We start from the raw sequence: 115,343 nt of genomic DNA, 5'->3' as shown, positions 1-115,343 counted from the left end.
TCATATTGCAACAATTATTTCCACTCCCGTATATTTCGAGGTTCGTAATATTTTTTTTTATTTTATGTAGAATTGAAATAAATGTCAATGATTTTAAATGTTTTTTCAGATTAGACAGAAAACTAACTTTAAAATAGTATTCTTTTATGATAGATTTATAAATATAAAACTAGAATTTACATAAAAATCCATCGTGGTAAATATACTTATCTATAATGGATGTACAGCTAACGAGGGGGAGAACGATGAGAAGACGTAATACGCAAGCGTTCACGTTTTTAGCATGGACTTCATTTGTTTGTGCACTTTCAGGTATGCTAATTGGAATTTATACGTTAGATGAAACGCTTAGTGTAAAAGGATATTATTTAATTGGAACATTATTTTTAACGATGTCTTGTTTTGTATTACAAAAAACAATTCGTGATAATGAAGAAGATAACGAGAGATTTCCGAAAAATAAACCGTTAGATAAGGAGTAAATTGTAAAGAAAGGCATTTGCCTTTCTTTTTTTATGTAAAAATGCCGTAAGTGCCGTGTGTTGACTTGCTTGAAGTACTGAAAATTTGGTATCATCAATAGTATTGTAGATTGAACGATATATTATGGAGGTGGCCTAGCCGTGTCAAGAATTTCCGTTGAGAATGTAAAGCACGTAGCACATTTAGCACGTCTTGCAATTACTGATCAAGAAGCAGAAAAATTTCAAAAACAACTGGATGCAATCGTTACATTTGCAGAACAGTTAAATGAATTAGATACAACAGATGTAAAACCAACAACTCATGTATTAACTATGAAAAATGTTATGCGTGAAGATGTACCAGAAAAAGGTTTACCAGTTGAAGAAGTATTAAAAAATGCACCGGATCACAAAGATAATCAAATCCGTGTTCCAGCAGTATTAGAATAGAGGAGGGGAATTTCGATGTCATTATTTGATCATTCCGTATCAGAGTTACATAAGAAATTAAACAACAAAGAAATTTCCGTTACGGATTTAGTAGAAGAATCTTACAAACGTATTGCGGATGTTGAAGATAACGTAAAAGCTTTTCTTGCATTAGATGAAGAAAACGCACGCGCGAAAGCGAAAGAATTAGACGCGAAAATTGGTGCTGAAGATAATGGTTTATTATTCGGTATGCCAATTGGTGTAAAAGATAACATTGTAACTAACGGTCTTCGTACAACTTGTGCGAGCAAAATGTTAGCAAACTTTGATCCAATTTATGATGCAACAGTTGTGCAAAAGCTAAAAGCTGCTGACACAGTTACAATCGGTAAATTAAATATGGACGAGTTCGCAATGGGTTCTTCAAATGAAAACTCAGGTTTCTACGCTACGAAAAATCCATGGAACTTAGATTACGTTCCAGGTGGATCTAGTGGTGGTTCTGCAGCAGCTGTAGCGGCAGGAGAAGTATTATTTTCTCTAGGTTCTGATACGGGTGGTTCTATCCGTCAGCCAGCTGCATATTGCGGCGTTGTAGGTTTAAAACCAACTTACGGACGCGTATCTCGTTACGGATTAGTAGCATTCGCATCTTCACTTGACCAAATCGGACCGATTACACGTACAGTAGAAGATAATGCGTACTTATTACAAGCTATTTCAGGTATTGACCGTATGGATGCAACTTCTGCTAACGTTGAAGTCGGAAACTACTTAGCTGGTTTAACAGGCGACGTTAAAGGTTTACGCATTGCTGTACCGAAAGAATACTTAGGAGAAGGTGTTGGCGAAGAAGCTCGTGAGTCAGTACTAGCTGCTTTAAAAGTATTAGAAGGTATGGGCGCAACTTGGGAGGAAGTATCTCTTCCGCACTCTAAATACGCTCTAGCAACGTATTACTTATTATCTTCTTCTGAAGCATCAGCTAACCTTTCACGCTTTGATGGCGTACGTTACGGTGTTCGTTCTGATAATGTAAATAATTTATTAGACCTTTACAAAAACACACGTAGCGAAGGTTTCGGTGATGAAGTAAAACGCCGTATTATGCTTGGTACATTTGCACTTAGCTCTGGTTACTATGATGCATATTACAAGAAAGCACAACAAGTACGTACATTAATTAAAAACGACTTTGAAAATGTATTTGCTAACTATGATGTTATTATTGGACCAACAACGCCAACTCCGGCATTTAAAGTGGGCGAGAAAGTTGATGATCCAATGACAATGTATGCAAATGACATTTTAACAATCCCAGTAAACTTAGCGGGTGTTCCAGCGATTTCTGTTCCATGTGGATTCGGTGCTAACAACATGCCACTTGGTTTACAAATCATTGGTAAACACTTCGATGAAGCGACAATTTACCGCGTTGCACATGCGTTTGAGCAAGCAACAGACTATCATACAAAAAAAGCAAGTCTGTAAGGAGGCGAGCATAGATGAATTTAGAAACAATTATTGGTTTAGAGGTTCACGTTGAGTTAAAAACAAATTCGAAAATTTTCTCTGCGAGTCCAACAGAATTCGGAGCGGAGCCAAATACACAAACAAGTGTAATTGACTTAGGATACCCAGGGGTACTTCCTACTTTAAATAAAGAAGCAGTTAACTTTGCAATGAAAGCTGCAATGGCATTAAACTGTGAAATCGCAACGGAAACGAAGTTTGACCGTAAAAACTATTTCTACCCAGATAATCCGAAAGCTTATCAAATTTCTCAATTCGATAAGCCAATTGGTGAAAATGGTTGGATTGAAATTGAAGTAGACGGTAAAAAGAAACGTATCGGTATTACACGTCTTCATTTAGAAGAAGATGCTGGTAAATCAACGCATACAGCTGATGGTTCATTAGTAGACTACAACCGTCAAGGTATGCCTTTAATCGAGATCGTATCTGAGCCAGATATGCGTACGCCAGAAGAAGCATATGCATACTTAGAGAAGTTAAAATCAATCATTCAATATACTGGCGTATCTGATTGTAAGATGGAAGAAGGTTCTCTACGCTGTGATGCGAACATTTCCCTTCGTCCAGTTGGACAAGAGAAGTTCGGTACAAAAGCGGAACTGAAAAACTTAAACTCATTCACTTACGTACAAAAAGGTCTTGAGCACGAGCAAGTGCGCCAAGAGAAAGAATTGTTATCTGGTGGTATCATCCAACAAGAAACACGTCGTTATGATGAAGCAACGAAGAAAACAATCTTAATGCGTGTGAAAGAGGGATCTGACGATTACCGTTACTTCCCAGAGCCAGACTTAGTTGAACTTTACATCGATGATGAGTGGAAAGAAGAAATTCGTGCTTCGATTCCAGAACTTCCAGATGCACGTAAAGCTCGCTACGTTGCAGAAATTGGCTTACCAGCTTATGATGCACACGTATTAACATTAACGAAAGAAATGTCTGATTTCTTTGAAGCAACTGTTGCAGACGGTGCTGACGCGAAATTAACATCAAACTGGTTGATGGGTGAAGTGCTTGCATACTTAAACAAACAACAAAAAGAATTAAAAGACGTTGCATTAACGCCTGCTGGTTTATCTAAAATGGTTCAATTAATTGAAAAAGGTACAATTTCTTCTAAAATCGCGAAGAAAGTATTTAACGAATTAATTGAAAAAGGTGGAGACCCAGAGGAAATCGTTAAAGCAAAAGGTCTTGTTCAAATTTCTGACGAAGGTACACTTCGTAAGGTTGTAACAGAAATTCTTGATAATAATGAGCAATCTATTGAAGACTTTAAAAACGGTAAAGACCGTGCAATTGGCTTCTTAGTTGGTCAAATTATGAAAGCTACAAAAGGACAAGCAAATCCGCCGCTTGTTAACAAAATCTTACTTGAAGAGATTAATAAGCGATAATAGTAGTAACTTTTAAAGATTAAGCAGAAAAACACCCGTACATGGGTGTTTTTCTAGGTTAATCAAACGTTTGTTTAAATGAGAGAAGATCGTTTAAACAAACGTTTGATTAACTGTCAAAAGTGGAAAAATGTTTGTATAGCAACTATGGTATGATAGTTGCAAAAAGGTGGGAATAATGATAAATCTAGACATAGAGGTTTTTTTCATCTCATGAAATAATAGATAATTATTATTCGTTATATGTAAATTGTTGTGAGGAAATAGATAGACATAAATTTTTTGTCAAATAAAACAAAACCATTGAAATGAATATTTACTTTTGATGGACTACACGAATCGGGTTCTTACTGCCTGTTTGAGCGGGATAAAAGAAGGATAGGAAGATGAGAGGAGGTAGGCATAGGAATACTGAATAGAATTTCGGTATGTTCTTTTTGATATATAAAGAAATTTCCTGTGCTAATAAATGATGAAGCGAGCAAGAATTATTTATAATCCTACTTCTGGGCGCGAGCTATTTAAGAAGAGCTTACCGGAAGTATTACAAAAATTAGAACAAGCTGGATATGAAGCGTCTTGTCATGCGACAACTGGTCCTGGAGATGCGACTGTGGCAGCGAGGCAAGCTGCGGATCGTAAGTTTGATGTTGTTATCGCAGCTGGTGGTGATGGTACATTAAATGAAGTGGTGAACGGTTTAGTAGGACATGAACAGCGTCCAAAGTTTGGAATTATTCCAGTTGGAACGACAAATGATTTTGCGCGTGCGATCGGTGTACCTCGTGCTATTGAAGAGGCTGCGGATATTATTTGTGAAGGGAAAACAGTTCCGTTAGATCTTGGTAGAGCGAATGATACATATTTCATTAATATCGCTGGTGGCGGCCGTATTACAGAATTAACATATGAAGTGCCAAGCAAGCTAAAAACGGTATTAGGCCAACTTGCTTATTATTTAAAAGGAATCGAAATGCTACCATCATTACATCCAACATATGTTGAAATCGAGTATGATGGAAAGTTGCTACAAGAAGAAATTACGATGTTTTTAATTACGAATACTCGTTCAGTTGGTGGATTCGAAAAAGTAGCACCATATGCATCGATTAATGATGGCTTATTTGATTTATTAGTACTGAAAAAAGGTTCTATCGCTGACTTAATTAAAGCAGCAACACAAGCGCAGCGTGGTGAACATATTAATAACCCAAAAGTGCTATACACACAAGCAAATCGAATTAAAGTGCATTCACCAGATAAACTAATGATTAACTTAGATGGTGAATACGGTGGAGATGCACCGATGGAATTCGAAAATATATATCATTGTCTTGAACTATTTGTTCCTGAACAACAAGAGGATGCCCTGTAAAGGCATCCTTTTTATTATATAGAGGAATTGTAAATTGGAAGTTAGTTTGATTTTCATGGTATTTTTACAATTCGTTTATTTTATATCCATACTTTATTGATACACTGGAGGAGATAAGAAACGAGAGGTAGGGTGCTATGGAGAAGGTAAAAGCAATATTATTTGATAAAGACGGGACATTAATGGATTTTCATTCAATTTGGATAAAAGTAGCTGAAGAACTTGTGGCGGAATGTATAAATCTATATCAACTTCCAAAGTCAATGCAGCAGGATTTATTAAAAGAGATCGGTGTGGATGGGGCATTTGTAAACCCTCGTAGCGCAATAGCGGCAGGAACAAGCCTTGATGTTGCAAAGGGGCTTTGTAAGTATATTACGTCATCTAAGGAAGAGGAGATGCATGAGTGGGTAAGTGAAAAGTTATTTTCTCTTATGTATGAGCATCGTTCTTATATGAAAATGACGGCGGATTTACCGAGAATTTTACAAGTTTTAAAGGATAGAGGATTTATTTTAGGTGTTGTGACAGCCGATGATTTTGCACCAACAGAATTGTTTTTGAAACAATATCAATTAGAGTCTTTTTTTGATTATGTTGTAGCTTCAGATACATTTCCGGCACAAAAACCAGATAAAAGAATTGTAGAATCTTTTTGTGAGAAGTTTCATTTAGAAGCATGTGAAGTAGCCGTCGTTGGAGATACACCAACTGATTTACATTTAGCGAAAAACGGTGATTGCTATGCAATTGGGGTGCTATCTGGTACGGGAGACCGTCAAACATTAGAACCACTTGCGGATATGCTCGTACAATCTATTGGGGATTTTATTTCTCATTCGGGTGAGTTGACTTGGGAACAAGGAAAGTCTAATGTGTAAGGAAAATAAGTCTATAAGGACTCTTAATGAGTCTTTATAGACTTATTTTTTATGTCGACATAGAAGGTAAGTAGGATGAATGCTGGAAAAGAATGTTGGCATACATTTTGCAACGAAAAGAGAAAACAATGTAAAGAAAAGGATGGGATACGTAATGAACACAAAAAAATTTGCTAAAGTAAATGAACAAATTCCTGGACCGAAAGCAGCGTCTTTATTAGAACGCCGCCAAAATATAGTACCAAAAGGAGTAAGTAACGGCATCCCAACGTTTGTACAATCTGCAAATGGTGCTCTTTTAACAGATGTTGATGGTAATCAGTACATTGATTTCGCAGGAGCAATCGGAACAATTAACGTAGGGCATTGTCATCCAGCTGTTAAAGAGGCGCTCCATAAACAAGTAGATCAATACATTCATACTGGATTTAATGTCATGATGTATGAGCCATATATTGAATTAGCAGAAAAACTTGCGGCATTAGCACCAGGAAGTTTTGATAAGCAAGTACTATTTTTAAATAGTGGTGCAGAAGCGGTTGAAAACGCAGTGAAAATCGCTCGTAAATATACAAAAAGGCCTGGTATTATTGCATTTTCTAAAGGATTCCATGGGCGTACATTAATGACAATGACGATGACAAGTAAAGTAAAACCATATAAATTTGGATTTGGCCCATTTGCGCCTGAAGTCTATAAAGCACCATTTCCATATGAATATCGCCGCCCAGAAGGATTAACGGAAGAGCAGTACGATGACTTTATGATTGAAGAGTTTAAGAATTTCTTCATATCAGAAGTAGCGCCAGAAACAATTGCAGCCGTTGTAATGGAACCTGTTCAAGGGGAAGGCGGATTTATCGTTCCAAGTAAGAAATTTGTGCAAGAAGTACGCAATATTTGTTCAGAACACGGCATCTTATTTGTAGCGGATGAAATTCAAACAGGATTTAGTCGTACAGGAAAATATTTTGCCATTGATCATTATGATGTCGTTCCAGATTTAATTACGGTATCTAAATCATTAGGCGCTGGTGTACCGATTAGTGGTGTTATTGGGCGCAAGGAAATTATGAATGAGTCTGCGCCGGGAGAGCTTGGTGGAACGTATGCAGGAAGCCCACTAGGATGTGCGGCAGCATTAGCAGTGCTTGATGTAATAGAAAAAGAGAATTTAAATGATAGAGCGATAGAATTAGGGAAAGTTGTAATGAACCGATTCGAAGAGATGAAAAATAAATATAATTGCATCGGTGATGTGCGCGGCTTAGGAGCAATGTGTGCATTCGAGCTCGTTCAAGACCGTAAGACGAAAGCACCTGATAAAACGTTAACAGCTAACTTGTGCGCAGAAGCAAACAAACGCGGATTACTTCTACTATCAGCAGGGACATACGGTAATGTTATTCGTGTGTTAATGCCATTAGTTATTACAGATGAGCAACTTGAAGAAGGATTAACAATAATTGAAGAATCATTGCAAGTCTGTTATGAGAAAGCAAATACTGCTCGTGTTTAAAAGCTAAATAATAAATCGCAAACATTCTAGCTGACTCTATATAAAATGCAGAAAATTCACTTTATAATAAAGGTAGTGAAGTGAATCGATGGATTGGAAGTTAGGGGTGGCTAGGATGGTTGGAGAAAAGGAACGAGTGTTAATGGATTTACAAGATGTATTTGAATATGCGTTTGACGAAATTTTTGTGACTGACGAAAAGGGAATCGTTGTGCGTGTAAATAGTACATGTGAAAGGCACTATCAACTAGCTGCTAAAGAGTTAGTAGGTAAGCATGTGAAAGAATTGCAGAAGGATGGTATCTTTTATCCATCGGCAACGTTAGAAGTAATTGAAAAAAAGAGACCGATTGAACTCGTTCAAACGACAAAATCAGGAGAGTATTTACACGTTCGTACAAGGCCTGTTTTTGATAATGAGGGAAATTTAAGAAGAGTAATTAGTTATTCTCGTGATCTTACAGAACTCTACCAATTACGTCAAAAGGTAGAGGAAATGGATAATCAGTTAAAAACATATAAAAAAGAATTAAGAGAAACATATGAACATGAAGGACTTATTTTTAAAAGTATCGCTATGCAAAAAATAGTCGAGACAATCAAGAAAGTATCCGTGGTAGATAGTACAGTTCTCATTTTAGGTGAGACAGGAGTAGGGAAGAGTCGATTAGTACGTCATTTACATGAAGTGAGTAACAGGAAGAATGAAAGTTTCTATGAAATTAATTGTGCGGCATTGCCAATGAATTTAATTGAATCAGAGCTTTTTGGATACTCAGGTGGATCTTTTACAGGTGCGAATCGTGAAGGGAAAAAGGGACTATTAGAATCAGCGCATAGAGGAACTCTTTTCTTAGATGAAATTGGCGAAATGCCGCTTGAAATTCAAGCGAAACTTTTGCAAGTATTGCAAGAAAAAACGTTTCGCCCTATAGGCGGAAGAGAATTAAAAAAAGTTGATGTTAGAATTGTAGCGGCAACAAACCGAGATTTAAGTATGATGGTGAAACAAGGAACATTCCGGAAAGATTTATATTATCGTCTGAATGTCATTCCAATTTTAATTCCGCCACTTCGGGAAAGAACCGAAGACATTTTGCCACTCATTTATCATTATTTACAGCACTTTAACGAGAAATATGGCCGAAATGTAAAATTAGCACCTAGCACATTGCAAATGTTTGTTGGTTACCCATGGGAAGGAAATAATAGAGAAATTGAAAATGTGATTGAGCGAATTGTTATAACTACTGATGATATCGTTACGATAGAAGATTTGCCAATAGCGATGCAAGAATCAACGGTTGAACAGTCCGGTCAAAGTCTCTATAAAATGTTAGAAGAAGTAGAACGTAATATTATTTTGAAAGCATATAAAACATATGGATCGAGTTATAAAGTAGCGGAGTTTTTAAAAATAAGTCAATCTGCTGCCACTAGGAAGATAAAGAAACTTTTAGAGGAGGAAGAAAACATTGGATAAAAAAGCGGCGTTTGTAAATGTAGAGAAAAAGGCGATGTATATAAATGGTGAGTGGATTACATTGCAAGAACAAATCGAAGTAAATAATCCAGCAACGAAGGAAATATTTGCGACGGTACCAAAGGGCGGGGTAACAGAGGCAAAGCAAGCTGTTGATGCTGCTCATGAAGCTTTTAAATTATGGTCTAAGTTAACAGCAGCAGACCGTGCAGTGAAGTTGAAAAAATGGTTCACACTTATCGATGAAAATAAAGAAGAGATTGCAGCGATCATGACGAGAGAACAAGGAAAGCCATTTGCAGAAGCACTTGGTGAAGTGAATTATGCAAATAGTTTTGTTGAATGGTATGCGGAAGAAGGAAAACGCGTATACGGTGAAATGATTCCTGCTTCTCATCCGAATAAACGTATTTTAGTTATGAAGCAACCAGTTGGAGTTATGGCAGCTATTACACCTTGGAACTTCCCTGCTGCTATGATTACGAGAAAGGTAGCACCGGCACTTGCGGCAGGATGTACGGCAGTTGTAAAACCTGCAAGTCAAACGCCGTTAACTGCGTTGAAATTAGCTGAATTAGCTCATAAAGCGGACATTCCAAAAGGCGTAATAAATATTGTAACAGGTAGTGCGAAAGCAATTGCTGATACGTGGATGGAAGATGGACGTGTTCGAAAAGTTTCCTTTACAGGATCAACGGAAATTGGGAAGGAATTAATGGCCAGTGCTGCACAAACGATGAAAAAGGTTTCACTTGAGTTAGGTGGTCACGCGCCGTTTATTGTTATGAATGATGCGGACTTAGATAAAGCGGTAGAGGCGGTAATCGGTTCGAAATTCCGTAACGCAGGACAAACGTGTATATGTACAAACCGCGTCTTTGTTCAAGAAGAAGTTTACGAAGAGTTTGCAGGAAAGTTCACAAAAGCTGTAGAGCAGCTTAAAGTTGGAGACGGATTTGGCGAAGGAACAACTGTAGGTCCACTTATTGATGCGAATGCAATTTCGAAAGTACAAGAACATATTGAAGATGCAATTCAAAAGGGTGGAGAAGTTTTATACGGTGGCCATAAATTTGCAGAGTTAGATGGATATTTCATTCAGCCAACCGTAATTGGATTGGCAAATGACACGATGCTTTGTATGAATGAAGAAACATTCGGTCCGGTTGCACCAGTTGCTAAATTTAAAACGGTTGAAGAAGTAATCGAACGTGCAAATAATACACCATATGGCTTGGCTGCTTATATTTTCACAAAAGATATTAGTCAAGCATTCCAAATTAGCGAAGCGTTAGAGTACGGAATTATTGGCTTAAATGATGGACTTCCATCAGTTGCACAAGCACCGTTCGGTGGCTTTAAAGAAAGTGGTATCGGCCGTGAAGGAGGCCATTTCGGTATCGAGGAATATTTAGAAATTAAATATATTTCGTTAGGGCTATAAGTAGTATACTAGAATCTCTATAAGGTAACAGAGAAGGAGATTCTAGTATGGTATATTGGCTATTATTACTCGTAACAATTATTTTTGAAGTAGCAGGAACAATTGCGATGAAATTATCAAACGGTTTAACAAAGCTCGTTCCAAGTGTACTTATTTTCGTATTTTATGGAATTTGTTTCAGCGTATTTGCTATCGTTGTCAAAAAAATTCATTTAAGTATCGCTTATGCCATTTGGTCTGGCGTAGGAACATTACTTATTACAATCATTAGCGTATATTTCTTTAAAGAACACATTAGCTTATTCCAAGCGTTTTGTATTCTATTTATCGTTTTAGGAGTAATTGGACTTAAGGTTTCATCAGCATCATAAAAGGCTATCTTCCAGTGTGGAAGATAGCCTTTTGTTTTTATTAAAATGCCCAGTTACCTTTACGGAAAATCGGTTCATGTCTTCCGTCAGCTGTAATACCATCGATATCAAGCTCAGCTGATCCGATCATGAAGTCGTTATGTGTAATACTAGTGTTTGCTCCGTTTTCAGCAAGTTCTTCTTTAGACATTGTTTTTCCGCCTACTAAGTTGAATGCATAAGCACTTCCGATTGCAAGGTGGCAAGATGCGTTTTCGTCAAATAGTGTATTGTAGAATAAAATATTTGTATTTGAAATTGGTGAATCATGAGGTACTAAAGCAACCTCGCCTAAGAAGTGAGAGCCTTCATCTGTTTCTACTAAATGTTTTAAAGCTTCTTCTCCGGCTTCCGCTTTGTAGTCTACGATACGCCCGTTTTCAAATGTTAACGTGAAGTTATCGATAATGTTACCTGCAAATGCTAACGGTTTTGTGCTAGATACTTGGCCGTTTACACCTGTTTTAAGTGGCATTGTAAATACTTCTTCAGTTGGGATGTTCGCCATAAATGGTACGTTCTTTTCATTTAAGCTACCAGCACCAGCCCATACATGCTTTTCTGGAAGTTCGATCGTTAAATCTGTTCCAGGAGCTGTATAGTGAAGGGCTTTATAATGCTTTTCGTTTAAGTAATCAACTTTTGTATGTAACGTTTCATCGTGTTCTTTCCATGCTTCCACAGGATTTTCTAAATCCGCACGAGTAGCTTTGAAAATAGCATCCCATAGTTTTGCTTCTTGTTCTTCTGGTGCAACGTCAGGGAATACTTTCGCAGCCCATTCTTTCGTAGGAACAGAAATGACACACCAGCTTACTTTATCAGCTTGTACGTAATCACGGTATACTTTCATTGCTTCACCAGCTACTTTATGAGCTGTTGCGATACGTGTTGATTCTACACCTTTTAATAAATCAGGGTTTTCTGCATAAATAGACATGAAGGCAGCGCCTTCTTTTGCTAATTCTTCACGAGCGTGTGCTTTCCAAGATGGGAACTCAGCGAATGCTTCTTCAGGAGCTAGATCGAACTTTAAGCGTGTTAATGTCTCATCATTCCAATCCACATATACGTGTTTTGCACCAGATTTATATGCTTTTTCTGTAACGAGGCGTACAAATTGTACAGCTTCAAGAGGTGCACTAATTGATAATGTTTGTCCTGGTTGAATATTAACACCAACATTGACTGCAAGGGCAGCATATTTCTCTAACGTTTGTTCAAATGACATATGTATAATCTCCTTTAGTTTGAAAGATTTCTTACTATATATAATACAAGAAAATTCAAAAAATATATATAAATATAGCGTAAAAAGAGAGCTCAAAATATATTGAGCTCTCATCGTTATTTAATCGAAGAAGCAAATTGTTCTACAGTCGTCGAATTGTGTATGCGAACACGCTTCATTTTTAGTAATTCATCGGGTTCACCTTTCGTAATGAACTTTCCGGGTTTTGTTGTCGTCGCAAATTGATAATATTTCTTCGTTTCTGCAACAACTTTATCATCCACATGACCGAATGGATAAGCAACTGCAATAACAGGCTTACCTGTTATTTTCTCTAGCTTTTCCTTTGATTCTTTTAATTCTTCTTCATAGTTTGTAATTTTCGGCAAGTCTGCATGTGTTGCAGTATGAGATTGCATAGAGAAAATGCCGGAATCAACCATTTCTTTTATGTCAGATGTAGAAAGTGATCCTTCTACATCAACGTTATCAACAATCATATATTCTGTTGCTGTAGGTTTAAACGTATCGTCTTTTAGTTTTTGTAAAACATGAAATGCATTCATATTATTTTTCATACCGTCATCAAATGTAACAAAGATAGGTTTATTTACTTTATTAATATCGCCCCAACGTTCAAAAGTTAGTAATGTATAGCCGTTGTCCTTTAAATATTTCATTTGGGCTTCAAAATTAGCAGGTGATACGAATAAATCTTTAATGCCTTGTCCATGATAATCATCGATTGCATGGTACATAAGAACGGGAACCTTTTGCTCGAAAGTAATAGTAGATTTTGTGAGTGGAATGTTTTTCCCATCTTCTTTCATTCCTATTGCTTCAATTTGAAACTCACCGCGTTTTCCTTCAAATTCTTTTATGTCAAAAGGAAGTGTAAACTGTTTCTCCTTTTCTTTAGAAGAAAAAGATTTAGCGTGTTCCTTTCCGTCAGCTGTGCGCCAGATTTTATATTGTACTTCGGTTAAAGCATCTTTTATGCCTGCAATATGAATACTTGTGTTTGTAGATTCGTGTGTAATAGGAGTATAAGAAATTTTACCTTGTTCTTGCATAATCTCTTCTTGTTTCTTAGATTCTTGAACCTTTTTCTCTTTTTTAGGCTCTTGACTTACATCGCTAGTATTACAACCTGCTAGAATGGCAGACGTACATAAAGCGATTGCTGCGTATTTTCTCATAAGATCACCTTCTATTGTGTATTATGTTGCATACGTATTTAAAATCCCCACCGCTGTAAGAGAGGTGGGGACATACCCTTGTTCATCATATCATTTTAGTAATGAGATAGGTTAGTGACTTTTAATAGAGCTATTTCTATCATCTTTTAGTAAAGTTTACTGTATCCCGCTATTTGTGGGCAGTAAGACCCCACCTCAGAATTCAGCAAAAGCAAAGAGGTTAGGTGGGGTCTTACTGCCCGTAAAAGCCCGAGTGGTGAGAGCTAATAATCAGTGGGGGTGAACAAAACCCCTACTGATTAAAGTTTTACTTTATAAGAGATATGAATTTTTCCATTGATGTATTAGGCCCTACAAAGTGGCGTTTAATTAAGTACTGTTCGTTTGGCATCCCTTTTGTAATGTGATTACCGTGATCAGTAGTTACTGCGAACTCATAATGTTTTTTTGTTTCTTCAACAGCTGGGTCATTATAAGAACCTACTGGATAGGCGAGAGCGATGACCTTTTTACCAGTAAGGGCTTCGATTTTTTCTTTCGAACTACGTAATTCCTCATCATAATTGCTTGAATGAGCCATCATCGTATGATTAGCAGTATGTGATTGAATAGAAAAAATGCCTGAATCCATCATTTGTTTTATCTCATCTGTTGATAGACGATTTGGTTTGTCTATCTCATTTGCAGTAAGAAATTCAGTAGCCGTAGGTTGGAATCTATCATCCTTTAATTTTTGTAAAATATGAAGAGCATTCATATTATTTTTTCGACCATCATCCATCGTTACAAAAACAGGTTTATTTACACGATTTATATCATTCCAACGTTCAAACGTAAGCATCGTATAACCGTTATCTTTCAAATACTGCATATGCTTTTCGAATTGCTCAGGTGGTACATATAAGCCGTAATCCCCATCACTTGGCCCAGGGTATTTTTCAATCGCATGGTACATTAAAACGGGTACATGTTGCTGGAATGTAATTTTAGATGTTACTAGATTTGTTTCAGTATGATCTTCTTTGATTCCTACTGTTTCAATTTGAAATTCGCCACGTTTTAAATGAAATGATTTTAAATGTAGTGGGAGGGCAAAGTCACGCTCTTTTTCTTGTGAAGTAAAAGCTTGTTTGCTTTCAGGACCGTCAGCAGTACGCCAAATAGTGTAACGTACTTGTTTGAAGGAATCTCTTAAATCCTTTGTATAAAGCGTGGTGTTTTGTGCGTTATATTCATACGGATCCCATGTAATAATCCCTTGCGTTAAAGGCAGTTCAACCGCTTTCGCTTTTTTTTGTTCAACTGTTTGTTTCGCCGTTGCTTCTTTTATTTGTTTATCACTAGTGCTACTAGTGTTACAACCTACGAGAATAGCAGAAGAAAGTAAAGCGATATATGTATATTTTTTCATTCTATCATCCTTCTATTGTGTTTTAATTATCATCACTTATGTCTTGAAATTATCATTCGTATAAGTGAAACTAACTCAAATTTTCGATTTTAAAAATTTGAATTATACCCTTGTACATCATATCACTATAGAATATAGAGGGGAATACATTTTTGGAATAATTCGGAAAAAACCTTATATTTTTCTGGTGGAGTTTACATAAAAATACATATAGAAGAAAGTAAAAAACTCCACCTAAATTTCCTTTTGAAAAAGGAGAAGTAAGGTGGAGTTTTTTATTATATAAACAATCCAGCGATTGTTGCAGATAAGATAGAAGCAAGTGTTGATGCAAATAACATTTTCCAACCGAATCTAGATACGACACTTCCCTGTTTTTCAGAAAGAGCACGGATTGTCCCAACGATCGCACCAATTTGGCTAATACTTGCGAAGCTAATTAAGAATACTGTAACGATTCCAACTGTACGTGGAGATAATGTTGATGCAACACCTTTTAAATCAAGGATTGCTACAAACTCGTTTAATACGATCTTCGTACCCATAATTCCACCAGCTGGGATAATATCTTGAGTTGGAATACCCATTAAGAATGCGAATGGAGCAAGTATATAACCGAAGATTTGTTGTAAAGTAACAGCATATCCCATTGCACCTGAAGCTGCGCTAATTACGTAGTTTACAACTTCCATCACACCGATGAAGGCAATCATTAATGCAGCAACGATACCAGCTACTTTTAAACCATCAAGCGCACCGTTAATCATTGCGCCGATAAAGCTGTCTCCGAATAAAGTTCTATCAAATTTTTGAATCACTTCATCTTCTTTCTTCGTATCAACTGGTGTTAATAGCGAACAAACGATTAAGCTTGAGAATAAGTTTAGTGGAAGAGCTGCTAGTACATATTTCGCATCTAACATCATTACGTATGATGCTGTAACAGAAGCAGAAACGGAACTCATTGCAGAACAACAAATGATGAACATACGGTTTTTGTTAAAATGCTGTAAATCGTTTTTAATAACGATTAACGCTTCACTTGAACCGAAGAATACAGAGTTTACTGCGTGGAATGACTCGACGCGTGGTAAACCAGTAATTTTTGAAATTGCACCGCCGACAACGCGAACGATGAATGGTAAAACACCTAAATAACTAAAGATAGAAAGTAGTGCTGAGAAAAATACGATAATTAATAATACATTTAAGAAAAAGACAAAATCTCTTTGAATTCCATTAAAGAGAAAATCGACACCTGTCGTACCAAGTTTAATTAGTTTGTTGAAAACTTTACTAATGAAGATGATAATTTGTTGACCAATTTTTGTGCCAAACATAAACCAACCGATTAAAATTTGGAAACCAATCATAATAGCAATTGCACGGAAGTTGATTTTACTTCTATTGTTTGACAAAGCAAAGCATAAACCTAAAACGACAAGAATACCGATAATGCTCATTACATATTGCATGTAGTTGCCCCTTTCAGAAGTTCGTATAAAGTTTGTACATAAAACGCTCGTTATATTACTAAAAATAAAACAAAGAGGTTTTATGTCATACGTAAGATGTCTGACCTTTTAGAAAAATAAAAATAAAAAAAGACCCATATGGATTCACTTTCATCTATGAGAGAAAGCTAATCAATATGAGTCCTTTTTTGCACATAGGCTAATATTCATTAGTTTTCCCCATAGTCCAGCAATTTAAGGTTGCCGGGTAGAAACTCTCGATCCATATTATCGAATATATATGAGGTAACATCGTCCGTATTAAATTAGTAGTAGCGTAACATTAACAGAGAACTATCGTCAATAGCTTTTTTTCTTCCGATAGAAATAGACCATATAAGTATGATAAAATGTAACGCAGTGTTATGAAAAAGAGAGGTCGGAAAATGAGTACAAAAATGACGCCACCAGTTGAAAAAAATGATTTTATAGATGTAGTATTTGAAGATTTAACCCATGATGGTGCCGGTGTTGCGAAAGTAAAGGGCTATCCTATTTTCGTTAAAAACGGATTACCAGGTGAAGAAGCACAAATTAAAATTATTAAAGTGAAGAAAAACTTCGCATTTGGTCGTTTAATGAAGCTTCATACAGAGAGCCCATATCGTAAAGATGCAGAATGCCCAGTGTACAATCAGTGCGGCGGTTGTCAGCTTCAGCACTTAACATATGAAGGACAATTACAAGCGAAAGAAAAACAAGTACGTGACGTTATGCAGCGCATTGGCGGATTAAGCGATGTTCCTGTGCACCCTGTACTTGGTATGAAGAACCCATGGGTATACCGTAACAAAGCACAAGTACCAATTGGAGAACGTGAAGGTGGACTTGTAGCTGGTTTCTATCGCCAAGGAACACATGACATTATTAATATGGAATCATGTTTAATTCAGGCAGAAGAAAACGATACATTAATCCAGGAAGTAAAACGTATTTGTGAAAAACATGGTATTTCGGCATACAACGAAGAGCGTAATAAAGGAACACTTCGCCACGTAATGGCTCGTTACGGACAAGTAACAGGGGAAATCATGCTTGTCTTCATTACTCGTACAGCAGAATTACCAAACAAAAAAGCAATCATTGAAGAAATTGCAGCGAAATTCCCAGAAGTAAAATCGATTGTTCAAAACGTAAACACGAAACGTACAAATGTAATCTTCGGAGACACAACGACAGTACTGTACGGATCCGAATACATTTATGACTTTATCGGTGACATTAAATTTGCAATTTCAGCACGTTCATTCTATCAAGTAAATCCAGAACAAACGAAAGTACTATACGATAAAACGTTAGAATATGCAAAATTAGATGGCAACGAAACAGTAATTGATGCCTATTGCGGAATTGGATCAATTTCCTTATTCCTAGCGCAAAAAGCGAAAAAAGTGTACGGCGTTGAAATCGTCCCAGAAGCAATCGAAGACGCAAACCGAAACGCAGCACTAAACAACATGACAAACGCTGAGTTTGGCGTAGGAGAAGCAGAAGTAGTTATTCCAAAATGGTACAAAGAAGGCATAGTCGCCGACACAATGGTCGTAGATCCACCGCGTAAAGGTTGTGATGATGCACTACTAAACACAATCATCGACATGAAACCAAAACGCGTCGTATACGTATCATGTAACCCAGCAACGTTAGCACGTGACTTAAAAGTACTAGAAGAAGGCGGATATAAAACGCAGGAAGTACAACCTGTTGATATGTTCCCGCATACGACTCATGTGGAGTGTGTGGCTTGGCTTAAGTTGGTATAATAGGAAAGCAGTTGATATAGGAGAATCTATACCATCTGCTTTTTGGTTTATTGAGAGTTTGAAATTGTATTCATAGTGAGAGGATTTGAATTTGAAATGATAGATAATTTTTGGCGTGATTTACCACGACCATTTTTCGTACTTGCACCAATGGAAGATGTGACAGACGTTGTTTTTCGTCACGTAGTAAGTGAAGCTGGTAGCCCAGACGTATTCTTCACAGAGTTCACAAACTCGGATAGCTATTGTCATCCAGAAGGTATGAAAAGTGTACGTGGCCGTTTAATTTTTACAGAAGATGAACAACCAATCGTGGCGCATATTTGGGGAGATAATCCTGAATATTTCCGTCAAATGAGTATTGGTATGGCAGAGTTAGGATTTAAAGGTATTGATATTAACATGGGTTGCCCTGTACCGAACGTAGCATCAAGAGGAAAAGGTAGTGGTCTTATTCTACGTCCAGACGTTGCGGCAGAACTTATTCAAGCAGCAAAAGCGGGCGGACTACCTGTCAGTGTAAAAACACGACTGGGCTTTAAAGAATTAAGCGAATGGGAAGATTGGTTAACGCATATTTTCAAACAAGATATTGCAAACCTTTCTATTCACTTACGCACAAGAGAAGAAATGAGCCAAGTCGATGCGCACTGGGAGCTAATTCCGGAAATTAAAAAATTACGTGATCGTATTGCACCAAATACGCTAATAACAATAAACGGAGACATCCCTGACCGTAAAACAGGGCTAGAACTTGCTGAAAAATATGGCATTGATGGCGTTATGATTGGAAGAGGAATCTTTAAAAATCCGTTTGCTTTCGAAAAAGAGCCAAGAGAGCATAGCAGTAAAGAACATTTAGATCTTTTAAGACTACAACTTGATCTTCAAGATCAATATGCAGAAGTACTGCCACGCTCCATCACAGGGCTTCATCGCTTCTTCAAAATTTATGTAAAGGGCTTCCCTGGAGCTGCTGAACTAAGAAATCAATTGATGAACACAAAATCAACTGATGAAGTACGCGCATTACTTGATAAGTTTGAGACGAGTGTTAATGTGGTAGAAGGTAGTGAAACAGTGTAACTTTTGAAAGTTACACTGTTTCATTTTAATTAAGGTAAACCGTATCATAAGTAAGTGAGGTATTCTATGTAAAAAAGGGTAAGAAAAGAATACAGGAGAAAAGTGAAAATGGTAGGTTGGTCTTGATTTTCAATGATAGTATCATGTTTATTTTATTATGCCTATAATTGGAGGCCATGTGAATGTTAAGTGATCAGGCGAGATATTCTAGGCTCGCGAATATAACAAAAATAATAAATACAAAATTAGAACTACGTGAAGTATTGCAGCGTGTAACAATGGCGATATCAGAGGAGATTGTTAAGTGCAACGCTGTTGGAATCTATTTACCCCAGGAAGATGGAACATTTAGAGGGGTTGCAGGAAAACCAGAGACAATAAATGGCGTAACGCTCGATACTCAGGTAATTGATCCTGAAATAGACTTACTGGCAAAAGAAGTTATTGAAACTAAAAAAACCATTTATATTCCTGATACATCAAAGGATCATCGGCCGGATCCGAGACCAGTTGCTGCGTTCAAAATTAAGTCCTTATTAGCTCTACCTATCTCATTTGGGCAAGAGTTATTTGGTCTGGTTTTTTTATTTGATTATGGAATTCCAATGAACTTAACAAATTCAGAAATTCAAAGTGTTGAAGCTTATGTAAATATGGCTGCGGTCGCAATTCAAAACGCAAATAATTTAACACAAAAGGAAAACCTTATTGCCGAGAAGCAGCTGTTACTAAATGTTACCCGTGATTTATCAATGTGTTCCTCGATACAGGAGAGTTTTGATAAATGTTTTCTTTACTTAGGACAGATTTTAGAGAGTAAAAACATGGCAGCCCACCTTTTAGCCCCCCTAGACAAAACAACGATTAAAACAACGAAGTTAAGCAAGAACTGTGATTGGACAGAAGCGGATTGGATGGAGAAAAGCTATGAAGCTAAGATCCAAGAGGTTATTCAAACAAAAAATATAGATAGTAAGGGTCTACTGATGATTCCATTGGTTTCAATGGGAGAAGTATTAGGGGTAATCGTCGTTGGCAAAGAGGGAAAAGCTCACAATTATGGTAATTCCCAAATGCAACTGGCAAAATCTATCGTTGATGCCACAGCGCCTACGTTTTCCAACTTGTTATATATGGATCGACTTGAAAGCATGGTGGAAGAGCGAACGAGAGAACTAGCTGTTGCTAATGAAAAAGTTACAAGTGTTATTGAAAGTATTACGGATGGATTTTTTACTTTGAATAATACATGGGAATTTACGTACGTAAATAAGCATCAATATTTTCCACAAAGAAAAACAGCAAAAGATGTATTAGGTAAGAATATATGGGAGATTTTCCCGAGTAGCGTGGACGAAGTTATGTATAAGGAACTTCATCGTGCAATGTCAGAGCGAACTACAGTGTATTTTGAATTTTTTTCTACCTCTGATGAATATTGGTACGAAGTTATTGCATACCCGTATGATGATGGTATTTGTTGTATTTTTAAAAACATAACGGAAAAAAAGCAATATGAGCAGGAATTGAAAAGGTTATCGAACATAGATTTAATAGGGCAAATGGCAGCAGGTATCAGCCATGAGATTAGAAATCCAATGACAACAGTACGAGGATTTTTGCAGTTATTAAAAGAAGAGCCCACCTATGAGAAACATAATAAGCACTTAAATTTAATGATTGAAGAACTTGACCGTGCCAATTCTATTATTACTGAATTTCTCTCAATGGGTAATACAAGGAAATCGGATTTGCAGATGTTAGATTTAAATTCAATTATCCGCGATATTATTCCTTTAATAAAGATTGATACGTATAATCAAAATAAAGATATTCAAGTCGATACAAATGACATTCCGGAATTACTGTTAAATCGTAATGAGATACGGCAATTATTAATAAACCTATATCGTAATGGCTTAGAAGCGATGGGCACAGAGAAAGTTCTAACCATTAGCACCTACAAAGAAGGTCGAAATTGTGTGGTGCTTGCAGTGAGGGATCAAGGAAAAGGTATCAGGCCTGAAGTATTAGAGAAACTGGGTACTCCATTTTACACGACAAAAGATAATGGAACTGGATTGGGGCTAGGCATATGTTATGCCATTGCTGCCCGTCATAATGCAAAAATAGAAATTCAAACAGGATCGGAAGGCACGACCTTTTTTGTTAAATTTAATCATGAAAATAATGAATAATAACCTCATTTAGATTAGTTACGGTGAACCGTACCACAAATAAAAAGTAAAACCTAAGTAAACATAATCAATCTATTTCACCTGGATTTTGCGTAACATTTACGTTTGAGTTGCCTACTAAATTAGAGTTGCATAAAAAGAAATGGACTAACCTATATCAGGTTAGTCCATTTTTTAGTGTGTTAATTAATAGTAAATCCCCATCTTTTTTTGCTTTATTACTATCATCCTTAAAGGAAGGAGTTATCCGACTACCAACTAAAATACTTTTTACAGTATTTGATTGAAGGCGTTTCTATCGATAGGACCTTTCTTAATTTCTAATACAATAAATTCGTTATTAGAAATATCTCTTAATAAATAAAATCACCCCCATAAGCATTAATCCACCTAAGACTACAAAACCTCCCATTAAAATGTTAAAGTAGTAACTTGACGACATTAATTTATACATGCTAAAAGCATTACTATAATCAACATTTCAGGAGGAAAAACAATGGCAATGAGCAACAACGATATATTAAAGAGAGTAAGGTACGCTTTAGATATAAGAGATATAGATATGGTAGAAATCTTTAAACTTGGTGGTATGGAAGTAACGAAAGAAGACGTAGTTGATATGCTTACAAAAATAAAGAGAGCACCTCAGCATGAATCTGAAAATGATGATGTAATAGAAGATGAGTACGTATTAACATGCGACATGATGATGTTAGAGGCATTTTTAAATGGATTTATTACTTTAAAAAGAGGGAAGCAAGATCCGAAACCAGGACAACCGGCACCTGTACAAAGCAAAGAGAGTGCGAATAACCTTCTGCTAAAGAAAATGAAAATCGCACTATCTTTAACGAGTGAGGATGTACTTGATATATTAGATAGCGTAGGCGTTATAGTAACAAAGGGAGAACTAGGCGCACTATTAAGAAAAAAAGGCCATAAAAATTACAAAGAGTGCGGCGATAGATATGCAAGGAATTTCATTAAGGGATTAGGTGTAAAGTATAGAGGGTAATGAGTCCGATGAATTGGTAAATGATATAATAGGTAGAGTAGGGCTTTTGTGTCCTATTCTTTTTTATTTGTAAAATAATACACTAGGTGATGAAATGGTACATACATATTTAGGTGAGACAATTAATTTTCATATAACTTATAAAAAGAAAAAGTCGGTGCGTCTTTTTGTAGATTCGTACGGAAATGTGGAAGTGCAGGCTCCAAAGGGAACACCTGTTGAATACTTAGTCCAGTTGCTAGAGGAGAAATGGGATTGGATTCAGAAAACACGTAAGGAAATGCAAGAGCGAGCGCTTGGACCACAGGAAAAGGATTATGATCAAGGAGAGGGATTTCTGTATTTAGGAAGTACGTATCCGATACAGATTTCTCAAGATGCAAGTATTACGCAAGACAATGCAGTATTTGAAGGGAATAAGCTACATATTTATGTGAAAGAGCTTAAGGATGAGAAAATACAACAAGCGTTAAAACGATTTTACTATAAGCAGTGTAAGTCATTAGTAGAGAAGAGTATTAAAGTGCATCAAAGTAACTTCAAAACAAAACCGCGTTCTATTCGTATTACAGATAGTAGTCGTACGTGGGGAACTTGTGATTCAAATTTACAACTAACATTCAATTGGAAGCTAGCGATGGCACCACAGCAAGTAATTGATTACGTAGTTGTTCATGAAATGTGCCATATGGTTCATTTAAATCATGATCGATCTTTTTGGCGTCTTGTCGGGAAAATAATGCCCGATTATAAGGAAATGGAGAATTGGTTAGCGTTATCTAGTTGGAAGATGACGGTTTAATGGTGAACTTTATATAGGTTGCGATTATTATCAATACTTGTCGGTAAGTCGATATATTTCAAAAATCGCTGATATATTTGGAGTTACAATCGATATGTTCAAAAAAACGCTTATATAATTTCATTTACCAATGCATTTTTCAATGAAGAGAAAGTAAAAGGAGATGTCACAGCAGACATCTCCTTTTTTTCAGGTATATAAATCATCGTCTAAACTTCACAACAAAATCTCCGTCTACTTTCTCCATTCCATACCCACGATAACCGTTCGAAAGTAAAGCCTGCTGTCCAACAGCGTCACTCATCGGAACACTCTTAACATCCGTCCAATTTCTTTCCTTGCCTCCACGCAATTCCTTCACAAAAACATACCGCATACTCCCGCCATATTTCGCCTTCAATGCAGCAATCTCCATTCCTTGCGCAAACTTATCTTTTAAACTTGGAATGTTAAAAGGAGCAACGGTGCAGCAAACGTAATCGTATTTGCTATCTTTGTTTTGTAATTCGTCCATGATGACTGTCGCTAATATTTTTTGCATCCCATTTCCTCGGCTGTTCGGGTGAACATTTGAAATTTCTTGATAGATGACGCGATGTAGTTCGCTTTCTGCTATGCCAATATCAAGTCCTAAATGTTCGTCGTCGATAGGAGGGACGAGTAGGGCACGAAATGCGATGAGTTTGTTCTCGATAAAAGCACCGATCATCATACCGTTTCCTTCTAGAATGTATTGAAACTCTTCTAGCGAGAGTGGTTGTAAGCGACTTTTATCTTCTAGCGCCTTAACTACAACGTTTTGTAGTGATAAGATGTGTTCGATATGCTCAAGTGATAGTAATGTAACGTGAAATGACTCGTTATTTTGTTTTAATGCTCCTTTGTATAGAACTGTCATGCGTTAGTCCTCCTTTAGCGTACAACGTCTTGAAAGACGGTTAGTTCTTGTAATATATCTTCATTTATTTCAATGCCGAGTCCTGGCTTTTCGTTTAAGCGAATAAATGGTACGTCGTAATGTAAGTTTCCGATGTCTTTCGTGAACTTTAATGGACCTGTAAGTTCAACGCTCGTAATGATTTTTTTCGAGAAAGCGACATGGAATCCTGCGGAAGAGGCAACGGATGATTCGACCATGGATCCAACTTGGCATTCAATGCCGACCATTTCTGCTTGATGAGCGAGTTTTACAGCGGGATATATGCCGCCGCATTTCATTAGTTTTATATTTACTTTATCAGCCGCATCTAATTTAATGATTTGGCGCATTTCACGAGAACCTTTTAATCCTTCATCAATCATAAGCGGAAGGTCTGTTTTAGAACGAATGTGAGCCATTGCGTCAATATCGTCTGCGACAACAGGCTGTTCAATCCAGTCGATGTTTAAATGACCTAATGAACGAAGTGCCGTTAATGTGTTGGCGCTATTTTTCCATCCTTGGTTTACATCAACACGAATCGCGATATCATTTCCTACACGTTCACGTACCGCTTCAATTCTTTTTACATCTTCTATTACATTCGTACCGACTTTCATTTTGAAAGATTGGTAACCTTTTTGAATCATAGAGGCAGCCTCTTCAGCCATGTCTTCAGGTTCGGCAATACTTAAGACGTGAGTGACAGGAAACTCTTCATGGTAGCGCCCGCCAATTAATTGATATACAGGTTGATTTAGTTTTTTGCCCATTATATCAAAACAAGCAATATCTATTGCGGCTTTTGCAGTAGGAACACCGTAAATTGTATTGTCCATTATATCGTGTATTTTCTCGATATTCATTGGATTTTGCCCAATGAGCGCAGGAGCAAGTGTATGTTTTAAAGTATGGAAAGTACTTTCCCATGATTCGCCTGTAACGTGATCATCAGCGACGCCCTCACCGTATCCGATAATGCCTTCATCTGTTTCCATTTTGACGATAATGGAAGGCATATCAGAATAAGAACCATAACTAATAACAAACGGATCGCGAAGTGGTAAACGAATTGCGTAAAGATGAATAGCTGTAATTTTCATTAGGTAGAGACCCCTTCCTGTTTACAATAGTTTTGTACATTTGATATAGTTGACGTTAAATAGTCGTTAATTAATGATAAGGAGTTAGAGAAATGATGATAAAAATTGCAGTTGTCGGTTCAAAAGAGTTTATGGAGACACTTTTACCTGTCGCTCATAAACTAGAAGAAATAGAGATTGATCCATATATTTACCTTCATCCGGCGGAATCTTCTGAACTTTTAAAGCGTTTAAAGCCTTGTGACTTCATCTTTTTCTCAGGTGCTTTACCTTATTATATGGCAAAAGAAATAAGAGAACAATTACGAATTCCAAGTACGTACTTACAGCAAGACGAGACAACGGTCGTATCTTCCATTCTTTCTGTCATGTATCACCAAGGTATTCAACCACATAACATTTCAATTGATTTAGTAGACCGCTCATTCATTACAAATGTGTTCCATGATATCGGTATAAAAGAAAGTCCGCAAGTGTTTGATTATGAAAATATGCTGTGGAGTAAAGATGAAATAAAGAGAGTTATTGATTTTCATGTAACTAAACATCGATCTGGGGAAGCTCATTTAGCTTTAACTAGTATTCATGCTGTCTATGATGAACTTCAAAAAATAGGTATTCCTTCAGAGCGTATGATAGATCTGAAGCAATCGATTATAAATGGGTTAAAAGATGCGAAAATAAAAGCTGAGCTAGCGAAAAGCCATTCAGCTACTGTTGGTGCTTGTATGATTTCTTCTTTAGAATTACGAGAAGGTTTGCTTGAGCAATTAGATGTCATTTCAAAAGAACTGCGTGGTTCATTTAAAAAAGTTGATGAAATGACGTTCATTTTGTATACGACTCGTGGTGATATTGAATCGATTATAAAAACAAATATGATAAATAATTTATTTGCTAGTATAAAAGGAACGATAGCTATTGGGTTTGGTTACGGAAAAACTGTGAAGGAAGCAGAGCAAAATGCTAAAATCGCTCAAAGTTTCGCGAAGAATAATCCAATAGACCACTGTTTTTATATACTAACAAGTGATAAAGAACTATTTGGTCCGTTCCCGAAAGAACAGAGAGTACAAAGTTTGAAGAATGAAAACCCGGAACTCATGAAAATAGCGAAGGAAACGAAACTGAGTCCAGCAAACTTATCAAAAATTATTCAATTTAGTCAATCACATCCGTCATTGAAGTTTACAGCAGCGGATCTTTCTGAATACTTACAAGTGACTCGGCGATCAACAGAAAGGTTATTAAAGAAACTAGTTGATTATGGGTATGCTCATATTTGCGGCGAGGAAATGCCCTATCAACAAGGGCGCCCTCGCGCAATATATGAAATGAATTTACCGGTATCTTTAAGCTTCTAGTTGTGCCTTTTGTTTTTTTAGTAGTTCCGCTTTTTCAATGTCTGATAGTTTCGTAATTGTGAGACCAGTTATGCCGTAAATGATTGAAATAATAGGTACGATGAAATTCAATATAGCATAAGGAGCATATTCGAATGCGCCAACTCCAAGTGTTGCGAGTATAAATACACCACATGTATTCCAAGGTACGAAAACAGAAGTTAATGTTCCGCCATCTTCTAATGCTCTGGATAAATTTTTAGAATGTAGTCCTTTTTCTGTGTATGCATTTGCGTACATTCTTGAAGGAACAACAATTGAAATATATTGTTCAGAGCAAGTAAGGTTGGTTGCAAAGCAAGACGCGATAGTAGAAGCGATAAGTCCTTTTGCTGATGTCGCTAATTTTAAAATTTGATTTACAATTGAGCGAAGAATGCCAGTATGTTCTAATACTCCTCCAAAAGTCATAGCGACAATTGTCATAGAAACTGTATTCATCATCGAATCTAAGCCACCGCGGTTAAAGAGTTCGTCTACTAGCTTGTTGCCAGTGTCTATGACAAATCCATTTTGGAGTGCACCGACAGATGCGGAGACAGAACCACCTTGAATAAAGACTTGTGATAAAAATCCTAAAATAATACCTACGAGAATAGCTGGTATAGCAGGAACCTTTTTAGCGACCAATACCATAACGACTACAGGTATGATTAGTAGGAAAGGTGAGATAACAAAGTTTTGTTGCAATACTTGTAACGTTTGATCGATACCTTTTGCATCAATATTGTTATCGCCGAAGCTTCTTCCTAAGAAAGCATAAACGATAAGAGTAATAATTAAACCTGGAATTGTAGTAAATAACATATGACGAATATGTGTGAATAGATCTGTATTTGTTAATCCTGCGGCTAAGTTTGTTGTGTCTGAAAGCGGTGACATTTTATCGCCGAAATAAGAACCGGAAATGATAGCACCGGCAACCATTGGAGCTGGGATTCCCATACTTAGGCCAATCCCCATTCCTGCAACACCAATTGTTCCCATTGTAGACCAAGAGCTACCGATAGCTAATGCAACAATAGAACAAATAATTGTAATTGAAACTAAAAATAGTGATGGAGTTAAAAGATTTAAACCGTAATAGATCATTGTTGCGACGATTCCGCCGCCAATCCAAGCACCGATCGTTAAACCTACTAGAATAATGATAACGATAGCGGGTAATGCGAGGCGAATTCCTTTATACATTGCTTCTTCGATATCGTGCCATTTGTAACCGTAACGCCAAGCGACGATAGAAGCAACGGTTGTACCGATAATAAGTGGGACGTGAGGGCTTTGTTTTAATACAACAATTGTAACCATCATAACTGCAACTGTAATGATAATAGGGATTATTGCTACGCCAAAAGGTATTTCTTTTTTCATAAACTGCCTCCTCATTATGTATGTTTGTATTTTTAGAATTGTCGCAAAATAGACGTTATTAAATTATAATAACTAAAAATTGATATGAGCGTCAATAAAAAACAGAAAATAAGGAATGTTCTATCGTTATGAAGTGAGTTGTCGATCGTATTTAAAAATAAACAATTGACTTTTTTCTTAAAATTCAATATGTTCATAAAAACATCTGTTTTTCATAAGTATAATTAACCTGAATGGTTTTGGAATTTGGGAAGGAGAATGTAGCTTTGAAAACATTAGAACTACAAGAGCGGTTAACTGAAATTTTTCAGCATTTACATGAAAACCCTGAAGTGAGTTGGAAAGAGTATGAAACGACAGCGTATATTACTAACTTTTTAAAAGAAGAAGGAATTTCATATAAAATATTTGATGATTGCCCAGGCGTGATTGCTGAAATTGGAAGCGGAAATCCAGTTATTGCAATTCGTGCCGATATGGATGCACTTTGGCAAGAAGTGGACGGAGAGTTTAAAGCGAATCATTCATGTGGTCACGATGCTCATATGACAATTGTGATGGGGCTTATTTTACAATTGAAGAATACGAGATGGGATAGCGGTACTGTTAGATTTATTTTTCAGCCGGCAGAGGAAAAAGGAAATGGTTCTCTAAAGATGGTAGATAAGGGTGCTGTGGATGATGCTGATTTCTTATTTGGTGTTCATCTAAGACCGATTGAAGAACTACCTTTGAAACAAGCTGCCCCATCTATTCGTCACGGAGCAGCAGGATTTTTAGAAGGAACGATTCATGGAGATGATGCACATGGGGCACGCCCACATCAAGGGATAAATGCAATTGATGTCATTTCTATGATCAATATCGGTTTGAAAAATATATGGCTACCACCGCAAAGTTCATATTCAGTGAAGATGACAAGGTGCCAGGCTGGCGGGGATAATTTGAATATTATTCCGGGTAACGGGCATTTTAGCTTAGATGTTAGGGCAGAGAGTAATACATTATTAGAAGAATTGAAGAAAAAAATAGAGCATGTAATAGAATCGGCCGCATCTATGGGATCGAAAACCTCATACAAATGGATCGACCTTGCACCAGGAGCTGAAGTGTCAGAAGAAGCTGAGCGCTTTATGCGAAAAGGCATTCTTGAAGTGTACGGGGAAGAGGGATGCACTGGACCACTGTATACGACAGGAAGCGATGATTTCCATTACTACACAGTGAAGAGACCACATTTAAAAGCTGTCATGCTTGGGCTAGGGGCCAACCTACAACCTGGATTACACCATCCATATATGAAGTTCGATCATAGTTGTATTATGGATGGAGTAGAAATATTGAAACAAACTGTATGGAAAGTATTAGAGGACAGGGGCTAGAGAGCTCCTGTTTTTTTGTAGTAATTTGTCGTTAAGTCGATATATTGAAAAAATCGTTGATATATTCTAAGTTACGATAGATATATTCAGAAAATCATTTATATAATTTTACGTACCAGTAAACTTGATGCAAAATGAGTCTCCAGTACATGGTGTATAATAATAAGTACCATTTTCTAATAGGAGAAGACGAATGAACGAACAATATTACGATGCTGTATTACATATAAAAACTGTCGGTGAGCAAAAGGGCTTTAATAAATCTATGCATTATCACCGTTATGAACCGACGCCATATAGCGGATTAGATGAGTTATTGAATCAATATGAAATAAGAAGTAGCGACCGAATTGTAGATTTTGGGTGCGGAAAAGGACGATTAAACTTTTACATGCACCATAAGTGTGGTGCTTCAGCGGTTGGAATTGAAATGAATGAAGAGTTTTATAAAGAAGCAATGGATAATCTAGAGCGCTATGCACGAAAGGTAAGAAACAGTAAAGATAAAATTGGGTTTGAATGCTGTTTAGCGCAAGAATATGAGATTGATTCACGTGATAACCGGTTTTATTTCTTTAATCCATTTTCTGTACAAGTATTTATGAACGTAGTAAATAACATTTTACTTTCGGTAGAAGAAGCGGAGAGAGAAGTGGATATTATTTTATACTATCCTTCTGAAGATTATATTTTCTTCTTAGAGAACCAGACTGCGTTTGAGCTGAAGAGGGAAGTAAGGTTGTCGGGTGCTTATGAGAAGAATGGGAATGAGAGATTTTTAGTTTATACATTAAGAATATAAAAAAGCAGGTGCCTTGGCACCTGCTTTTCTTTACTCACGTCTATATACTTAGTTACGGATTAAGTAATCAAATGCACCTAAAGCTGCGTTTGCACCTGAACCCATAGAGATGATGATTTGTTTGTACGGATTATTTGCACAGTCACCTGCTGCAAACACTCCTGGTACGTTTGTAGCGCCGTGCTTGTCTGTTACGATTTCACCGCGAGCGCGTTCAACTGTTTCGCCTAACCAGTCTGTGTTTGGCACAAGACCGATTTGTACGAATACACCTTGTAATTCAACGTGATGAACTTCTTCAGTTTCACGATCGATGTAAGAAATACCGTTTACTTTATCAGTACCAGTGATTTCTTTCGTTTGAACGTTTTTCAAAACAGTTACGTTTGGTAAGCTGTTAAGACGCTCTTGTAATACAGCATCAGCTTTTAATTCTGGCATGAATTCAAGAACAGTAACGTGCTTAACAATACCTGCTAAGTCGATAGCTGCTTCAATACCAGAGTTACCTCCGCCGATAACAGCTACGTCTTTTCCGATGAATAATGGACCGTCACAGTGTGGGCAGTATGCTACACCTTTATTTTTGAACTCAGCTTCACCTGGTACGCCAACGTTACGCCAGCGAGCACCTGTTGAAACGATTACGCTCTTACTTTTCAGAATAGCGCCGTTTTCAAGTTCCACTTCAATAAGTTCTTTTTTCTCTAAACGTTTTGCACGTTGTAGATTCATTACATCGATGTCGTATTCTTTTACGTGCTCTTCAAGACTTGCTACTAGCTTAGGACCTTCAGTGCGTTTTACGCTGATGAAGTTCTCAATACCCATAGTATCCATTACTTGACCACCGAAGCGCTCAGCAACGATACCAGTACGGATGCCTTTACGTGCTGCATAAATCGCTGCACTTGCACCAGCAGGGCCGCCACCAACAACAAGAACATCGTATGGATCTTTATCAGAAAGCTCTGATGCATCTGGACCGTTACCCATTTTAGCTAAAATTTCTTCAAGTGTCATACGACCGCTTCCGAAAGATTCGCCGTTTAGGAAAACTGTTGGTACTGCCATGATGTCTTTGCTTTCTACTTCCTCTTTGAATGCAGCGCCATCAATCATAGTATGTGTAATACCAGAGTTTAGAACGCTCATTACGTTAAGAGCTTGTACAACATCAGGACAGTTATGACAACTTAGGCTGATATAAGATTCAAAATGATATTCGCCTTGAATGTTTTTGATTTGATCGATTAATTTTTGTTCAACTTTTGGAGCGCGTCCACTTACTTGTAGTAAAGCTAACACTAATGAAGTAAATTCGTGTCCTAATGGAATACCAGCGAATACGACACCAGTGTCTTCACCAGGGCGATTTACGCTAAAGCTTGGTGTTCTCTCTAATTCAACTTTTTCTACTGTAATCTTAGATGACATAGTAGCTAATTCGTCTACTAGAGCTAACATATCTTTAGATACGTCGTCGTCTCCAGCGCTTACTTTAAGTAAAATATCGTTCTCCATTAACTGAAGGTATTGGGATAGTTGTGTTTTTATATCTGCATCTAGTATCATTTTGATCGAACTCCTTAGATTTTGCCTACAAGGTCAAGGCTTGGTTTAAGTGTTGCAGAACCCTCTTGCCATTTAGCTGGGCAAACTTCACCTGGGTTGTTACGTACGTATTGAGCTGCTTTAATTTTGTTAACAAGAATGCTTGCGTCACGGCCGATACCGTCAGCATTGATTTCCATAGATTGGATAACGCCGTCTGGATCGATGATGAATGTACCACGAGCAGCAAGACCTTCTTCTTCCATTAAAACGTTGAAGTTTGTAGTGATTGTGCGAGTTGGGTCACCAATCATAATGTATTCGATTTTGCCGATAGTTTCTGAGCTATCATGCCATGCTTTGTGAGTGAAGTGAGTGTCTGTAGATACAGAGTATACTTCAACGCCTAAGTCTTTAAGAGCTGCGTATTGGTTTTGTAAGTCTTCAAGTTCAGTTGGGCAAACGAATGTGAAGTCAGCTGGGTAGAAACAAACTACACTCCATTTTCCTTTTAAACTTTCGTCAGTAACTTGGATAAATTCTCCATTATGGTAAGCATTAGCTTTAAACGGTTTTACTTCTGTGCCGATTAATAACATATTAAAATTCCTCCTAAATGTTGGTTTTGAGCATCAAAAAATAGTGTGCTCATAAAATATATTTTTTAATTAACTATAATAATTCTAATTCGATATTAATTATCATATAGAAGTGGTTATTTTGTCAAGAGAATAAACCAACTTTATACCAATTTAATTAATATTTATTCTCAATTAAGGTTGTTAGGGAATTAAAAGGTAATTTTCATGTCATAAATTTTCAATGAGTGTTTGAAAGAGTAGTGTGTATGTTAGAGATATGGTGTAAGTATAAATTCTTAGGAAGGAGATATTTCTTAGAAGTTGTAGATTTGAAAAGGAACTGCTTATTTCTATTTTACAAAGAATTGTGCGATAAATAAAATAAAATGTATCGGAATCTTTGTGAACAATTATTGTCATCTTAAATGCATATAATAAGAAGTAGATTGCAATGAGAAATAGAAATATTGACGCTCATTTCTAACAAGATATAATAAAAACGAGATATGTATTGCAACAATAAAGATATAGTATAGATCGAAAAGATTTCAGTCTATTATTTTTTACGGCTTTTAGAAAACGCTTACAATTAGTGTGGAGGGGAAACCATGTCTAAGTTCACGAAGTATTTTTTAATGGAAGCTAACGATGTGATTGCATATGTGAAAGAGAAATTATGTAAGTTTGAGAGTGCAAAGGGGTTACAGTGTAAAGAAATTGGTGATGGGAATTTAAATTATGTGTTCCGCGTTTGGGATGAACAGAAGAATATTTCTGTCATTGTAAAGCAAGCTGGGCATACAGCGCGTATTTCAGATGAGTTTAAGTTGTCGACGAATCGTATTCGTATAGAATCGGATGTTTTGCAGTTAGAGGAGGAGTTAGCACCTGGGCTTGTTCCAACGGTGTATTTGTTTGATAGTGTGATGAATTGTTGCGTAATGGAAGATTTATCGGACCATACAATATTACGTACAGCACTTATAAATCATCAAATGTTTCCAAAGCTTGCGGATGATGTAACGACCTTTTTGGTAAACACACTCTTATTGACATCAGATGTTGTAATGAATCATAAAGAAAAGAAGGACCTTGTGAAAAATTATATAAATCCTGAGTTATGTGAAATTACAGAAGACCTCGTCTACGCTGAGCCATTTACAAATCATAATAAGCGTAACGAGTTATTTCCGTTAAATGAAGGATGGATTAGAGAGCATATTTATAGTGATAAAGAGCTTCGTATGGAAGTAGCAAAACTTAAGTTTTTTTTTATGACGAATGCACAGGCGCTTATTCATGGTGATCTGCATACTGGTTCTGTTTTTGTGAAAAATGATTCCACGAAGATTATTGATCCTGAGTTTGCCTTTTATGGACCGATGGGATATGACGTTGGGAATGTAATGGCAAATTTAATGTTTGCTTGGGTGAATGCAGATGCGACCATGGCGCTTGGAGCTGAGAAAGATACGTATATGGGTTGGCTACAATCGACAATGGTAGAGGTAATTGATTTATTTAAGAAGAAGTTTTTAGATGCTTGGAATATCCATGTGACCGAGATTATGGCGAAGGAAGAAGGCTTTAACGAAGTATATTTACAATCTGTATTAGAAGATACGGCTGCAGTGACGGGCCTTGAGTTAATTCGTCGTATTGTTGGGCTAGCGAAAGTGAAAGATATTACTTGTATTGAGAATGAGGAAGCACGTGCTAGAGCGGAACGCATTTGTCTTTAAGTAGCGAAGAAGTTTATTTTACGAGCGAATCAATATAAAACAGGCACAAGCTTTGTAGAAACGTTAAAAGAACAGTCAATGCACTACGCGAAGTAAGGGGAGAAGATGATGGAAGAGCAATTAATACCAATTCAGTGGAAAGAAGATGCTTTAGTTTTATTAGATCAAACATTATTACCGAATGAAGTTGTCTATGAATCTTTCAAGACAGCTGAAAGTGTGTGGGATGCCATTCAAGTAATGAAAGTAAGAGGAGCACCAGCGATTGGTGTTTCAGCAGCTTATGGTGTGTATTTAGGAGCTAAGGAAGTTAATCAAAGTACGGTGGAAGAATTTATAGAGGAAGTCAAAAAAGTATGTGCATATTTGGCAACATCAAGGCCGACAGCAGTAAACTTATTCTGGGCACTTGAAAGAATGGAGGCGGTAGCGACAGAGAACGCGCACTTATCAATCGCCCAGTTGAAAGATAGATTACTAGAAGAGGCAAAAGAGATTCATAGAGAAGATGAAGAAATTAACCGTCAAATTGGAGAACATGCATTAACATTATTCCATGATGGAATGGGGGTATTAACACATTGTAACGCTGGTGCGTTAGCGACGACTAAGTATGGTACTGCGACGGCTCCAATGTACTTAGCGAAAGAAAAAGGATGGGACTTAAAAATCTTTTCGGATGAAACACGTCCTAGATTACAAGGTTCAACGTTAACAGCACTAGAACTACAGCGAGCGGGGATTGATGTTACTGTTATTACGGATAATATGGCAGCTATGGTCATGTCACAAGGAAAAATCGACGCTGTAATCGTTGGGTGTGACCGTGTGGCAGCAAACGGTGATGTAGCAAATAAAATTGGGACATTAGGCGTATCTATTTTAGCAAAATACTACAACATTCCGTTTTATGTAGCAGCACCAACACCGACAATCGACTTAAAAACACCGACAGGAAAAGAAATTCCAATCGAGGAAAGAGATGCTTCTGAAGTGATTAATCGCTTCGGACAATATTCTGCTCCGAAAGAAAGTAAAGTATATAATCCGGCATTTGATGTCACACCACATGAAAATGTAACAGCGATTATTACGGAAAAAGGGATTGTAAAAGCGCCGTTTACGGAGAATTTAAAAAAGCTATTTCAATAAGTAGATAGATTTAAAAAGTCAGTCATCATAAGCTTCATACTTAGGGGGATGTATATGTTATTACAAAAAGAAAGAGAAGAAATTGTAGCGTATGGAAAGAAAATGATTTCTAGCGGTTTAACAAAGGGGACAGGCGGCAATATTAGTATTTTCAATCGCGAGCAAGCTCTTGTTGCAATTAGCCCAAGTGGTTTAGAGTATTATGAAACAAAACCTGAAGATGTAGTTATATTAAACTTAGATGGTGAAGTGGTAGAGGGAGAGAGAAAGCCATCAAGCGAGTTAGACATGCACCTTATTTATTATAGAAATCGTGAAGATATAAATGCGCTTGTGCATACACATTCACCTTATGCGAAGACGATTGCATCATTAGGATGGGAACTTCCTGCAGTATCGTATTTAATCGCTTTCGCAGGCCCGAATGTACGCTGTGCACCGTATGAAACATTTGGCACGAAGCAATTAGCAGATGCTGCTTTTGAAGGCATGATTGATCGTCGTGCCGTTTTACTTGAGAACCACGGTTTAATTGCAGGTGCAAATAACATAAAAATGGCATTTACTGTTGCGGAAGAAATCGAGTTTTGTGCGCAAATTTACTATCAAACAAAAAGCGTCGGAGAGCCGAAGCTATTGCCAGAAGATGAGATGGCGAATTTGGCTAAGAAGTTTGAAGGGTATGGGCAGCAGTAGAATGAAATAAAAACCCCCTCAAGAAAAAATCTTGAGGGGGTTTCTTTACGCCTTCTTAAGCAACAAATACATAAAGTAAGGAGCACCAATTAAAGCAACGACAATACCTGCTGGGATGCCATTAGGTTCAACGATGTTTCGGCCAATTGTATCTGCTAATAGCAATAGCCATCCGCCGATTAAAAGGGCGATAGGCATGAAAATTTGATGTCTTGGACCTACTAAAGATTTCGCGATATGAGGAGCCATTAGTCCGATAAAACTAATTCCTCCTGTTACGGAAACAGCTGCAGCAGCAAGCGCAACGGCTGCAACTAATAAGTATCTGCGTTCTTTTTCAATTTCAATTCCAACACCGATTGCGACTGGCTCGTTTAATGCTAGAATGTTTAATCGATTTGCTTTATAGAAAACGAACGGAATTAATACGATTAACCATGGGAGCATTGCTAAAACGAAGACCCAGTCATCTCCCCAAATGTTTCCGGCAATCCACTTGGCGATAAAGTCCACTTTCATACGATCAGCGGATGAAATAAGGACAATCATCATTCCAGATAGTGCAAATGAAAAACCAATACCAGTTAATGTTAGTCGGATTGGCTGAAGCCCAGTTGATTTGCTATATGAAAATACGTAGATTAGAACAGCTGTAAGAAAAGCCCCGATAAATCCAACGACTGGTAGTAAGTAAAGAAATGAACCTACATCTATTGGAAAGTATAAAAAGAAAATAGCAACAGCAACACCGGCCCCAGAGTTGATTCCGAGAATACCAGGTTCAGCTAAATCATTTCGAGTAATTCCTTGGAAGATAGCCCCTGATAAAGCGAGAGCCATACCAGCTAATAATGTAATAACAATTCTAGGTAGTCTTAAAGAGTATAAAACAAACTCCTCTTTAAAAGTCCCTTGTCCCATTAATGTTGGGAGTAGTCGATCATAAGATAAAGATGCTGAACCAAGTCCCATTCCAACTACAATGGTGGTGATGGTCAGTATTAGTAAAGCGAGTATAATAAGACGTTGTTTTCTTAGAATAGATTGCATCATGAGAATGTTTTTTCTCCTTTACGTACAACGAATAGGAAGAATGGCAGCCCTACAATTGCGACAATAGCGGCAACTGGTGTTTCATATGGAGCGTTAATAGTACGTCCGATTGTATCTGCAAGTAGCATAAAGGAAGCTCCAGCAATTGCTGACATCGGTATAACAAATCGGTAATCTGGACCGACAATTGGGCGTACCATGTGAGGTACCATTAAACCGATAAATGCCATATTTCCGACAAGCGCTACAGAAGCACCAGCAAGTAAGATAATAATGATAAATAGAATGGTTTTAATAACAATAATTTTTTGACCTAGTCCAATAGCCACTTCTTCACTGAAACTAAGAACTGTTAATATTTTTGCTAGTAAGATAGCGATAAAGATACTAATTGAAATGACTGGAATAATAATTTTCAATTGGCTCCAAGTAGTTCCAATTACGCCCCCGGCAGTCCAAAGTGATACATCTTGTGAAATTTTGAAGTAAATACCGACTCCTTCTGAAATTGCGAGTAGAAATGCTGAAACGGCAGCACCGGCTAATACAATTCGAAGAGGGGACAGCCCGCCTTTTTTCACCATACCAATTCCAAATACCATAATCGCGCCAATTGCAGCACCGATAAAGCAAGCAAATGTTAAGTAAAGATAGCTTATGGAAGGGTTGAAGGCTAGCGTTAACGCAAGTGCAGCATTTGCTCCACCAGATAGCCCTAATAATCCAGGATCTGCAAGTGGATTTCGTGTTAATCCTTGCATAATTGCTCCAGAAACAGCAAGGCCCGCTCCTACAAAAATAGCAGCAACTTCACGTGGCAAACGTATTTCGCGAATAATAGATATTTTGTCCCCTTTAGCGGAGGATGTGAGTGCTAACCATACGTCTTTTATTGAAGTATCTGCAGCACCTAATACCATTGCCACCATAAAAATAAGAAAGAATGCAATTATGCTCAAAATGAGTTTGTATGTAAAAGCTATAGAACGTGGATTGTCGTGATCTTTTGTCATTCGTTTCACATCTTTTCTGTTCATAGAATAAAGGAAGAGGAATTCTTAATTTAAGAATTCCTCATGTTTGTATTATTTACCAAGAAAGCTCTTCTTGAAGAAGTCTAGTTGGAAGTCTAATGTAAGTGGATCATTGAAATAGAATTCCATCATGTTTGCTTCGTATACGCGATTATTTTTTACTGCTGGGATGTTTTTATATGATTCTGTCTCTTGGAATGAGTTATCAGTATCTTTGTTTTTACTTACGATTAAGTAATCACCAGCAAATTCAGGTAATACTTCAGTAGATAATGCGTAGTAACCTTCTTTTAATGCTTTTTCTTTTACTTTTTCAGGCATTTTTAATTTCATTTCTTGGTACAGAATTTCTGTTCCACGGCCCCAGTTTTCGCCGTATACATAAAGCTGTTTGTTGAAGTTTTCTACAACAGAAACTGTTGCATCTTCACCAATTTTTGCTTTAATTTCTTTACCAGCGTCTTGTGCACGTTTCTTGAAGTCATCAACCCAAGTTTTTGCTTCTTTTTCTTTGTTTAATAACTTACCGATTTCTAAATGCTGTGTTAAGTAATCAACTTTTCCGTAAGTGTACGTTACAGTAGGAGCGATCTTCTTTAACTTATCAACATTTTTAATATTTGATAAACCAATGATTAAATCTGGATTTAGTTCAGCGATTTTTTCAACGTTTTCATCTGATACTTCAGCAACATCTTTAAGTTTGCTATCAAAGCGTGGGTTTTGTTTAGACCATGAATCTACCCCAACAAGATTTACATCTAATGACATTACGTTACCAGCGAATGATGATAAAACAACAACGCGTTTTGGATTTGCAGGAACTTCTACTTTACCATTTTCAGATTGGTATGTAATTGTTTCTGATTTACTACCTTTTGCATCGTTCTTTTTGTCTGTAGAGCCATTACTACAAGCGCTCATAACAAGAACGAAAAGAACTGTTAGTGAAATAAATAACTTTTTCATTGTCTTTCTCCTTTAACATAGATGATATGTGTATATAATAATTTGTTTAACTGCAATCTTTTTGAAAGAGTAGTGGTAATGCAAAATGCTTATTAAAAATCTTGAATATGAGATACTACAATATAGTATTAACCATATTAATAAAAGAAGATGTAATCTCAAATTTGCTAATTATTAACAAATTGATAATGATTATCACTATTGATTCTTTAAATAATATAATTTTATATAGGTGTATTGTCAATAGTAATTTTGATTGTAAATTTTGCGGAAACAGGTTATATTTTATTGAGAATGATAATCAACGACTAGTAGCTGAGGAGTGACACGAATGAATCAAGAAGAATTGTTTGATGTAACTGTGATAGGCGGAGGACCTGCAGGGCTTTATTCAGCTTTTTATAGTGGACTCAGAGAGATGAAAACGAAAATAATAGAATTTCAACCACAGTTAGGTGGAAAAATACATGTTTATCCAGAGAAGATGATATGGGATGTAGGAGGGCTGCTGCCAGTTACAGGTGATAAACTAATTGAACAACTTGTACAGCAAGGGCTAACATTTAAGCCAGAAGTGGTATTAAATACAAAAGTAGAATCGATTATTCGTAACGAAGATGGCACTTTTACGTTAAAAGCGATCACTGGAGAAGAACATTTTTCAAAAACAGTTATCGTCGCAACTGGAAGTGGTATATTGAAACCTCAAAAGTTATCAATTGAAGGTGCTGAGCGATTTGAAGTATCTAATTTAAATTATACAGTGAAATCTTTAAAGCGTTTCAAAGGTAAGACGGTCATTATTTCCGGCGGAGGAAATTCTGCTGTTGATTGGGCAAATGAATTAGAACCAATTGCGAAAAAAGTGTATGTAACATATAGAAAAGAAGAATTATCTGGCCATGAAGCACAAGTAAAACAACTGCTGAACAGCTCGGCGGAGTGTTTCTTTAATACATCGATTACAAAACTCATTGCTGGTGATAATCATGAAGCGATCGAATATGTAGAATTAACGAATCATGAAACAAGTGAAATTTCACATTTACCTATTGATGAAGTGATTATTAACCATGGATATGAACGTGACATTACGTTATTAGAAAATAGTGAGTTAGACGTTGCAATTATAGATAATTATTATATTGCAGGTAATGCGAATAGTGAGTCCTCTGTAGATGGATTATATGCTGCGGGAGATATTTTAAAGCACGAAGGGAAATTACACTTAATCGCGGGAGCATTCCAAGATGCTGGAAATGCTGTAAATAAAGCGAAACAATTTATTCAACCAGATGCAAGTGAGTACGGAATGGTTTCTTCGCATAATGAAGTATTTAAGAAGAGAAATCGTGAATTGATCAAGCAGATGATGAAATAATAAAAAAACAAGTATACCCCCATTTACTTCTCTATTCGAGTGATAAGAGAGGTAAATGGGGGTTTTCCTGTTTACTATATTTTCAATCATTATAATGACACCGGTTTCATCAGTTCATGTGATATGAACGTTTTATTTGTAAATCTTCCTAGAAAACAATGAATCTATGTTTTGCTGACGCAGAACAATATTACATTATGCTGTCCCTTTAGCTCGTTCGTTAGGAAATGGCATATTTAATATAGACGCAATATACTGTTTTCCATGCATTCGAGCTAATGATTCTAATATTTGACGGACGCGTTTTGTAAGATGTCCTTGTCCCTTTATAGCTTCACAATATGCGTCATAGAAAGCGTATTTAGCCCAAAGGAAATCATCTTGTTGGAATAAAAAATGATTTTTGTACCATTCCCCAATTGTATGGTAACAATTGTTTTCATGTATTACTGAGCTTTGAGAAAGAATACGATCAGATAAAGATGTAGTTAAATGAGAAATTGTGTTTTCTGTTTCAACCTGTAATGTTTTTTCTAACATTGTAATGATGTGACGAGTAGCCATATGTTAACTCTCCTTTGTGTAAATGGGTAATACCATTCTATATTTAAAAAATCCTTACTATATTATTATACAATATATGGAATGCATCCACCTTCTTTTTAAATTGCATTTACAAAATCTTTTTTATTTGTTTACAAAAATAAAGTAAGATACAGTATATATGAAAAAATAATAAAGGAATGAACGCGTTGTATATAACAGTAGAAGAAGCTGCGGAGTATTTGAATTTACCAAAGTCGTATATTGAAGAGCTAATTCAGCAAAAGAAAATTCGTGCATTATTTGATGGAGAGCAATATTTATTAAATAAAGAACAATTCAATACACATTTAGAACAAATGGAGAAATATAAGCAATTAGTGGAAGATATATTGAACGAACCAATTCCAGAAGATATGGATGTTAAAGACGAAGATTAAACTATGGGAGATCCCGTATGAAGATATGCAGAAATGTATCTTCATACGGGATTTTTAGTTTCAAGATATCAAAATTTTAAGGAGTCCCCAGGATTTTTTGGAATTTGATAGGTAGTAGTCTACCATGTTAAAAGCATATTTTTTTACAGCTAGGACAAACATAGAGCACGTAACCTGTACAGATACATATACTATCAGTGCAAAAGCTTATAAATTAATGGAAGGGGTTTTCTCGTGAGTTTATTTCATTGTGATTTTCTGAAAGACTTAATTGGATCTTATGTGAGAGTAAACAGGGGTGGTCCGGAATCTCAAAAAGGAACAATAATATCAGTATGTCCGGACTACTTCGTATTGCAGAATGAAAAAGGTGAGCTTTATTACTATCAACTTAGTCATCTAAAAAGTATTACAAAAAATGCGAAAGACTGTGGATCAAGTGATTCCGAGTGGGAAGATTGCGAATGTGCAGAAGACTTTGAGGCACTACTTCAAACTTTCAAATATTGCTGGGTAAAAATTAATCGCGGTGGTCCAGAGAAAGTAGAAGGCATTTTGCAAGATGTATCTTGTGATTTCGTAACATTAATCGTAAAAGAGGAACTTATATTAATTGCAATAAAGCATATTAAAAGCGTTAACTATAATGCATTAGCATGCGGAGAGAGCGATGAGAGCGATGATAGTAGCAGTAAGGAAAATAGTAGCAATAATTCAGGTCGCGCTCGTGCACAAAGACAATCAAGTAGAGGAAGATAAGAGGAAAGGGGGATACGAAATTGGAGAATGTATTATGCTGTGACCAAATTAAATGTTTAGTTGGTGAGGCTGTAAAAGTAAATCTTCGCGGACCAGAAAGTCGAGTGGGTGAGCTCGTAGCGTTAGGCAAAAATTATCTAACGCTACAATTACCTCATGGTGAATTAGTATATTATCAGTTGAAACATGTGAAGAGTCTAGTTAAGAAAGTGAAAGAAAGTAAATGTGGCGATTGTTATAGTTCATATTTCTGCTCTGATGAAGATACTTTTGTCGATGTATTACGTGACTTGAAGTATAAGTGGGTAAAGATTAATCGTGGTGGTCCAGAGTGCGTGGAAGGTTTATTAAGTGAAGTGCATGAAGAATGTATTACACTAGTAAACTGCGATGAAGTCATTTATATCATTAATTATCATATTAAGAGTGTGAGTCAAGTAGTGAAATGTAAAAAGAATGAAGATGAATAATGTTTAATAAATAAGAGGGGCATTATGAGGGAAAGAGAAGAACAATTTCTTATTTCGATAGTATGAAAAGGAATTACTTACTATTAAAACAGAACTTTGCCCTGATTATTTTTTTAGAAATGAAAGACAGGAAAGAAGAAATCCATAGGAAGGAGGATACAGATGAATGAGTTAAACAAAAGTATTGGAGAAAATATATATGTTAAATTAATCGGTGAAAAAAGATTTAAAGGTGTATTAATAGACGTAGGAAATGATATTGTTGTTCTTTACAACGGACAAGACTACGTATATATATCTTTATACCATGTACAATATTATAAATTTTTAAGACCACATGATGAAGAAATATCAAAACCAGATGTTGATTCTGTAATTAAGAGGGAATCACCTTCCATTTCTTTGAGAAAAGTATTAAGTACTTCTAAAGGGATTTTTACAGAAGTTTATGTAGCAGGAAATGCTCCAATACATGGTTATGTTACAAGTGTAATGAACGATTATATTGTTTTTTATAGTCCAGTTTATAAAACAGTATATATATCTTTAAAGCATTTGAAATGGTTAATTCCGTATAAAGAAAATCAAGTCCCGTACGCCCTCAATAAAAATGAACTCCCCGTGAATCCATTAAATATTACGTTAGCTAGAACATTTGAAGAACAGCTTATTAAAATGTCCGGCAAAATTATGGTGTTCGATTTAGGTGAGGAATCTAATAAGATCGGAAAGATGGCAAAGATTGATGAAGGGCATATTGAAATATTAAAAGCACGTGATGCAAAAATGTATGTGAATATTCAACACGTGAAATCTGTCCATTGTCCGTAGACTAGTTGAAAGGGCTGGCTTTTTCTTTTATATGCAGAAGAAAAGGTCGAGCCTATTTGTTTAGCTCGATTTGAATATGAGGGGGAAAAATGAATTGAATATAAATGTGTTAGTGTGAACGTTGAAGAGGAAATCTTGTGCTAAATCATAAAAAATATGTACGAGCTGTCTTTTGATGTATTCAATTTATTTTTTGAGGGAGAACTGCTTAACTAATTTATTAAAGGGGTTTTGTTTGTGGAGCAGTTTCCAAATTCGTTATCGATTACATTACTTGGTAGTGCTGGTGGAGCAGCAAAAGCAGTTTTAGCAATTTTAAATCAAGCGATAGTAAATGAAAAAGACCCGATTTATGAAGTGATAAAGAATGTTACATTTCATTTGGTTGATATAAAACAAAAAGATAGGACTTATTATGATGAGTTGTTTCCAAATTTGAAAGATCAATTGTTTTTATATGAAATCGACCTTCAAGATGTAGTGACATTTAAACAGCATTTAAAAGAAAGTAGTACGAGTGTTGTTATTGATGTTTCAGGGGCAGATACAATCAGAGTATTAAGTTGTTGTAATGAACTTGGAATTTGTTATATTAATTCAGCTTTGGAAAATGAGGCAGTAGATCAGGACGATAGTTTAATCGGCTTTCAGCTTACGGAAAGATATACGAGGTTTGAGAAGGAGAAAGAGAAATTTACAGGTACAAAGGCAATTATAGGCTCAGGTATGAATCCAGGTGTTGTTCAGTGGATGGTTGTTGAACTTATGAAGGAACGCCCACAGGAAAAGCCAAGAGCATGCTATATAGTAGAACATGATACGTCATTTTTGAATGATACAGCACTAATAAAGCCACATACACTGTATGCTTCATGGGCAGTAGAGCGATTTCTAGATGAAGCGATATGGAGTTATCCGATGTATATGAGTCATCATCGTCCCCTTTATTTTTATGAAGATGTATATGCTTCAGAGTATAAAGTAAAGTTAGGAGAGAAAGAGTTTTATGGTTGTTTAATGCCACATGAGGAAGTTTTAATTTTAGGGAAAAACTTCAATATGGAAGTTGGGTTTCTTTACCGAATTAACGAGTATACAACAAATGTAATTAGGCAGAATTTAGATAAGGTAGAAGATTTATGGAACTGGAATCGTAAAGTATTTAATCCAGCGGAAGAAGAGATTGCTGGCGAGGATCTAGTTGGTGTATTACTCGTTTATGAAAATAGCGAGACATATATGTATAACGTGATGAATAGCAGTCAAGTTTTTCGTAAATATAAAACAAATGCAACTTACTTCCAAGTAGGATGCGGAATTTATGCTGGTTTGTGTAGTTTACTTTTCGATAACTTTAAACAAGGTGCCTATTATGTAGAGGAATTATTATTAAATACAGAAAGTAAGTATGGAGAATATTTAAATTTATATATGAAGGATTTTGTAGTAGGGGGAAATGATTTTACGGATGGATTGCTACATGATCGGGTAAGATGGATATAAGTTATAGTGAAAAGGGAGGGGGATGGGGATCCCCTTCCTTTTCGTATTGCCCTGAAAGCAATTTCATACTGATAATTTAAGGAGATAATATGTAGAGTGTTTGTATAGAACATGAGGAGTATTTATATGAACAAATTTAAAAGCTTTATTTATGAGGAAAAAGAAGCCTTAAAAGTATTTGAAAGAATTAACGGGTTTGTTAGTGAATTGATGTTATTAGGAAAACCGAAATCAACGAATTATGAATGGTGTAATATACGGGAATCCTTTTATATGTTGTACAGCTAATGGAAAGTTATGCAGCGCGATATAGAGTGACATTTCATATGCAAGTAGATGGAAATCTACCTGTTATAAATGGTGATGATAAAAAATTAAAACAAGTGTTATTAAAAATGGAATAGAATCAATGCCAGAAGGTGGAGATATTCATATTCGTGCATATCAAAAAACTGAAAGGCATTTGTATATTTCTGTTGAAGATCAAGGCTTTGGTATAGAGAAGGTTGAAAAGGCTTTTTACACAACAAAGGAGAATGGTACGGGACTTGGGTTAATGATTACATATAAAATTATTTAGGAACATCAAGGAAGTATCGCGATTTAAAGTAGCATGGGAATAGGAACGAAAGTGGAAATTTTTTTACCGACAGCATAATATGCTAGAGGAAAATATTTTTCAGAAAAGTGTTCTTGTTGTGTAAATATAAACATTTTATAAAATGTTTCAAGAAGGGTTTTTTTTATAAAATACTTCGTTTATAATGGAGGAAAATATCGACATGAGATTTGTTATTCATGTAACGGTTCGGTAGTGTTAGAGAAAGAAGGGGTGCACGCGCATCCTTTTTTCTATGCAGATATTATGAAAGAGGTGGTATGATGGAATTAACATTAAATTCGACTGTATGTTTACACACGATTCAATTTCGAAAAGAGCAAAAGAATTATATTGTAAAAGATACAATTACAGGAGAAAAATATGAAATGCCGCCACTTTGGATTGATGCATTGGCAATGATGCGTGACGGTTTTTTATTAGGGGAAATTGAGGAGAAATTAAAAGAAGAGTATCCAGACGAAGAAATAAATATGCTAGCATTTACGAGGCAACTGTTAGAGCTAGAGCTTGTCGGAATGGTAGATGGGGAAGAAATAGCTTGTACAAAGAAGAAAGAGAAAGATTATTTAGCTTGGTTACGTCCTCGTGTTGAGCAATTCTTTCTTAGTTTAAATAAAAAAAATAGAAGCAAAGGTCAATGATGATCTTTGCTTTTTTGTATAGTTTGTTTAAAAAATTACAGCGAATGCTCTTGCGAAAGCACCGTCGCTATCTTTAATTTTTAAAGGTGCCGCTGAGAAAAAGAAACGTTTCGTGTGAATTGCATCTAAGTTTGTTAAATTTTCAATTAAATAAATATTATTCCCAAGTAGTATGTGATGTATTGGTGATGTTTCTGTCGTTACCTCATCAGGAGAAATGAAATCTAGGCCGACCGATTTTACTTTTAATTGAACTAATTCCTCGGCTAATTCTTCAGAAAGATAAAAAGCTTCTTGCTCATACGCCTCTGTATTCCATTTAGTAGATAGATTGGAATGGAAAATAACAATATCTCCTTCTTTTATGTCAGCGTTGTGTAATACTTCCTTACGTAACTTTCGCTCTTGAATATGAGTTACATCAATAAGAACAGCTTCGCCTACAAATTGATCTAGGGGTAATTGATCAATAGTCGTTGCGCCTGAAATGAAATGAGCAGGAGCATCACAATGCGTGCCAACATGAACGACAGAATGAAAATCTGTAACTTGATAGCCTGTCTCTTCAACGCTTGTAATGGCTCCTAAATTGATTTTTGGTGTTCCAGGGAATTGGGACATATTGTTTTCAAATGTTTGTGATAGGTCAATTACTTTCATTTTAAATACCTCCAATATATGTTTTGAAATAAAAAAACTCACCCTTCATAATCAAGAAAGATGAGTTTTGCACACAATAGTTACGTTTTATCTTTCAAAATGCAATGCATTTTGCAGGAATTAGCACCTATTCAGTTTATATAAACTGAGGTTGCTGGGCGTCAAAGGGCCGGTCCCTCTGCCTCTCTTGATAAAGACATATTAAGTTTTCGTTTCTGAATATTCACTACTTTTAAATTGTAATTCATTTCCTTTTTTCGTGCAATACAAAATAGGTATTCACCCAAATAAAGTTGCTCGCATATTGTAGCTTATGTAAATAGAATGCTGCGAAGGAGTGAGTGCAGTGACAGGAAATGTATTGAATTATTACGCTGGTGGAAATACAGCTAGAGGATTTCATAATTTATACGACGAGAATTTAAAAGGGCTAAACAGGTTATTTATTTTAAAGGGTGGTCCTGGAACCGGGAAATCTTCTTTAATCAAAGCAATAGGTCGTGAGTGGGTTGAAAAAGGATATGATATTGAATTTTTACACTGTTCTTCTGATAATAAATCGGTTGATGGTGTAATTATCCCGAAGTTAAAAGTAGGAATTGTTGATGGAACATCACCGCATGTTATTGAGCCGAAAATGCCAGGAGTTGTTGAAGAGTATATTAATTTAGGGGTTGCTTGGGACTCAGATAAATTAAGAAAGCAGAAGGTGGAAATTGAACGATTTGTTTCAGAAGCAAGTAAGGCTTTTCAAACTGCTTACGCATGTTTTAACGAGGCGCTAGTTATACATGATGAGTGGGAGAACATATATATTAATAATATTGATTTTAATAAAGCAAATGAACTAACCGATCAGCTGATTCAGAAGTTATTTACAGATAAAGGCGGGAAACAATCGCTTGTGAAACACCGGTTTTTAGGGGCAGCTACACCGAAAGGAGCAGTTGATTTTGTTCCGAATTTAACAGAGGGATTACCACATCGTTATTTTATAAAAGGACGCCCAGGCTCTGGGAAATCAACAATGCTTAAAAAATTAGCTAAGGCAGCAGAAGAAAAAGGATTTGAAGTTGAAGTATATCATTGTGGATTTGATCCAAATAGTCTTGATATGGTTATCGTAAGAGAATTAGGGTTTGCAATTTTTGATAGTACCGCACCACATGAATATTTTCCGAGCCGCGAAGGTGATGAAATTATAGATATGTATGCCTTGATTGTGACACCAGGGACAGATGAGAAGTATGCGACAGAAATTCGTGACGTGTCGATTCAATATAAAGCAAAAATGAATGAGGCGATGTCTTTCCTAGCGAAAGCGAAATCAGTTCGTGATAAATTAGAACGAATTTATATTGCTGCTATGGATTTTTCAAAAGTAGACGCATATAAAGAGGAGATTCAAAAAGAGTTTGAACGAATTGCGGTTAGTGTAACAGAAAAGAACAAGTAAAAAATAAGGAACTTTGGTAGGCTGTCGGGAATTTTCTGACAGCTATTTTAGTATGTAGTAAACTTAGTAGTATATTTGTCGAATTTCCAAGGAAATAATCAAAAAATGGAGAGGGTATGAAATGAGAGAGAAAATTAGGTTGGAGTTAGCAAGAATTGAACAAGAGAATGATGTGAAAATTTTATTTGCAGTGGAATCAGGGAGTCGTGCTTGGGGATTTCCATCGAAAGATAGTGATTATGATGTTAGATTCGTTTATATGCACCCGGTCGAATGGTATTTATCAATTCATGATAAACGAGATGTAATTGAGTATCCGATTAGTGATGATTTAGATATAAGCGGATGGGATATTAAAAAAGCGTTACAATTATTCGCAAAGTCAAACCCAGCTTTACTCGAATGGATTCGATCGCCGATTTTTTATTCGAAAAACTCTCATTTTCCAGAACAACTTCAGCAAATGAGTGATAAGCACTTTGATCCAAAAGCAACGATATATCATTACCTACATATGGCTTCAAAAAATTATCGTGAATTTTTGCAAGGTGAGAATGTAAAGTTGAAAAAGTACTTCTATGTATTACGTCCTATTTTAGCTTGTAAATGGTTAGAGGAGAAAGAGACTTTACCACCTGTAGAATTTGATCGGTTGATTACAGAGTTATCATTAGAACGCAGTGTATTAGATGAAATTGAACAGTTGTTAATAAAGAAAAAGGCAGGTACTGAATTAGATATTGGATTAAAAATTGAGGTGTTGAATCAATTTTTAGAAGAACAACTTCATTACTACCAGCAATATGTAAAAGGAATTGAAAAGGGATTAGGAATCGACATTGAGAGTTTAAATACATTGTTTCGAGATATGTTGTTTGCAGTAAATGAAAAAGAGCACAAGTGAGTTTGTGCTCTTTTTCATTTTGTAGGAATAAAGAAAACAGATATAGCTGCGAGAAGACCTGCGAATGAGAATAAGTAAAAATTCCATGCTAAGTCGTACTGCATTGTCATAATAATACCGACAAGAATAGGACCAGCAATTGCACCAACTCGGCCAAGTCCAAGTCCCCAGCCTAAGGAAGTAGCCCGGATATGGGATGGGAAGTATTGTGTTACATATGCATTTAATATTTGAGTAATGCCGACTGATCCAATTCCAGCAAGACCAATTAAAAGGTAGATGGTTGTAACAGATGGTTTAATTGTTAATAGTCCAATACATATAGCTGCCATAAGATAGGAGATGCTAATAACAATTTTAGCTCCTATACGATCCGCAATTGCTCCAGCAAATAATGCACCGATAGCGGCAGTAATATTTAGCATAAGTAGAAATGATAAACTAGATCCAAGAGGGTATCCTGCTTGGCGCATCATCTGCGGTAACCAAGTATTTAAACCATATATTAAAAACATTCCCATTATATAAGTGATCCAAAAAAGCAGCGTTGCTTTTATGTATTCTTTTGAGAATAAAGTAAGAAATCCATTTTTCTTTCGTATATTAGATGAGGTTTGATGAGTTTCATCGTTTTCATGGAATTCAATTTGAAAACGATGAAGGATTTTTTCTACTTCTTCTTGGCGATTACGTGATAATAAAAATTGAATGGATTCAGGTAAATAACGAATGATGAAAGGAATGAGGAGCAGTGGAATCATTCCGATGCCAAACATAGTTCTCCATCCGAAATCTTCTAACAGGAACATAGACAAAATAGCGCCTAACACGATACCTAAAGGATAGCCAGTAAACATAAGAGCATAAATAAAAGATTGCCGCTTTTTTGGTGAATATTCAACGGTAAGTGCTGAAGCTGTTGGAATAACACCGCCTAATCCGATTCCTCCAATAAATCGAGATAAACCAAATAATTCAGGAGAAGGAGCAAGTGCAGCTAGACCCATTGTGATAGAAAAAAGTGCTAAACAGCATATAAGCGTCCATTTTCGCCCAATTAGATCTGTAATGGTTCCAACTAGAATAGCGCCAATAAACATCCCAAATAAAGCATAGCTAGCAATTGTACCAGCGTGTGCTGGTGAAAGTGCCCAGCTTTTGTCTTCTAGGAGCTTTGGCAGAACGGCCCCGTAAATACCTAAATCATATCCATCAGCTAGAATAGCTAGCCAACAAATAAAAACAACAAGTTTTGTAATAGAGCTCGAAAAGATAGTTTCTGTAGATTCTAGATGAGGTGGAGCTGAAGGTTGCATAATATTCACTCCTTTTAATTTGTAGATGAATATATTATTTTATTTTATGTTAATATTTTCCTTCTTGTATCGGGATTTATCTGAAAATGTTTTATAACAAATAAAGAAGTTCAACAGGAAACCTGTTGAACTTCTTTATTTGTTTACTCATTATCAACTCGTTTTAACGGTTGATCTGCTGGACCTTCCATAACATCTCCCTCAATTGAAAAGCGTGAACCGTGGCAAGGACAGTCCCAAGTACAATCACCATTATTCCATTCAACTTCGCAGCCGAGATGTGTACAAGTTGTATCGACAATATGTAATTTTCCATCTTTGTCTTTATAAGCACCTGCTCGTTTTCCGTTAACATGTACGACAGATCCTTCACCAACTTCGAGATCTTCTGGCTTACGTAATGTGGTTTCAATCTTTCCTTCAATTAAATGTTTCGCAACATCAATGTTCTGGGAGAGGAATGTTTTTATATCTGGATTTGCATGGAAGCGTGATGGTGCATACAGTTCCTTATAGGGATTTTGGACTTTTAGAATGGAGTCCTTCAGTAAATGAGCGGCAGCAGTTCCAGTTGTCATTCCCCATTTACGATATCCAGTTGCAACAAATATATTTGGATTTCTTTCGTTAATATGTCCGATATAAGGAAGCTTATCTAGCGTGATTAAATCTTGTGCTGACCATCTATAGGGAACTTCATCTACTCCAAACGTTGCTTCCGCAAAAGAATACAGTGCTTCATAATGAAGCATTGTGTTTATTCCTTGTCCTGTTTTATGACTTTCTCCGCCAATTAAAATTAATTTTTCTCCATTGTTTGTTGTATAGCGCAAGGAACGTTTTGGGTCATCAATACTTAAATACATGCCACCTGGATAATCCGTTTTTGCTTTGATTGCAAGAGCATAAGAGCGTTCGGCATACATTCGCGTAAAGAAAAAGCTATTCGCATCATAGAAAGGAAAATGTGAACAAGAGACAACATATTTGCAAGTGATGCGATGTCCGCCCTTTGTAATGACTTGTGGATAATCACCCTTTTCCACATCAATAGCTGTTGTTTGTTCATAAACTTTTCCGCCCATCTCCACAAACTTTTCTAAAAGTGTTTTCAAATAAAGGAGGGGATGGAATTGTGCTTGGTTTTTCATGACAAGTGCAGATTGTACTGGGATCGGAATTGATAGAGATTGAACATAGTCACAAGGTATATTTAATTTTTGATAGGCTTCATATTCTTTCGATAAACTTCTTAATCCATTATCAGTAGTTGTATATAAATATGAATCTTCATTTGAGAAATTACAGTCGATTTTATATGTTTGCACCGTCTCATTTATGAATTGTAGAGCATGATTATTTGATTCATAGTAAAGCCTCGCTTTTTCCACACCGAAATGATTTATTAATTCATCATAAATAAGATCGTGTTGTGCTGTTACCTTTGCTGTTGTATGCCCAGTCGTTCCATTTAAAATAAGCCCAGAATCAATTAAAACAACGTTCATACCTTCTTTTGCAAGTAAATAGGCAGTCGTAATGCCTGTAATACCAGCTCCGATAACAGCAACTTCTGTCTTTGTATCTTCAGATAAAGGGGGAAAAGCAGGGACCTGAGTAGATTCAATCCAATAAGATAATGGGAATTGTGGAAATGTATCGCTTGTCATTATAAAACCTCCCGATTTTAGAACAATTTTCCTTTTAATATTTCCATATGATATGAAATTCATGTGCGCTGTTTTAGAAAGAGTCTATTTTTATTAAAAGAGAGATATAATTATTTTAATATAATTATTTGGTGTTGTCGGTATGAAGAGGTATGAGTTGTGTAAAGCTAGATTCAGGTGAGTTTATTTGTTGTTTATAACGAGAGTTCTTGAATAAAATAGAGTTTGTAGGATGGAATTGTATGTATATAAATAAGGAGCGAAACCTTATAAAATATATGTTTATTCTTTAGTGAAATAAAGTATAATTATAAAAATATAACCAACTTTTATTACTAGGTCATAAAAGTTGTTGACAATATAGAAATTCTATTGATATGATTCATCATGTGGAAAGGTTGATAGAGAGTAAAAAGAGAAATGTTTTTCATTGATAATAAAAGCGAAAAATAAGTGACGATAGAGTGAGTATATTTTCCTTATAATAGATGCTTTTTTAATCACCTAGTAAAATCAATCTGGAAGCAAGAATTGATATATGTAAGTTGCGCAAGGCGCGGCATAAGAAAGGGGCAAAAGGATGAAGGAGCTTCATACGTTTGGGTGGTATGCAGCACGTGTATCACCACATTTGCCGAAAAAAGCATTTAAACCAGTTCCTACTCGTTTATTTGGTGGACTGGCTTATTTGCTTGTGGCATTGGCGGGGTTAATATCGATTGGTGTATTTGAATTGAATGTGTGGGCGAATCTAGGAATTGCGATTGTTCTTGGATTATGTTTTGCTTCACTTGGATTTTTAGGACATGAAATTTTACATGGAACAGTGGTAAGAAAAGCATGGCTTCGTGATTTTTTAGGCGCGATAGCATTTATGCCATTATCAACTGGCCCGAAGCTTTGGAGAAAGTGGCATAATGCAACGCATCATGTTCATACACAACATGAAGAGAATGACCCAGATGCATGGCCTACACTGGAGAAACTGAAAAAGAGTAAGTTTTTGAGGTGGGTATATCGCATGCCTCTTCATGTTCGTTCATTCTTTAGTTTTCTGTCACTAACCATTCAATTTACGTTACATTCGACTCGAATGTTCTTTCATTTTATAAAGGAATTTAAGTCATCCAATCAAAAATCTGTATGGCTTCAACTTCTTTTGCCTTGGACTGTTTGGATTAGTTTATTGTTTATTATGGGACCTGGAAAATGGTTATTTGCATATGTAATTCCATTGTTAATTGCTAACTTTATTGTAATGGCATATATCGCAACAAATCATCGCTTAAATCCAATTGTTCCAGTAAATGATCCGTTAGCGAACTGTTTATCAGTAACAGTGCCGCGCTGGGTAGACGTTTTACATTTCAATTTCTCATATCATACAGAACACCATTTGTTCCCTGCTATGAGCTCTAAATACTATCCGTTAGTAAAAGAGAAAATTAAAGAAATGTGGCCGGAACGCTATCATGAGATGCCAATGACAAAAGCTTTGGCAGCGCTATGGAATACACCACGTGTGTATTATCAAGGAAGTGAATTAGTGGATCCGCATAGAGAGCATTTCTATGGTTCTTTAGGAAATGGACTAGATCCTCATAATATTTCATATCGTGAGGAACATATAGAGGAAGAAGAGAGTATTAAAAAAGTAAATCAGTAAAAATTGATATATTTTGCAGTGAAAAAGCAAGCCATTTCAGGCTTGCTTTTTTTTATAAAGAGACTTCTTTTTTATTCTTTTTACTAAATTGAACTGAATTTGTTTCTTTTCGTTGTAGGCGTTTTTCTAAAAGATTAACAAAATAAGTAAATACAAGAACAAGTACGAGGTAATATAAACCAACGATTATGTATGTATCTAACTGTTGGAAGTTACTTGCAGCAATTGATAAACCTGATCCCCATAATTCGGACAATCCTACATATGCAACGAGAGAAGAGTCCTTTAATCCAATAATAAACTGATTTCCTAAAGGAGGAAGAGATTGACGAAATGCTTGTGGTAATACAATACGGCGCATAGCTAAAGGATAAGGCATGCCTAAAGAACGAGCAGCTTCCAATTGTCCACGGTCGACAGATTGAATGGATCCGCGGAAAATTTCAGTAATATATGCACCGTTATGGATTGCTAAAGCAATTGCTCCTGCCCAAAAAGGAGTGAAGACAATAATCGATGTAATACCGAAATAGAGAATGGCAATTTGAACAATTAAAGGTGTACCACGAATAATGGCGATATATACATGAGCAATACTATTTAAAATCTTATTGTTAGAGATTCGAAAAAAAGCGAATAGTAATCCAATTAGTGAACCAATTAATAGGGATGTTAGTGTTAATTGTAATGTGACAATAGTAGCCTTTAAGAGTGTGGGATAAGTAGACATAAAAATTTCAAACATATGTGTCACCTCATATTGTATGGATTTTGGTAGGGAATGAAATACCCCACATAAAAAGTGGGGCATAATGTCTGAAACATTTGACTAGCTAATTTACTTCGTTTTTTCCTCTTCACCGAGAATATTACGTCCAAACCATTTTTTACTGATCTTTTCATACGTACCATCTTTAATGATTTCATCTAAAGCTTTATTTACTTTCTCAACCATTTCTTTATCATCTTTACGAATAGCAATTCCCATTTCATCAAGATTTAATGGTTTTCCAGCTTCTTTTATATTTGATTTACCTTCTTTGATCATGCGTAAACCAACCATTTGATCAGTGATTACTGCATCAATACGTCCAGGTTCTAAGTCCATAAGTGCAGTAATATCGCTATCATATTCTGTGATTTGATTTGTATGTTTTGCAACAAGGTCTTTAAAGGTACTAGCTTTTACAACACCAATTTTCTTACCTTTCAAATCTTCTGGAGAAGAGATAGATGTATTCTTTTTAGCAACAAAAATTTGGGCACCAGAACGATAATAAGGATTGGAGAAACTAACGGCTTTTAAGCGTTCTTCTGTAATTGCCATACTGCCCAATATAGCATCATATTTTTTCGATTGTAGACCTTGAATTAGCGTTTCCCACGGATTTGTAATAGGAGTGGGTTTCATATTCATTTTTTTCGCAAGTGCCTCACCAATTTCCACATCAAAACCGGCAAGCTTTCCGTCATTTTCTTTATAGTTAAAAGGTTTATATAAGCCACTCATCGCATAACGAAATTCTTTTTCACCATTTGAAGTAGTAGCACTTTCCTTACTACAGGCTCCTAGTATGAAGGATGTACATAATGTAATACTCGCAACAATGGTTAATAGTTTTCTTTTCATAAAACCCCTCCTATATATTGATCATACGGATGGTTTTAAGTATGTTACTGAGATATTTTATTTGGACAATTAGTTGTGCACCGTATGAATGTATTTCTTTTCATTTGAAACAGAAGTTACATTATAAAACGTTGCGTAAAAATTGCTTTGCTCGTTCATGTGATGGAGCTGAAAAGAATTGTGCTGGCGGAGCGTCCTCTACAATCTTTCCATCATCCATAAATATGACGCGATCTGCTACATCTCTTGCGAAATTCATTTCATGAGTAACAATAACCATGGTCATTCCTTCTTCAGCAAGTTCTTTCATAACTTGCAATACTTCTCCAACAAGTTCAGGGTCTAAGGCTGAGGTAGGTTCATCAAATAGCATAATTTTAGGATTCATAGCAAGAGCTCGTGCAATGGCAATACGCTGCTTTTGACCACCTGACAGGAGGTGGGGAGTTACATCTGCTTTATCTTGTAGACCGACTTTTTGCAAAAGCTGATTTCCAATTTCCTTTGCATTTGTTGTTTCTAATTTTTTTACATGGATAGGTGCTTCTATGATGTTTTCTAGCGAGGTCATATGGGGAAAGAGGTTAAAGTGCTGAAAAACCATTCCGACATTTTCACGGACTTTGTTTAAATTTGAATGCTGTGGATCAATTCGTTCACCTTGTAAGTGAATTTCACCTTCATCATACATTTCTAAAAAGTTAAGACAGCGAAGTAATGTACTTTTACCGGAACCACTGGCACCAATTAAAACAACAACCTCTTTTTCTTTTACTTGTAAATCAATTCCTTTTAAAACATCAAGCGAGCCGAATGATTTTACTAGATTTCGAACCTGAATCATACAAAACCCCCAGTCAAAAATATATTTTACAAATGTTTCCCCTTATTTCTGTTATTAGCCACAAATTGTCAGAATCCTTCATTTTTTTCGTGGGATTTGATATTCAAGGAAATAATAAATTTTAAAAATCCCTATATCCTTCTATAATGAAAATATGGATAATAATATATAGGTAGTATTTATATTGCTTATAAAAAGGGGGAAAGAAAAAATGGAAAAAGAAAGGAAGACATTTTCCTTTGGCTTACGTATGCAGCTTATGCTATTCACTACAATTTTAGCTTTTATTACATATTCGACAAGTTTAATTTTTATTTACGTTATATATGATTATTTTCAAGATTATGTAAGTCAAACCGTTTATAATATCATTGTTATGCTATTAGGCGTAGTATGGTCTGGAATATTAGCGTATGGAGCAGCCATATTTCTAATTAAACCGCTTCGAAAGTTAGAGGAGGCGGCAAGGAAAGCGGCTGAGGGTGATATTCGTGAAGATGTTCCATTACCGAAGGCAGATGATGAAATTAAATCTTTAAGTGTCGCATTTAATATGATGTTAGGAAACTTAAGGGGCATGGTAAAAAATATTGATACAACATTTTCGTATACAAACAATCAAGTACAGCAAATTAGAAGGCAAACAGGGGAAGCAACAAAGCAAGCACGAGGTGTGTCTGAAACTCTTACAGAGATTTCTTCTGGCGCTGAGCAATCAGCTGCTTCCATTCAGGCGATTGTTTCTGCTGTTGATACAACAACTTCTATTGCGAGTGAAGTAGAAGAAAAAGCAAAACAGTCTGACGAGTTGTCTTTAGAAATGGTTCAAGCTTTAGGGCAAAGTACACGAGTCTTTACTTCTTTAATTCAAGGTATTCAAGCATTGGCAAAAGAAAATGAAAATTCGATGCAAAATGTACAGAAATTAGAAGAACGAATGAAACAAGTAGAACATATTGTTTCTGTTGTGAGTGAGATTGCTAGTCAAACGAATTTGTTAGCACTAAATGCTTCTATTGAGGCGGCTCGTGCTGGAGAGCATGGAAGGGGCTTTGCAGTTGTTGCGGAGGAAGTACGGAAACTTGCTGATGAAAGTGATCATTCTGCAAGAAACATATCGCAGTTATTACGAAATATGCAAGATGAAGTACAACAAGTTGCAATGAAAATGACAGAACAAGTGACAATAGCTAAAGAAGAGGCACAACGTGGGGAAGCTACGGAATTAATTTTAAAAGAAATGTCATCAAGTGTTATGGAAGTAGCCGATGCAACGAAGCAAATTAGTGGCTATATGAACGAACAAGTGAGGCACATTCATCAAACAGGAGCACAAACAAAGGCTGTAGCAGCAATTGCTGAAGAAACATCAGCTGGTTCACAAGAAGTAGCACGTGTGACGTTGCAACAATCTAAAAATATGGTAGTAATCGATCAATTGTTAAAGGATTTAGAGAAGCAAGCAGCAGACTTGAAACAAACAATTGAACGATTTTCAATGTAAAAAGGAAGAACAGTATTCTGTTCTTCCTTTTTTACGTATGAAAAGGAGGGATACTTTGTTGAAAACGAAAAACATTGCAAGGATCATATATGGTTTTCACTTTACGCAATCTTTGAAAGTTAGAACCATAATAACTAGTTTGCCAATTTATAATATCGATATCGGGCCAATTGACATAGTCACCTAGTGTATAAGGATCTAAGCTTTCTCGTAAATCTTTAACCCAGCGTATATTGCGATTTTCTTCATCATCGCATTTCCAAGAGGTAATGTATTCTTGTGCAATAATTGCTTTACGATGGAAATAAGCTGTTTCAGTAGGGGTAATATTTTCAACAGCACCTACGAGCGATTGGTGCCAAATACTTGCATCTTTATTTGGTGCATGAGAAAGAAAATATTTCATGATTTGAAGGCCTTTAAGAGGGATAGGTTCATATACGTAGGAACCGGAGCGCTTAAAGTTTTCAGGGATATTCCCACTGTTAAAAAATTCAACAGCTTTTATATAAGGAACTTCATCTATAAAGAGAGAGGGGGTACCAGTTTCAAGAAGAGGAGATAATAAGGAATGGAGTTCAGAGGGAGAGCCAACAAATTCACCTTTTACTTCAATTTTATTTCGTTGCTTTGCGAATAATTCAATTGATGAAGTGAGACGTTTGTCTATATAAGGCGCCCAGTTTTGCCACGCTTGAAATGCAGCGATAAACTCTTCCCATTCCCATGTAATTGAGAAGATTGATACATTTTTTATAGGATGCATTCGAAAAGTTAAAGAAGTAACAATTCCGAAGTTTCCACCACCACCACCGCGGCACGCCCAAAACAAGTTATGGTTTTCATGTTCGTTTGCGCGAATGATTTTTGCTCCGAATTTACCGCATGCTTGTACCATTTCGACTTCTACTAATTGATCACATGTTAATCCAAATAAGCGTGAAAGCATACCGATGCCACCGCCAAGTGTTAATCCAACAATTCCAACGCTTGCGCTTGTACCAGCCGGTATTGTCACACCATAATTCCAAAGCTCTTTATAAACAGTGCCAAGGTTTGCACCAGCTTCAATTGTTGCTGTTAATTTATCTGTATTAACAGTAATGCGATGCATTTCACTCACATCAATAATAAGTCCTCTATTTAGAAGAGAAAAATTTTCATAGCTATGACGTCCGCTTCTTAAGCGAAATGGTATATGACGTTCACGTGCCCATTTTAAGGCGTTACACACATCATTTTTATTTTGGCAAAAAACAATAATACAAGGGAGTTTTGGAATACTTAAATTTAAATTCATTCGGGCTACGTCATAGTCAGGATCTGAAGGAACAACGATACGACCTGTTAATTTTGTTTGTTTCAATTGATCACTCCTTTCTAAAATAAGCAGTTCTTTTTATTAATATATGAAAATCGTATGTAACCTGTGTGGACAAGAATAGGTGAGGAATGAGATTTGCCTTTGTGAGAAATAAATAAAGCATAAGAATGAGGAATCTACATAGAGTTCAATGAAAACAGTTGCAAACTATTCATATTTTGTTATGATAGTGTTACGAAAACGTTTGCATAAAATTTCCGATGGGATGCAAAAGGAGAGAAGGACTATGAATAAGACATGGTGGAAAGAAGCAGTTGCTTATCAAATTTATCCACGTAGCTTTATGGATTCAAATGGTGATGGTATTGGAGATTTACAAGGTATTATTGCGAAACTGGATTATTTAAAAGATTTAGGTATAGATGTAATTTGGATTTGTCCAATGTATAAGTCACCTAATGATGATAATGGTTATGATATTAGTGATTATCAAGATATCATGGATGAGTTTGGTACGATGGAAGACTTTGATGCGTTACTAGATGAAGTTCATAAGCGTGATATGAAGCTTATTATTGATTTAGTTATTAATCATACAAGTGATGAACATCCATGGTTTATTGAGTCTCGTTCATCTAAAGACAATCCGAAGCGTGATTGGTATATTTGGCACGATGGTAAAGATGGTGCGGAACCAAACAACTGGGAAAGTATTTTTAATGGGTCGGCATGGGAATATGATGAAGTAACAGGACAATATTATTTACACTTATTCTCACGTAAACAACCAGATTTAAACTGGGAGAATAAAGAAGTTCGCGAAGTTTTATACGATACAGTTAATTGGTGGCTTGATAAAGGAATTGATGGTTTCCGAGTGGATGCGATTAGCCATATTAAAAAAGAAGATGGCTTCAAAGATATGCCAAATCCAAAAGAATTAAAGTATGTACCATCTTTTGATAAACATATGAATGTGGATGGTATTCAGCCTTTATTAGAAGAGTTAAAAGAGAATACGTTTTCTAAGTACGATATTATGACTGTTGGTGAAGCGAATGGCGTTAAGATTGAAGATGCTGAGCTTTGGGTTGGAGAAGAGCAAGGCAAGTTCAATATGGTATTCCAATTTGAACATTTAAGTTTATGGGATGCAGAAAAGAAGAAAGATCTTGATGTTGTAGGGCTGAAAAAGGTATTAACGAAATGGCAAAAAGGGTTAGAAAATAAAGGATGGAATGCTTTATATATTGAGAATCACGATAAGCCACGTATCGTTTCAACTTGGGGAGATGATAAACAATATTGGCGTGAAAGTGCAACAGCTCTTGGAGCAATGTACTTCTTTATGCACGGTACACCGTTTATTTATCAAGGACAAGAAATTGGGATGACGAACGTTCAATTATTAAATATTGAAGATTATGATGATGTAGCAATTAAAAATTTATATCGAGAGAAAATTGCAGAGGGCGTACCACATCAAGATATGATGGAAATTATATGGGCTTCTTGCCGCGATAATTCTCGTACACCTATGCAGTGGAACGATGAGATGAATGCTGGCTTTACAGCAGGTGCGCCTTGGTTTAGTATGAATCCAAACTACAAAGAAATTAATGTTGAAAAGCAAAAGAATGAAGAAAACTCTATTTTCAATTTCTATAAGAAAATGATTGCCTTGAAAAAAGAGCACGATGTACTGAATTACGGTACGTACGATTTACTTCTAGAAGACGATCCGCAAATTTATGCATATACACGTACATTAAACGATGAAAAAGTCGTTGTAATTAGCAATATCTCAAAAGAGGAAGCTGTGTATAATGAGGGTTCATTCGCACTAGAACGCAAACGTTTGCTTTTAAATAACTATAAAGTTGCGGAAAATGAACAAGTAACTTCAATCACGTTAAAGCCTTATGAAACAAGGGTTTATCGTATTTCATAATAAAAAAGGATGCTCTTAGAGCATCTTTTTTTATGAAAAAAAATAAATTTCTATTGCAAAGTGAAAACGCTTTTATTAAAATAGATTTATGAAAACGGTTGCGTAAAGATAAAAATAAAGTAACATAAGGAATCGTTTTCATAAGAGAAACAGAAATTATAATTTAAATCATTATGTTGTTATAAATAAAGGGGAGGAAGAACAGATGAAAATTACGTCTTTTGATTTTTGGCAAAAGTTCGGAAAAGCATTATTAGTTGTTGTAGCTGTAATGCCAGCAGCTGGTTTAATGATTTCTATCGGTAAGTTAATTGGGATGTCTGCTGGGGATATTAACGCAGTTCATACAATCGCTCGCGTAATGGAAGACATAGGTTGGGCAATTATTACAAATCTACACATCTTATTTGCAGTAGCAATTGGGGGATCTTGGGCGAAGGATCGCGCAGGTGGTGCATTTGCAGCGCTATTAGCATTCGTCTTAACAAACAGAATTACAGGAGCTATATTTGGCGTAAACGCTGAAATGTTAGCGGATTCAAAAGCGAAAGTTTCTTCAGTATTAGCAGGAGATTTAGTTGTAAAAGATTACTTTACTTCTGTACTTGGTGCACCAGCATTAAACATGGGAGTTTTCGTAGGGATTATCACAGGTTTCTTAGGAGCTACTTTATATAACAAATATTATAACTATAATAAACTGCCACAGGCATTAGCATTCTTTAACGGAAAACGATTTGTACCATTCGTTGTAATTGTTTGGTCTACAGTCACTGCAATTGTATTATCACTTTTATGGCCGTTCATCCAAAGTGGATTAAATGAATTCGGTCGCTGGATTGCAGCATCTAAAGATAGTGCACCAGTTGTTGCACCGTTTGTATATGGAACGTTAGAGCGTTTACTATTACCATTCGGTTTACATCATATGTTAACGATTCCGATGAACTACACAGAGCTAGGCGGAACATATACGATGTTAACTGGCTCAAAAGTTGGACAAATTGTAGCAGGACAAGATCCATTATGGCTTGCATGGATTACAGACTTAAATAATTTACTAGCAAATGGAGATACGAAAGCATATAACGATTTATTAAATAACGTTGTACCAGCTCGTTTCAAAGCTGGACAAGTTATTGGTTCAACAGCAGCGTTAATGGGTATTGCTTTCGCGATGTTCCGTAATGTTGATAAAGAAAAACGTGCAAAGTATAAACCAATGTTCTTATCGGCTGCATTAGCAGTATTCTTAACAGGTGTAACAGAACCAATTGAATTCATGTTCATGTTTATTGCTCCAGTATTATATGTTGTATATGCAATTACAACAGGACTTGCATTCGCATTAGCAGATTTAATTAACTTACGTGTTCACGCATTTGGATTTATTGAATTAATTACTCGTACACCGATGATGGTTAATGCAGGACTAACTAGAGATTTAATCAATTTCGTTATCGTTTCATTAGTATTCTTTGGTCTGAACTTTACATTATTCAATTTCTTAATTAAAAAATTCAATTTACCAACACCAGGACGTGCAGGTAACTATATTGATAATGAAGATGAGTCATCAGAAGGAACAGGAAATGTACAGGATGGTTCATTAGCAACAAAAGTTATTGATTTATTAGGTGGTAAAGAAAATATTGCTGACGTAGATGCTTGTATGACGCGTTTACGTGTAACAGTAAAAGATTTAGATGTTGTTGCACCAGAAGCACAGTGGAAACAAAATGGTGCTTTAGGACTTATCGTAAAAGATAAAGGTGTACAAGCAGTATATGGTCCGAAAGCTGACGTATTAAAGTCAGACATTCAAGATATGTTAGGTGCGTAATAAGATGAAATTGCTAACTTTAAACTGTCACTCTTGGCAAGAAGAGAATCAAATGGAAAAGATAAAATATCTTGCTAAAGTCATTCAAGAAGAAGAGTACGATGTCATCGCATTGCAAGAAGTAAGTCAGTCGATACAAGCTGAAAATGTATGCGGTAACAAGAAAGAAGATAATTTTGGACTTTTACTATTAGAAGAGTTAAAAGCGTTACATGTAAAAGATTACAATATTACTTGGGATTTCTCTCATATTGGTTATGATGTGTATGAAGAAGGATTAGCGATTATAACGAAGCATAATGTTGTAAAAGAAGATACGTTCTTTATTTCAGAAAATAAGGATACAACGTATTGGAAAACACGCAAAATTGTAAGTGCGACAATTGCTTATAATGATAAGAACATCACGTTTTACTCTTGCCACCTCGGTTGGTGGAATGATGAAGAAGAATCATTCAAAGATCAAGTTAATCGTTTGATGGGGCGTGTAGACAGTAATGAACTTTCCTTCTTAATGGGTGATTTTAATAATAACGCTCGTTTACAAGGTGAAGGCTATGAATATATGATGCAAAAAGGTTTGTATGACACATATGAGCTAGCAATAGAGAAGGATGAAGGAACAACTGTCCAAGGTGAGATTGCTGGTTGGGATGAAAATAAACATAACTTACGAATCGATCTAATATTGTGTAACCAAAGTGAAAAAGTTCGTTTTTCAAAAGTCATTTTTAATGGTACGAACAGAAATGTAATTTCAGATCATTTCGGTGTAGAAGTACAAGTAGATATATAATAGAAGAAATCCTCACAGATGATGAAAAGCTGTGAGGATTTTTTTGAGGAATACAAGTATTTCCAAGAGAAAATACTTGTATTTTTTATGACATTTCCTATATATTTGTTATTATTGAATGTAAAACTAATTTGGTCATTTTGTATGCATACTTTTTTTACTTCGTTATATAATGAAGTAAGTGAAATATTTAATGGGAAAAATAGTGTATTTTCGTTTAATCCACGATGTAGAAAGTGATATAATTGCAAAATGTATGTATCATTTTCTAAAGAAGGAAAAATATATAATTAGGTGATAACTTCTATGAAACAAATTTGGCGTATTTATAAGACAGATTTACGGAATGTAGCTAAACATTGGGCTGCAATTGTTATTGTTTTAGGATTAATGATTTTACCATCGTTATATGCATGGTTTAACATTAAAGCTTCCTGGGATCCGTATGGAAATACAAAAGAGGTTCCCATTGCAGTTTCTAACCAAGATGCAGGATCTAATTTAAGAGGGAAAGATATTAATATCGGTGAAGAGATTGTAGATTCTCTTAAGAAAAACAAAAATCTTGGTTGGAAATTTGTAGATGAAAAACAAGCAATTCACGGAGTTGAGCGCGGAGATTACTATGCAAGTATTACAATTCCAAAAGATTTCTCTGAAAAGATTGCAACTGTTCTGGATGAAAATCCGCAGAAACCAGAACTTGATTACTATGTAAATGAAAAGGTAAATGCGATTGCACCGAAAATTACAGCAAAAGGTGCATCAGGTATTACAGAAGAAATTAGTAAAAACTTTGTTAAAACAGCAAACGGTGAGATTTTTAAAGTTTTTAATGATCTTGGAATCGATTTAGAAACAAACTTACCAAGTATCGAGAAAGTAAAAGATCTTGTATTTAAGTTAGAAGCGCAGTTCCCAGAAATGAATACACTGATGGATAAGGCGTTAGATGATGCGACTCGAGCAGAGGATATTGTGAAAGTAGCACAAAAAGAGTTACCGGTTGTAGAAAGTGTTATTAATGATGGGCAAGAAGCGTTAGGGAATTTAGATAAATTCTTTGCAAGACAAGATCAAACATTAAAAAATGCTCCAGGGACGATAAGAAATGATTTAGTAGCAGCAAAAGGCGTTATGGATAGTGCAGCTGCATTTACTGACTTTTTAATGAATCCAGGTGTAGAATTAAATATTCCTGACTTGTCTGGAATGAATGGATTACCTGAATTCCCTGCGAGACCAGACCTTTCTAAGTTGAATAGTGATGGTTATAAGGGGATAGCACAAAATATTAATCAAACAGTAAATAATGTTTTAAGCTCATCACGTGCAGGAACAGCTTATGCACAAAGTGTTATGGATGGATTGCAAAATGGAAGCGTTGATCCAGAGATAGCCAAGAAAAATATTTCGACTATATCTAATAATCTTCAAACACATATTGACAATCTTTCTTATGTAATTGATGTTATGGCTCGTTTAGAGCAAGGGGCTCAAACTGAGTTTGGACAAAATTTCTTTAAAACAAGAAAAGAGCATTTAACGGATATTAAGAATGGACAACAAGATTTAAATAATCGTTTTAAACGTTTAAACGATTTAATTAGCACAGGTCAAGAAGTTAAACAAGATGTGCGTGATGGAATCAATCAGAAATTAAATGAAACAAATGCTTTAATCGATCGAGCTGAAAAAGATTACAATGAAACGTTTGTAGCTGATTATAAAAAGGCAGTTAGCGCAGTAGATCAAGCTAAAGCCGATGCAAATCAAATATATGATAATGCAAAAGCAGATTATGATAAAGCGAAAAATAGCCTCGAAGGTGCAAAAGCAGATTTACAAAAAGCAAAAGAAGATGTACAAAATAGAGGTATTAATGGTTTAGATTCAACGAAAGTAGCTTTAAATAGCTTAAATGGTCAATTCCAAGCTGGAATCGGTTTAATTGATGATATGATTCCTGTTCTAGAAAGTACAAATAAGGTTTTAGCAGATGTAAATAGTGATAAAAACCTTAATAATGGAATCGCGAAATTAAATAAAGCGAAAAGTAGTCTGCAAAAAGGTGTAGAGGCAACAAATAAAGGAATTACACTTCTTAACAATGGCCAGAAACCTACAAAAGATGTAATTGAAAGTATTAATAACGCTGCGAAGGGCGGATCAGCTCAATTAACGGATGTATTATCGACGTATGATTCAGAAATTGTACCTAACTTCAATACAGCAATTGCTCGTACAAAAGAAATGTCGAAAAATACAACTCAAATTTTAAATGATGCAGACAAAAAGCTTCCAGATGTTAAAAAATTACTAGAAGATTCATCAAAAGGCTTAGTAGACGGTAAAAAGAAATTAACAGACATTAAAGCTGACATGCCGGAAACTGAGAAAAAGATTAAAGACTTAGCAAATAAAATTCGTGATTTTGAATCTGAAGAGGATATAAAAGACATCATACGCTTATTGAAAAATGATGTTGAAAAGCAAAGTGATTACTTCGCGAATCCAGTAAATTTAAAAGAGAATAAATTATTTGCGATGCCAAACTACGGTTCAGCGATGTCACCATTCTATACAGTGCTTGCATTATGGGTAGGCGCATTATTAATGGTTTCATTATTAACAGTAGAAGTACATGAAGAGGGCGCGAATTATAAGAGCCATGAAATTTACTTCGGACGTTTATTAACATTCTTAACGATAGGTCTTTCACAAGCGTTTATCGTATCAATGGGAGATATATTCTTACTCGGTACGTACGTAGTCGATAAGTTCTGGTTTGTGTTATTTAGTTTATTTATTGGTGGAGTCTTTGTTTGTATCGTATACTCACTCGTTTCTATTTTCGGAAACGTTGGGAAATCGATGGCGATCATTTTACTTGTACTGCAAGTAGCAGGATCGGGCGGAACATTCCCAATTCAAATGACACCAGCGTTCTTCCAAGCAATTTATCCGTTCTTACCGTTCACATACGCAATTAGTGCAATTCGTGAAACAGTAGGCGGAATGCTTTGGGATATCGTAACGCGAGATTTACTTGTGTTAAGTGCTTTCGTAGTAGTTATGATTGTCGCTGCGTTATTACTGAAAACACCAATTAACAAATCGAGTGAAAAGTTTGTTGAGAATGCAAAAGGAAGTAAAATCATTCACTAAAATAAAAGGTTCCTACCGAGAGAGGTAGGAACCTTTTTGTTTAATCAAATTTTAATTTTTTTAATGCCTCTGCGAACGGGTTGTTTAATGGTTCTTCTTCTTTGTTCTGTTGTTTCATATATTTTTGAACGTCGCGCTTATCAGCTTTGTTTCCAGATTCTTTTTTACGTCTCTCTTGGAACGTGGAAAGTTTTTCGCGATAGCCACATTTACATGCGAAGATTTGGCCTGCACCTTCACCACGTAATTCTAATTTCTTCTTACATTGCGGACAGCGAGCGTTTGTTGTACGAGATACGTTTTTACGATGACCACATTCACGATCTTGGCAAACGAGCATCTTTCCTTTTTTACCGTTTACCTCTAGCATTGGTTTCCCGCAGTCTGGACAAGACTTCGTTGAAATGTTGTCATGTTTATATTTTTTATCACTCGATTTAATTTCAGAAACAATTTCTTTCGTATAGTTCTTCATTTCTGAAATGAATACTTCTTTTTTTAGTTTACCCTTTGCAATTGCTTCGAGTTTTTGCTCCCATTCACCAGTTAGTGTAGGAGATTTCAGTTCTTCTGGCACTAAATCAAGTAACTGACGGCCTTTTGAAGTAATGTGAATATCTTTACCACGTTTTTCAAGTAAGAACGAATTGAATAACTTGTCGATAATATCAGCTCGTGTCGCTACAGTACCTAATCCACCAGTTGATTTTAACGTATCAGCAAGTTGTTTATTTTGCGTATCCATATATTTCGTAGGATTTTCCATTGCTGAAAGTAAAGTCGCTTCGTTAAATCGTGCAGGTGCTTTTGTTTGACCTGATGTTTGCATAATTAACTTTACAGTTAATGTATCGCCTTTTTCAATGTGAGGTAGAAGTTGTTCTTTTACGTCATCAGTTACATCATCATCTTCAAAGCGATTTTCATATACTTCTTTCCAACCGGCATGCAGAATAGTTTTTCCGCGTGCAATGAATGTTTCATTACCAACTTTTGTGCGTAACGTTAGTTGCTCGTACTCGAATGCCGGGAATAAAACTGCTAAGAAACGTTTTACAACTAAATCATAAATTTTACGTTCTTTATCTGTGAAGGCCGAGAAGTTAACGTATCCTTCTGTCGGAATAATTGCGTGATGATCACTTACTTTACTATCATCAACAAATGACTTATTAGACTTGATAGACTTTTGTAATACTTTATGTGCTAAAGGACGGTACTCTCCAACGCCACATGCTTTTAGACGTTCTGGAAGTGTTCCAACGATATCAGATGAAATGTAGCGTGAATCTGTACGAGGGTACGTTAGCACTTTATGTTGCTCATACAATTTCTGCATAATGTTTAACGTTTCTTTCGCAGAGTAACCGAACTTTTTATTTGCATCACGTTGTAATTCAGTTAAATCGTAAAGACCAGGAGAGAATGACTTCTTCTGTTTTTTATCAATTTCCACAACAGTAGCATTGTGTTTATCTAAACCTCTTACGATGCTATCAATTTTTTCTTTATTAAAACTGCGGCTATTACCATTTGCATCTTGCCAAGTTAGTTTTAACTGATTCGTTGTTTGTGCTTCGATGCCATAGTAAGTTTGAGATTTGAAGTTCTTTATTTCATCTTCACGATTAGCGATCATAGCGACAGTAGGTGTTTGTACACGGCCGCAATTCAGCTGGGCGTTAAAGCGAGTCGTTAATGCTCGAGTCGCGTTAAGGCCGATATACCAGTCAGCTTCTGAACGTGCAACTGCTGAAGCGTATAAATTGTCATATGCTTTACCTGGTTTTAAATTTGCAAAACCATCTTTAATTGCTTTATCAGTAACAGATGAAATCCATAAACGCTTAATAGGCTTCTGTATTTTAACTTTATCGATAATCCAACGAGCGACTAATTCTCCTTCACGCCCAGCATCTGTTGCTACAATAATTTCATTTACATCTTTTCTAAGAAGCTGACTTTTTACAGCATTAAATTGTTTCCCTGTTTGTTTAATAACCGTTAATTTCAAGCGCTCTGGTAGCATCGGTAAATCTTCTAAATTCCACTGCTTATATTTCACATCATAGCTTTCTGGATCAGCTAATGTAACGAGATGGCCTAAAGCCCAAGTTACAATATATTTACTACCTTCAAGGTAGCCATTTCCTTTTTTATCGCACTTAAGTACACGCGCAATATCACGTGCAACGGAAGGCTTTTCAGCGATTATAACGCTTTTTGACATATTTAAAACATCCTTTCAAATTTCCATACGTTAACTATAGCATACATCTTCTTGAGATTCAGTTTCGCTCCAAATTTGAATGTTTCTTAGTGGAGTGAACGAAATCTGTTTGAAATCAAATGATGGCGATAGAACATAATATGCACAATGATGAGACTATGAAAAATAGATACTTATTTATTATGCGTATTGTTTTATCAGTTGCTTCTATATGAAATAGAAAAGTAAAGAACTTGTTATTTTAGTAGAATAAGAGTAGACTTTGAAGTAGATGAATACTAAACACATGGGAGTTTGTGGAGACAAACTGAGAGTATGACTAATCCGTCATTGACCATTTGAACCTGTTGGATAATGCCAGCGTAGGGAGAGTGTAAAAGCACATGTTCAGGCACTTTGCATACGCGCAAAGTGTCTTTTTGTGTATCTCCCATCACTATAGTTAGGGGATGAGAAGGATGAATATGAAAGAAATTAGTAAAGTAGTGGATTTGGTGAGAGAATCTAATCCGCTCGTTCATAATATTACAAATGTTGTTGTAACAAACTTTACAGCTAACGGTTTGTTAGCGTTAGGGGCATCGCCTGTAATGGCGTATGCAAAAGAAGAAGTAGCAGAAATGGCTAGCATTGCTGGAGCGCTAGTATTAAATATGGGGACACTTCGTCCTGAAGAAGTAGAAGCGATGTTACTTGCGGGTAAATCAGCAAATGTGAACGATGTACCAGTACTGTTTGATCCAGTTGGTGCAGGAGCAACATCGTATCGAACAGAAGTTGCGAGGCATATTCCGGCTGAAATTGATTTAGCGATTATCCGCGGAAATGCAGCTGAAATAGCGAACGTTATTAATGAGAGCTGGGAAATTAAAGGGGTAGACGCCGGTGCTGGAAATGGCAATGTCGTAAGTATTGCAAGGCAGACAGCGGATGAATTAAATACAGTAGCGGTGATTACTGGAAAAGAAGATGTTGTTACAGATGGAGAGCGAACGATTCTTATTCGAAATGGTCACTCTATTTTAACGAAGGTTACGGGAACTGGTTGTTTACTAACTTCTGTAATAGGAGCATTTGTAGCAGTAGAAAAGGATTATGTAAAGGCAGCGGTAGCGGCATTAACGTTTTATGGTGTAGCTGCGGAACTGGCAGCTGCTAAGACAGTGGAAAAGGGACCTGGTAGTTTCCAAATTGAATTTTTAAACCAGTTAGCAAATACAACTTCAGATGATATTGAGAAGTATGGGAAGATTGAGCTTATATAGTAAGGAGGGGAACTAGATGTCACGTATTACAAAGGCTGAAATGTCTAGATTACTATCAGTATATTTTATTATGGGAAGTAACAATTGTGCGAAGGAGCCACTACAAGTATTGAGAGATGCACTTGAAGGCGGTATAACAATTTTTCAATTCCGTGAAAAGGGGGAAGACGCTTTAACGGGCGAGAAACGTATTTGTTTTGCAAAAGAACTACAAGCAATTTGTAAGGAGTACGGTGTACCATTCATCGTAAATGATGATGTGGAACTAGCTCTCGAGTTAGATGCAGATGGCGTGCATGTTGGCCAAGATGATGAAGGAATTACTTCTGTTCGTGAAAAAATGGGAGATAAAATTGTTGGCGTATCTACCCATACAATTGAAGAAGCACGCTGGGCAATTAAAAACGGAGCTGATTATTTAGGTGTTGGGCCTATTTTCCCAACGAGTACGAAAAAAGATACGAAAGCTGTGCAAGGAACGAAAGGTTTAGCTCATTTTAGAGAACAAGAAATTACAATACCAATCGTTGGGATTGGTGGCATTACAATTGAAAATACCGCTGGGGTTATAGAAGCCGGTGCGGACGGTGTTTCTGTTATTTCCGCGATTAGTTTAGCTGAATCTCCGTATGAAAGTACGAAGAAGCTAGTAGATGAAGTAAATAGGAGTTTGTAGGAAAAGGGAACTTCACAAAAATAGTAAAGAACATAATGGATGGTTAAAAATATTTAAACAAACGTTTGATTAAAAAAGCACAAACCCTTTAAAATTGTAGGTTTGTGCTTTTTCTTTAAAACATAATTGATATTAAAAGCATTCCAATTCCGATAGAAGTGAATGTTGCGATTAGGCCTGGAATCATAAAGCTATGATTTAAAACATATTTACCAATACCTGTTGTACCAGTGCGATCAAAGTTAATGGCAGCAACGATTGTTCCATAGTTTGGAATAAAGAAGTATCCATTTACTGCAGGGAACATCGCGATTAGTAGTGCTGGTGGAATACCGAGTGATAATCCTAGAGGCATTAAAGCACGTACTGTTGCTGCTTGGCTATATAGTAAAATAGATAGAATGAATAATGCGATGGCAAATAGCCATGGTGCACTTGTTACTAGGTGTTGAATTGATCCTTGAATCATATTTAAGTTTCCGTTAAAGAAAGTATCTCCCATCCAAGCGATACCGAAAATAGCAACAACTGCTGTTGCCCCCGCTTTAAAGACGTTACCAGACACGATGCTTTCTACATTTGGTTTGCAGAAAATAATAATAAGAGCTGCGATAGTTAACATAACCATTTCAATTGTGTTTGGCATGGAAAGACGAACTAACTTCCCGTCAACCATCCATCCTGGCCGAAGTGCTTCAAATGAACCGAGAAGGACGACAAGGAAAGTTCCTACTAAGAAAAGGATAACGGATAGTTTAGCGCCCTTTAAACCAACAAATTCTTTCTTCTCTTCAATTTTAGGAATCATTCCTTCTTTTAAACGTTTCAAGTATTCAGGGTCTTCATTTAATTCTTTCCCCATTTTGCTAGCAACAAATGCAGCTACCATACAAGCGATGAAGGTAGAAGGAATACTTACTTTTAAAATATCTAATAAGGTGATTTTATAGTCAGCTAGCATTGCTAAAAGTGCAACTGTTGCAGCTGATATAGGACTAGCTGTAATTGCTTGTTGGGAAGCGATTACGGCAATTGACATTGGTCGTTCCGGTCTAATCCCAGATTCGCGAGAGACTTCTGCGATAACAGGAAGTACAGAATAAGCAACGTGACCAGTTCCTGCGCACAGTGTAAATAAATAAGTAACAATTGGAGCAAAGAATGTAATGCGCTTTGGATTTTTTCGTAATGCTTTCTCAGCCAGATGAACAAGGTAGTCCATTCCTCCAGCGGCTTGCAGTGCACCGGCAGCTGTAATTACTGCTAAAATCATAAGCATTACATCAATAGGAGGAGCTGTAGGTTGTAAGTGAAAGACGAAAACAAGTATTGCCATACCAACGCCACCCATTACTCCTAGACCAACTCCGCCTAAGCGTGCGCCAATAAAAATGCAGAGTAGTAACGTAAGAAATTGTAGCCAAAACATGATAAACTACCTCCGAAATTCATTAGTTAAGATATATTCGAATAATTTAATTTGAATGAAAATTAAAATAAATACTCAAAATAATCCTTGTGTTATATACATTTTTTATTATATAACACAAGAAATATAACATTCACGTACTTTGTTAAATTATTTCGAAAAAATAATCCATTGAAACTTTACATTTGCATCTCTAAATAGGTAGACATTTTAATTCTTATGTTGTAATCTTTGATAGAGAATAATTTAATTCTCATAGAACTCCCATATCGTTCAACTCGTTCAGCGAGAAAGGCAAACTGATGGAAACATTAGGACGCAAAACTAAAGGAGCTAAGGCCGAAAGGCTATGCTAGCCAGTTACCGGACGGATAGGGTTGGTCTTGACCAATGCTCTTTTCATTGGTCTTTTTTTTATTTATAAACAAATGAGAACTTTTATCGATTGTTAATGAGGTTTATATTTTAATAGTTTTACTTTATATTAAGTTAATTAAGAAAGGTGATGTTAATGAAAAAATATTGGCACAGGTTATCATTTCTTCAAAAAAATGTATTGTTAACTGTGTTAGTTATTTTAACGCTTGTTGGTACTATGGGAGCATTAAGTTTTAACATGTTTCAAAATAGCATGATGTCTATATTTGAAAGGCACTCTTTTGAAACAGGAGATACGGTATTACATAAATTAGATGAAGAAATATTAAGAGATGTTGCAAAAGACCCAACGGCAGAAAGAGAAAAGAGAGAGAAGTTAACAGAGAAATTAGATGAATCAACGGAAGAATTGAACAGTGTTGGACAAACGTATATCGTTGGAGCGAAAAAAAATGAAAAAGGTGAGCTGCAAATCATTGATTTGTCTACAGGTTTAGCAAATGTTGTTGAAGTAAGGCCGGGAGAATATTATAAACAACCAGATCTTTGGATGAAAGCATATGATAAAGTAATGAGCACGAAAAAAGCAAACATGACAGAAATATATGAAGACGCATTAGGAACATGGGTAACGATATTAGAGCCAATTAAAGATGGAGAAGGTAACATTGTGGCACTAGTTGCAGCAGATGTAGATGCCTCTATTGTTCCTAGTACAAAGGAAAAGTTCATTATACAAGGTTTAATGTTTATTTGTATTTCTGTTTTAATTGCAACTGTTGTTCAATTCTTAATTGTACGTAACGCGCTTGCTCCATTGCGGGATTTACGTGAAGGATTGCGCAGAGTTGGTAAAGGTGATTTAAGTATTAAATTAGAGGAAAGACCAGATGATATTGGTATTATTAATGCGTATTTTAATAATACCATCGAGAAGTTTAAAGGAATTATAGATAAAGTGAAACAGACAGCAGAACAGGTTTCCTCATCTTCACAAGAATTGTCAGTGAGTACGAAAGAGAATAGCATGGCAGTCCAAGGAATCGTAAGTTCTATAGTTGAGTTAAGGGCTGGCGTTCAATCACAAGAAACTTCAGTACCAAAATATTTAAGTATTGTATATGAAATGGAAGATAGGATGGAAGAGATAACTAATATTGCAAAACAAATGGCAAAAGAGTCTGAAGGTACGAAGCATCATTCAGTAAAAGGAAATGGTGTTATTGAACAGGCGATTAATCAGATGAACATAATACAAAATGCAGTACAAGATTTATCTTCTATCATTCATTCTTTGGAAACAAGATCAAAAGAAATTAGTGATATTGTAAACGTAATTACAGGTATTTCAAATCAAACGAATTCGCTAGCTTTCAATGCTTCTATTGAAGCTTCACGTGCTGAGGCAACCGGAAAGGGATTTGCCGTTGTTGCTGATGAAGTGCGTAAATTAGCAGAGCAGACGGAAGCATCAGCAAAAGATATAGCGAAATTAATAGGGGAAACACAAGTTGAAACGGAAGAAGCTGTTGTTTCAATACAAAAAGCTTCAAAAGAAGTAGAATCCGGAATTAAACTTTTTCAAAGTAGTGGTGCTTTCTTTGAAAAAATTTCAAAATCAGCACAATCTGTTACAAATCAAGTTAGAGTTGTTTCTAGCAATTCAAGTGATATATTGCAAAATAGCCAAAATATTGTTCGTGTTGTAAATGAACTATCACTTATTGCAAATACGTATGCAAATAGTAGTAATAATATTGAAGAAAGTATGAAAGAGCAGGAAATGTCTGTACAAGATATTGCTGAATTAGCTAGTTCTTTAAGCTGGCTTTCACAGGAGTTACAAGAGTTAATAGGGGAATTCAAAAGTTAAATGAAATGATTATACGTGCTTTTGTTTGTTCAATAAAATAAATCATGCTACAATGAAAACGAATTAAGGACCGGGGAGCCAATTGGCTGAGAGGATGTAAACAAACATCGACCCTCAACCTGATCTGGATAATGCCAGCGTAGGGAGTTACTTAAAGTGATGTAGCATATGTTATTCTATAATAACTTGCATACAAGGCTTTCCTACGCAGTAGGAAAGCCTTTTCTTGTTTTAACCTTTCATTTTATAAGGGGGATTTTACTATGTCACAACAAGTTACGATTTCATTTTCAGTAGTACCACAAGCGAAGAACAAAGATGTGTATTCTGTTGTCGATAAAGCAATTGAAGTTGTACAACAATCGGGAGTTCGTTATGAAGTAGGGGCAATGGAAACAACGCTGGAAGGAGAATTAGATGTACTTCTTGATATCATTAAACGTGCGCAACAAGCTTGTGTGGATGCTGGAGCAGAAGAAGTGATTACTTCTATTAAAATCCATTATCGTCCAAGCACTGGTGTAACGATAGATGAAAAGGTTTGGAAGTACCGTGATGAATATGCAAAACCAGAAGCAATCTAAAATAATTACAACAATTTGGCTTATCCTTCTCATAGCGATATGGGAAGGATCTGTTTCATTATTTAAAATTGAACCGTGGATTTTACCGAAGCCTTCTGCCATTGTTCAAGAATTAATTGGAATGAAAGATTTACTATTACCGAATACGATGCAAACGTTACAAGAGGTTCTAATCGGACTGTTTTTTGCGATTTTAATTGGGACAAGTATTGCAATTATTATGGATGTTATCCCCTTATTTCGTATTTTAATAAATCCGTTGCTTGTTATTTCACAAACGATTCCAATCGTTGTACTTGCACCGTTATTTATTATTTGGTTTGGATATGGAATGCTACCGAAAGTAATGGTAGTAATACTTGTTTGTTTCTTCCCAATTGCGCTTAGCATTTTAGAAGGTTTTCAAACGGTAGATAAAAATATGTTGAAGTTGTTGCAAACGATGAAGGCAACGAAATGGCAAGTTTACCAGAAAGTAAAGTTTCCAGCAGTGCTGCCATACTTTTTCTCAGGTTTAAAAATTGCAGTTACATATAGCGTAATGGGAGCAATTATTGGGGAATGGCTCGGTGCAAGCGAAGGATTAGGAGTTATGCTTACAAGGGCTACAAAATCCTTTTTAACAGCCCGAGTATTTGGTGTGGCAGCAATTATTGTTATGGTGACATTATGTCTGTATTTTATCGTGGAGTTTATGGCAAGAATAACAGCACCATGGATATATAGAAAGGACGGCAGAAAATGAAAAAAGGTTTAAAAGTTATGTTGGCTGCCTTATTAGCAGTAGGTGTGGCTGGATGTAATCCGGCGAAGAAAGAAGAAAGTGCAAGTAAAGATCAAAAAGTAAAAGTAGTATTAGATTGGTTTCCGAATACGAATCATACTGGCCTATATGTAGCGCAAGCGAAAGATTATTATAAAAAGCAAGGCCTCGATGTAGAAATTATTCAGCCTGGTGATAATGTGACAGCGGAGCAAATGATAGCTTCTGGAAAAGCCGACTTCGCAATAAGCGCACAAGAAAATGTAACGTTGGCTCGTGTGGAAGGTATTCCTGTTGTATCTGTAGGAGCAATCATCCAACATAACACTTCAGCTTTTGCATCACTTAAAAAAGATAATATGACGTCACCAAAAGATTTTGAAGGTAAACGTTACGGTGGCTGGGGAGGACCAGCAGAAGAAGCAACGCTGAAGACAATTATGGAGAAGCATCAAGCTGATTTTAATAAAGTTGAAAAAATCATCTTAGGACAAACAGATTTCTTTAAATCAATCGGTCGTGATGCAGACTTTGAATGGATATATTACGGATGGGATGGAATTGAAGCGAAGCGCCAAGGAAAAGAGTTAAATACGATTATGGTGAAAGACTTAGACCCAGCGCTTGATTTCTATAGCCCTGTTATTATTACGAGTGAAAAACATACGAAGCAAGATAAAGACTTTGTGAAAAAGTTTATGAGTGCAACGACAGAAGGTTATAATTTTGCAATTAAAGAACCGAAAGAAGCTGCTGATATTTTAATTAAAGCAGTTCCAGATGTGAATAAAGAATTAGTACAAGAAAGTCAAAAATGGTTAAGTACGAAGTATCAAGATGATGCAAAAGCGTGGGGAGTACAGAAGGAAGAAGTTTGGACGAATTACATGAATTTCTTATATGATAACAAAGTTATTAAGAAGAAAATTGATGTGAAAGATGCCTTTACAAATGAGTTCCTTCCAAGTGAAAAATGAGTGGATTACAAATAAAAGAGATTGTAAAAGCTTTTGATGGAAAGAATGTATTGGCAAATATTAGTGCTTCTATACGAGAGGGAGAGTTCGTTTCCTTTGTAGGACCGAGTGGTTGCGGGAAAAGCACATTATTAAATATGATTGCAAATGTTGAAAGCCCAACAAGTGGGAATGTAACGTATAAGGATAGGCACGTACAAGAGCAAGATGTTGTAAGTTATATGCCGCAACAAGATTTATTATTACCTTGGCGATCAGCTTTGCAAAATATAGTTCTTCCATTGGAAATCGAAGGGAAACCGAAAAAACAAAGGCTGACAGAGGGAATGGAAGCATTAAAGCAATTTGAACTAGATGAATATGCAGACCATTATCCAGATGAATTGTCTGGTGGTATGCGTCAAAGAATTAGTTTTTTGCGCACATATTTATGTGAAAAGCCAATTATGCTACTTGATGAGCCTTTTGGAAAATTAGATGCCTTTACAAAAATGGAAGTACATAGCTGGCTTTTAAACTCTTGGCACCAAGAGAAGCAAACAATCGTTATGGTTACACACGACCTAGATGAGGCAATCTTGCTTTCAGATCGCGTATTTATTTTATCTCAAAGACCAGCCTCAATAGTTGGTGAGGTACAAGTGAAATTACCTAGACCGAGAACGATGGATATGTTAACATCACTTGAGTTAAAGAAGGATAAGGAAGAAATTCTGAGAGTATTAGCTCCGTATATGAAAAAATAGAAAAAGTCTTTTAACAGTTTTTGGTATAATTACTGTTAAGAGGCTTTTTTATATAGGGGGAGAAAGATGAAATCTATAGAGAAAATAGTTGATTCATTAACGCCGGACAATCTTGAAGAAGGAAAGTCCTTATTAAAAAATCATATTTTATTAATGAAGTATGGTATGGAACATCATGAATTAAAAGAAGAAGAGATGTCAGAAGTTTTAAAGTGGGTTCAAGGCCGGAATCAATTGAGAGAAGATGTTCCAGAATTACGCGATTTACATTTAATTAAAAAGTTTCAAGTGGTATTAGATGAATTTATTCATTCTATAATTTCAAATGGTTATGTGGAAGATGCGGTAGAAGTTTTAGAGAGTGTATTAAAAAGTATGGGAGCAGTCGCTCATATTGTAAAAATTATGTTTGTTGGCAAAAGAAAAGTTAATAGAAATTCTTTAGAAATGGTAGAAGGGTTAAAACGAGAGTGCTACAACTTAATGGAACAGCGTGCTGCTGTCGGGTTGCATGCTCAAATCTTTCATGTTTTAGGTTTTGTTCATTCCATTCAGTTTGATTTAGAAGAAAGGTCGCAGGAACATGGACGAACTGTAATAGGCCTTTTAACGGATTTTAAGACGAAGGAATTGAAATCTGTACAACAATTTCAAAACGAAGAACATATTCCAGAAGTGAAAAATATGGTTAGTAAAGAGTATGGGGTAGAACTACAAAGAAGAATTTATATTTGGAAATCGTTAACGCTCATCTTTACAAGTCCATATGCATTAGAAAAGATGTATAAAGAAATTTACGCAGAAAATGAAAAAGCGGAGAAGGAACAAAAGAAAAAATAGAGAATAAAATATAACAGAGTAGTTTATACTCTTAATATAACAAATGTTAAAGGAGTGAAAGGATAAAATGACTTTATCAACTGTTCTTCAAATGGTTTTAGCTTGATGCGGGAGAAGTCTGCCCATTTTTAACGATTAAGCTAAATTGAAGACAGCAGGTAAAGAACCTTAATCCTTTTTTACTATAATATGTAATGGGTAAGGTGTATTCACCTTACCCATTTTTTATATATACAATTAAATAAGGCTTTATACTGTTGCTCTCTCTATTTAGCTTATGAACTATAAGTAGAGGAGAGAAAAAAATGAGTATATTAACAGTAGAAAATGTAAGTCATTCGTATGGTGAGAAAACCATTTTATATAATGCGTGTTTTCGACTATTAAAGGGCGAGCATGTTGGGTTAGTTGGGAAAAATGGAATTGGAAAATCAACATTGTTAAGGATTTTAACAGGAGAACTTATACATGATGACGGAAACATTGAATGGTTTCCACATGTGAAGATAGGTTTTTTACAGCAGCATATGGATTTACAAGAAGGAATAACAATTGAGGGATACTTACAAAGTGCATTTTCTAATTTGTATGCGGTTGAATGTGAAATGTTAAAAATTGCTGAAGAAATGAATGGAGCAGGAGAAATAGAAAAGTTGTTAGTAAAGTATGGAGAATTACAAACTATATTGGAAAGTTCTAATTTCTATCAAATTCATACAGAAATTGAGGAAGTAGCAATCGGTTTAGGTTTATTTGAAATGGGGCTTAAAAAGGATGTTTCAAAGTTAAGTGGAGGACAGCGAACAAAGTTATTACTTGGGAAGCTCCTTTTAGAAAAAGCTGATGTTTTATTGCTAGATGAGCCAACAAACTATTTAGATACAGCCCATATAGAATGGTTGCAATCGTATTTGAGACTGTATGAAAAAGCTTATGTAATCATTTCACATGACGAAGCATTTTTGAACAGTATTACGAATGTTATTTATCATCTAGAAGAACGGAAAGTGAAGCGGTACGTAGGAAATTATGAAAAATTTGTGCAAAGTTATCAATTGCAAAGGAAACAATTACAATCGGCGCATGCGAAACAACAAAAAGAAATCTCTCAGTTAGAAACATTTATTCAAAAAAATAAAATTAGAAAAGCGAAACAGGCTAAAAGTCGAGAGAAAGTATTGGAGAAAATGCAAAGGATTGAAAAGGTTAATCATGTACCTCGATCCCGTTTTGATTTCAATGTTTATGAGGAGCCAGTTAGTCGCATATTACAGGCTGAAAAACTAAGGATAGGATATAGTTCTCCGTTATGTCCAGAATTGAATTTGCAAGTAAAAAAAGGAGAAAAGATAGCGATTGTTGGTCATAATGGGATTGGAAAAACGACAATGTTAAAAACGTTATTAGGTCAAATAAAGCCGCTAAGCGGTTCAATTTCTGTTGGAGAACGAGTAAATCCTGCTTATTTTGCGCAGGAGGAGTTTGCTTCAGAAACAACACCATTAGAAAAAGTTTGGGCAGAACGACCAGATATGACAAAGAAAGAAGTACGCCAAGTATTAGCAAAGTGTGGATTGAAAGAAGAACATGTATTAAAACCTATTCGTTTATTAAGCGGCGGGGAACAAACGAAAGTACGTTTATGTGAACTTATCGTAACGAAAAGCAATGTTTTAATTTTAGATGAACCGACTAATCATTTGGATATAGAAACAAAGAAGTCTTTGCAGGAAGCGTTACAACAATATAAAGGAACAGTTTTACTTGTCTCACATGAGCCTTCTTTCTATGAAGCATGGATAACAAAAGTATGGAATATAGAAGAATGGGACGCTGAACGATATGAATAAAGAAAAGGCATTAGCTTGTATAAGCTAATGCCTTTTCTTTGTGATTAACATGATTTTCGAGAACTCTTACATGAGAATTGTATGAAGAAGCACTCTTATGGTGCGCTTATAAGCGTGCTTTTTCTTATGTTATGTTTATATTTAGATGCCTTTCCCTAACAGGCGACTATCTTTCTTTATATATATAGATAGTTTGAAATGGAATGAAAATAATTCCTATATGTAAAGAATAATGTGATTAGTATAGGAAGACAATAGAACTTAAAGGAAATTCATGTAAAATTCAGATGAACTTCACATGAACTTCATATTAGAAACTAAATATAATTATAATAGGTTATTATAATATCAATTTGTGATTTTTCATAAAATTAAAAGTTTGAATTTAGGATAGAGCACTCAAACCTAAATTCAAACTTTAGTGAAATAATTAATGGAGGTTACGTTTAGTTTTCGCTAATAGATGCATTTAAAAGTTCGGCAGGATTGCCTGTTCCTGCCCCTCCGATTGTAATCGATCCACCAGGAGGAATTTCACCATTCCATCCTGCATTCGTAATTACGTAATGATTATTTGTTTTACTACTAATTTTAGAATCCCAAACTTGTGTTAAATTGCCGTTATAATCAAATTCTAATTTCCAGTTTTTAATAGAGGTCGTTCCACTATTTTTAATTACAATCGAGAAGTTGTAACCACTTCCCCAATTTGAAGTGACTGAAAAGGTAGCATTCCCATTTCCACCAGGAGGTGTTGTGTTAGTATCGTCTGTTTTTACAATAATAGAAGTAGGCTGTGATTTATTCCCAGCAGCATCCTTTGCTATTACTGAAAATGTGTATTCTGTATTAGATTTTAAATTTTTAATTGTAATGCTATTTGTTGTTGTACTCCATTTCTCTTCTCCGGCAGTAATTTCATATTCCGTAACTCCTACGTTATCAGTAGATGTAGTCCAGTTTAATTGAACGGAGTTTGAATTTTTATTTGTAACAGCAATATTTTTTACGTTTGTTGGTGGTTCAGTATCTTTTTGAGTAATAGGTCCACCAAGTAATTCTTTTACTAGCGTATCAAGTAATTTTGGCCCACTACAACTATATTTTGGACTTGTACGGCAATCCCCGCTTAGTTCCCAAAACATTGCGCCACTTAAACCCTTTGTCTTTATATAGTCTGTTTTATATTTCATAGATTCGTTGTCATCATAGCTAATAAACGTGCCTGTAGTCGCATTATATAAATAAGGTACTTTCGCTACATCGTTCCAGTGGCGAACAAAACCATTTTTATTAACATAATTAGCTGCTAAATCACCGTAATCGTACACACCTGTGTCACCGGTAGAGTAATCATCCCAAGTACCTTTAGAAGCGAGCTTTCCATCACTACCTGGTTTACAAGGTTGGTATTGCCCGTTATTTTCTTTTCCGCAATTTTTCCATCCACGTCCGTAAAAAGGTACACCTAATACGAGTTTATCCGCTGGAACCCCTTCATTTGTATAAATGTCTATTGCACCATCTACGTAAAATTTCGTATCTGCTGCTGGGTCATTTGGATCTTTGTATAGAGCTGCATTATGGTTAGAAGTAGCTTCCCATCCACCGTGGAAATCATATGTCATAATATTAATCCAATCCAGTATTTGAGAGATTTTCTTTAGCTCTGTATGATCAGCATAACGTTGGCTTGCACCTGATGCGATTGTTAGTAAGTATTGTTTACCATCTTCTGCACCAGCTTTCGTTAATGCATTTCGAACATCTTGAAGGAGTAGGGTGAAGTTTTGCTTATCTTCAGGACGATAACTACCACCAGGAATCGTTTCTACACCCGGATATTCCCAGTCTAAATCAACGCCGTCAAATCCATATTCGCGAAGAAAAGCTACTGTAGATTCAGCGAATACTTTTCTTGTTTTTTCATCAGCGGCCATATCAGAAAAACGGTTAGACCAAGTCCAGCCACCAACGGAAATAATTGTTTTTAAGTGAGGAAACTTAGCTTTTAATCGTTTCAGTTCTCCGAAATTTCCACAGCGGGCGTATTTATCACAATCTTCCCAAGTTGTACCTGATCCCGGATAAGATTTTGTGACATCAGCCCATGGTTCACCGAGTACGAGAGTACCATTAGGGACCTCTTTATTTTGCAGTGGTACACCAGACTCTTTACAGTTCCACGTTTGTTTATTCGGATTATCAGGGTGAGTAGAAGGGTTTCCATGTTTTCCATTCCAGCAAATATCAGCGAAAGCATAGTTTAAATGAGTTAGCTTGGATGCATCAATGTCTGCAACTTGATAATTGCGTCCGTAAATACCCCATGAAGGAAAATACCCAACAATTTTTTGACCTTGCTTTGGTGAATTTGCTAATGCAACATTTGGAGTAATAAAGTTTGTGAGAAAAAGAGGTAAGAAGAGTAGTAGAGATAGTAATAGCAATGTGAATTTTTTGGAGCTCATAGTCATTTCTCCTTTCAAAATAAAAGATATATTTAAAGGCGTACGCCAGTAAACCAAAGTGAATCTAGACGTATGAAACGTCTAGATAAAAATGATCAGACATCACGAAGTCTATACAAGGGAGCTGGGGGTGATTAAATCGTAGCAAATGTAAGATTTAGTGTAAACGCTTTATTTGATTCGGAAAGATTTTCTCAATATGAAATGGCTCTAACACAGACTACACATGAAAATAAAATATTGATTAGGGAGGAAAAGGCTCCTTGTAATTAAATTTGAGAAAAAATTGTATACAGTCAATTTGTAATAGCGTAGCAAGATGAGAAAATATCATGTAAAATAATAGTAAAAATATGTAAAGGAGCGAATGGTGTGGATGTCTTTTTGAACATTGCTGAAGAAAAAATTCGACAAGCAATACGGAATGGAGACCTTGATCATATTCCGGGAAAAGGAAAACCACTACAATTAGAAGACCTTTCAATGGTACCTCCAGAACTTAGAATGAGTTATAAAATCTTAAAAAATGCGGGTATGATTCCACCAGAAATGGAACTACAAAAAGATATATTAAAAATAGAAAACTTAATTGCATGCTGTTATGATGAAGTAGAGAGAAAAGAATTACAAGAAGAGTTAACAGCAAAAACGCTGCGTTTTCAGCAGGTAATGGAAAAGAGAAAGATTAAAGATAGTTCAGCTTTTCGTATGTATCAGGGTAAAGTATTTCGTAAATTACGCTAAGAGGGATAAGATGAATACATTTGAAACGATAGAAGAATTAGCGACATATATTGAAGGACAACAATTAGTACTGCTGTTTATTAAAACGGAAAATTGTGGTGTTTGTGATGTTATGTTAAGAAAAGTAAATTGCGTATTAGAGAATTATGATTACGTAGAGAAAGTAGAAATATTACTACAAGACATGCAAGAGATCGCAGGGCGATATGCAGTATTTACAGGACCAACAGTTTTATTATTTTATAATGGAAAAGAAATTCTTCGTGAATCGCGCTTCATTTCACTTGAAAATCTAGAAAGAACCATTCAATTATTCAAAGATTAAGGGAGGCTTTTATATGGAATTTATTATTGTCATATTATTATTTGTTGTAGTTGGAACGATCGTAACAGCAGTTCGATCAAACAAAAAGAAGGTAAATCTTACAAAACAAAATAACATTCATAATTCATCCAACAGCTCATCACCATTATTTTTCTTTGCTGGATCGGATAATGATGGCTCGCACGATGGAGGTTCACATGATTGCGGAGGTTCTTTTGGTGGAGATAGTGGAGGTAGCTGCGGTGGTGGAGGCGGCGGTGATTGATGAGAATACGCCCTATAGGGGGGCGTATTTCTTTTTAAACAAACGTTTGATTAGTTGGCTTACATATGCATAAAAACAGTTAAACAAACGTTTGATTAATATTTTTAATGTAATAAGGGGAATAGAAATGAAAAGGGAACCGAAAGTGAAAAATAAGGGGAAAGTAATGTTATTTTTATTAGCTGCGGGAGGCGTATTTCTTGTTAAATTAGGATTTAAAATTGGAATAATACATATGATTCGAACGTGGTTTGAAAGTACGTTTTCTTAAATAAGGAATATAGCCTCTTGCGATAGAGGTTTTTTATTTGTTATTATTAGACTGAACGGTCGGTTTAAAGAGGTGTAAATATGAGAAGAAGTACAGAAGAGATAAAGAAAGAAATTGCTTATAAAGCAGAAAGTCTGTTTTCACAGAAGGGTTATGCAGCTACATCTATGGAAGAGATTTGTGAAATTACAGAGCGAAGTAAAGGAAGCATTTATTATCACTTTAAAAGTAAAGAAGAATTATTTTTATTTGTAGTAAAACAGCATACGTATGATTGGCTTGAAAAATGGAATGAAAAAGAGAAGTTGTATAGTACGAGTACTGAAAAACTATATGGTCTCGCGGAATATTATGTAGAGGACATACAGCAACCCATTTCAAATGCAATAGAGGAATTCTCTATGAGCCAAGTTGTAAGTAAAGAAATTCTGGATGAACTGTTAGCTTTAACTAGAGAATCATATGTTACGGTTGAGGAATTAGTTGAAGCAGGTATACAGTCTGGAGAGTTTCGAGAAGATGATACGCGTGATCTTATGTATATTGTGAATGGATTATTATCGGGGCTTGGAGTACTTTACTACGAGTTAGATTATAAAGAGCTGAAACGTATTTATAAAAAGGCAATAGATGTATTGTTAAAAGGAATGGCAGCTGAATAATAGGTCAGTTGCTTTTCTTACAAAAAAATAGACCGAACGGTCGGTTTATGAAAGAGGAATGAAAATGAACGCTTTATTTAAAAACCGAGCATTTATGCTCGTTATGGCATCTGATATTTTACAACAATTTGCAATTTGGATTAGAAATATGGCTCTTTTATATTTCATAATGGAGCGAACGAATAATGATCCAGTTTCAGTTTCTTTGTTATCGGTTATGGAATATGCACCTATTTTTATTTTCTCGTTTATCGGTGGGGCGCTAGCTGATCGCTGGAATCCGAAAAGAACGATGGTTGCTGGAGATGTATTAAGTGTACTGTCTATTGTAGGAATTGTCTTGTTGTTAAAGCTGGATTATTGGCAGGCTATATTTTTTGCAACACTCATTTCCGCGATTGTAGGTCAGTTTTCTCAGCCATCATCTTCGCGTATATTTAAACGCTATGTAAAAGAAGAACAGGTAGCAAATGCGATTGCATTTAATCAAACATTACAGTCATTATTTATGATTTTTGGACCAGTGGTAGGATCGCTTGTATATACACAACTTGGTTTATTTACGTCACTATATAGCTTAATCATTTTATTTTTGTTATCTGCTATAGCCCTTTCATTTTTACCAAAATGGGTGGAACAAGAGCAAGTGGCGAGAGGTTCATTAAAAAATGATATAAAAGAAGGATGGAAATACGTTCTTCATACGAAAAATTTACGTATGATTACGATTACTTTCACCGTTATGGGCTTAGCTGTTGGACTAACGAATCCATTAGAGGTATTTCTTGTAATAGAGCGCCTTGGAATGGAAAAGGAAGCAGTTCAATATTTAGCCGCAGCTGATGGAATCGGTATGTTAATCGGTGGTATTGTTGCTGCAGTTTTCGCTTCAAAAGTGAACCCGAAAAAGATGTTTGTATTCGGTATGAGCATATTAGCAATGTCATTTTTAGTAGAAGGGCTATCTACATCATTTTGGATTACTAGTTTCATGAGGTTTGGAACAGGTATTTGTTTAGCTTGTGTTAATATAGTCGTCGGTACGCTTATGATTCAACTTGTACCAGAAAATATGATTGGAAGAGTAAATGGAACAATTTTACCACTGTTTATGGGGGCAATGTTAATCGGAACTTCACTAGCTGGAGGATTGAAGGAGATGACCTCACTAGTTACTGTATTTTGTATAGCAATGTCACTTATTTTGTTAGCAATAGGTCCGGTTTTACGTATGCAAATAAAGAAAGAAGATATTGTGAATCGAGAGGAAATGACGAATTGATTAGTTTCGAAATAGCTATTGTAAGGGAGCAGAATTGCTCCCTTTTCTTGCGGCAATCTTTTGACAATGATATGCCCCAACTATATACTGATGATGTAAAAACGATTTTACAGGTTAGGAGAAATGGTGTGAAAAATCAAATCTATGAATTACGCACTGAAAACAATATTTCACAAGGTGCATTGGCTGATAAGTGTAAAGTTTCTAGACAGACGATAAATGCAATTGAGAATAATAAATATGATCCAAGCTTAGCGTTAGCATTCCGTTTAGCTGAAGTATTAGGAACAACTGTTGATAAACTATTTTTGTACAAGCTGTAGGGGGAGTAGTTGTTGGGGAAAGAGAAAATAAGTCTTGTAGTTACGGCATTAGTAGCTATAAGTACGTTAGTGTTTGCACTTTATTATTGGTTAACTGAACTTCAAGTAAACTGGTATGCACTATTTATTTGTAGCATCGCATTACATTATATGTTTAAAAGTTTGGCATCGGTAGGTTTTAATAAATGGGTTGATTTTCATAACATACCTCTTTTGTTTGCGTTATGCGCTGCGATAGTTGTAAAGCCGGCTGTAGAATTTTTAATTGTAAGACGTTATCGCTAAAACTAAAGAAAAGATCCTCTTCTCATGAGAAGAGGATCTTTTCTTTATAGCGTTTTAGTTTTTGGACTAGGTGGTGTAACGGATGTATCATTTTCGGGAACCCTAGTTAGTAAGAATCCACCGATAACGAACAGTACAATAATACTAAGGACACCAGCGTTGGTTTTTCCTGTTAATTGCGTTGTAACACCGACTAATACTGGCCCCATAATTGCCGCGAATTTACCAAAGATATTATAAAATCCGAAGAATTCATTTGCAGATTCTTTTGGTACCAGTTTTGCAAAATAGGAACGACTAAGTGCTTGAATACCACCTTGAGAAGTGGCAACTAACATTGCTAAAATCCAGAAATCGAGTGTCGTTTTTAAGAAATAAGCATATATGCAGATAATGATATAAATAATAATGCCGACGTATAGCATTTTTTTACCTGTAAATGTTTCTGATAACTTTCCGTATAATAAGGCGAATGGACAAGCTACAATTTGTGTGACAAATAAGATGATTAATAGATTCGTTGCACTAATACCGAGATCTGTTCCGTAAGCGGTAGACATAGTAATAATTGTATCGACCCCGTCAATGTAGAAGAAGTAAGCGATTAGGAACATAAATACAGTTTTATATTCTTTAATATTTTTAAAAGTATCAGCAAGGCGTTTGAAGCTCATTGCAATTGGTCTTGGATGACGTTCAATGTAATGTGTTTGCTCTACATTTTTTAACATTGGAATTGTAAATAATCCCCACCAAAGAGCTGTTATTGCGAACGAAATTTGACTAGCAATGCCGACTGATAAAGGGATAGTTCCTTTTTGAGCAAGAATAATAAGAGCGATACAACCGATAAAAGGAATTGTGCTCCCAATATAACCTAATGCAAAGCCCCTTGTAGAAATTCGGTCCATTCTATCTTTAGAGGTAACATCTACTAAAAATGCATCATAAAAAATGTTTGCTCCCGCAAAACCGACTAATGCGAGCATATAGCAGCCTAGTAATAAGTACCACTGAGATGTTGGGACGACTGCTAGCATACTTGTAAATACGATACCGAGTCCAAAGAAGAATGTGAAAAATCGTTTTTTAAATCCTTTATAATCAGCAACTGTGCCGAGAATAGGAGCAAGTATAGAAATTAAAAGTGTAGCGAAAGAGTTCGCATATCCCCAATATGCCGTTGAAGTTGCACCAGATAGTCCGGCTTCTTTTGCAGCTGCTTTAAAGTAAATTGGAAATAATGCAGTGGTAATGACGAGCGAATATACCGAATTCGCCCAATCGTATAATATCCAGCTTTTTTCTTGTCTGGACATTTTTTTCATATAATGTTCCCCCTTAAATTTGTTCTACTAACAGTGTACAAAAATAAAAATTATAAAAAGAGAAACAGTGATGATTTTTACATAACTTTTACATATATACACAGTTCTTTACAATTGAAGTAAATCCTCTACAATTGATCCGTCTGTTTCACCTAAGTGTAAACCGAGTAGTCTAGCGATAGTTGGACCTTCATCAATAAGTCTCATATACGGAATGGTAACGCCGCTTTTTATCCCTTTCCCAGCAGCGATAAAAATTGTTTCATAGTTAGGTTTTGTTGGAGAGTATCCATGCGTACCAAATGTATATTTTTTACTAGGCGTAACATCTTTTTCAGTAATTTCTTTTATAAAATCGCCTGTATAGTTTTCAGTGAAATAATATCCTTCTTGTGCTTCCAACATAAATAAACAATTACCATCTGCACCGCAGTCTTTTGCAGCTTCATCATGAAGCATAAATTCAATACCGTTTTGTTTATTTTGAAGTAACTCTTCAAGTAGTAGTTGTACTTTTTGAATTGTATCCGTATCATTTTTGTCCTTCACATATACATAGGCAGAGCCGTCGCAACTTTGGCAATAGACCTTCCAGTCTACTAATTTTCCTTTTGAATTTATAGATATAAGCCCTTTTTGATGAAATAGTACATTTAATTGAATGGCTTTGTTTTCACTTAAGGCGCTATGATCACCGAGAGCGATAATTGTACTTTCTTCGTATAGGTCACTGTCTTTTAAAGCTTGAATAATTTTTCCTAGCCGTTCATCATGTCTATAGATAGCAGCTATTGTTTCGTTAGATTCAAAGCCGTGATAGTGTCTTTGAGTGTCTAAATCGGTGAAATGTACAAACATGACATTAGGCTTCTTCGTCTGGATTGTATGCACAGCAGAAGCAAGTACGAAATCATCGAGTTCAGGTTGTGACAGCCCATTTCGTATATGGCCGAAGCGCTGATTTAAATCTAATTGATATAGCGGGCTACCGCTAAATAATGAAACTAAGATTTGATTTTGCCACGGTCTATTTGGAAAGATTTCTGGTAAATTGTAATCAATATTTGCTCTGCCGGTAACAGGCCATAGAAGGGCAGCTGTCGTTAAATTTGCTTTACGTGCTTCATCGTATAACGTTGTTCCTTTAATGGATTTTCGGTACCAATGCCAATCTGGTGACTCGCGTCCAGGTTGAAGTAACGTATTGCTAACTACACCATGTTTATTAGGGTAGTTTCCAGTAACGATTGTTGAGTGACTTGGATATGTTACAGAAGGATAAATAGGTTCCACTTTTCTCGCAATCGCGCCCTTATTTATTAATGTTTGGAAATTAGGAAGTTTTTGTAATATAGGAAAATCTAAAGCTGATAAGCAATCGAAAGATAAAATAATGACGTGATTTGTTAATGCTTTATCCATAAAGTTCCCTCCTGATTATATAAAACTTATTCTTATATATTACTATTAATACCTAGTAATAAAAATATATTTCTAGGTAAAAATTTATTATTTATTTTCAGAAAAATTAAACATATAATTAAGTATAAGGGAATGAATGGAAGGAGGGAATACTATGGAGTGGCTAGATGGATTTAGTATCTTTTACATCATTGGCGGAATTACGATTATCCTTGTATTTGCTATTTCGTATTTACTAAAGAAACGGTTTCCAAACAAACAGTTCGATATTATATTTGCACTTAGTTTAATACTTCTGTGTTTAGCATCTTTTCCCGTTACAATGATGGTGATTGGTGGATGGGAAGGAATGGGATATGGATTTATTGGTTTCTTCGTTCTACTTGGTACACTTATCGGTATGATTGCACATCAACTTGTAAAAATCTCGCGAAAAAGCTACGTATAAAACTGCAGAAAATGAAAAGAATATATAAAGATGAGAAAATTAGCTATTGTTTTAAAAAAGAATTTATATTATGATAATCAACAAATTTATTTCGTTATAACGATGAAAAAGGACTAGTACATGTTCAATCTTTTTAGCAGAGAGAGAATCCGTCAGGCTGAAAGATTCTTAAAAAGGCGATATGGAACCTACCTTTGCGTTCTGCATATGCAGCGGGAATTTCCCGTTATCAAAAAGAGAGCATGCGCAATTTTTGCGCATGAATCAGGGTGGTAACGCCGGCAAAGCTCGGTCCCTATTTAGGGACACGGGCTTTTTTGTATTTTCAAAAGGAGGAAGACTGACTATGGCAAAAGAACAAGTACAAGCGATTACGAAGATGGAAGAGGACTTTGCACAGTGGTACACAGATATTGTAAAAAAAGCAGAACTTGTTGATTATTCAAGTGTAAAAGGATGTATGATTCTACGCCCGTACGGTTATGCCTTATGGGAAAATATGCAGAAAGTTATGGATGAGAAGTTAAAAGCAACTGGTCATGAAAATGTGTATATGCCAATGTTTATTCCAGAAAGTTTATTGCAAAAAGAGAAGGATCATGTAGAAGGATTTGCTCCTGAAGTAGCATGGGTGACACATGGTGGGGATGAAAAGTTAGCGGAGAGACTTTGTGTACGCCCTACATCTGAAACTTTATTTTGTGAGCATTTTTCAAAAATTGTGCAATCCTATAATGATTTGCCAAAGTTATATAATCAGTGGTGTTCAGTAGTTCGTTGGGAGAAAACAACGAGACCATTCCTTCGTACAACGGAATTCTTATGGCAAGAGGGTCATACAATTCATGAAACAGCAGAAGAATCGCAAGCTGAAACGTTACATATTTTAAATCTATATGCTTCTTTCTGTGAAGATTACTTAGCGATACCAGTAATTAAAGGGCAAAAAACAGAAAAAGAAAAGTTTGCAGGAGCAAAGGCAACTTATACGATCGAAAGTTTAATGCATGATGGGAAAGCACTTCAAACAGGAACATCCCATAACTTTGGAACGAATTTCTCTGAAGCATTTGATATTAAATTTTTAGATCGCAACGGTAAGTGGCAATATGTACACCAAACATCTTGGGGTGTATCAACAAGAATGATAGGTGGACTTATTATGGTTCATAGCGATAATAATGGTCTTGTAATGCCTCCTAAAGTCGCACCAGTACAAGTTGTTATTGTGCCGATTGCTCAGCATAAAGAAGGAGTTTTAGCGAAAGCAACAGAGTTACAAGAACATATTCAAAAGGTTGCACGAGTAAAAATAGATGCTAGTAATAAAACACCAGGCTGGAAATTTAATGAGTATGAAATGAAGGGCATTCCAATTCGATTAGAAGTTGGTCCTAAAGATATTGAAAAGAATCAAGTTGTACTTGTTAGAAGAGATACGAAAGAAAAAGAATTTATATCAATGGATCAATTGGAAAAACGTATTCCAGCACTACTTGAGGAAATTCATAATTCTTTATTTAATAAGGCAAAAGTATTCCGCGATGAGAATACGTATAGTGCGACGAATTTCGAAGAGATGAAAAAAGTAGCTGATGAAAAGCAAGGATTTATTAAGGCAATGTGGTGCGGAGAATTAGCTTGTGAAGAGAAGCTAAAAGAAGAAGTTGGAGTATCTTCTCGCTGTATGCCTTTTGAGCAAGAGCATTTAGCTGACCAATGTATTTATTGTGGTAAAGAAGCTAAACAAATGGTGTATTGGGGAAAAGCGTATTAATGCTTTTTTGATAGATGATAAAAAGGACTTTGGGCTGCATAATAAAATGCAATCCAAAGTCCTTTTTAGTTTTGCAATTTGTTTCATGTATGTTTTAGATGGAAGGATGTGTTTTTATTTTGCGTTTTTACGGCGAATAAATAGTAACATACCGATTAGGAATGTTGAAAGTCCCATTAAAATAGATGCAGGATAATGCGTTGCCGTATTAGGTAACTTATCGCCTTCTTTTTTCACATTATCTTTTACATTCCCACCTTGGGATCCGTTGCCACCTTGAGAACTGCTATCGCTTTTAATGCGGTTGCCGCCTTGTGAGCCATTCCCACCTTGAGAACTGCTATCGCCTTTAACACGTTTACCACCTTGAGAACCGTTATCACCAGAACCGCTGCCACCAGAACCGTTACCACCGGAACCGTTGCCGCCGGAGCCATTGCCACCAGAACCACTGCCACCGGAACCGTTGCCGCCGGAGCCATTGCCACCAGAATCACTGCCACCAGAGCCACTGCCGCCAGAACCGTTGCCACCAGAGCCACTGCCACCAGAGCCACTGCCGCCAGAACCGTTGCCATCAGAACCGCTACCGCCGGAGCCATTGCCACCAGAACCACTGCCGCCAGAACCGTTGCCATCAGAACCGTTACCGCCAGAACCATTGCCGCCAGAACCGTTACCACCAGAACCATTGCCGCCAGAACCGTTACCACCGGAACCATTGCCACCAGAACCATTGCCACCGGAACCATTGCCACCGGAACCATTGCCACCAGAACCGTTACCACCGGAACCATTGCCATCAGAACCGTTACCACCGGAACCATTGCCATCAGAACCGTTGCCACCAGAACCGTTACCACCAGAATCGTTACCGCCGGAGCCATTGCCACCAGAACCACTGCCATCAGAACCACTGCCATCAGAACCGTTGCCACCAGAACCATTACCACCGGAACCATTACCACCAGAACCACTGCCATCAGAACCGTTACCACCGGAACCATTGCCACCAGAACCACTATCGTCCTGAGAACCACTGTTTCCTGGTGGCTTATTATTATCTTTTGAGTTGCCTTCTGCTAAATGATCGTTATTTTGTACAATTGCGTTTGCTGCTGGAGAGAAGTTTTCCGTTGCTGCATTACCGATATTTAAACCGCTAAAAAAAGATAAAGAGAGTGTTGATGCTAAAATGAAGATTTTCGTCATTGTTTTCCTCCTAAGAAATTAATATTCCATCTAAAATACATCCCTTTGTAATATTTCTTAGGGAAAAGAGTTTTATGCAAAAAAAACTATATATAGAAAAAGGTGGTGTGTTTTTGAAGAGAGAAAAGAGTTAATGTAAACTCTTTATCCCGCTATTTGACGGGTAGTAAGATCCCCACCTGAAAATTCAGCGAAAGCAAAGAATTTAGGTGGGGGATGAACAAAACCCCACTGATTAAAGTTTCACTTTATAAATAGTGGAGCAGTGAGAATTTTACACTCATTACAGTAGAGGAAGTGACAGCAGATGAAAGAATATATTGCATTTGATATTGGTGGTACACAAATTAAATATGGAATTGTTTCAGAAACAGGGACAGTACTAAAGCATAAAACAGTTCCAACAGAAATTCATTTGGGTGGGGAACAAATCATTCAAAAACTTATTCTTCTATCCCGAAAATTAATGAATGAACATACGATTTCGGGAATTGGCATTAGTACTGCGGGAATTGTTAATATTCATAAAGGGGTTGTAACGGGAGGGGCGGAGCATATTCCAACCTACGCGACTATTCCTATTATTGATAGATTGCAAGGGGGATTACAAGTTCCTGTATCCGTTGAAAATGATGTGAATTGTGCAGCTTTGGGTGAGAAGTGGAAAGGTATTGGAAACGGAAAAAGAAATTTTATTATGCTTACTCTTGGAACTGGTATTGGAGGAGCGATATTTATAGATGGAGAGTTATACAGAGGACATTCTTTTAGTGCTGGTGAATGGGGAAATATGTTAATAGAAGGAAAGCAGTTTGAAGAGGTCGCTTCCATTTCAGGGTTAATTCGTCTTGTACGAAAATATAAAGGTGAAAGTGATTGGAATGGAAAAACGATTTTCGAACTGTATGATAAAGGAGATAGAGAAGTTACGCAAGCAGTTGAGGTTTTCTTTAAACATTTAGCGATTGGAATTAGTAACCTTGCTTATATTTTTAATCCAGAAATGATTGTTATAGGTGGAGGAATTACTGGTAGGGGAAATCAGTTCTTAAAAGAAGTAAAAAGAGAAGTAGAAAAATATTTAAATAAAGAGATTTATAATAATTGTGAGATTGAACTTGCACAAAACGGAAATTGTGCAGGAATGGTTGGTGCTATTTACCACTTCTTACATTAGCATAAATAAGTTATATGAATGTTTTCATATAACTGAGAATTTATACTTTTTATCACTAGGTAAATAATGCTACAATATAAGGGAAGAATACAATATTTTCCGATTTGGAAAATGCTTTGTAGAAAGGAAGAAACTTCATGCCTATTATTTTAGAAAAAGGTCAAAAGATCGATTTAACGAAAGGACAACCAAAAGTAGCAAAACTACAGGTTGGCTTAGGCTGGGATCCAATTGGACAATCAGGTGGGTTTCTGTCTTCATTATTTGGAAGTAAACCAAGTGTAGATTGTGATGCATCTGTTGTTATGTTAGAAGGGGATCGCTTTTTAAACAAAAACGATTTAGTTTACTTCGGAAACAAACTTTCTACTTGTGGTAGTATTATTCATTCAGGAGATAATTTAACAGGTGAAGGCGCTGGTGACGACGAAACAATTTTCGTAGAATTACATAAAGTTCCGAGCCGTATTAATCGTTTAGTATTCGTTGTAAATATTTATGACTGTGTAAATCGTCGTCAAGATTTCGGGATGATTCGTAATGCATATATTCGTATTCAAAACCCGCAAACTGGTGAAGAATTAGCACGCTATAATTTATCGGATAATTATGCTGGCAAAACGACTCTAATTGCAGGTGAAATGTATCGCCACGGAAGTGAATGGAAGTTTTCAGCTGTTGGAGAAGGCACACAAGATAAAAACTTAAGTGAGATTGTATCACGTTATCAATAAAATAAACCGAGGAGGAATTGAATATGGCATCAATTTCATTGAAAAAAGGACAAAAGGTAGACTTAACAAAAACAAATCCAGGTCTTTCAAAAGTTCTTGTAGGACTTGGTTGGGATACGAATCGTTATGACGGACAAAACGATTTCGATTTAGATGTTAGTATTTTCTTAGTAGGTGCTAACGGTAAAGTTTCAGGTGCAGAGGATTTCGTCTTCTATAATAATCCAAAAGGTGCGAATGGTGCTGTCGAGCATTTAGGAGATAACCGAACTGGCGAAGGTGAAGGCGATGACGAATCGATTAAAGTAGATTTAAAAAATGTACCTGCACATATCGAGCGTATTTGTTTCTCAATCACAATTTACGATGGAGAAGGTCGTAGCCAAAACTTCGGACAAGTTTCTAACTCTTTCGTACGTATTTTAGATGAGGAAAAGAATGCAGAGTTAATTCGTTACGATTTAGGAGAAGATTTCTCTATTGAAACAGCTGTTGTAGTAGGGGAATTATACCGTCATGCAGGTGACTGGAAGTTCAATGCAATCGGAAGTGGGTTCCAGGGCGGATTAGCGTCTCTATGTAATAATTTCGGTTTAGATGTAGAGTAATAGATTTTATATATCCATCGGTGAAACATATGTTTACTGATGGGTATATTTTTTAAGATATAAAATATAGAGGTGAATGTAAATGGTTATTCAATTGCAAAAAGGACAGAAGATTGATTTAGGTAAGACAAGCCCTGGCTTAACAAAAGCAGTAATTGGTCTTGGATGGGATATTAAATCTTATGACGGTGGATCAGATTTCGATTTAGATGCATCAGCATTCCTATTAGATGCGAATGGAAAATGTACGAAGGAAACTGATTTTATTTTCTATAATAATTTACAGTCTCCTTGTGAATCTGTTCTACATACAGGAGATAACCGCACAGGTGAAGGTGAAGGCGATGATGAACAACTTGTTGTAGACTTGAAGAAAGTTCCGGCAGATGTGCACAGAATTGCTATTACAGTTACAATTTATGATGGAGAAGGCCGTAATCAAAACTTTGGACAAGTTGGAAACGCATTCGTTCGTTTAGCAAATGAAGAAACGAATGAAGAAGTTCTTCGTTTTGATTTAGGGGAAGATTTCTCCATCGAAACAGCAGTTGTCTTTTGTGAATTATACCGTCATAATGGACAGTGGAAGTTTAATGCAGTAGGAAGCGGTTTCCAAGGTGGATTAGGTGCGCTTGTAAGAGCGTATGGCTTGGATGCATAAGAAGGGAAACGATATTCGTTTCCTTTTTTTGACCTTTCTATAAATCTAGCAAAGAATAGGGGATAAAGGTAAGATGAGTATTTTGCAAGGAATCCTTGATACGTATGCTCAGTTTTTCGACTTGGACATGTGGATTAGAGTGTTGCAAGATCCAGTATCTTGGGGATTAATAGGTACACTTGTTGTACTTGAAGGGTTGTTATCTGCTGATAACGCACTTGTATTAGCGGTAATGGTAAAGCACCTTCCGGAAGAAAAGCGTAAAAAAGCATTATTCTATGGACTTATTGGAGCTTATGTATTCCGTTTTATTGCGATTGGAATTGGAATGTTCTTAATTAAATTAGCGTGGGTAAAAGTGTTAGGTGCACTTTACTTAGCTTGGCTTTCGGTTAAATACTTCATTGATAAAAGAAAAGGTAACGCAGAAGAAGAGGAAGCTCATGGTATGAACCAAAACAGTATTCTCTTCAGAATGTTTGGTGTCTTTTGGGGAACAGTTGCGATGGTGGAATTAATGGATATCGCGTTCTCTGTAGATAGCGTACTTGCTGCATTTGGTGTATCAAATCAAGTTTGGATTCTATTATTAGGCGGAATGCTTGGTATTTTAATGATGCGCGGTATCGCTGGCGTATTCTTAAAATTGTTAGAGCGTATTCCAGAACTTGAAACGACAGCATATATTTTAATCTTAATTATTGCAGCAAAAATGTTATTGTCTGTTATTCATATTGAAGTAAGCCATACGCTATTCTTTATTATTTTAGTTGTAGCATTTGGAGCAACGTTTATACTTCACTACATGAAGAATTCTGGACAAGCTAAAGAAGAAGTTGCAGCTACTAAAAATAATCATAAATAATTGAAATGGGTTTGCTCGTTATGCGAGCGCCCATTTTTTATAACTAAAAATAGTTTATAATAGAAGAGAGACTTTATAAAAAAAGTAAATGTTTTTGGAGGTGAACTGTTGTGTTTTCACGTTTTACACTTCAACCATGTGCATTAAAAGACGAATCAGATTTAAAGCAATTTGAAGCGCTTTTAGAAAAACGCCCACAATATGAACTGACAGAGAATGAGATGAAGTTTAGTTATATAGCAACTCGTATTCTTGGTGTTCCTAATGATGTAGATGAATATTTCAATGAGCTATTTGATTATAGTGAAGTAAAAGGGATTGTGGTTTTGCATGAACAAAATTTAAATAAGGTGATTGATCCCGAAAAACTGCGCCATATCCAAGAGGTTTTTACATTACATCAAGAAGCACCGAATGGCCTTACAGTAAATAGGCTTGTCGCCCATCTGTCTGGAAAACAACTATTACCACAAGTAGACAATCCTGACTTACAGCATTATATACATACGACGTTTATTTCTGTATTGAAATTGTATGAAAAACAACATAACCAATCATTAAAAACAGAAGGATTCCGTCGTTTCTTAATCGATATGATTAAGTTAAGTGACAATTACGTAGCGAAGTGGTTCTCTACGATTAATTATAAGAAACAAATGCCACGCATCATTTGGTACGGTGATGCACAGGAAAGCCGTATATATTTCTTATACTTTCTTATTATGCTCGGTTGCGATGTACTTTATTATCACCCAGAAGGAAAAGATGGATTTGAGAATGTTGATGAGGAAGGAAGAAGTTTTGTTGTGTCTTATCCAAGTCGGATTTCTCTTGAACCATTTCCAGATCGCCGCCGTGAGCGAGTTGCGACAGTAGCGTATCAGGCTTCAAAAGAAATTGAACAAGTACTTCACCACGATAACTCACTGCTGTACAAGCCATGGCAATTTCGTTCCTATACGCCTGTAGCTCGTACGCTCAAAACAACGTATGATGAACTCTTTTTAATTACGAAAGAAAAGGCATTTGTGCGTCCAACATTCTTTGTTGAAAATAAACACATTTATATCCCTTCTTTATTTGCGAAAATATCAGGTGTCTCAAAAAATGATAAAGAATATTTTCAGCGATTAAAGGCTGTTACATCGTTTGATAACAGTTTATTAATTAATACATTCCCGTTTACGAAAGAACAAAAAGCGAATTTCCAATATCATTACCGAGATGCGTTAGACCGCGGGGGGAAATTACACCCTGATTTAATTATGAACAGTCATTGGTGGCCACATAAACGTTTGCCAGAAGGATTGCAACATGGTATTGCAGAGGCGATCATCCATACGTGCGAAAGTGAAATGTGTAAACCCATTGCGAAAGAGACGAAACAAGATGTAGCACTGTATGTTTTCGCACAGCTTTCTCAAATACCACCGAACATTTTAGAGCAACTTGAGAAATTTGATTACTCGCAAGAAGTACCTAAAATTGTTATATTTAATAATGAGAAGAGCGGAGAATTAAGCCGTTCGGATGCTGTTTTATTACTATTTTTAAATCAAATAGGAGTAGATGTATTCCACTTCAATCCAACGGGACGAAATGATATTGAACCGTATATTGATGCAACAGCATTTGATTCGCATTGGCTTGAAGAAGTTAATTTCGATCTTGAGTTTCATAGTTCATCAGCCTATAAAAATTTATCACAAACAATAAAAGGACTATTTCGTCCATTTTTATAAGGAAAGGGAGAATACCATATGAATAACCCAGTCGTACTAGATTCGAAAACAGAATTAAATGAGCAAACAGCACAAGATGTTCGCTTACAACTTAGACAAGATGCAGATGTGCAACGTATTTATAATTCGGTAGATATTAAAGATCAATTAGAATTAATTGAACTTGGAAAAGAACCATCTATGGAAATTTCACGTTTCGCTGATCAAATTTTACATACAATGTCTTTATCAAAAATAGAAGACTCTGGAGAATTATTAAAACAGCTTGGTAAAATTATGGATAGATTCGATAGCAAAGACTTTGCGGAAGAGAAAAGCGGTTTCTTCTCACGTATGTTCAAAAAAGCTGATAAAATGATTGAACAAATCTTTAGTAAGTACCAAACAATGGGTCGCGAAATGGATAAAGTATACGTAGAAATTACAAAGTATCAAGATGAAATGAAAAAATCAATCGGTACGTTAGATGGTTTATATGAGCAAAATTTAAAATATTATTTAGACTTAGAAAAGTATGTAGTAGCAGGGGAAATGTTATTAGAGCGTTTAAATACAGAGTTGGTTCCAATGTACGAAGAACGTGTGCGTAACAATGACCAATTAGCAGGTATTGAATTAGAATCACTGAAAAACTCTGTTGAAATTTTAGAGCAGCGTATTGATGATTTAGAAAAAGCACGTATGGTTGCGCTACTTACAGCACCACAAATTCGTATGGTTCAACGTGGTAATAATAAATTAATTGGTAAAATCAATACAGCATTTATTACAACGATTCCTATCTTTAAAAATGGTATTATTCAAGCGGTAAATGCGAAACGTCAAAAGCTTGTTGCAGATTCTATGGCTGAACTTGATCGCCGCACAAATGAATTACTTAAGAAGAATGCACAAAATATCGCAACGCAAAGTGTGGAAGTAGCGAGATTATCAGGTTCTTCTAGTATTAAGATGGAAACACTTGAGGAAACTTGGAACATTATTTCAAGAGGTATGCAAGAAACACAACAAATTGAAGAGCAAAATAAACGTGAGCGTGAGGAAAGCCGCAAGCGTATGGCTACGTTAACAGAGAACATAAAAAAAGAATTACAAGGATAAAGTGAAACTTTAATCGGCGGGGGACATCTCCCACAAATAGTGAAATAGGTGAAAAGGCAATGAGGAATAATCCTCATTGCCTTTTAGTTTCTCTTTACTAATTTAATGATCTCATTCACAACAAGTGGAATAATACTTAATAAGAGAACAAATCCCCAATCTCGCATCGTTAATGCATGTACACCGAATATATTTGCAAGAGGTGGGATGGAGATAATACAAACTTGCATAAGAACACCGATAAGAAGGGAGAAGACTAAATATTTATTTGTAAAAATCCCAATTGAAAAAATGGATTTCGTTCTTGAACGCAAGTTAAATGAATGAACGAGCTGAGAAAAACTAAGAACGACAAATGCCATTGTTTGAGCGTGTAATAGAGCATCTTCATCAATTTTCTCTGGGAAAAGAGGAAATAAATTTGTATCTCCGGTATAGAATTTTGCCCCGATGATAAAGGCTGTTAGCGTTAAAAGTCCAATGACAGCCCCATTGAAAATAAGAAAAGGAACGCTACCACTAAATAAGCTTTCTTTCGCATGTCGTGGTTTTTCTTTCATCACATCTGGATCTTCAGGATCAACCCCAAGTGATAATGCAGGTAGTGTATCTGTAATCAAATTGACCCACAAAATGTGAATAGGGCGTAGTGGTGTTGCCCAGCCGAGTAAAATCGCTAAAAATAAAGCGATAATTTCTCCAAAGTTACAAGAGAGTAAGAAGAGAATTGATTTTTTTATGTTACGATAAATATTTCGACCTTCCTCAACAGCTTTCACGATAGATGAGAAATTATCATCTGTTAACACTACATCCGCTGCTCCTTTTGCAACGTCTGTTCCTGTAATGCCCATCGCTACGCCAACATCAGCCTGCTTTAAAGATGGAGCATCATTGACACCATCACCAGTCATAGAAACGATATTTCCTTTTGCACGTAATGCTTTTACGATTTTTACTTTATGCTCTGGAGAGACTCTGGCGAATACATTTAAGTGATTAATTTTATTTGCTAGTTCTGTATCTGGAATGTTATCTAATTCAGTTCCAATCATAATTTCAGATATTTCTTTGGCAATACCAAGTTCTTTGGCAATTGCAAAGGCGGTATCTTTATGATCACCAGTAATCATAACTGTGCGAATACCTGCTTTTTTACATTCTGTAATGGAATCTTTTACTTCAGTTCGCGGTGGATCGATCATACCGACAAGACCAATAAAGATGAGGTTTTCTTCAAGATGATCTATATCCACATCGTTTGAATTGTATTGTTTAAATGCGAATGAAAGTACTCTTAAAGCCTCTTGAGACATTGACCCGGCAGTTTCTAATATTTGATTTTTATCAGCATCTGTTAGAACCTCGATCTTACCGTTTTTAAATATGTGGGTACATCGAGGTAAGAGTTTATCAATGGCACCTTTCGTCATGCTACAGTAGCTTTCATCGTATGTATGAACGGTTGACATCATTTTACGATCCGAATCGAAAGGCAGTTCGTTAACGCGTTCATGTATCTTTTCTAAATGATCTTTTTGCATATTAAAAGTGTTTCCGGCAACAAGAAGGGCGATTTCTGTAGGGTCCCCTGTTTGTGAGTCGGAACCGTAAGAAGCATCGTTGCATAGCACCATATTTTCTAACAATAGACGTTGTACATCATTATTTACATTTAAGTTTTCTAAGTGGTCGTATGTGTTATCACTATAAAAGTGAGTAACGGTCATTTTATTTTGCGTTAACGTACCTGTTTTATCTGAACAAATAATTGTGACAGAACCGAGAGCTTCAACAGCTGGTAGTTTACGAATGATAACATTTTGTTTAATCATTCGCTGCACACCAATTGCAAGAACGATGGAAACGATAGCTGGCAAGCCTTCTGGAATAGCTGCAACGGCTAAACTAATAGCAGTCATAAACATTTCTAACGTATCTCGTCCCTGTAAAAAACCGATGATAAACATAATGACGCAAATAGATACAGCGACAAAGCCTAAATACTTTCCGACTTGTGCTAAGCTCTTTTGAAGTGGTGTCATATCATCGTCTGCTTCATGTAAGAGGGTAGCGATCTTACCAATTTGTGAGTTCATTCCAGTTTCAACAGCGACACCGACTCCGCGTCCGTATGTTACTAGCGTTGACATAAAGGCCATGTTTTTTTGATCACCCAGTGGTACTTGCTCATCACTTTGCATAGAAGGATGGTAGATTGCATCTTTATCAACAGGGACAGATTCACCAGTTAGAGCAGATTCTTCAACTTTCAAATTTGCGGTTTCGATAAGCCGTAAATCACATGGGATATAACGTCCTGCATCCAGCATGACAATATCACCTGGAACGACTTGTTCAGATGGGATTTCTTTTAGTTCACCATTTCGCTTGACGATAGCTTTAGGTGTCGCCATCTTTTTCAATGCCTCTAAAGCTTGTTCTGCTTTTGATTCTTGGACGACACCGATAACAGCGTTTAAAACTACAACGAGCGCGATAATACTTGCATCAGCCCATTCACCTACAAAGGCAGAAATAAGGGCAGCAATAATAAGGACATATACGAGGACGTCATTAATTTGGGCGAAAATACGCTGCCATAACGTGCGTTTTTGTTTTGTAGCTAATTCATTGGAGCCGTATTGCTTTAAACGTTCACTTACAATTTCATCTGTTAAACCGTGTTGTTCGTTTGTTTCTAGGTCGATTAATGTTTGATCTTTCGTCTTACTGTACCAATTGCTCATAAGTAAGCACCTCCAGTAAAAACAGTTAGCAATGGTAGTGTTGCTATTATTTGTGAGTAGTATGTATGGAGAAAAAATCTAAGGTGAGGTTCTACTTCTATTGTACAATATTTTACAGTTAGTTGAAGGGAAGAGAAGAGTTGTCATGAATTTGTTGGAAATAAAAAGAAGCCTCATATAACGAGGCTTTTTTTACTTTTTAATTAATGTACCTAATTCTTCTGTAATAGCTTGCATTTCACTGATGCTGAATGTTTCACGTTTCATAACATGCTCATAAATGTCACGTAAGTCTTCGTACATTTCTTCATTAAAGCTAGCAGCTCTCATCGCTCCCGCATTAACCATACGTAATTTTTCTTTAATAGCTTCGACCATATATTCAACGTTTTCTTCTGACTTTACGGATAAATCCACCGAAGTGTCCCCCTTTAAAATAACATAAGGATATCTTAACATTTTTTATCATTTTCGTTAATGAATCTTTTCAATCCTATTAAATTAGTAGGGATTTCCTTTATAATTAATAATTGGTTGTTTATACTATAAGTATATATTAAGAAATGCACCAAGAAGGGAAGAAACAAATATATGGTTCAAGTATTGTTTGTTTGTCTTGGGAACATTTGCCGTTCACCGATGGCAGAAGCGATTTTTCGAGATCTTGTCGTAAAAGAGGGACTCGAGGAGAAAATTGTCATTGATTCTGCAGGAACTGGAGATTGGCATGTTGGCCATCCGCCACATAAAGGAACACAAAAAATTTTAAAAGAAAATGCAGTCACTTTTGAAGGAATTAAAGCAAGGCAAGTAGAAAAAGAAGACTTAACAAAGTTTGATTATATTATTGCCATGGACAACAAGAATATAGCAGATTTAAAAAGTTTAGGTAAAACTGGAGGCTATATTGGTAGACTGTCCGATTTTGTTCCAGACGGTGGCTGGACAGACGTTCCCGACCCTTACTATACAGGGAATTTCCAAGAAGTATATGACCTTGTAACAGAAGGGTGTGCAAAGCTATTAGCTTTCATTCGAAATGAACAAGGAATATGAGGAAGCTTAGAAAGAAATACTTTCTAATATAAGAAATGAAAGGGTGAAGGAATATGGCAAAGAAAAATAATATTGCTCGAAACATTGCGATTGGTGTAGCTGCAGGTGTAGCTGTATCTATGTTGAAGAAGGAAAACCGTGAAAAAGTAAAAAATACTGCGGAAAAAGCAAAAACAAAGATGATTGAAATCGGTGAAAATGCGAAGATAAAAGAAAAAGTGCAAACTGTTACAGATAAAGGACGCGAACTCGCTGACTTCAATGTAGTAAAAGCGAAAGTAGCAGAAATTAAAAAATTGACGCCGTCTGTTGTAGAGACGTTAAAAGAAACGAAAGAAATTTTTAGTAAGAAAAAGGTTGAGCCAGCAGAGAAGCCAGAAACGATTGAAATTCAAGCTGTATCTTCAAAGGTAGATGAGCTGAAAGCAGAAGAAGAGCCAGTAGTTGCTGAAGATGGCGGTATGAAAGAAGCGCGTGAACTATTTATGAAAGACTCAAATGTAGAGGAAAAAAAAACTGAAGCGTACATTGAGTTGAAGCAAGATAAAGAAGAGAAGAAAAGCGTTTAAACATATATGAGAAAAATTTTAGAAAAGGTGAGGAGACATCGTACTTATTCGTTTGGTAAAGACTTATATGACCGAACGATGCGCGATGATGTAGCGGGCTTGGCAGCACAGCTCGCTTATTTCTTCTTGCTTGCAATTTTTCCTGGGCTCGTTTTCTTAATTACGCTTCTTGGATTTATTCCCATTCAAACAGAGGATGTGCTTAGTTTATTAGAGGTTTATGTACCAGATGATGCAATGAACTTAATAGAGGTAAATGTAGATAAAGTTGTAAATCAGCAAAATGGTGGTTTATTATCATTTGGTTTATTATCCATGTTATGGTTTGCCTCAAATGGTGTTAATGCGGTTATGAATGCTTTTAACCGCGCCTATGACGTGAAAGAAACACGTTCTTTTATTACAACAAGAGCGTTATCAATTGTGTTTACATTAGCTATCATTTTTATGATTGTCTTTGCTTTAATTGTCCCGGTATTCGGACAAGTTATTGGAGCAGCCGTGTTTAAAGCACTCGGTTTATCAGATAGTTTCTCTTTCGTATGGAGCATTACACGCTTAGTAGCGAGTTTCTTCGTACTATTTGCCTTGTTTAGTTTCTTATATACATTTGCACCAGATCGAAAGTTAAAAAGAAGAGAAGTCATTTCAGGAGCAACATTTGCTACTGTAGGATGGATTGTGGTATCGTACTCATTTGCTTATTATGTAGATAAGTTTGCGAATTACGCCAATACATATGGTGGTCTCGGTGGTATCATTATTTTAATGTTATGGTTTTACTTAACTGGATGGGTAATTTTACTTGGCGGTGAAATTAATGGTTTACTCCATCATTATAGGACGGGTGACAATAATTCCCGTAATGAAAAATGACCTCTTGTTCCATAATAATAGGGAACAGGGGGGATATTTCATGAGTAATAATAAAAAGAACCACAACAACAAAAATAACAATAAACAAAAGAGCAGTTCGCATCCAAAGCATAAAACGAGTAGTAGTGCGAACGGGCATAATAGCTACCATTAAAAAAACGGGTCCTCTATGAGGGGCCCGTTTTTATTTGTTTCCTTTTAATAATCGTAAGCCATTTAAAATGACAAGAATCGTACTTCCTTCATGCCCAATAACACCGAATGGAAGAGCTAAAAATTGTAAGAAGTTTGAACAAATCAGCATTGCAATTACAGCTAGTGAAAAGATTACGTTTTGTTTTACAATACGGTTCATTCGTTTTGATAAACGGATTGCTTGGGAAAGGCGAGATAATTCGTTCTTCATAAGTACAACGTCTGCAGTCTCTAAAGCTACGTCTGTTCCTTCACCCATTGCTACACCAATGCTGGCAGTAGCGAGTGCAGGAGCATCATTTATACCATCTCCGACCATTGCTACTGTCCCATATTTTTCTTTTAGCTTTTTAATCGTTTCAACTTTTGTTTCTGGTAAGCATGATGCGTAATATTCCTTTATATTACTTTCAGAGGCAATTGCTTTTGCCGTTTCTTCATTATCTCCAGTAATCATAATTGCTTCGACACCAATGCTTTGTAATTCACGAATAGCAGCTATTGTTTCTTGGCGAAGCGTATCTTTTAAAGCGATAAGTCCAAGAATGCCTTTCTCATCACTAATATAAACGACAGTTTTACCTTCTTTTTCAAGGGAGGCAGAAATACCATTATGAAATGTCTTTGTTTCTTCACCGATAAAATCAGCTTTACCTATTTTATAAGCTTTGTTTTCAAATATTCCTTTGAGTCCAAAACCAGTTACATCTTCAACATTTTCTGGTTTTGTTAATGCAATGTCATACGCATGTTGTGCATATTTAACGATAGATTCAGCTAAAGGGTGTGTAGAGTGACTTTCAATTGATGCTGTAATAGAAAGTACTTCTTTTTCTGTCATACTTTCTCGAACATATACATCTGTTACGGTAGGTTTTCCTTCTGTTAATGTTCCTGTTTTATCAAAGGCGATCGCTTTTACTGAAGCGAGGCGTTCTAAATGTATGCCACCTTTAAAGAGAATTCCATTTCTTGCTCCGTTAGAAATTGCAGATAACGTTGCTGGTGTAATGGCAGCAACGAGTGCACAAGGAGATGCGACTACAAGTAAGATCATAGCGCGATAAAACGTTTCATTCCAGCTCCAGTCCAGTAAAAAATGGGGAACGAACATCATAAGCGCAACAACGAGTAGTACACCTTTTACGTATGTTCCTTCGAATTTTTCGATGAATAGTTGTGATGGTGATTTTTCACTTTGTGCACTTTGGACGAGACGGATAATCTTTTGGAATAATGTTTGATCGCTCGGCTTCGTAATTTTAACTTCGATAGCACCGCGTAAATTTACAGTACCGGCAAATACTTCATCGCCATGTTTTTTTTCATTTGGAATAGGTTCTCCAGTAATTGCTGCTTCATCGATATTTGTTTCACCGTTATGAATCGTACCGTCAGCAGGAACGCGCTCACCTGGCTTAATTAAAATAATGTCTTTAATTTGTAATCGTCCAACAGGAACACGTTCTTCGATTCCATTTGAAATACGTAATGCTTCTTCAGGTTGTAAATCAAGAAGCGCTGAAATTTCTTTTTGACTTTTACTCAATGTATAAGATTCCATCGCACCGCTTAGTGCGAAGATAAAGATTAAAATTGCACCTTCTGCCCAGTAGCCAATGATTGCAGCACCGATAGCAGCAAAGAGCATGAGCATTTCGACATTTAGCTCTTTCTCTTCAATGGTATCTTCAATACCTTCTTTCGCTTTTGCATATCCACCAACTATATAAGCAAGGATATAGCAAGTAATGCCTACATTCATTGCATCGTTCTTTGTGAATAACCAACCAGCTAAAATGAAAATACCAGATGCGATTGCAAATATAAGTTCATGATGTTTCTTTAATGTATCCCATAAAGAGGGATGAGAAATAGATTTTTGTACTTGTAATGTTTTTACTTCTGAGTTCATTACTACTCGCTCCTTCCAAATTCTTATTGAGAAAAAGAATCAAAATCGAAACCCCTATAAAACGACGAAAGCTGCCATCCATAATGGATAGCAGCATTTCTGTTGAACCTGATTTTAATAGTTATTATATTGTAATTATTCTATAGTATAGCATATTTTTTCGTTAGATGATATGTTTTGTTTGCGTATAAACTGAAAACTTGTGTTTTCACACTTCCTTTGGTATATATGAATATTGTTCATAAAAAGATCGGAAAGGAAGACAACAAGTGAAGACAGAGAAATTTTTTACCCATCCGATTGGCGTACTAATTGCTGCAATAGTAGCGACTTTTTTGTGGGGGAGCGCATTCCCATTTATTAAATTAAGTTACGCTGAACTTGGAATTCAGCCACAAGAAGTTGGGGAGCAAATATTATTTGCTGGTTATCGTTTCTTTTTATCTGGAGTCATGCTCTTATTATTCTTTAAAGTGTTAGGAAAAGATATGAGCTTCAAAAAAGGAACGGGGAAGCAGTTAGTACAAATTGGTTTATTTCAAACATTTCTTCAATATATATGTTTTTATATTGGAATGAGTTATAGTTCTGGCATTGAAGGAGCTATCATTTCAGGAACATCATCATTCTTTCAAATTTTACTTGCGCACTTTTTATATAAAGATGATGCGCTCAATATGAGAAAAATAATTGGGGTCTCTATCGGCTTTTGTGGTGTCATTTTAGTAAATGTACCGAGTGATGGTAGTTTGTCATTCCATTTCGGAATTGGTAGCTTATTACTTCTTAGTGCAGCAATGTTGTATTCATATGGAAACATATTGGCGAAAGAAGGTAGCAAAACATTAGATGTTGGTTATATGACAGCATACCAAATGATTTTTGGTTCTATCGGGCTATTATGTATAGGAGCTCTGCAAGTTGGAGTAATGCCATTTACATTTAGTGTACATGCAATATTTATGCTTATCTATTTATCTTTCTTATCCGCAGCAGGCTTTTGCATTTGGAATACAATTATGAAGTATAACAAGGTTGGAAAAGTATCAATGTACATGTTCTTTATACCTGTATTTGGTGTGTTATTATCGAGCATGATTTTAGGAGAAGCAATTCATTCATTTGTATTATTCGGTTTGGCATGTGTAGCCGCGGGAATTATCGTGGTGAATCGGACGACAGCTAAGCAGAAAAGGGCGAACGCAAAACAAGTAGCATAGATAACAGGAAAACGATTACAATGGAAGAACAGTACTGTTCTTCTTTTTTTATATAGAAAAAGGATAATAGACTAGGTGTAACGAAAAAAGATACAAAAAGCATTTATTGAGGAGAACATGTTATGAATCTACTTTACATGGTGTTAATTGGGCAAATCATTCTTTTTTTAATTGGTGCAATGTATGCAATAGGACAGACAAAAAAGACAAGAAATAATATGCCGTTACCTTTAGCAGTACGTCTTATTCTTAGCTTTTCTTTAACAGCAAGTGCAATTTGGATATGGTTACAAGATCCATCAGTAGCGTATAGTACGTGGGTTGCACTAGGTATGACGTTATCAACTGTAGGAGATTTATTTATGGCAGGTTTGATTCCAATTGGTCATCGATTAATTGGAGGGATGATTACTTTCGCGCTTGCGCATTGTTTTTATGTAAAAGCATTTTTGCAAACAGGCATCTCATGGAATGGTTTTTGGATTGGTTTACTCGTATACGGACTCTTTCTAATTATAGGATGGTTCTTTTTTATACGAAATGATAAACAAGATAAATTGTTTACGATAGGAGCTCTAATTTACGGATTGTGGGTTGGAGGAATGGCTTGCTTTGCATTCGCCCTATACTATGAGAATACAGGAATATGGTGGATACCGGCTTTTGGTGGTTTACTATTTGTGATTTCTGATTTTGTTATAGGCGTGACAGATATTGGAGGGCGCAAATTAAAGTATGAACCACTTTGGATTTGGTTTACATATGTAGCGGCTCAAATGTGTATTGTATATGTGGGAATATAAAAAGATACTCTCAAAAATAGTGGATAGACTATTTTGAGAGTATCTTTTTTTGTTACTATGCTACGATGCTACGATGTTTTTTTGTTGTAGAGCAGAAAGGCTATATTTATCAGCTGCTTTATAACCTTGAGCTAATAAATCATTGATGTAAAGCTTGTTGTAAATAAAGCAGAAGACTAGGTTAGAGAATCCGAACGTAAACATGCTAGCGATTAAAATAATTAAAAATCATTTCCAATCTCCATGGAATATAGCAGGGAAGAAACCAAAGAAAAATACAGTCCAACTAAAACCAATTTTTGCTTGTTTAATTTGGCCGGTATTTTCATTTTTAAGCATAACTTTCATAGAAAAAGTCCTCTTAAGTAAATATAAATATAAAATAATAAGTGTAAGATATATTATATGTAGATAATATATTTTTGAATATTATTATTTAAAAGTTTTTAATATTACGATTTTACAATTTAGAATTTTGTGGAAATTATACAGTTGAAGTCCTTATAATAAAAGTAAAAAGATGATGAGATGGTGGAATGATGCAAAAGAAAAAACGTTTGCGTGAATTCTTTGGAACAATTGCAATTGCATGTTTGTTGGTGTTTTTGGCAAAAATCTTTTTGTTTTTTCCTACGACTGTAAAAGGAGCATCCATGAAGCCAACGTTACAAGATGGGGATAAGCTGATTGTTAATAAGTTAGCAAAGCAATTTGAAAGTTATGGGCGAGAAGATATTATTGTTGTGAAGACGGATAATTTTTATGTGAAAAGGGTTATTGGTTTGCCTGGTGATGTCATTGAGGTGAGAAATGATCAATTATATGTGAATCATGAAGTGATACAGGAAGCGTATTTGTATAGTAATAAAAAACAAGCTGAAAAAAAACTTATGAATTTAACAGAGGACTTTGGACCAATTACAATTCCTAAAAATAAGATTTTTGTTATGGGGGATAATCGCTTAATAAGCAGAGATAGTAGAAATGGTTTGGGACTTATTGATAGAGAAGATGTATTGGGAGAATTAGCGGCGATTTATTATCCATTTGAACATATGAAAATAATGAATTAAAGTAAAAAACCAAGCAAATTTCATTTGCTTGGTTTTTTATGTTAAATCGTAGGAGACTCATTAAATTCATAGATGTTTTCATTGTTTTTGTTCGTACTTAAAACGAATTTGTGCTGCAATAGTTGCAGTTTAAAGAATGCTAACGGATCGTGATAAGTTTCTGGGTTGCTTCTTAACGTTGCTAATGTTTGCTCGTCTTCCTGTATTTCAAGTTGAGCTGATTCTACATTTTGTTTCAGTATGCTAAGTGGATCTTTAAAGAACATCATGATATCTCGTTCTAATGCGCCTTCAAATACTTCAAATTGAAGGAAGAATTGTTTTGAGATTGTTTGAGCAATTTCCGTATAATCTTCCGTTTCAATGTATTGTTTATATTTGTTTGCGAGCATAGATTGATTTTTTTGCATGTTACCAAATAGTTTTCCCGCACTCTTTAAGAAAAATTGTGTCGGTGTAAAGCGTAATAAAATATTGATGTTCGATACTGTAATGCGATTTGTCATACGTACAACATCTCGATGCCAATCATCTAGTAATTTGAAATCGCAAGGAAGTTTCATGCGTTCTTCTTTATATAATTTATTAAACGTTTCACTCATTTCATCTAAATAAGATTGAGCTTGAATAAATTCATTATGAGCTGTTTCAATCCACTCTTGAATAGAACCAGTAAATTTAGGAAGAAGCACTTGTTGTACATGTTTTTGAACTCGTTCGTTCATCGCAGTATTTAATTCTTCATGAACTAATTTGAAGTCGCTATCTTCTTGAACAAGGTCAGAACAACTCTGTAATAATTCAGGGATTTGAGAATGGATATCTCGTGTGATTTCTTCTTTCGTTAAAAGATAAGATTCTGTAATAGAACGAATTTTATCTTTTTCAAGAGCAGTAAGGTTGTTAATAAATCCATTTAATTTAACTGAGATATGTTTATTCCAGCGTACTGATTTCACTAATGTATTTTCTAACTCCACACGTTCATTTACAAGGTATGCGATTGTCTTTTGAGTAAACCATATTAGTTTTTCTATACGTTCTTGTTCCATGTTACGTTCTGCCAAATTAGAAAGAATAGACTCTGTCACGTCCCCAAGTTGTTGGCTACTCTCTTGTGAAGGAGAGTATGGGAAGAACTGTGCATTTGGGAAATGGACTTTAATCTTACTCATTAGTTTTTCATTATTGGTCGTATTATTTGTGTGTAATACGAAATGAATTTGTAAATTTGGCACTTGTTCCCGTAAATAAAGTAATGTATCAAGTTCTTCACCATGTAATGGTGAAGCAGAATTTAATACGTAAATAAGGCTATCTGCTGCTTGTAAGTATTCAAAATATGAGCTGTTTTTATCCACTTGCCCTTGAATGGATGGTGTAACAAGAAATGCAAACTTATTTTTTCTTAAAAATCTACTCGGTAACTTAATTTCTATACATTTTTTCTCAAGTTCTGACTGGGAAGATGTAGCCATTATTTGATGGAATTCATCAAAGTTCGGTATATTGTGTACATCTAGCGCAGTGAATTCTGTTATTTCAGTTTGGCTATCATCTTTAAATAGAATAGGAGTTGTTAAGGTCTTAGTTAAGATGTTCTCTCCTAATATTGAATTGATGAATGATGATTTATCATGGTCACTAGTTCCCGCTATTAGTAATTGTGTAACATTTAAATCACACAGTTCGTGAACGAGTAACGTAAATTGATGACTTAAATCCACATCATTTTTTTCAGCCCATACAGCAATCGTTTCGAATAAATGAGAAACTGTTTCCATATTTACATTTGTTTCAGCTGTTGAATTAGAAAGTAGGGCTCCAGCACTTTTTACGAGTAATGACTCTAAAGTTGTAGGTGAAACTTCATTCCATGCTAACACTGCAGCAGAGACAAATAGGGCATCTTTTGCTTTCGTTAAACTAAACCAATTTGTTAATAAATCTGGTACAAGTCCCTGCATTTCATGCATGAAATGCTCACCAGTAATTAACTCAAAGTACGTATTTTGATAGCGTTCAACAATTTCATGCCAATCGTCATTGTTGTCTGTTTCAATATGTAAGAATAAATGATTTATTGTTTGAACCCAAGGTAGATGCAAGTTTTCATTTTGATAGCTGTTCCAAAGCGCAATAACAAGTTCTTTAAATTGGACTTGATCAATGGCATATAAAGCTTTTAAAGATTCATAGAAATATTCTGGTTTGATTTGTTTCGTGAATCCTTGATTCACATAATTGATTAAAGTATCGAACCAGTGTAACGATTTTGTTCGAATTCCTTCTTGAACGGCAAGCTCGATAGCATTATTCCAATCTTTTTGTTTTTCATAGAATGAGCGAGCGATTGCAGTAATATTTGGATAGTCAGGTTGAAATGCAACAGCCTCACTAATCGTCTTAAATGCTAGACCTAAACGATCTTGTTCGATGTAAAGAGAAAGAAGTTGTAAGGAAACTTCCATTGTAAGAGCTGTATCTTCCGTTTGAATAGATTGATAAATTTCTTCTGCTTTTGGCAAGAATCCTAGTTCAAAATAAGAATCTGCAATATTTTTGGTTGCCCAAAGTGCAAGTTCGTTATTTACTTTCTCCCATTTAAATATCGCTGCTTCAAAGTCTTTATTTTGGTAATAAAATTCACCTTGAGCAAAGCGGATATTAGAAATGTTGGAGAATTCATTTGTGGATTCATTTATATATGCTTCACCGAGTACTTCTGATACTGGAGTAGAAGTTTCTTCTGTTAAAAATGTTTTATAGTAAACCTTTTGGATAAATTGATTTTCAATGGTCATGTTCGTTCCCCCTGTATAATTTAGAAAAATGATGTTGTATGTAAAGGGTGTATGTTCTTTTAATAGGTAGAAGTTGCATTATATCGACCAAACTATGTTTTTGCTGGATATATCATTTTTCCTGAGAGTTAAACCGTTGCGAAAAGTAACTTTCCTTTATTGTAACAAAAAAACAAGCATATGAATTTTTATTTTTTAATCCCGCCATTTGTGGGTAGTAAGACTAGCGCTTCAAAAATCGGTGAATATAAGGGAAGTAGGAGGGAGTTCGGCGCACAATTAATGGTTCACTTTCTTCCTGCTAAAGGAATGGATAGAAGTAGAGTTCATTATAAAAACAATGTATAGTGAATATGTATACCATGTTTGTCTGGAAGATAGAAAGGGCACAATGTGGAATAACGATCGTGCATAGGATGTGTTTTCCGAATGGAACAACATATTGGCGAGTTAATCGCGCATTATGGGTATTTTGGAATTATTATAGCGTTGGCCGGTGGAATTGTTGGATTACCGATACCAGACGAGTTTTTATTGACTTTCGTTGGTTATAATGTTTCTAAAGGAGTTATGTCAGGAACTGCTGCTTTTTTAAGCGGGATGGCTGGTGCGATGTTAGGTATTACATTAAGCTACATATTAGGTTTAAAACTTGGACTCCCTGTTTTAAAAAAATATGGACCGAAGATTAGAATTAAAGAACATCACATTGAAAAAACGCATATTTTATTTGAAAAGTATGGCCCCTTTCTTTTAATGATTGGTTACTTTATCCCGGGAGTACGTCATTTAACAGCCTATTTTGCTGGGATGTCGAATTTAACACTTTGGCGTTTTTGTTTGTACGCTTACGGTGGTGCGCTTATTTGGATAAGTGTTTTTATTGGACTTGGCTGGAAGTTAGGAGAGAAGTGGCGTTTCGTTGAGTATAGTCTACATCATTACGGAATATGGATTTTATGCATTTCAGTAGTTGTTACATGTATTGTATGGTTTTATATAAAGAAAAAGAAAAACCGCTAATAGCGGTTTTTTTAGCTGAAAGCAATAAATAATACACCAGCTGTAATAAAGACTACACCAACGCCAGTCATAAAGTTTAACTTTTCACCGAGTATAATCATCGCGAGAATGATAGAAAATACGACGCTTAATTTATCGACAGGAGCCACTTGTGAAACTTTCCCTGTTTTGAGGGCAAGAAAATAAAATAGCCATGACGAAGCACCTGCAACCCCACTTAATGTGATAAAGAGCAGTGCTTTTTTATTTAGCAGTACATCGCCGATATTTTGAAATTTACCTTGGATAATAATAACGCCCACCATAAATAATGCCATAATAATAGAACGAACCGTTGTTGCAACATTGGCATCGATTCCATCTAAACCAATCTTTCCAAAAATAGATACAAGGGCAGCAGCAATTGCTGATAATAGTGCGAATAAGAGCCATGAACTCATAGTAAAATTCCTCCAATCTTACATTATTATACATGAAAACCATTCTCACGTATAAAATGAAACTTTAATCAGTGGGATTTTACCGCCCCGTAAATAGCGGAATAAATAACGAAATAATCCCCACCTTATGTTGCTAATAAGGTGGGGACTATTATACTACTCTGCAATTTCCTCATAGAAAAAGTACGTTACATTATAAATATGTTCTACTTCATCGTCTGTCATAAACAATAATTCATCACGCTCAATCCCTTTTTTCTTTTCAATAAACTCAATCATGTTTTTGCGTTCTTCTCTTTTCATCAATTTTATTTCTCCCCTCAATCTGTTTTAATACAGTTTATTTAAGTTACTGCTATTATATAACAGAATCTTTAGAAAGTTCCACCTATTTTATTGTTTTTTTTAGAAGAACTTTTCGACAAAACAAGCCCACCTAAAGGGGGCTTGTTTTGTTTTATA

At 35.9% G+C, this 115,343-nt stretch carries 101 protein-coding genes, 5 pseudogenes, 5 riboswitches and 1 other annotated feature (2 of these 112 cut by a window edge); of the genes and pseudogenes, 71 read left to right on the top strand and 35 right to left on the bottom strand.

Features of this window, described 5'->3' with window-relative positions:
• Positions 1–14, bottom strand: the start of a protein-coding gene (locus ILT06_RS27890) for a MarR family winged helix-turn-helix transcriptional regulator (protein WP_000942477.1). The gene continues 469 nt to the left of window position 1, outside the view; the window shows 14 of its 483 coding nt (coding positions 1–14); its start codon is at positions 12–14; its stop codon lies off the left edge, out of view.
• A gap of 231 nt (positions 15–245) precedes the next feature.
• Here ILT06_RS27890 and ILT06_RS27885 point away from each other — a divergent pair, with 231 nt between their 5' ends.
• From ILT06_RS27885 to ILT06_RS27840, 10 genes are all read left to right on the top strand, one after another.
• Positions 246–482 (top strand): YiaA/YiaB family inner membrane protein, encoded by a 237-nt coding sequence (locus ILT06_RS27885; RefSeq protein ID WP_001254393.1) that lies wholly within the window; start codon positions 246–248, stop codon positions 480–482.
• Positions 483–623: 141 nt separating this feature from the next.
• Positions 624–914, top strand: a complete 291-nt coding sequence (gene gatC, locus ILT06_RS27880) for an Asp-tRNA(Asn)/Glu-tRNA(Gln) amidotransferase subunit GatC (protein WP_000086999.1) — start codon at positions 624–626, stop codon at positions 912–914.
• A 15-nt stretch (positions 915–929) separates the two neighbouring features.
• On the top strand, positions 930–2,387 hold the full coding sequence (gatA, locus tag ILT06_RS27875) for an Asp-tRNA(Asn)/Glu-tRNA(Gln) amidotransferase subunit GatA (protein WP_103655504.1): 1,458 nt from the start codon (positions 930–932) through the stop codon (positions 2,385–2,387).
• 14 nt (positions 2,388–2,401) lie between these two features.
• Positions 2,402–3,829: an Asp-tRNA(Asn)/Glu-tRNA(Gln) amidotransferase subunit GatB gene (gene gatB / locus ILT06_RS27870; RefSeq protein WP_046958896.1), complete on the top strand. Its 1,428-nt coding sequence runs from the start codon at positions 2,402–2,404 to the stop codon at positions 3,827–3,829.
• A gap of 469 nt (positions 3,830–4,298) precedes the next feature.
• Positions 4,299–5,204 carry a diacylglycerol kinase gene (locus tag ILT06_RS27865; RefSeq protein ID WP_222655684.1) on the top strand — a complete coding sequence of 302 codons (906 nt, stop codon included), beginning with the start codon at positions 4,299–4,301 and terminating at the stop codon, positions 5,202–5,204.
• Positions 5,205–5,341: 137 nt separating this feature from the next.
• Positions 5,342–6,085 carry an HAD family hydrolase gene (locus ILT06_RS27860; RefSeq protein ID WP_098102439.1) on the top strand — a complete coding sequence of 248 codons (744 nt, stop codon included), beginning with the start codon at positions 5,342–5,344 and terminating at the stop codon, positions 6,083–6,085.
• 154 nt (positions 6,086–6,239) lie between these two features.
• Positions 6,240–7,604: a 4-aminobutyrate--2-oxoglutarate transaminase gene (gene gabT / locus ILT06_RS27855; RefSeq protein ID WP_064477276.1), complete on the top strand. Its 1,365-nt coding sequence runs from the start codon at positions 6,240–6,242 to the stop codon at positions 7,602–7,604.
• Positions 7,605–7,719: 115 nt separating this feature from the next.
• The gene (locus tag ILT06_RS27850; RefSeq protein WP_103655503.1) at positions 7,720–9,087 is read left to right on the top strand and encodes a sigma-54 interaction domain-containing protein; all 1,368 of its coding nucleotides are present in this window, start codon (positions 7,720–7,722) and stop codon (positions 9,085–9,087) included.
• Positions 9,080–10,531 (top strand): NADP-dependent succinate-semialdehyde dehydrogenase, encoded by a 1,452-nt coding sequence (gene gabD, locus ILT06_RS27845; protein WP_064477183.1) that lies wholly within the window; start codon positions 9,080–9,082, stop codon positions 10,529–10,531. Before ILT06_RS27850 ends, gabD begins: the two co-directional genes overlap by 8 nt.
• Positions 10,532–10,578: 47 nt before the next feature.
• Positions 10,579–10,902 (top strand): DMT family transporter, encoded by a 324-nt coding sequence (locus ILT06_RS27840; RefSeq protein ID WP_000263262.1) that lies wholly within the window; start codon positions 10,579–10,581, stop codon positions 10,900–10,902.
• A gap of 40 nt (positions 10,903–10,942) precedes the next feature.
• Here the strand turns inward: ILT06_RS27840 and ILT06_RS27835 are convergent, their stop codons facing one another.
• From ILT06_RS27835 to ILT06_RS27820, 4 genes are all read right to left on the bottom strand, one after another.
• A complete protein-coding gene (locus tag ILT06_RS27835; RefSeq protein ID WP_064477184.1) occupies positions 10,943–12,172 on the bottom strand; it encodes an aminopeptidase in 1,230 nt (409 codons plus the stop codon).
• Positions 12,173–12,288: 116 nt separating this feature from the next.
• Positions 12,289–13,371: a polysaccharide deacetylase family protein gene (locus ILT06_RS27830; RefSeq protein WP_098102443.1), complete on the bottom strand. Its 1,083-nt coding sequence runs from the start codon at positions 13,369–13,371 to the stop codon at positions 12,289–12,291.
• 307 nt (positions 13,372–13,678) lie between these two features.
• Entirely contained in the window at positions 13,679–14,782 is a 1,104-nt protein-coding gene (locus ILT06_RS27825; RefSeq protein WP_064477186.1) for a polysaccharide deacetylase family protein, read from the bottom strand.
• A gap of 278 nt (positions 14,783–15,060) precedes the next feature.
• The gene (locus tag ILT06_RS27820; RefSeq protein ID WP_001200511.1) at positions 15,061–16,257 is read right to left on the bottom strand and encodes a NupC/NupG family nucleoside CNT transporter; all 1,197 of its coding nucleotides are present in this window, start codon (positions 16,255–16,257) and stop codon (positions 15,061–15,063) included.
• A gap of 202 nt (positions 16,258–16,459) precedes the next feature.
• Positions 16,460–16,561, bottom strand: a riboswitch (purine riboswitch).
• 121 nt (positions 16,562–16,682) lie between these two features.
• Between ILT06_RS27820 and rlmD the strand changes: the two genes are divergently transcribed.
• From rlmD to ILT06_RS27795, 5 genes are all read left to right on the top strand, one after another.
• The gene (rlmD, locus tag ILT06_RS27815) at positions 16,683–18,059 is read left to right on the top strand and encodes a 23S rRNA (uracil(1939)-C(5))-methyltransferase RlmD (RefSeq protein ID WP_088046907.1); all 1,377 of its coding nucleotides are present in this window, start codon (positions 16,683–16,685) and stop codon (positions 18,057–18,059) included.
• 96 nt (positions 18,060–18,155) lie between these two features.
• Positions 18,156–19,145, top strand: a complete 990-nt coding sequence (locus ILT06_RS27810; RefSeq protein ID WP_064477188.1) for a tRNA dihydrouridine synthase — start codon at positions 18,156–18,158, stop codon at positions 19,143–19,145.
• A gap of 182 nt (positions 19,146–19,327) precedes the next feature.
• The gene (locus ILT06_RS27805; protein ID WP_222655683.1) at positions 19,328–21,343 is read left to right on the top strand and encodes a GAF domain-containing sensor histidine kinase; all 2,016 of its coding nucleotides are present in this window, start codon (positions 19,328–19,330) and stop codon (positions 21,341–21,343) included.
• A gap of 496 nt (positions 21,344–21,839) precedes the next feature.
• Positions 21,840–22,358: a YehS family protein gene (locus ILT06_RS27800; protein WP_064477190.1), complete on the top strand. Its 519-nt coding sequence runs from the start codon at positions 21,840–21,842 to the stop codon at positions 22,356–22,358.
• 94 nt (positions 22,359–22,452) lie between these two features.
• On the top strand, positions 22,453–23,160 hold the full coding sequence (locus ILT06_RS27795; protein ID WP_048560153.1) for a M48 family metallopeptidase: 708 nt from the start codon (positions 22,453–22,455) through the stop codon (positions 23,158–23,160).
• Between the two features lie 202 nt (positions 23,161–23,362).
• Here the strand turns inward: ILT06_RS27795 and ILT06_RS27790 are convergent, their stop codons facing one another.
• Positions 23,363–24,058 carry an N-acetyltransferase gene (locus ILT06_RS27790; RefSeq protein WP_088046910.1) on the bottom strand — a complete coding sequence of 232 codons (696 nt, stop codon included), beginning with the start codon at positions 24,056–24,058 and terminating at the stop codon, positions 23,363–23,365.
• Positions 24,059–24,072: 14 nt separating this feature from the next.
• Positions 24,073–25,182 (bottom strand): mandelate racemase/muconate lactonizing enzyme family protein, encoded by a 1,110-nt coding sequence (locus ILT06_RS27785; protein ID WP_222655682.1) that lies wholly within the window; start codon positions 25,180–25,182, stop codon positions 24,073–24,075.
• A 92-nt stretch (positions 25,183–25,274) separates the two neighbouring features.
• Here ILT06_RS27785 and ILT06_RS27780 point away from each other — a divergent pair, with 92 nt between their 5' ends.
• The gene (locus ILT06_RS27780; RefSeq protein WP_064477194.1) at positions 25,275–26,546 is read left to right on the top strand and encodes a hypothetical protein; all 1,272 of its coding nucleotides are present in this window, start codon (positions 25,275–25,277) and stop codon (positions 26,544–26,546) included.
• Here the strand turns inward: ILT06_RS27780 and nhaC are convergent.
• The gene (gene nhaC, locus ILT06_RS27775; RefSeq protein ID WP_064477195.1) at positions 26,535–27,956 is read right to left on the bottom strand and encodes a Na+/H+ antiporter NhaC; all 1,422 of its coding nucleotides are present in this window, start codon (positions 27,954–27,956) and stop codon (positions 26,535–26,537) included. The two genes, ILT06_RS27780 and nhaC, sit on opposite strands and share 12 nt — an antisense overlap.
• 266 nt (positions 27,957–28,222) lie before the next feature.
• Between nhaC and ILT06_RS27770 the strand changes: the two genes are divergently transcribed.
• Positions 28,223–29,338: a M20 peptidase aminoacylase family protein gene (locus tag ILT06_RS27770; protein WP_064477196.1), complete on the top strand. Its 1,116-nt coding sequence runs from the start codon at positions 28,223–28,225 to the stop codon at positions 29,336–29,338.
• Positions 29,339–29,531: 193 nt separating this feature from the next.
• Positions 29,532–30,140 carry an SAM-dependent methyltransferase gene (locus tag ILT06_RS27765; protein WP_088046911.1) on the top strand — a complete coding sequence of 203 codons (609 nt, stop codon included), beginning with the start codon at positions 29,532–29,534 and terminating at the stop codon, positions 30,138–30,140.
• 48 nt (positions 30,141–30,188) lie between these two features.
• On the opposite strand, the gene ahpF is transcribed toward ILT06_RS27765, so the two are convergent.
• Positions 30,189–31,715, bottom strand: coding sequence for an alkyl hydroperoxide reductase subunit F (gene ahpF / locus ILT06_RS27760; RefSeq protein WP_222655681.1), 1,527 nt, complete (start codon positions 31,713–31,715; stop codon positions 30,189–30,191).
• Between the two features lie 14 nt (positions 31,716–31,729).
• The gene (gene ahpC / locus ILT06_RS27755; protein ID WP_000924417.1) at positions 31,730–32,293 is read right to left on the bottom strand and encodes an alkyl hydroperoxide reductase subunit C; all 564 of its coding nucleotides are present in this window, start codon (positions 32,291–32,293) and stop codon (positions 31,730–31,732) included.
• A 590-nt stretch (positions 32,294–32,883) separates the two neighbouring features.
• On the opposite strand from ahpC, the pseudogene mtnK reads away from it, so the two are divergent.
• From mtnK to ILT06_RS27740, 3 genes and pseudogenes are all read left to right on the top strand, one after another.
• A pseudogene (gene mtnK, locus ILT06_RS27750) lies at positions 32,884–34,113 on the top strand (S-methyl-5-thioribose kinase).
• A gap of 12 nt (positions 34,114–34,125) precedes the next feature.
• A complete protein-coding gene (mtnA, locus tag ILT06_RS27745; RefSeq protein WP_064477199.1) occupies positions 34,126–35,169 on the top strand; it encodes an S-methyl-5-thioribose-1-phosphate isomerase in 1,044 nt (347 codons plus the stop codon).
• A gap of 54 nt (positions 35,170–35,223) precedes the next feature.
• A complete protein-coding gene (locus ILT06_RS27740) occupies positions 35,224–35,865 on the top strand; it encodes an L-fuculose-phosphate aldolase (protein ID WP_000926542.1) in 642 nt (213 codons plus the stop codon).
• 45 nt (positions 35,866–35,910) lie between these two features.
• On the opposite strand, the gene ILT06_RS27735 is transcribed toward ILT06_RS27740, so the two are convergent.
• From ILT06_RS27735 to ILT06_RS27725, 3 genes are read right to left on the bottom strand one after another with little or no spacing between them, the layout of a single operon-like run.
• On the bottom strand, positions 35,911–36,918 hold the full coding sequence (locus ILT06_RS27735) for a FecCD family ABC transporter permease (protein WP_000983741.1): 1,008 nt from the start codon (positions 36,916–36,918) through the stop codon (positions 35,911–35,913).
• Entirely contained in the window at positions 36,915–37,955 is a 1,041-nt protein-coding gene (locus ILT06_RS27730; RefSeq protein WP_222655680.1) for a FecCD family ABC transporter permease, read from the bottom strand. Before ILT06_RS27730 ends, ILT06_RS27735 begins: the two co-directional genes overlap by 4 nt.
• 48 nt (positions 37,956–38,003) lie before the next feature.
• Positions 38,004–38,921 carry an iron-hydroxamate ABC transporter substrate-binding protein gene (locus ILT06_RS27725; protein ID WP_000732569.1) on the bottom strand — a complete coding sequence of 306 codons (918 nt, stop codon included), beginning with the start codon at positions 38,919–38,921 and terminating at the stop codon, positions 38,004–38,006.
• A gap of 331 nt (positions 38,922–39,252) precedes the next feature.
• Here ILT06_RS27725 and ILT06_RS27720 point away from each other — a divergent pair, with 331 nt between their 5' ends.
• The gene (locus ILT06_RS27720) at positions 39,253–40,302 is read left to right on the top strand and encodes an NAD(P)/FAD-dependent oxidoreductase (RefSeq protein ID WP_064477200.1); all 1,050 of its coding nucleotides are present in this window, start codon (positions 39,253–39,255) and stop codon (positions 40,300–40,302) included.
• Between the two features lie 195 nt (positions 40,303–40,497).
• Here ILT06_RS27720 and ILT06_RS27715 read toward each other — a convergent pair whose 3' ends face one another.
• Positions 40,498–40,866, bottom strand: coding sequence for a hypothetical protein (locus tag ILT06_RS27715; protein WP_048541984.1), 369 nt, complete (start codon positions 40,864–40,866; stop codon positions 40,498–40,500).
• A 179-nt stretch (positions 40,867–41,045) separates the two neighbouring features.
• Here ILT06_RS27715 and ILT06_RS27710 point away from each other — a divergent pair, with 179 nt between their 5' ends.
• From ILT06_RS27710 to ILT06_RS27680, 7 genes and pseudogenes are all read left to right on the top strand, one after another.
• Positions 41,046–41,285, top strand: coding sequence for a helix-turn-helix domain-containing protein (locus ILT06_RS27710; RefSeq protein ID WP_002006755.1), 240 nt, complete (start codon positions 41,046–41,048; stop codon positions 41,283–41,285).
• Between the two features lie 234 nt (positions 41,286–41,519).
• A complete protein-coding gene (locus tag ILT06_RS27705) occupies positions 41,520–42,044 on the top strand; it encodes a hypothetical protein (protein WP_064477201.1) in 525 nt (174 codons plus the stop codon).
• A 20-nt stretch (positions 42,045–42,064) separates the two neighbouring features.
• Entirely contained in the window at positions 42,065–42,514 is a 450-nt protein-coding gene (locus tag ILT06_RS27700; RefSeq protein ID WP_064477202.1) for a hypothetical protein, read from the top strand.
• A 162-nt stretch (positions 42,515–42,676) separates the two neighbouring features.
• Positions 42,677–43,345 carry an LSm family protein gene (locus tag ILT06_RS27695; protein WP_064477203.1) on the top strand — a complete coding sequence of 223 codons (669 nt, stop codon included), beginning with the start codon at positions 42,677–42,679 and terminating at the stop codon, positions 43,343–43,345.
• 237 nt (positions 43,346–43,582) lie between these two features.
• Complete coding sequence (locus tag ILT06_RS27690; RefSeq protein WP_064477204.1) at positions 43,583–44,848, top strand: hypothetical protein; 1,266 nt, start codon at positions 43,583–43,585, stop codon at positions 44,846–44,848.
• A 168-nt stretch (positions 44,849–45,016) separates the two neighbouring features.
• Positions 45,017–45,455: pseudogene (locus ILT06_RS27685) on the top strand (ATP-binding protein); the annotation flags it as partial.
• A 275-nt stretch (positions 45,456–45,730) separates the two neighbouring features.
• Entirely contained in the window at positions 45,731–46,111 is a 381-nt protein-coding gene (locus tag ILT06_RS27680; protein WP_000424111.1) for a hypothetical protein, read from the top strand.
• A gap of 27 nt (positions 46,112–46,138) precedes the next feature.
• On the opposite strand, the gene ILT06_RS27675 is transcribed toward ILT06_RS27680, so the two are convergent.
• Positions 46,139–46,771: a cyclase family protein gene (locus tag ILT06_RS27675; RefSeq protein ID WP_064477205.1), complete on the bottom strand. Its 633-nt coding sequence runs from the start codon at positions 46,769–46,771 to the stop codon at positions 46,139–46,141.
• 84 nt (positions 46,772–46,855) lie between these two features.
• Positions 46,856–46,968, bottom strand: a riboswitch (SAM riboswitch).
• A 149-nt stretch (positions 46,969–47,117) separates the two neighbouring features.
• Here ILT06_RS27675 and ILT06_RS27670 point away from each other — a divergent pair.
• Positions 47,118–48,227: a PRK06851 family protein gene (locus ILT06_RS27670; protein ID WP_098102451.1), complete on the top strand. Its 1,110-nt coding sequence runs from the start codon at positions 47,118–47,120 to the stop codon at positions 48,225–48,227.
• Between the two features lie 121 nt (positions 48,228–48,348).
• Positions 48,349–49,131 carry a nucleotidyltransferase domain-containing protein gene (locus ILT06_RS27665; protein ID WP_098102452.1) on the top strand — a complete coding sequence of 261 codons (783 nt, stop codon included), beginning with the start codon at positions 48,349–48,351 and terminating at the stop codon, positions 49,129–49,131.
• A 14-nt stretch (positions 49,132–49,145) separates the two neighbouring features.
• Here ILT06_RS27665 and ILT06_RS27660 read toward each other — a convergent pair whose 3' ends face one another.
• Together ILT06_RS27660 and ILT06_RS27655 are read right to left on the bottom strand one after the other, a co-directional pair.
• Entirely contained in the window at positions 49,146–50,447 is a 1,302-nt protein-coding gene (locus tag ILT06_RS27660) for an MFS transporter (RefSeq protein WP_088046917.1), read from the bottom strand.
• A 143-nt stretch (positions 50,448–50,590) separates the two neighbouring features.
• A complete protein-coding gene (locus ILT06_RS27655; RefSeq protein WP_222655679.1) occupies positions 50,591–52,117 on the bottom strand; it encodes an FAD-dependent oxidoreductase in 1,527 nt (508 codons plus the stop codon).
• Positions 52,118–52,697: 580 nt separating this feature from the next.
• Here ILT06_RS27655 and desB point away from each other — a divergent pair.
• Positions 52,698–53,783, top strand: a complete 1,086-nt coding sequence (desB, locus tag ILT06_RS27650) for a Delta(10) desaturase DesB (protein WP_064477210.1) — start codon at positions 52,698–52,700, stop codon at positions 53,781–53,783.
• 52 nt (positions 53,784–53,835) lie between these two features.
• Here desB and ILT06_RS27645 read toward each other — a convergent pair whose 3' ends face one another.
• The 3 genes from ILT06_RS27645 to ILT06_RS27635 all read right to left on the bottom strand — a co-directional run bounded on the left by ILT06_RS27645 (position 53,836) and on the right by ILT06_RS27635 (position 56,257).
• Positions 53,836–54,528: an amino acid ABC transporter permease gene (locus tag ILT06_RS27645; protein ID WP_064477211.1), complete on the bottom strand. Its 693-nt coding sequence runs from the start codon at positions 54,526–54,528 to the stop codon at positions 53,836–53,838.
• A gap of 93 nt (positions 54,529–54,621) precedes the next feature.
• Positions 54,622–55,413 carry an ABC transporter substrate-binding protein gene (locus tag ILT06_RS27640; protein ID WP_064477212.1) on the bottom strand — a complete coding sequence of 264 codons (792 nt, stop codon included), beginning with the start codon at positions 55,411–55,413 and terminating at the stop codon, positions 54,622–54,624.
• 121 nt (positions 55,414–55,534) lie between these two features.
• The gene (locus ILT06_RS27635; RefSeq protein ID WP_064477213.1) at positions 55,535–56,257 is read right to left on the bottom strand and encodes an amino acid ABC transporter ATP-binding protein; all 723 of its coding nucleotides are present in this window, start codon (positions 56,255–56,257) and stop codon (positions 55,535–55,537) included.
• A 211-nt stretch (positions 56,258–56,468) separates the two neighbouring features.
• Here ILT06_RS27635 and ILT06_RS33200 point away from each other — a divergent pair.
• Positions 56,469–56,819 (top strand): annotated as a pseudogene (locus tag ILT06_RS33200) (HAMP domain-containing protein); the annotation flags it as partial.
• A gap of 369 nt (positions 56,820–57,188) precedes the next feature.
• Positions 57,189–57,761, top strand: a pseudogene (locus tag ILT06_RS33195) (methyl-accepting chemotaxis protein); the annotation flags it as partial.
• A 31-nt stretch (positions 57,762–57,792) separates the two neighbouring features.
• Here the strand turns inward: ILT06_RS33195 and ILT06_RS27625 are convergent.
• Positions 57,793–59,127: an FAD-binding oxidoreductase gene (locus ILT06_RS27625; protein WP_064477215.1), complete on the bottom strand. Its 1,335-nt coding sequence runs from the start codon at positions 59,125–59,127 to the stop codon at positions 57,793–57,795.
• 244 nt (positions 59,128–59,371) lie between these two features.
• On the opposite strand from ILT06_RS27625, the gene ILT06_RS27620 reads away from it, so the two are divergent.
• From ILT06_RS27620 to ILT06_RS27605, 4 genes are all read left to right on the top strand, one after another.
• Complete coding sequence (locus ILT06_RS27620) at positions 59,372–61,036, top strand: glycoside hydrolase family 13 protein (RefSeq protein WP_141537826.1); 1,665 nt, start codon at positions 59,372–59,374, stop codon at positions 61,034–61,036.
• Positions 61,037–61,241: 205 nt separating this feature from the next.
• Positions 61,242–62,879 (top strand): PTS transporter subunit IIBC, encoded by a 1,638-nt coding sequence (locus ILT06_RS27615; RefSeq protein ID WP_064477217.1) that lies wholly within the window; start codon positions 61,242–61,244, stop codon positions 62,877–62,879.
• Positions 62,880–62,883: 4 nt separating this feature from the next.
• Positions 62,884–63,675 carry an endonuclease/exonuclease/phosphatase family protein gene (locus ILT06_RS27610; protein WP_064477218.1) on the top strand — a complete coding sequence of 264 codons (792 nt, stop codon included), beginning with the start codon at positions 62,884–62,886 and terminating at the stop codon, positions 63,673–63,675.
• Positions 63,676–63,981: 306 nt separating this feature from the next.
• The gene (locus ILT06_RS27605) at positions 63,982–66,843 is read left to right on the top strand and encodes a YhgE/Pip domain-containing protein (protein ID WP_222655678.1); all 2,862 of its coding nucleotides are present in this window, start codon (positions 63,982–63,984) and stop codon (positions 66,841–66,843) included.
• Positions 66,844–66,883: 40 nt separating this feature from the next.
• Here ILT06_RS27605 and topB read toward each other — a convergent pair whose 3' ends face one another.
• Complete coding sequence (gene topB / locus ILT06_RS27600) at positions 66,884–69,073, bottom strand: DNA topoisomerase III (protein WP_103655487.1); 2,190 nt, start codon at positions 69,071–69,073, stop codon at positions 66,884–66,886.
• Between the two features lie 276 nt (positions 69,074–69,349).
• Positions 69,350–69,459, top strand: a riboswitch (TPP riboswitch).
• A gap of 63 nt (positions 69,460–69,522) precedes the next feature.
• On the opposite strand from topB, the gene thiM reads away from it, so the two are divergent.
• Together thiM and thiE are read left to right on the top strand one after the other, a co-directional pair.
• Positions 69,523–70,338 carry a hydroxyethylthiazole kinase gene (thiM, locus tag ILT06_RS27595; RefSeq protein ID WP_339328658.1) on the top strand — a complete coding sequence of 272 codons (816 nt, stop codon included), beginning with the start codon at positions 69,523–69,525 and terminating at the stop codon, positions 70,336–70,338.
• 16 nt (positions 70,339–70,354) lie between these two features.
• Positions 70,355–71,014 carry a thiamine phosphate synthase gene (gene thiE / locus ILT06_RS27590; protein ID WP_064477222.1) on the top strand — a complete coding sequence of 220 codons (660 nt, stop codon included), beginning with the start codon at positions 70,355–70,357 and terminating at the stop codon, positions 71,012–71,014.
• 115 nt (positions 71,015–71,129) lie between these two features.
• Here the strand turns inward: thiE and ILT06_RS27585 are convergent, their stop codons facing one another.
• Positions 71,130–72,443: an anaerobic C4-dicarboxylate transporter family protein gene (locus tag ILT06_RS27585; RefSeq protein ID WP_000498713.1), complete on the bottom strand. Its 1,314-nt coding sequence runs from the start codon at positions 72,441–72,443 to the stop codon at positions 71,130–71,132.
• 283 nt (positions 72,444–72,726) lie between these two features.
• Positions 72,727–72,811: riboswitch (cyclic di-GMP riboswitch) on the top strand.
• 143 nt (positions 72,812–72,954) lie between these two features.
• Between ILT06_RS27585 and ILT06_RS27580 the strand changes: the two genes are divergently transcribed.
• From ILT06_RS27580 to ILT06_RS27550, 7 genes are all read left to right on the top strand, one after another.
• Complete coding sequence (locus ILT06_RS27580) at positions 72,955–74,694, top strand: methyl-accepting chemotaxis protein (protein WP_064477223.1); 1,740 nt, start codon at positions 72,955–72,957, stop codon at positions 74,692–74,694.
• A gap of 61 nt (positions 74,695–74,755) precedes the next feature.
• A riboswitch (TPP riboswitch) is annotated at positions 74,756–74,857 on the top strand.
• Between the two features lie 100 nt (positions 74,858–74,957).
• The gene (locus ILT06_RS27575; RefSeq protein WP_000082897.1) at positions 74,958–75,278 is read left to right on the top strand and encodes an MTH1187 family thiamine-binding protein; all 321 of its coding nucleotides are present in this window, start codon (positions 74,958–74,960) and stop codon (positions 75,276–75,278) included.
• Positions 75,250–76,023, top strand: a complete 774-nt coding sequence (locus ILT06_RS27570; RefSeq protein WP_001057159.1) for an ABC transporter permease — start codon at positions 75,250–75,252, stop codon at positions 76,021–76,023. Before ILT06_RS27575 ends, ILT06_RS27570 begins: the two co-directional genes overlap by 29 nt.
• On the top strand, positions 76,020–77,018 hold the full coding sequence (locus ILT06_RS27565) for an ABC transporter substrate-binding protein (RefSeq protein ID WP_046958852.1): 999 nt from the start codon (positions 76,020–76,022) through the stop codon (positions 77,016–77,018). Before ILT06_RS27570 ends, ILT06_RS27565 begins: the two co-directional genes overlap by 4 nt.
• Positions 77,015–77,764, top strand: a complete 750-nt coding sequence (locus ILT06_RS27560) for an ABC transporter ATP-binding protein (protein ID WP_000016075.1) — start codon at positions 77,015–77,017, stop codon at positions 77,762–77,764. The genes ILT06_RS27565 and ILT06_RS27560 overlap by 4 nt, the downstream gene beginning before the upstream one ends.
• 66 nt (positions 77,765–77,830) lie before the next feature.
• A complete protein-coding gene (locus ILT06_RS27555) occupies positions 77,831–78,604 on the top strand; it encodes a hypothetical protein (RefSeq protein WP_088046928.1) in 774 nt (257 codons plus the stop codon).
• A 305-nt stretch (positions 78,605–78,909) separates the two neighbouring features.
• Positions 78,910–80,454 carry an ABC-F family ATP-binding cassette domain-containing protein gene (locus ILT06_RS27550; RefSeq protein ID WP_088046929.1) on the top strand — a complete coding sequence of 515 codons (1,545 nt, stop codon included), beginning with the start codon at positions 78,910–78,912 and terminating at the stop codon, positions 80,452–80,454.
• A 446-nt stretch (positions 80,455–80,900) separates the two neighbouring features.
• On the opposite strand, the gene ILT06_RS27545 is transcribed toward ILT06_RS27550, so the two are convergent.
• The gene (locus tag ILT06_RS27545) at positions 80,901–82,925 is read right to left on the bottom strand and encodes a glycosyl hydrolase family 18 protein (protein ID WP_088046930.1); all 2,025 of its coding nucleotides are present in this window, start codon (positions 82,923–82,925) and stop codon (positions 80,901–80,903) included.
• A 372-nt stretch (positions 82,926–83,297) separates the two neighbouring features.
• On the opposite strand from ILT06_RS27545, the gene ILT06_RS27540 reads away from it, so the two are divergent.
• From ILT06_RS27540 to ILT06_RS27505, 8 genes are all read left to right on the top strand, one after another.
• Entirely contained in the window at positions 83,298–83,669 is a 372-nt protein-coding gene (locus ILT06_RS27540) for a DnaJ family domain-containing protein (protein ID WP_088046931.1), read from the top strand.
• Positions 83,670–83,679: 10 nt separating this feature from the next.
• Entirely contained in the window at positions 83,680–83,994 is a 315-nt protein-coding gene (locus tag ILT06_RS27535) for a thioredoxin family protein (protein ID WP_064477227.1), read from the top strand.
• A gap of 13 nt (positions 83,995–84,007) precedes the next feature.
• Positions 84,008–84,259 carry a hypothetical protein gene (locus ILT06_RS27530; protein ID WP_064477228.1) on the top strand — a complete coding sequence of 84 codons (252 nt, stop codon included), beginning with the start codon at positions 84,008–84,010 and terminating at the stop codon, positions 84,257–84,259.
• A gap of 127 nt (positions 84,260–84,386) precedes the next feature.
• A complete protein-coding gene (locus ILT06_RS27525) occupies positions 84,387–84,530 on the top strand; it encodes a hypothetical protein (protein ID WP_000817976.1) in 144 nt (47 codons plus the stop codon).
• 80 nt (positions 84,531–84,610) lie between these two features.
• Complete coding sequence (locus ILT06_RS27520) at positions 84,611–85,192, top strand: TetR/AcrR family transcriptional regulator (RefSeq protein ID WP_088046932.1); 582 nt, start codon at positions 84,611–84,613, stop codon at positions 85,190–85,192.
• A 64-nt stretch (positions 85,193–85,256) separates the two neighbouring features.
• Positions 85,257–86,474, top strand: a complete 1,218-nt coding sequence (locus ILT06_RS27515; protein WP_098102458.1) for an MFS transporter — start codon at positions 85,257–85,259, stop codon at positions 86,472–86,474.
• Positions 86,475–86,545: 71 nt separating this feature from the next.
• Positions 86,546–86,797: a helix-turn-helix transcriptional regulator gene (locus ILT06_RS27510; RefSeq protein ID WP_002070345.1), complete on the top strand. Its 252-nt coding sequence runs from the start codon at positions 86,546–86,548 to the stop codon at positions 86,795–86,797.
• Positions 86,798–86,809: 12 nt separating this feature from the next.
• Positions 86,810–87,082 carry a hypothetical protein gene (locus ILT06_RS27505; RefSeq protein ID WP_064477231.1) on the top strand — a complete coding sequence of 91 codons (273 nt, stop codon included), beginning with the start codon at positions 86,810–86,812 and terminating at the stop codon, positions 87,080–87,082.
• A gap of 44 nt (positions 87,083–87,126) precedes the next feature.
• Here the strand turns inward: ILT06_RS27505 and ILT06_RS27500 are convergent, their stop codons facing one another.
• Both ILT06_RS27500 and ILT06_RS27495 read right to left on the bottom strand, forming a co-directional pair.
• Positions 87,127–88,410, bottom strand: coding sequence for an MFS transporter (locus ILT06_RS27500; protein ID WP_000738835.1), 1,284 nt, complete (start codon positions 88,408–88,410; stop codon positions 87,127–87,129).
• Between the two features lie 108 nt (positions 88,411–88,518).
• Complete coding sequence (locus tag ILT06_RS27495; RefSeq protein WP_098110757.1) at positions 88,519–89,832, bottom strand: alkaline phosphatase family protein; 1,314 nt, start codon at positions 89,830–89,832, stop codon at positions 88,519–88,521.
• A gap of 154 nt (positions 89,833–89,986) precedes the next feature.
• Between ILT06_RS27495 and ILT06_RS27490 the strand changes: the two genes are divergently transcribed.
• Together ILT06_RS27490 and proS are read left to right on the top strand one after the other, a co-directional pair.
• On the top strand, positions 89,987–90,280 hold the full coding sequence (locus ILT06_RS27490) for a YesK-like family protein (RefSeq protein WP_064477233.1): 294 nt from the start codon (positions 89,987–89,989) through the stop codon (positions 90,278–90,280).
• A 93-nt stretch (positions 90,281–90,373) separates the two neighbouring features.
• Positions 90,374–90,580: a binding site (T-box leader), on the top strand.
• A 46-nt stretch (positions 90,581–90,626) separates the two neighbouring features.
• Positions 90,627–92,057, top strand: coding sequence for a proline--tRNA ligase (proS, locus tag ILT06_RS27485; RefSeq protein ID WP_064477234.1), 1,431 nt, complete (start codon positions 90,627–90,629; stop codon positions 92,055–92,057).
• A 114-nt stretch (positions 92,058–92,171) separates the two neighbouring features.
• Here proS and ILT06_RS27480 read toward each other — a convergent pair whose 3' ends face one another.
• Positions 92,172–93,269 carry an LPXTG cell wall anchor domain-containing protein gene (locus tag ILT06_RS27480; protein WP_222655677.1) on the bottom strand — a complete coding sequence of 366 codons (1,098 nt, stop codon included), beginning with the start codon at positions 93,267–93,269 and terminating at the stop codon, positions 92,172–92,174.
• A gap of 307 nt (positions 93,270–93,576) precedes the next feature.
• Here ILT06_RS27480 and ILT06_RS27475 point away from each other — a divergent pair, with 307 nt between their 5' ends.
• The 7 genes from ILT06_RS27475 (at position 93,577) to ILT06_RS27445 (ending at position 100,157) form a co-directional block, all read left to right on the top strand.
• Complete coding sequence (locus tag ILT06_RS27475) at positions 93,577–94,446, top strand: ROK family protein (protein ID WP_222655676.1); 870 nt, start codon at positions 93,577–93,579, stop codon at positions 94,444–94,446.
• A 137-nt stretch (positions 94,447–94,583) separates the two neighbouring features.
• A complete protein-coding gene (locus ILT06_RS27470; RefSeq protein WP_064477237.1) occupies positions 94,584–95,180 on the top strand; it encodes a TerD family protein in 597 nt (198 codons plus the stop codon).
• Positions 95,181–95,203: 23 nt separating this feature from the next.
• The gene (locus ILT06_RS27465; protein ID WP_000146727.1) at positions 95,204–95,788 is read left to right on the top strand and encodes a TerD family protein; all 585 of its coding nucleotides are present in this window, start codon (positions 95,204–95,206) and stop codon (positions 95,786–95,788) included.
• Positions 95,789–95,870: 82 nt separating this feature from the next.
• Positions 95,871–96,449 carry a TerD family protein gene (locus tag ILT06_RS27460; protein ID WP_048559725.1) on the top strand — a complete coding sequence of 193 codons (579 nt, stop codon included), beginning with the start codon at positions 95,871–95,873 and terminating at the stop codon, positions 96,447–96,449.
• A gap of 73 nt (positions 96,450–96,522) precedes the next feature.
• A complete protein-coding gene (locus ILT06_RS27455; protein WP_064477238.1) occupies positions 96,523–97,314 on the top strand; it encodes a TerC family protein in 792 nt (263 codons plus the stop codon).
• A gap of 110 nt (positions 97,315–97,424) precedes the next feature.
• Positions 97,425–99,056 carry a YceG family protein gene (locus ILT06_RS27450; protein WP_098110754.1) on the top strand — a complete coding sequence of 544 codons (1,632 nt, stop codon included), beginning with the start codon at positions 97,425–97,427 and terminating at the stop codon, positions 99,054–99,056.
• Positions 99,057–99,074: 18 nt separating this feature from the next.
• On the top strand, positions 99,075–100,157 hold the full coding sequence (locus tag ILT06_RS27445) for a toxic anion resistance protein (protein ID WP_001064414.1): 1,083 nt from the start codon (positions 99,075–99,077) through the stop codon (positions 100,155–100,157).
• Positions 100,158–100,240: 83 nt separating this feature from the next.
• Here ILT06_RS27445 and ILT06_RS27440 read toward each other — a convergent pair whose 3' ends face one another.
• Together ILT06_RS27440 and ILT06_RS27435 are read right to left on the bottom strand one after the other, a co-directional pair.
• Positions 100,241–102,907, bottom strand: a complete 2,667-nt coding sequence (locus ILT06_RS27440; RefSeq protein ID WP_064477240.1) for a cation-translocating P-type ATPase — start codon at positions 102,905–102,907, stop codon at positions 100,241–100,243.
• A gap of 192 nt (positions 102,908–103,099) precedes the next feature.
• The gene (locus ILT06_RS27435; RefSeq protein WP_000366197.1) at positions 103,100–103,324 is read right to left on the bottom strand and encodes a DUF1128 domain-containing protein; all 225 of its coding nucleotides are present in this window, start codon (positions 103,322–103,324) and stop codon (positions 103,100–103,102) included.
• A gap of 174 nt (positions 103,325–103,498) precedes the next feature.
• Between ILT06_RS27435 and ILT06_RS27430 the strand changes: the two genes are divergently transcribed.
• From ILT06_RS27430 to ILT06_RS27420, 3 genes are read left to right on the top strand one after another with little or no spacing between them, the layout of a single operon-like run.
• A complete protein-coding gene (locus ILT06_RS27430; RefSeq protein ID WP_000250910.1) occupies positions 103,499–103,963 on the top strand; it encodes a low molecular weight protein-tyrosine-phosphatase in 465 nt (154 codons plus the stop codon).
• A 53-nt stretch (positions 103,964–104,016) separates the two neighbouring features.
• Positions 104,017–104,532 (top strand): DUF4075 domain-containing protein, encoded by a 516-nt coding sequence (locus ILT06_RS27425; RefSeq protein WP_016133535.1) that lies wholly within the window; start codon positions 104,017–104,019, stop codon positions 104,530–104,532.
• Positions 104,533–104,538: 6 nt separating this feature from the next.
• The gene (locus ILT06_RS27420) at positions 104,539–105,408 is read left to right on the top strand and encodes a YihY/virulence factor BrkB family protein (RefSeq protein ID WP_001226522.1); all 870 of its coding nucleotides are present in this window, start codon (positions 104,539–104,541) and stop codon (positions 105,406–105,408) included.
• A gap of 184 nt (positions 105,409–105,592) precedes the next feature.
• Here ILT06_RS27420 and ILT06_RS27415 read toward each other — a convergent pair whose 3' ends face one another.
• Positions 105,593–107,518 (bottom strand): heavy metal translocating P-type ATPase, encoded by a 1,926-nt coding sequence (locus ILT06_RS27415; protein ID WP_088046939.1) that lies wholly within the window; start codon positions 107,516–107,518, stop codon positions 105,593–105,595.
• Positions 107,519–107,787: 269 nt separating this feature from the next.
• Between ILT06_RS27415 and ILT06_RS27410 the strand changes: the two genes are divergently transcribed.
• Both ILT06_RS27410 and ILT06_RS27405 read left to right on the top strand, forming a co-directional pair.
• Complete coding sequence (locus ILT06_RS27410; protein ID WP_064477242.1) at positions 107,788–108,738, top strand: DMT family transporter; 951 nt, start codon at positions 107,788–107,790, stop codon at positions 108,736–108,738.
• A gap of 122 nt (positions 108,739–108,860) precedes the next feature.
• A complete protein-coding gene (locus ILT06_RS27405; protein ID WP_064477243.1) occupies positions 108,861–109,541 on the top strand; it encodes a lysoplasmalogenase in 681 nt (226 codons plus the stop codon).
• Between the two features lie 60 nt (positions 109,542–109,601).
• Here ILT06_RS27405 and ILT06_RS27400 read toward each other — a convergent pair.
• Positions 109,602–109,889 (bottom strand): annotated as a pseudogene (locus ILT06_RS27400) (hypothetical protein).
• Between the two features lie 188 nt (positions 109,890–110,077).
• Between ILT06_RS27400 and lepB the strand changes: the two are divergent.
• Positions 110,078–110,614: a signal peptidase I gene (gene lepB, locus ILT06_RS27395; RefSeq protein WP_064477244.1), complete on the top strand. Its 537-nt coding sequence runs from the start codon at positions 110,078–110,080 to the stop codon at positions 110,612–110,614.
• A gap of 41 nt (positions 110,615–110,655) precedes the next feature.
• On the opposite strand, the gene ILT06_RS27390 is transcribed toward lepB, so the two are convergent.
• Complete coding sequence (locus ILT06_RS27390) at positions 110,656–113,418, bottom strand: tetratricopeptide repeat protein (RefSeq protein WP_064477245.1); 2,763 nt, start codon at positions 113,416–113,418, stop codon at positions 110,656–110,658.
• A gap of 429 nt (positions 113,419–113,847) precedes the next feature.
• On the opposite strand from ILT06_RS27390, the gene ILT06_RS27385 reads away from it, so the two are divergent.
• Positions 113,848–114,441 carry a DedA family protein gene (locus tag ILT06_RS27385; protein ID WP_048559737.1) on the top strand — a complete coding sequence of 198 codons (594 nt, stop codon included), beginning with the start codon at positions 113,848–113,850 and terminating at the stop codon, positions 114,439–114,441.
• Between the two features lie 11 nt (positions 114,442–114,452).
• Here the strand turns inward: ILT06_RS27385 and ILT06_RS27380 are convergent, their stop codons facing one another.
• The 3 genes from ILT06_RS27380 to ILT06_RS27370 form a co-directional block, all read right to left on the bottom strand.
• Complete coding sequence (locus ILT06_RS27380; RefSeq protein ID WP_000100307.1) at positions 114,453–114,881, bottom strand: EamA family transporter; 429 nt, start codon at positions 114,879–114,881, stop codon at positions 114,453–114,455.
• Between the two features lie 156 nt (positions 114,882–115,037).
• Positions 115,038–115,184, bottom strand: coding sequence for a BH0509 family protein (locus ILT06_RS27375; RefSeq protein ID WP_064477246.1), 147 nt, complete (start codon positions 115,182–115,184; stop codon positions 115,038–115,040).
• A gap of 154 nt (positions 115,185–115,338) precedes the next feature.
• Positions 115,339–115,343, bottom strand: partial view of a pyridoxamine 5'-phosphate oxidase family protein gene (locus tag ILT06_RS27370; RefSeq protein WP_048559739.1) — the final stretch only. Its footprint extends 412 nt past the window's final position; the window shows 5 of its 417 coding nt (coding positions 413–417); its start codon lies beyond the right edge, outside the window — the gene reads right to left on this strand; the stop codon is at positions 115,339–115,341.

The organism is Bacillus sp. 17RED48, from assembly GCF_019837545.1.
Classification (GTDB): Bacteria; Bacillota; Bacilli; order Bacillales; family Bacillaceae_G; genus Bacillus_A; species Bacillus_A wiedmannii.
The sequence above is the reverse complement of the archived record's forward strand: the minus strand, read 5'-3'. Positions and strand labels throughout refer to the sequence as shown.

Bases quoted from the DNA above. Each gene is read 5' to 3' on its own strand.
- ILT06_RS27885 (WP_001254393.1), top strand. From the start codon at position 246: ATGAGAAGACGTAATACGCAAGCGTTCACGTTTTTAGCATGGACTTCA.
- gatA (WP_103655504.1), top strand. From the start codon at position 930: ATGTCATTATTTGATCATTCCGTATCAGAGTTACATAAGAAATTAAAC.
- gatB (WP_046958896.1), top strand. From the start codon at position 2,402: ATGAATTTAGAAACAATTATTGGTTTAGAGGTTCACGTTGAGTTAAAA.
- ILT06_RS27865 (WP_222655684.1), top strand. From the start codon at position 4,299: ATGATGAAGCGAGCAAGAATTATTTATAATCCTACTTCTGGGCGCGAG.
- ILT06_RS27860 (WP_098102439.1), top strand. From the start codon at position 5,342: ATGGAGAAGGTAAAAGCAATATTATTTGATAAAGACGGGACATTAATG.
- gabT (WP_064477276.1), top strand. From the start codon at position 6,240: ATGAACACAAAAAAATTTGCTAAAGTAAATGAACAAATTCCTGGACCG.
- ILT06_RS27850 (WP_103655503.1), top strand. From the start codon at position 7,720: ATGGTTGGAGAAAAGGAACGAGTGTTAATGGATTTACAAGATGTATTT.
- ILT06_RS27840 (WP_000263262.1), top strand. From the start codon at position 10,579: ATGGTATATTGGCTATTATTACTCGTAACAATTATTTTTGAAGTAGCA.
- ILT06_RS27835 (WP_064477184.1), bottom strand. From the start codon at position 12,172: ATGTCATTTGAACAAACGTTAGAGAAATATGCTGCCCTTGCAGTCAAT.
- ILT06_RS27830 (WP_098102443.1), bottom strand. From the start codon at position 13,371: ATGAGAAAATACGCAGCAATCGCTTTATGTACGTCTGCCATTCTAGCA.
- ILT06_RS27825 (WP_064477186.1), bottom strand. From the start codon at position 14,782: ATGAAAAAATATACATATATCGCTTTACTTTCTTCTGCTATTCTCGTA.
- ILT06_RS27820 (WP_001200511.1), bottom strand. From the start codon at position 16,257: ATGCAATATGTAATGAGCATTATCGGTATTCTTGTCGTTTTAGGTTTA.
- rlmD (WP_088046907.1), top strand. From the start codon at position 16,683: ATGAGTACAAAAATGACGCCACCAGTTGAAAAAAATGATTTTATAGAT.
- ILT06_RS27810 (WP_064477188.1), top strand. From the start codon at position 18,156: ATGATAGATAATTTTTGGCGTGATTTACCACGACCATTTTTCGTACTT.
- ILT06_RS27805 (WP_222655683.1), top strand. From the start codon at position 19,328: ATGTTAAGTGATCAGGCGAGATATTCTAGGCTCGCGAATATAACAAAA.
- ILT06_RS27800 (WP_064477190.1), top strand. From the start codon at position 21,840: ATGGCAATGAGCAACAACGATATATTAAAGAGAGTAAGGTACGCTTTA.
- ILT06_RS27795 (WP_048560153.1), top strand. From the start codon at position 22,453: ATGGTACATACATATTTAGGTGAGACAATTAATTTTCATATAACTTAT.
- ILT06_RS27790 (WP_088046910.1), bottom strand. From the start codon at position 24,058: ATGACAGTTCTATACAAAGGAGCATTAAAACAAAATAACGAGTCATTT.
- ILT06_RS27785 (WP_222655682.1), bottom strand. From the start codon at position 25,182: ATGAAAATTACAGCTATTCATCTTTACGCAATTCGTTTACCACTTCGC.
- ILT06_RS27780 (WP_064477194.1), top strand. From the start codon at position 25,275: ATGATGATAAAAATTGCAGTTGTCGGTTCAAAAGAGTTTATGGAGACA.
- nhaC (WP_064477195.1), bottom strand. From the start codon at position 27,956: ATGAAAAAAGAAATACCTTTTGGCGTAGCAATAATCCCTATTATCATT.
- ILT06_RS27765 (WP_088046911.1), top strand. From the start codon at position 29,532: ATGAACGAACAATATTACGATGCTGTATTACATATAAAAACTGTCGGT.
- ahpF (WP_222655681.1), bottom strand. From the start codon at position 31,715: ATGATACTAGATGCAGATATAAAAACACAACTATCCCAATACCTTCAG.
- ahpC (WP_000924417.1), bottom strand. From the start codon at position 32,293: ATGTTATTAATCGGCACAGAAGTAAAACCGTTTAAAGCTAATGCTTAC.
- mtnA (WP_064477199.1), top strand. From the start codon at position 34,126: ATGGAAGAGCAATTAATACCAATTCAGTGGAAAGAAGATGCTTTAGTT.
- ILT06_RS27740 (WP_000926542.1), top strand. From the start codon at position 35,224: ATGTTATTACAAAAAGAAAGAGAAGAAATTGTAGCGTATGGAAAGAAA.
- ILT06_RS27735 (WP_000983741.1), bottom strand. From the start codon at position 36,918: ATGATGCAATCTATTCTAAGAAAACAACGTCTTATTATACTCGCTTTA.
- ILT06_RS27730 (WP_222655680.1), bottom strand. From the start codon at position 37,955: ATGAACAGAAAAGATGTGAAACGAATGACAAAAGATCACGACAATCCA.
- ILT06_RS27725 (WP_000732569.1), bottom strand. From the start codon at position 38,921: ATGAAAAAGTTATTTATTTCACTAACAGTTCTTTTCGTTCTTGTTATG.
- ILT06_RS27720 (WP_064477200.1), top strand. From the start codon at position 39,253: ATGAATCAAGAAGAATTGTTTGATGTAACTGTGATAGGCGGAGGACCT.
- ILT06_RS27715 (WP_048541984.1), bottom strand. From the start codon at position 40,866: ATGGCTACTCGTCACATCATTACAATGTTAGAAAAAACATTACAGGTT.
- ILT06_RS27710 (WP_002006755.1), top strand. From the start codon at position 41,046: ATGAACGCGTTGTATATAACAGTAGAAGAAGCTGCGGAGTATTTGAAT.
- ILT06_RS27695 (WP_064477203.1), top strand. From the start codon at position 42,677: ATGAATGAGTTAAACAAAAGTATTGGAGAAAATATATATGTTAAATTA.
- ILT06_RS27680 (WP_000424111.1), top strand. From the start codon at position 45,731: ATGGAATTAACATTAAATTCGACTGTATGTTTACACACGATTCAATTT.
- ILT06_RS27675 (WP_064477205.1), bottom strand. From the start codon at position 46,771: ATGAAAGTAATTGACCTATCACAAACATTTGAAAACAATATGTCCCAA.
- ILT06_RS27665 (WP_098102452.1), top strand. From the start codon at position 48,349: ATGAGAGAGAAAATTAGGTTGGAGTTAGCAAGAATTGAACAAGAGAAT.
- ILT06_RS27660 (WP_088046917.1), bottom strand. From the start codon at position 50,447: ATGCAACCTTCAGCTCCACCTCATCTAGAATCTACAGAAACTATCTTT.
- ILT06_RS27655 (WP_222655679.1), bottom strand. From the start codon at position 52,117: ATGACAAGCGATACATTTCCACAATTCCCATTATCTTATTGGATTGAA.
- desB (WP_064477210.1), top strand. From the start codon at position 52,698: ATGAAGGAGCTTCATACGTTTGGGTGGTATGCAGCACGTGTATCACCA.
- ILT06_RS27645 (WP_064477211.1), bottom strand. From the start codon at position 54,528: ATGTTTGAAATTTTTATGTCTACTTATCCCACACTCTTAAAGGCTACT.
- ILT06_RS27640 (WP_064477212.1), bottom strand. From the start codon at position 55,413: ATGAAAAGAAAACTATTAACCATTGTTGCGAGTATTACATTATGTACA.
- ILT06_RS27635 (WP_064477213.1), bottom strand. From the start codon at position 56,257: ATGATTCAGGTTCGAAATCTAGTAAAATCATTCGGCTCGCTTGATGTT.
- ILT06_RS27620 (WP_141537826.1), top strand. From the start codon at position 59,372: ATGAATAAGACATGGTGGAAAGAAGCAGTTGCTTATCAAATTTATCCA.
- ILT06_RS27615 (WP_064477217.1), top strand. From the start codon at position 61,242: ATGAAAATTACGTCTTTTGATTTTTGGCAAAAGTTCGGAAAAGCATTA.
- ILT06_RS27610 (WP_064477218.1), top strand. From the start codon at position 62,884: ATGAAATTGCTAACTTTAAACTGTCACTCTTGGCAAGAAGAGAATCAA.
- ILT06_RS27605 (WP_222655678.1), top strand. From the start codon at position 63,982: ATGAAACAAATTTGGCGTATTTATAAGACAGATTTACGGAATGTAGCT.
- topB (WP_103655487.1), bottom strand. From the start codon at position 69,073: ATGTCAAAAAGCGTTATAATCGCTGAAAAGCCTTCCGTTGCACGTGAT.
- thiM (WP_339328658.1), top strand. From the start codon at position 69,523: ATGAGAAGGATGAATATGAAAGAAATTAGTAAAGTAGTGGATTTGGTG.
- thiE (WP_064477222.1), top strand. From the start codon at position 70,355: ATGTCACGTATTACAAAGGCTGAAATGTCTAGATTACTATCAGTATAT.
- ILT06_RS27585 (WP_000498713.1), bottom strand. From the start codon at position 72,443: ATGTTTTGGCTACAATTTCTTACGTTACTACTCTGCATTTTTATTGGC.
- ILT06_RS27580 (WP_064477223.1), top strand. From the start codon at position 72,955: ATGAAAAAATATTGGCACAGGTTATCATTTCTTCAAAAAAATGTATTG.
- ILT06_RS27575 (WP_000082897.1), top strand. From the start codon at position 74,958: ATGTCACAACAAGTTACGATTTCATTTTCAGTAGTACCACAAGCGAAG.
- ILT06_RS27570 (WP_001057159.1), top strand. From the start codon at position 75,250: ATGAATATGCAAAACCAGAAGCAATCTAAAATAATTACAACAATTTGG.
- ILT06_RS27565 (WP_046958852.1), top strand. From the start codon at position 76,020: ATGAAAAAAGGTTTAAAAGTTATGTTGGCTGCCTTATTAGCAGTAGGT.
- ILT06_RS27560 (WP_000016075.1), top strand. From the start codon at position 77,015: ATGAGTGGATTACAAATAAAAGAGATTGTAAAAGCTTTTGATGGAAAG.
- ILT06_RS27555 (WP_088046928.1), top strand. From the start codon at position 77,831: ATGAAATCTATAGAGAAAATAGTTGATTCATTAACGCCGGACAATCTT.
- ILT06_RS27550 (WP_088046929.1), top strand. From the start codon at position 78,910: ATGAGTATATTAACAGTAGAAAATGTAAGTCATTCGTATGGTGAGAAA.
- ILT06_RS27545 (WP_088046930.1), bottom strand. From the start codon at position 82,925: ATGAGCTCCAAAAAATTCACATTGCTATTACTATCTCTACTACTCTTC.
- ILT06_RS27535 (WP_064477227.1), top strand. From the start codon at position 83,680: ATGAATACATTTGAAACGATAGAAGAATTAGCGACATATATTGAAGGA.
- ILT06_RS27530 (WP_064477228.1), top strand. From the start codon at position 84,008: ATGGAATTTATTATTGTCATATTATTATTTGTTGTAGTTGGAACGATC.
- ILT06_RS27525 (WP_000817976.1), top strand. From the start codon at position 84,387: ATGAAAAGGGAACCGAAAGTGAAAAATAAGGGGAAAGTAATGTTATTT.
- ILT06_RS27520 (WP_088046932.1), top strand. From the start codon at position 84,611: ATGAGAAGAAGTACAGAAGAGATAAAGAAAGAAATTGCTTATAAAGCA.
- ILT06_RS27515 (WP_098102458.1), top strand. From the start codon at position 85,257: ATGAACGCTTTATTTAAAAACCGAGCATTTATGCTCGTTATGGCATCT.
- ILT06_RS27510 (WP_002070345.1), top strand. From the start codon at position 86,546: ATGCCCCAACTATATACTGATGATGTAAAAACGATTTTACAGGTTAGG.
- ILT06_RS27500 (WP_000738835.1), bottom strand. From the start codon at position 88,410: ATGAAAAAAATGTCCAGACAAGAAAAAAGCTGGATATTATACGATTGG.
- ILT06_RS27495 (WP_098110757.1), bottom strand. From the start codon at position 89,832: ATGGATAAAGCATTAACAAATCACGTCATTATTTTATCTTTCGATTGC.
- ILT06_RS27490 (WP_064477233.1), top strand. From the start codon at position 89,987: ATGGAGTGGCTAGATGGATTTAGTATCTTTTACATCATTGGCGGAATT.
- proS (WP_064477234.1), top strand. From the start codon at position 90,627: ATGGCAAAAGAACAAGTACAAGCGATTACGAAGATGGAAGAGGACTTT.
- ILT06_RS27480 (WP_222655677.1), bottom strand. From the start codon at position 93,269: ATGACGAAAATCTTCATTTTAGCATCAACACTCTCTTTATCTTTTTTT.
- ILT06_RS27475 (WP_222655676.1), top strand. From the start codon at position 93,577: ATGAAAGAATATATTGCATTTGATATTGGTGGTACACAAATTAAATAT.
- ILT06_RS27470 (WP_064477237.1), top strand. From the start codon at position 94,584: ATGCCTATTATTTTAGAAAAAGGTCAAAAGATCGATTTAACGAAAGGA.
- ILT06_RS27465 (WP_000146727.1), top strand. From the start codon at position 95,204: ATGGCATCAATTTCATTGAAAAAAGGACAAAAGGTAGACTTAACAAAA.
- ILT06_RS27460 (WP_048559725.1), top strand. From the start codon at position 95,871: ATGGTTATTCAATTGCAAAAAGGACAGAAGATTGATTTAGGTAAGACA.
- ILT06_RS27455 (WP_064477238.1), top strand. From the start codon at position 96,523: ATGAGTATTTTGCAAGGAATCCTTGATACGTATGCTCAGTTTTTCGAC.
- ILT06_RS27445 (WP_001064414.1), top strand. From the start codon at position 99,075: ATGAATAACCCAGTCGTACTAGATTCGAAAACAGAATTAAATGAGCAA.
- ILT06_RS27440 (WP_064477240.1), bottom strand. From the start codon at position 102,907: ATGAGCAATTGGTACAGTAAGACGAAAGATCAAACATTAATCGACCTA.
- ILT06_RS27430 (WP_000250910.1), top strand. From the start codon at position 103,499: ATGGTTCAAGTATTGTTTGTTTGTCTTGGGAACATTTGCCGTTCACCG.
- ILT06_RS27425 (WP_016133535.1), top strand. From the start codon at position 104,017: ATGGCAAAGAAAAATAATATTGCTCGAAACATTGCGATTGGTGTAGCT.
- ILT06_RS27420 (WP_001226522.1), top strand. From the start codon at position 104,539: ATGAGAAAAATTTTAGAAAAGGTGAGGAGACATCGTACTTATTCGTTT.
- ILT06_RS27415 (WP_088046939.1), bottom strand. From the start codon at position 107,518: ATGAACTCAGAAGTAAAAACATTACAAGTACAAAAATCTATTTCTCAT.
- ILT06_RS27405 (WP_064477243.1), top strand. From the start codon at position 108,861: ATGAATCTACTTTACATGGTGTTAATTGGGCAAATCATTCTTTTTTTA.
- lepB (WP_064477244.1), top strand. From the start codon at position 110,078: ATGATGCAAAAGAAAAAACGTTTGCGTGAATTCTTTGGAACAATTGCA.
- ILT06_RS27390 (WP_064477245.1), bottom strand. From the start codon at position 113,418: ATGACCATTGAAAATCAATTTATCCAAAAGGTTTACTATAAAACATTT.
- ILT06_RS27385 (WP_048559737.1), top strand. From the start codon at position 113,848: ATGGAACAACATATTGGCGAGTTAATCGCGCATTATGGGTATTTTGGA.
- ILT06_RS27380 (WP_000100307.1), bottom strand. From the start codon at position 114,881: ATGAGTTCATGGCTCTTATTCGCACTATTATCAGCAATTGCTGCTGCC.
- ILT06_RS27375 (WP_064477246.1), bottom strand. From the start codon at position 115,184: ATGAAAAGAGAAGAACGCAAAAACATGATTGAGTTTATTGAAAAGAAA.